At 67.5% G+C, this 110,745-nt stretch carries 90 protein-coding genes; 47 read left to right on the forward strand and 43 right to left on the reverse strand.

The window, feature by feature from the left end; genetic code table 11:
* The 3 genes from G8346_RS01125 to recR all read left to right on the forward strand — a co-directional run.
* Positions 1 to 406, forward strand: a 406-nt coding sequence (locus G8346_RS01125; RefSeq protein WP_304940776.1) for a DNA polymerase III subunit gamma/tau C-terminal domain-containing protein, incomplete at its 5' end; no start/stop codon positions are given.
* Positions 407 to 432: 26 nt separating this feature from the next.
* On the forward strand, positions 433 to 759 hold the full coding sequence (locus G8346_RS01130; RefSeq protein ID WP_166047537.1) for a YbaB/EbfC family nucleoid-associated protein: 327 nt from the start codon (positions 433 to 435) through the stop codon (positions 757 to 759).
* 7 nt (positions 760 to 766) lie between these two features.
* Complete coding sequence (gene recR / locus G8346_RS01135) at positions 767 to 1,363, forward strand: recombination mediator RecR (protein ID WP_166047371.1); 597 nt, start codon at positions 767 to 769, stop codon at positions 1,361 to 1,363.
* Here the strand turns inward: recR and rsgA are convergent.
* Entirely contained in the window at positions 1,360 to 2,232 is an 873-nt protein-coding gene (rsgA, locus tag G8346_RS01140) for a ribosome small subunit-dependent GTPase A (RefSeq protein WP_166047372.1), read from the reverse strand. The two genes, recR and rsgA, sit on opposite strands and share 4 nt — an antisense overlap.
* A gap of 87 nt (positions 2,233 to 2,319) precedes the next feature.
* On the opposite strand from rsgA, the gene orn reads away from it, so the two are divergent.
* From orn to G8346_RS01160, 4 genes are read left to right on the forward strand one after another with little or no spacing between them, the layout of a single operon-like run.
* Positions 2,320 to 2,865 (forward strand): oligoribonuclease, encoded by a 546-nt coding sequence (gene orn, locus G8346_RS01145; RefSeq protein ID WP_166047374.1) that lies wholly within the window; start codon positions 2,320 to 2,322, stop codon positions 2,863 to 2,865.
* Positions 2,862 to 3,461, forward strand: a complete 600-nt coding sequence (locus tag G8346_RS01150; RefSeq protein ID WP_166047375.1) for a DUF938 domain-containing protein — start codon at positions 2,862 to 2,864, stop codon at positions 3,459 to 3,461. Before orn ends, G8346_RS01150 begins: the two co-directional genes overlap by 4 nt.
* An 8-nt stretch (positions 3,462 to 3,469) precedes the next feature.
* Complete coding sequence (locus tag G8346_RS01155; RefSeq protein WP_240901231.1) at positions 3,470 to 4,438, forward strand: pyridoxal-phosphate dependent enzyme; 969 nt, start codon at positions 3,470 to 3,472, stop codon at positions 4,436 to 4,438.
* 34 nt (positions 4,439 to 4,472) lie between these two features.
* Positions 4,473 to 5,141: a TIGR04211 family SH3 domain-containing protein gene (locus G8346_RS01160; RefSeq protein ID WP_166047379.1), complete on the forward strand. Its 669-nt coding sequence runs from the start codon at positions 4,473 to 4,475 to the stop codon at positions 5,139 to 5,141.
* 339 nt (positions 5,142 to 5,480) lie between these two features.
* On the opposite strand, the gene ppsA is transcribed toward G8346_RS01160, so the two are convergent.
* Entirely contained in the window at positions 5,481 to 7,838 is a 2,358-nt protein-coding gene (gene ppsA / locus G8346_RS01165) for a phosphoenolpyruvate synthase (RefSeq protein ID WP_166047382.1), read from the reverse strand.
* A 69-nt stretch (positions 7,839 to 7,907) separates the two neighbouring features.
* On the opposite strand from ppsA, the gene G8346_RS01170 reads away from it, so the two are divergent.
* Positions 7,908 to 8,744: a pyruvate, water dikinase regulatory protein gene (locus G8346_RS01170; protein ID WP_166047384.1), complete on the forward strand. Its 837-nt coding sequence runs from the start codon at positions 7,908 to 7,910 to the stop codon at positions 8,742 to 8,744.
* On the opposite strand, the gene G8346_RS01175 is transcribed toward G8346_RS01170, so the two are convergent.
* Positions 8,741 to 10,375 carry an alpha-D-glucose phosphate-specific phosphoglucomutase gene (locus G8346_RS01175; RefSeq protein WP_166047385.1) on the reverse strand — a complete coding sequence of 545 codons (1,635 nt, stop codon included), beginning with the start codon at positions 10,373 to 10,375 and terminating at the stop codon, positions 8,741 to 8,743. The two genes, G8346_RS01170 and G8346_RS01175, sit on opposite strands and share 4 nt — an antisense overlap.
* A gap of 56 nt (positions 10,376 to 10,431) precedes the next feature.
* Here G8346_RS01175 and G8346_RS01180 point away from each other — a divergent pair, with 56 nt between their 5' ends.
* Together G8346_RS01180 and G8346_RS01185 are read left to right on the forward strand one after the other, a co-directional pair.
* Positions 10,432 to 10,911: a DUF1249 domain-containing protein gene (locus G8346_RS01180; RefSeq protein WP_166047387.1), complete on the forward strand. Its 480-nt coding sequence runs from the start codon at positions 10,432 to 10,434 to the stop codon at positions 10,909 to 10,911.
* Between the two features lie 34 nt (positions 10,912 to 10,945).
* Positions 10,946 to 12,010: a hypothetical protein gene (locus G8346_RS01185; protein WP_166047389.1), complete on the forward strand. Its 1,065-nt coding sequence runs from the start codon at positions 10,946 to 10,948 to the stop codon at positions 12,008 to 12,010.
* Here G8346_RS01185 and G8346_RS01190 read toward each other — a convergent pair.
* The 4 genes from G8346_RS01190 to G8346_RS01205 all read right to left on the reverse strand — a co-directional run bounded on the left by G8346_RS01190 (position 12,000) and on the right by G8346_RS01205 (position 21,588).
* Positions 12,000 to 15,080, reverse strand: coding sequence for an efflux RND transporter permease subunit (locus G8346_RS01190; protein WP_166047391.1), 3,081 nt, complete (start codon positions 15,078 to 15,080; stop codon positions 12,000 to 12,002). The two genes, G8346_RS01185 and G8346_RS01190, sit on opposite strands and share 11 nt — an antisense overlap.
* Complete coding sequence (locus G8346_RS01195) at positions 15,077 to 18,289, reverse strand: efflux RND transporter permease subunit (RefSeq protein ID WP_166047393.1); 3,213 nt, start codon at positions 18,287 to 18,289, stop codon at positions 15,077 to 15,079. The genes G8346_RS01190 and G8346_RS01195 overlap by 4 nt, the downstream gene beginning before the upstream one ends.
* 21 nt (positions 18,290 to 18,310) lie before the next feature.
* Positions 18,311 to 19,405 (reverse strand): efflux RND transporter periplasmic adaptor subunit, encoded by a 1,095-nt coding sequence (locus G8346_RS01200; protein WP_166047395.1) that lies wholly within the window; start codon positions 19,403 to 19,405, stop codon positions 18,311 to 18,313.
* Between the two features lie 86 nt (positions 19,406 to 19,491).
* Complete coding sequence (locus G8346_RS01205) at positions 19,492 to 21,588, reverse strand: carboxy terminal-processing peptidase (protein WP_166047397.1); 2,097 nt, start codon at positions 21,586 to 21,588, stop codon at positions 19,492 to 19,494.
* 116 nt (positions 21,589 to 21,704) lie between these two features.
* Between G8346_RS01205 and G8346_RS01210 the strand changes: the two genes are divergently transcribed.
* Complete coding sequence (locus tag G8346_RS01210) at positions 21,705 to 21,989, forward strand: hypothetical protein (protein ID WP_166047399.1); 285 nt, start codon at positions 21,705 to 21,707, stop codon at positions 21,987 to 21,989.
* A complete protein-coding gene (locus G8346_RS01215) occupies positions 21,986 to 22,225 on the forward strand; it encodes a hypothetical protein (protein WP_166047401.1) in 240 nt (79 codons plus the stop codon). Before G8346_RS01210 ends, G8346_RS01215 begins: the two co-directional genes overlap by 4 nt.
* A gap of 5 nt (positions 22,226 to 22,230) precedes the next feature.
* On the opposite strand, the gene G8346_RS01220 is transcribed toward G8346_RS01215, so the two are convergent.
* Together G8346_RS01220 and G8346_RS01225 are read right to left on the reverse strand one after the other, a co-directional pair.
* Positions 22,231 to 22,800 carry a YkvA family protein gene (locus G8346_RS01220; RefSeq protein ID WP_166047403.1) on the reverse strand — a complete coding sequence of 190 codons (570 nt, stop codon included), beginning with the start codon at positions 22,798 to 22,800 and terminating at the stop codon, positions 22,231 to 22,233.
* 56 nt (positions 22,801 to 22,856) lie between these two features.
* Positions 22,857 to 23,192 carry a hypothetical protein gene (locus tag G8346_RS01225; protein ID WP_166047405.1) on the reverse strand — a complete coding sequence of 112 codons (336 nt, stop codon included), beginning with the start codon at positions 23,190 to 23,192 and terminating at the stop codon, positions 22,857 to 22,859.
* 97 nt (positions 23,193 to 23,289) lie between these two features.
* Between G8346_RS01225 and G8346_RS01230 the strand changes: the two genes are divergently transcribed.
* The 3 genes from G8346_RS01230 (at position 23,290) to G8346_RS01240 (ending at position 26,048) form a co-directional block, all read left to right on the forward strand.
* Positions 23,290 to 24,375 (forward strand): AI-2E family transporter, encoded by a 1,086-nt coding sequence (locus tag G8346_RS01230; RefSeq protein WP_166047407.1) that lies wholly within the window; start codon positions 23,290 to 23,292, stop codon positions 24,373 to 24,375.
* The gene (locus G8346_RS01235) at positions 24,372 to 24,791 is read left to right on the forward strand and encodes a VOC family protein (RefSeq protein ID WP_166047409.1); all 420 of its coding nucleotides are present in this window, start codon (positions 24,372 to 24,374) and stop codon (positions 24,789 to 24,791) included. Before G8346_RS01230 ends, G8346_RS01235 begins: the two co-directional genes overlap by 4 nt.
* A gap of 102 nt (positions 24,792 to 24,893) precedes the next feature.
* On the forward strand, positions 24,894 to 26,048 hold the full coding sequence (locus G8346_RS01240) for an FHA domain-containing protein (RefSeq protein WP_166047411.1): 1,155 nt from the start codon (positions 24,894 to 24,896) through the stop codon (positions 26,046 to 26,048).
* A 19-nt stretch (positions 26,049 to 26,067) separates the two neighbouring features.
* On the opposite strand, the gene G8346_RS01245 is transcribed toward G8346_RS01240, so the two are convergent.
* From G8346_RS01245 to G8346_RS01285, 9 genes are all read right to left on the reverse strand, one after another.
* Positions 26,068 to 26,499, reverse strand: coding sequence for a CBS domain-containing protein (locus G8346_RS01245; protein ID WP_240901232.1), 432 nt, complete (start codon positions 26,497 to 26,499; stop codon positions 26,068 to 26,070).
* 112 nt (positions 26,500 to 26,611) lie between these two features.
* The gene (fusA, locus tag G8346_RS01250) at positions 26,612 to 28,660 is read right to left on the reverse strand and encodes an elongation factor G (protein ID WP_166047415.1); all 2,049 of its coding nucleotides are present in this window, start codon (positions 28,658 to 28,660) and stop codon (positions 26,612 to 26,614) included.
* A 48-nt stretch (positions 28,661 to 28,708) separates the two neighbouring features.
* Entirely contained in the window at positions 28,709 to 29,518 is an 810-nt protein-coding gene (locus G8346_RS01255) for an S-adenosyl-l-methionine hydroxide adenosyltransferase family protein (RefSeq protein WP_166047417.1), read from the reverse strand.
* A gap of 15 nt (positions 29,519 to 29,533) precedes the next feature.
* Positions 29,534 to 30,547 carry a hydrogenase expression/formation protein HypE gene (gene hypE / locus G8346_RS01260; protein ID WP_166047419.1) on the reverse strand — a complete coding sequence of 338 codons (1,014 nt, stop codon included), beginning with the start codon at positions 30,545 to 30,547 and terminating at the stop codon, positions 29,534 to 29,536.
* Between the two features lie 41 nt (positions 30,548 to 30,588).
* A complete protein-coding gene (hypF, locus tag G8346_RS01265) occupies positions 30,589 to 32,898 on the reverse strand; it encodes a carbamoyltransferase HypF (RefSeq protein WP_166047421.1) in 2,310 nt (769 codons plus the stop codon).
* The gene (hypD, locus tag G8346_RS01270) at positions 32,850 to 33,953 is read right to left on the reverse strand and encodes a hydrogenase formation protein HypD (protein ID WP_166047423.1); all 1,104 of its coding nucleotides are present in this window, start codon (positions 33,951 to 33,953) and stop codon (positions 32,850 to 32,852) included. The genes hypF and hypD overlap by 49 nt, the downstream gene beginning before the upstream one ends.
* Positions 33,950 to 34,918 carry a hydrogenase nickel incorporation protein HypB gene (gene hypB, locus G8346_RS01275; RefSeq protein ID WP_166047425.1) on the reverse strand — a complete coding sequence of 323 codons (969 nt, stop codon included), beginning with the start codon at positions 34,916 to 34,918 and terminating at the stop codon, positions 33,950 to 33,952. The genes hypD and hypB overlap by 4 nt, the downstream gene beginning before the upstream one ends.
* 47 nt (positions 34,919 to 34,965) lie before the next feature.
* Positions 34,966 to 35,328 carry a hydrogenase maturation nickel metallochaperone HypA gene (locus G8346_RS01280; protein WP_166047427.1) on the reverse strand — a complete coding sequence of 121 codons (363 nt, stop codon included), beginning with the start codon at positions 35,326 to 35,328 and terminating at the stop codon, positions 34,966 to 34,968.
* Between the two features lie 3 nt (positions 35,329 to 35,331).
* On the reverse strand, positions 35,332 to 35,565 hold the full coding sequence (locus G8346_RS01285; RefSeq protein WP_166047429.1) for a HypC/HybG/HupF family hydrogenase formation chaperone: 234 nt from the start codon (positions 35,563 to 35,565) through the stop codon (positions 35,332 to 35,334).
* Positions 35,566 to 35,712: 147 nt separating this feature from the next.
* Here G8346_RS01285 and G8346_RS01290 point away from each other — a divergent pair, with 147 nt between their 5' ends.
* The 14 genes from G8346_RS01290 to G8346_RS01355 all read left to right on the forward strand — a co-directional run bounded on the left by G8346_RS01290 (position 35,713) and on the right by G8346_RS01355 (position 53,148).
* Positions 35,713 to 36,228, forward strand: coding sequence for a hydrogenase maturation protease (locus G8346_RS01290; RefSeq protein ID WP_166047431.1), 516 nt, complete (start codon positions 35,713 to 35,715; stop codon positions 36,226 to 36,228).
* A 131-nt stretch (positions 36,229 to 36,359) separates the two neighbouring features.
* Positions 36,360 to 36,785, forward strand: coding sequence for a hydrogenase expression/formation protein (locus G8346_RS01295; protein WP_166047433.1), 426 nt, complete (start codon positions 36,360 to 36,362; stop codon positions 36,783 to 36,785).
* Positions 36,786 to 36,838: 53 nt separating this feature from the next.
* A complete protein-coding gene (locus G8346_RS01300) occupies positions 36,839 to 37,903 on the forward strand; it encodes a hydrogenase small subunit (RefSeq protein WP_166047435.1) in 1,065 nt (354 codons plus the stop codon).
* Entirely contained in the window at positions 37,900 to 38,580 is a 681-nt protein-coding gene (locus G8346_RS01305; protein ID WP_166047437.1) for a nitrate reductase, read from the forward strand. Before G8346_RS01300 ends, G8346_RS01305 begins: the two co-directional genes overlap by 4 nt.
* On the forward strand, positions 38,577 to 39,905 hold the full coding sequence (locus G8346_RS01310; RefSeq protein WP_166047439.1) for a (Fe-S)-binding protein: 1,329 nt from the start codon (positions 38,577 to 38,579) through the stop codon (positions 39,903 to 39,905). The genes G8346_RS01305 and G8346_RS01310 overlap by 4 nt, the downstream gene beginning before the upstream one ends.
* A gap of 49 nt (positions 39,906 to 39,954) precedes the next feature.
* On the forward strand, positions 39,955 to 41,688 hold the full coding sequence (locus tag G8346_RS01315) for a nickel-dependent hydrogenase large subunit (RefSeq protein WP_166047441.1): 1,734 nt from the start codon (positions 39,955 to 39,957) through the stop codon (positions 41,686 to 41,688).
* A gap of 113 nt (positions 41,689 to 41,801) precedes the next feature.
* Positions 41,802 to 43,121, forward strand: coding sequence for a mechanosensitive ion channel family protein (locus G8346_RS01320; protein WP_166047443.1), 1,320 nt, complete (start codon positions 41,802 to 41,804; stop codon positions 43,119 to 43,121).
* Positions 43,118 to 45,085, forward strand: coding sequence for an OPT family oligopeptide transporter (locus tag G8346_RS01325; protein WP_166047445.1), 1,968 nt, complete (start codon positions 43,118 to 43,120; stop codon positions 45,083 to 45,085). The genes G8346_RS01320 and G8346_RS01325 overlap by 4 nt, the downstream gene beginning before the upstream one ends.
* 4 nt (positions 45,086 to 45,089) lie before the next feature.
* Positions 45,090 to 46,727 carry a peptidoglycan-binding protein gene (locus tag G8346_RS01330; RefSeq protein ID WP_166047447.1) on the forward strand — a complete coding sequence of 546 codons (1,638 nt, stop codon included), beginning with the start codon at positions 45,090 to 45,092 and terminating at the stop codon, positions 46,725 to 46,727.
* A gap of 106 nt (positions 46,728 to 46,833) precedes the next feature.
* Positions 46,834 to 48,288 carry a wax ester/triacylglycerol synthase family O-acyltransferase gene (locus G8346_RS01335; protein WP_166047449.1) on the forward strand — a complete coding sequence of 485 codons (1,455 nt, stop codon included), beginning with the start codon at positions 46,834 to 46,836 and terminating at the stop codon, positions 48,286 to 48,288.
* On the forward strand, positions 48,275 to 49,048 hold the full coding sequence (locus tag G8346_RS01340; RefSeq protein ID WP_166047451.1) for an alpha/beta fold hydrolase: 774 nt from the start codon (positions 48,275 to 48,277) through the stop codon (positions 49,046 to 49,048). The genes G8346_RS01335 and G8346_RS01340 overlap by 14 nt, the downstream gene beginning before the upstream one ends.
* Before the next feature lie 78 nt (positions 49,049 to 49,126).
* Complete coding sequence (locus tag G8346_RS01345) at positions 49,127 to 50,530, forward strand: sodium:alanine symporter family protein (protein ID WP_166047453.1); 1,404 nt, start codon at positions 49,127 to 49,129, stop codon at positions 50,528 to 50,530.
* A 52-nt stretch (positions 50,531 to 50,582) separates the two neighbouring features.
* On the forward strand, positions 50,583 to 51,698 hold the full coding sequence (locus tag G8346_RS01350; RefSeq protein ID WP_166047455.1) for a carotenoid 1,2-hydratase: 1,116 nt from the start codon (positions 50,583 to 50,585) through the stop codon (positions 51,696 to 51,698).
* Between the two features lie 55 nt (positions 51,699 to 51,753).
* Entirely contained in the window at positions 51,754 to 53,148 is a 1,395-nt protein-coding gene (locus tag G8346_RS01355; RefSeq protein ID WP_166047457.1) for a cytochrome c, read from the forward strand.
* 15 nt (positions 53,149 to 53,163) lie between these two features.
* On the opposite strand, the gene G8346_RS01360 is transcribed toward G8346_RS01355, so the two are convergent.
* A complete protein-coding gene (locus G8346_RS01360) occupies positions 53,164 to 55,875 on the reverse strand; it encodes an HAD-IC family P-type ATPase (RefSeq protein ID WP_166047459.1) in 2,712 nt (903 codons plus the stop codon).
* 126 nt (positions 55,876 to 56,001) lie between these two features.
* Between G8346_RS01360 and G8346_RS01365 the strand changes: the two genes are divergently transcribed.
* The 11 genes from G8346_RS01365 (at position 56,002) to G8346_RS01415 (ending at position 72,210) form a co-directional block, all read left to right on the forward strand.
* Positions 56,002 to 58,212: a TonB-dependent receptor domain-containing protein gene (locus G8346_RS01365; protein ID WP_166047461.1), complete on the forward strand. Its 2,211-nt coding sequence runs from the start codon at positions 56,002 to 56,004 to the stop codon at positions 58,210 to 58,212.
* Positions 58,213 to 58,276: 64 nt separating this feature from the next.
* Complete coding sequence (locus tag G8346_RS01370) at positions 58,277 to 60,397, forward strand: cytochrome D1 domain-containing protein (RefSeq protein ID WP_370520511.1); 2,121 nt, start codon at positions 58,277 to 58,279, stop codon at positions 60,395 to 60,397.
* Between the two features lie 65 nt (positions 60,398 to 60,462).
* Complete coding sequence (gene msrB, locus G8346_RS01375; protein ID WP_166047465.1) at positions 60,463 to 60,996, forward strand: peptide-methionine (R)-S-oxide reductase MsrB; 534 nt, start codon at positions 60,463 to 60,465, stop codon at positions 60,994 to 60,996.
* Positions 60,993 to 61,631 (forward strand): peptide-methionine (S)-S-oxide reductase MsrA, encoded by a 639-nt coding sequence (gene msrA / locus G8346_RS01380; protein ID WP_370520512.1) that lies wholly within the window; start codon positions 60,993 to 60,995, stop codon positions 61,629 to 61,631. Before msrB ends, msrA begins: the two co-directional genes overlap by 4 nt.
* Positions 61,632 to 61,661: 30 nt before the next feature.
* A complete protein-coding gene (locus G8346_RS01385; protein ID WP_166047467.1) occupies positions 61,662 to 63,734 on the forward strand; it encodes a S9 family peptidase in 2,073 nt (690 codons plus the stop codon).
* A gap of 160 nt (positions 63,735 to 63,894) precedes the next feature.
* On the forward strand, positions 63,895 to 65,073 hold the full coding sequence (locus tag G8346_RS01390) for an efflux RND transporter periplasmic adaptor subunit (RefSeq protein ID WP_166047469.1): 1,179 nt from the start codon (positions 63,895 to 63,897) through the stop codon (positions 65,071 to 65,073).
* The gene (locus G8346_RS01395) at positions 65,073 to 68,198 is read left to right on the forward strand and encodes an efflux RND transporter permease subunit (protein ID WP_166047471.1); all 3,126 of its coding nucleotides are present in this window, start codon (positions 65,073 to 65,075) and stop codon (positions 68,196 to 68,198) included. Before G8346_RS01390 ends, G8346_RS01395 begins: the two co-directional genes overlap by 1 nt.
* Positions 68,191 to 69,609, forward strand: coding sequence for an efflux transporter outer membrane subunit (locus tag G8346_RS01400; protein WP_166047473.1), 1,419 nt, complete (start codon positions 68,191 to 68,193; stop codon positions 69,607 to 69,609). The genes G8346_RS01395 and G8346_RS01400 overlap by 8 nt, the downstream gene beginning before the upstream one ends.
* Complete coding sequence (locus tag G8346_RS01405) at positions 69,606 to 70,217, forward strand: TetR family transcriptional regulator (RefSeq protein WP_206202522.1); 612 nt, start codon at positions 69,606 to 69,608, stop codon at positions 70,215 to 70,217. The genes G8346_RS01400 and G8346_RS01405 overlap by 4 nt, the downstream gene beginning before the upstream one ends.
* A 115-nt stretch (positions 70,218 to 70,332) precedes the next feature.
* On the forward strand, positions 70,333 to 70,773 hold the full coding sequence (locus tag G8346_RS01410) for a universal stress protein (protein ID WP_166047477.1): 441 nt from the start codon (positions 70,333 to 70,335) through the stop codon (positions 70,771 to 70,773).
* 63 nt (positions 70,774 to 70,836) lie between these two features.
* Complete coding sequence (locus G8346_RS01415) at positions 70,837 to 72,210, forward strand: GntP family permease (protein ID WP_166047479.1); 1,374 nt, start codon at positions 70,837 to 70,839, stop codon at positions 72,208 to 72,210.
* On the opposite strand, the gene G8346_RS01420 is transcribed toward G8346_RS01415, so the two are convergent.
* Genes G8346_RS01420 through G8346_RS01430 form a run of 3 tightly spaced genes read right to left on the reverse strand, consistent with a single transcriptional unit; the run spans position 72,207 to position 74,494 of the window.
* Positions 72,207 to 73,532, reverse strand: a complete 1,326-nt coding sequence (locus G8346_RS01420; RefSeq protein WP_166047481.1) for an MFS transporter — start codon at positions 73,530 to 73,532, stop codon at positions 72,207 to 72,209. The genes G8346_RS01415 and G8346_RS01420 overlap by 4 nt on opposite strands.
* 10 nt (positions 73,533 to 73,542) lie before the next feature.
* Entirely contained in the window at positions 73,543 to 74,007 is a 465-nt protein-coding gene (locus tag G8346_RS01425; protein WP_206202523.1) for a YaiI/YqxD family protein, read from the reverse strand.
* Positions 74,008 to 74,011: 4 nt separating this feature from the next.
* On the reverse strand, positions 74,012 to 74,494 hold the full coding sequence (locus tag G8346_RS01430; RefSeq protein ID WP_166047483.1) for a Crp/Fnr family transcriptional regulator: 483 nt from the start codon (positions 74,492 to 74,494) through the stop codon (positions 74,012 to 74,014).
* A 209-nt stretch (positions 74,495 to 74,703) separates the two neighbouring features.
* Here G8346_RS01430 and G8346_RS15045 point away from each other — a divergent pair, with 209 nt between their 5' ends.
* The gene (locus tag G8346_RS15045) at positions 74,704 to 76,395 is read left to right on the forward strand and encodes a GGDEF domain-containing protein (RefSeq protein ID WP_166047485.1); all 1,692 of its coding nucleotides are present in this window, start codon (positions 74,704 to 74,706) and stop codon (positions 76,393 to 76,395) included.
* A gap of 42 nt (positions 76,396 to 76,437) precedes the next feature.
* On the opposite strand, the gene G8346_RS01440 is transcribed toward G8346_RS15045, so the two are convergent.
* The 15 genes from G8346_RS01440 to G8346_RS01510 form a co-directional block, all read right to left on the reverse strand.
* Entirely contained in the window at positions 76,438 to 78,012 is a 1,575-nt protein-coding gene (locus tag G8346_RS01440) for a DUF5666 domain-containing protein (protein ID WP_166047487.1), read from the reverse strand.
* 27 nt (positions 78,013 to 78,039) lie between these two features.
* Complete coding sequence (locus tag G8346_RS01445; RefSeq protein ID WP_166047489.1) at positions 78,040 to 78,897, reverse strand: DUF6502 family protein; 858 nt, start codon at positions 78,895 to 78,897, stop codon at positions 78,040 to 78,042.
* Between the two features lie 101 nt (positions 78,898 to 78,998).
* Positions 78,999 to 80,027, reverse strand: coding sequence for an aspartyl/asparaginyl beta-hydroxylase domain-containing protein (locus tag G8346_RS01450; protein WP_166047491.1), 1,029 nt, complete (start codon positions 80,025 to 80,027; stop codon positions 78,999 to 79,001).
* A 22-nt stretch (positions 80,028 to 80,049) separates the two neighbouring features.
* A complete protein-coding gene (locus G8346_RS01455; protein WP_166047494.1) occupies positions 80,050 to 81,210 on the reverse strand; it encodes an OprO/OprP family phosphate-selective porin in 1,161 nt (386 codons plus the stop codon).
* A gap of 29 nt (positions 81,211 to 81,239) precedes the next feature.
* Positions 81,240 to 82,085 (reverse strand): alpha/beta fold hydrolase, encoded by an 846-nt coding sequence (locus tag G8346_RS01460; protein ID WP_166047496.1) that lies wholly within the window; start codon positions 82,083 to 82,085, stop codon positions 81,240 to 81,242.
* Positions 82,082 to 83,731 carry an ABC transporter ATP-binding protein gene (locus G8346_RS01465; RefSeq protein ID WP_166047498.1) on the reverse strand — a complete coding sequence of 550 codons (1,650 nt, stop codon included), beginning with the start codon at positions 83,729 to 83,731 and terminating at the stop codon, positions 82,082 to 82,084. Before G8346_RS01465 ends, G8346_RS01460 begins: the two co-directional genes overlap by 4 nt.
* Complete coding sequence (locus tag G8346_RS01470) at positions 83,715 to 84,863, reverse strand: DUF1611 domain-containing protein (RefSeq protein WP_166047501.1); 1,149 nt, start codon at positions 84,861 to 84,863, stop codon at positions 83,715 to 83,717. Before G8346_RS01470 ends, G8346_RS01465 begins: the two co-directional genes overlap by 17 nt.
* A gap of 162 nt (positions 84,864 to 85,025) precedes the next feature.
* On the reverse strand, positions 85,026 to 85,895 hold the full coding sequence (locus G8346_RS01475; RefSeq protein ID WP_166047503.1) for a glycine betaine ABC transporter substrate-binding protein: 870 nt from the start codon (positions 85,893 to 85,895) through the stop codon (positions 85,026 to 85,028).
* Between the two features lie 52 nt (positions 85,896 to 85,947).
* Positions 85,948 to 86,799 carry a proline/glycine betaine ABC transporter permease gene (locus G8346_RS01480; protein WP_166047505.1) on the reverse strand — a complete coding sequence of 284 codons (852 nt, stop codon included), beginning with the start codon at positions 86,797 to 86,799 and terminating at the stop codon, positions 85,948 to 85,950.
* A gap of 3 nt (positions 86,800 to 86,802) precedes the next feature.
* The gene (proV, locus tag G8346_RS01485; RefSeq protein ID WP_166047507.1) at positions 86,803 to 88,011 is read right to left on the reverse strand and encodes a glycine betaine/L-proline ABC transporter ATP-binding protein ProV; all 1,209 of its coding nucleotides are present in this window, start codon (positions 88,009 to 88,011) and stop codon (positions 86,803 to 86,805) included.
* 137 nt (positions 88,012 to 88,148) lie between these two features.
* Positions 88,149 to 89,096, reverse strand: coding sequence for a patatin-like phospholipase family protein (locus G8346_RS01490; RefSeq protein ID WP_166047509.1), 948 nt, complete (start codon positions 89,094 to 89,096; stop codon positions 88,149 to 88,151).
* On the reverse strand, positions 89,086 to 90,336 hold the full coding sequence (locus tag G8346_RS01495) for a mechanosensitive ion channel family protein (protein ID WP_166047511.1): 1,251 nt from the start codon (positions 90,334 to 90,336) through the stop codon (positions 89,086 to 89,088). The genes G8346_RS01490 and G8346_RS01495 overlap by 11 nt, the downstream gene beginning before the upstream one ends.
* Before the next feature lie 24 nt (positions 90,337 to 90,360).
* The gene (locus tag G8346_RS01500) at positions 90,361 to 92,367 is read right to left on the reverse strand and encodes a S9 family peptidase (RefSeq protein WP_166047513.1); all 2,007 of its coding nucleotides are present in this window, start codon (positions 92,365 to 92,367) and stop codon (positions 90,361 to 90,363) included.
* 126 nt (positions 92,368 to 92,493) lie between these two features.
* Complete coding sequence (locus tag G8346_RS01505) at positions 92,494 to 92,943, reverse strand: hypothetical protein (protein WP_166047515.1); 450 nt, start codon at positions 92,941 to 92,943, stop codon at positions 92,494 to 92,496.
* A 14-nt stretch (positions 92,944 to 92,957) separates the two neighbouring features.
* Positions 92,958 to 93,299, reverse strand: coding sequence for a hypothetical protein (locus G8346_RS01510; protein ID WP_166047517.1), 342 nt, complete (start codon positions 93,297 to 93,299; stop codon positions 92,958 to 92,960).
* 217 nt (positions 93,300 to 93,516) lie between these two features.
* Here G8346_RS01510 and G8346_RS01515 point away from each other — a divergent pair, with 217 nt between their 5' ends.
* Positions 93,517 to 94,152 carry a TIGR02466 family protein gene (locus G8346_RS01515; RefSeq protein ID WP_206202524.1) on the forward strand — a complete coding sequence of 212 codons (636 nt, stop codon included), beginning with the start codon at positions 93,517 to 93,519 and terminating at the stop codon, positions 94,150 to 94,152.
* 28 nt (positions 94,153 to 94,180) lie between these two features.
* Here G8346_RS01515 and G8346_RS01520 read toward each other — a convergent pair whose 3' ends face one another.
* Genes G8346_RS01520 through G8346_RS01545 form a run of 6 tightly spaced genes read right to left on the reverse strand, consistent with a single transcriptional unit; the run spans position 94,181 to position 100,788 of the window.
* Entirely contained in the window at positions 94,181 to 94,636 is a 456-nt protein-coding gene (locus tag G8346_RS01520) for a hydrogenase maturation protease (protein ID WP_166047519.1), read from the reverse strand.
* Complete coding sequence (locus tag G8346_RS01525) at positions 94,633 to 96,105, reverse strand: Ni/Fe hydrogenase subunit alpha (RefSeq protein WP_166047521.1); 1,473 nt, start codon at positions 96,103 to 96,105, stop codon at positions 94,633 to 94,635. The genes G8346_RS01520 and G8346_RS01525 overlap by 4 nt, the downstream gene beginning before the upstream one ends.
* Entirely contained in the window at positions 96,098 to 96,649 is a 552-nt protein-coding gene (locus tag G8346_RS01530; RefSeq protein WP_166047523.1) for an NADP oxidoreductase, read from the reverse strand. Before G8346_RS01530 ends, G8346_RS01525 begins: the two co-directional genes overlap by 8 nt.
* Positions 96,646 to 97,377, reverse strand: a complete 732-nt coding sequence (locus G8346_RS01535; protein ID WP_166047525.1) for a 2Fe-2S iron-sulfur cluster-binding protein — start codon at positions 97,375 to 97,377, stop codon at positions 96,646 to 96,648. Before G8346_RS01535 ends, G8346_RS01530 begins: the two co-directional genes overlap by 4 nt.
* Positions 97,374 to 99,263, reverse strand: coding sequence for an NAD(P)H-dependent oxidoreductase subunit E (locus G8346_RS01540; RefSeq protein ID WP_166047527.1), 1,890 nt, complete (start codon positions 99,261 to 99,263; stop codon positions 97,374 to 97,376). Before G8346_RS01540 ends, G8346_RS01535 begins: the two co-directional genes overlap by 4 nt.
* 52 nt (positions 99,264 to 99,315) lie before the next feature.
* Positions 99,316 to 100,788: an MFS transporter gene (locus G8346_RS01545; RefSeq protein WP_166047529.1), complete on the reverse strand. Its 1,473-nt coding sequence runs from the start codon at positions 100,786 to 100,788 to the stop codon at positions 99,316 to 99,318.
* A 120-nt stretch (positions 100,789 to 100,908) separates the two neighbouring features.
* Here G8346_RS01545 and G8346_RS01550 point away from each other — a divergent pair, with 120 nt between their 5' ends.
* From G8346_RS01550 to G8346_RS01570, 5 genes are all read left to right on the forward strand, one after another.
* Entirely contained in the window at positions 100,909 to 103,131 is a 2,223-nt protein-coding gene (locus tag G8346_RS01550) for a glycoside hydrolase family 3 N-terminal domain-containing protein (RefSeq protein ID WP_166047531.1), read from the forward strand.
* Between the two features lie 100 nt (positions 103,132 to 103,231).
* Entirely contained in the window at positions 103,232 to 104,191 is a 960-nt protein-coding gene (locus G8346_RS01555; protein WP_166047533.1) for a glycosyl hydrolase family 17 protein, read from the forward strand.
* A gap of 6 nt (positions 104,192 to 104,197) precedes the next feature.
* On the forward strand, positions 104,198 to 105,082 hold the full coding sequence (locus tag G8346_RS01560) for a LysR family transcriptional regulator (protein ID WP_166047535.1): 885 nt from the start codon (positions 104,198 to 104,200) through the stop codon (positions 105,080 to 105,082).
* 707 nt (positions 105,083 to 105,789) lie between these two features.
* On the forward strand, positions 105,790 to 108,366 hold the full coding sequence (locus tag G8346_RS14605) for a family 16 glycosylhydrolase (RefSeq protein ID WP_206202525.1): 2,577 nt from the start codon (positions 105,790 to 105,792) through the stop codon (positions 108,364 to 108,366).
* A gap of 73 nt (positions 108,367 to 108,439) precedes the next feature.
* Positions 108,440 to 110,745, forward strand: a 2,306-nt coding sequence (locus G8346_RS01570; RefSeq protein ID WP_206202526.1) for a hypothetical protein, incomplete at its 3' end; no start/stop codon positions are given.

Below are 110,745 nucleotides of genomic sequence, written 5' to 3' on the forward strand. Positions count from 1 at the left end.
CCCGGCCGCCGCCGCAGCGCCGCCCGAGGGCGAGTCGTGGGAGGACATGATCGAGCGCATGAAACTCGGCGGCGCCACCCGCCAGCTGGCGCGGCACTGCAGCCTGGTGGGCCGGGAGGGCAGCCTGGTGCGGCTGGAAATCGATCGCGCGCACGAGATTCTTGCCACGCCGGCGCAGCAGGAGCGGCTGCGGGAAGCGCTGGCGGGCTATTTCCGCACCGAACTGCGCTTGCAGCTCGACTTCTCGCGCCCGGTAGACGAAACCCCGGCGGAGCGGGAGCGGCGTGCGGCTGCGGAGCGGCAGCGGGGCGCGGCGGCAGCCATCGCCACGGACCCGCTGGTGAAAGAGCTCGAGAAGGTATTCGACGCCACCGTGGACGATGACAGCATCCGCCCCGCGGATTGAGCACAGAAGAGTAGAGAGGATACGTACTGATGAAAGGTCAACTCGGACAACTCATGCGCCAGGCCCAGCAGATGCAGGAGAACATGCAGAAGGCCCAGGAGGAGCTGGCGGCAATCGAGGTGGTCGGCGAGGCGGGCGGCGGCATGGTCAAGGTGACCATGAGCTGCAAGCACGAGGTGCGCGGGATCGTCATCGATCCCGAACTGGTCGGCGACGACCGGGAGATGCTCGAGGACCTGGTCGCGGCGGCCGTGAACGACGCCCTGCGCAAGGTCGAGCGCACGGTGCAGGAAAAGTACTCCGGCATGACATCCGGGCTGGGGCTCCCGCCCGGGATGAAGCTGCCGTTCTGAGATCCGCATGCGCTATCCGCCCCGACTCGCCGGCCTGATCGAGGCCTTGCGCCGCCTGCCCGGTGTCGGGCCGCGCTCCGCGCAGCGCATCGCTTTTCACCTGCTGGAAAAGGACCGCGAGGGCGCCGCGGCGCTGGCCCGCGCGCTCGACGCGGCGCTGGACGGGGTGGGGCGCTGCCGGCGCTGTCGCATGTTCACCGAGACCGAGCTGTGCGAGACCTGCCGCGCGCCGTCGCGCGACGCGGGCCTGTTGTGCGTGGTCGAAACGCCGGCGGACGTGGTGGCGGTGGAAACCGGTTCGGGTTACGGGGGCAGGTATTTCGTGCTCATGGGCCACCTGTCGCCGCTCGACGGGATCGGCCCGGCCGAGCTGGGCCTGGATGCGCTCGAGGCCATCCTCGACGAGGGCGGCGTGAGCGAGGTGATCCTGGCCACGAATCCGACGGTCGAGGGGGAGGCGACGGCGCACTACATCGCCGAGCTGTGTGCGCGGCGCGGCATCGGCGCCAGTCGCATCGCGCACGGGGTGCCGATGGGCGGCGAGCTGGAGTATGTCGACAGCGGCACGCTGGCCCACGCCTTCGCGGGGCGCCAGAAGATCTAGCCGCGGCGCTGCAGGTCCTCGGTGAGGCGCAGCAGCCGCCGGTAGCTTTCGTAACGCCTGGGCGCGATCGCGCCGCTCTCCACGCCCGCTTTCACCGCGCATCCGGGTTCCCGCATGTGCCTGCAGTTGGCAAACCGGCACTCGCCGGCGGCGGCGACGATCTCCCTGAAGCCGAGTGCCGCCAGGCGCGGGTCGTCCAGCGCCGGCGCGAAGTCGCGTACGCCGGGGGAGTCGAGCAACTCGCCGCCGCCGGGCAGGGCATGGAGCGTGGTCGCGGTGGTGCGGTGCCGCCCCTCGCCGGTTGCATGCGAGATGCCCGCCGTGGCCAGCTCTACGTCCGGTACCAGGGCGTTGAGCAGCGATGACTTGCCGACCCCTGACTGTCCCACCAGGATGCTGCTGTGGCCGGCGAGGCAGGCCCGGAGCGCATCCAGGCCCGAGCCGGCCGCGGCGCTGGCCAGCAGCACGGGGTATCCGAGGGTGGCGAATTCCTCCAGCAGTCCCGCGGGGACGCTGTCTGGCAGGTCCGCCTTGTTGCACACGATCGCGGCGGCGACGTCCATGACCTCGGCGGCCGCGAGGTAGCGATCGATGATGTAAGGATCGGGCCCGGGCCGCGGCGCGCACACCACCACCAGCTGGGTGATGTTGGCGGCGAGCACTTCGCCGCGGCCGCGCGAATCGGGCCGCGTCAGCTCGGAGTGCCGCGGCAGGCGCTCCACCACGGCGCGATCGCCCGTGTCGCCCTCGGCCAGCCAGCGCACCCGGTCGCCGCACACCAGGCGCAGCCCGCGCCTTGCCACGAACGCGGGATGATGCTGTCCGGCCGCGTCCTCCACCACGAGACGCTGGCCGTAGGAGGCCACCACGCGGCCATCGACCAGGTCCGCGCCGGAGGCGGGCGGGGCCGCTCTGCTAGAATTCCTCGACTGCAAAAGAGGCTACCTGCCGAAGCTATGAAAGACGCCGATAACCTGGTCTGGATCGACCTGGAGATGACCGGGCTGGACCCGGGCCGCGACCGAATCATCGAGATTGCCACCGTGGTCACGGACAAGCAACTCAACGTGCTGGCGGAGGGCCCTGTCATCGCCGTGCACCAGGACGAGGCGGCGCTGCAGGGCATGGACGAGTGGAACACGCGCCAGCACGGCGGCTCGGGCCTGACCGACCGCGTGCGGCGCAGCCGGGCCAGCGAGCGCGACGCGGAGCTGGCCACGCTGACCTTCCTGGCGCGGCATGCGGAGCCGGGCGCGTCGCCGATGTGCGGCAACAGCATCTGCCAGGACCGGCGCTTCCTCGCGCGCTGGATGCCCGAGCTCGAGCGCTTTTTTCACTATCGCAACCTCGACGTGAGCACCCTCAAGGAGCTGGCCCGGCGCTGGGCGCCGGAGGTCGCGACCGGCTTCCACAAGCAGTCCAGCCACCTGGCGCTGCAGGACATCCGCGACTCCATCGAGGAGCTGCGCTACTACCGCGAGCACCTGTTCCGGCCGCTATGAACGCCTTGCCCTGCTCTCCGGCTTGCGAGCGCAACCGCGAGCCGATCCTGCAATGCATCCGGCCCCTGCTTGCTGATCGCCGGCGCGTGGTGGAAATCGGCAGCGGTACCGGCCAGCACGCGGCCTGGTTCGCGCCGCGCCTGCCCGCGCTGGCCTGGCTCACCACCGATCTCGCTGAGAACCACGCCGCCATCCGAGCCTGGGTCGAGGCGAGCGGGGCGCCCAACCTCGAGGGGCCGCTGCGCCTCGACGTGCGCGACGAGCCCTGGCCGGAGCTCGGTGCTGTCGACGCCGCCTTCAGCGCCAACACCGCACACATCATGCCCGAGCCCGCAGTCGTCGCCATGTTCGCGGGCCTCGGCCGTCGGCTGCCTGCAGGCGCGCCGTTCTGCCTCTACGGTCCATTCATGGAACAGGGTCGCCATGTCAGCGCGGGCAACGAGGCCTTCGACGCCGACCTGCGGGCGCGGGGCACCGGCATGGGGGTGCGGGACCTCGGCTGGTTGCTGCAGGTGGCCGCCGTGGCGGGCTTCGACCTGGAGGCGGTGGAACCGATGCCGGCCAACAACAGGGTGCTGGTATGGCGGAAGAAATGAACCCGGGCATGTTCGCAAGCGATGTCTACGCCGCTGCCGAGCGGATTCGCCCTTTCGTGCACCGCACGCCGGTGATGACCTCGCAGCGCCTCGACGAGATGGCCGGCGCGCGCCTGTTCTTCAAGTGCGAGAACTTCCAGGTTGGCGGCGCCTTCAAGGCCCGCGGCGCGTTCAACGCCGTGCTGTCGCTGCAGGAGGAGGCCGCGGCGCGGGGAGTCGCCACGCATTCCTCGGGCAATCACGGCGCCGCGCTGGCGCTGGCTGCGCGCACCCGCGGTATTCCCGCCTGGGTCGTCGTGCCGCGCGATGCATCCGGCTTCAAGCGGCGTGCCATCGAGCGCTACGGCGCGCGGGTGGTGGAATGCGAGCCGGGGCTGAGCAACCGGGAACAAAGCCTTGCGGCACTGGTGGCGGAGTGTGGCGCCACCGTGGTGCACCCCTATGACGACGATCGGGTCATCGCCGGCCAGGGCACGGTGGCGTGCGAGTTGCTCGACCAGGTGAGCGGGCTGGACATGCTGCTGTCGCCGGTCGGCGGGGGCGGCTTGTTGTCCGGCTGCGCACTGGTGGCGCGCGACCGTCGGCCGGACATGCGCGTGGTGGCGGGAGAACCGGCCGGCGCCGACGATTGCTGGCAGTCGATGCAGTCTGGCCGGCGCGTCCGCCTGGAGCAGGTCGACACGGTTGCGGACGGCCTGCGCGCCTCCATCGGGGCGCGCAACTGGGCCCTGATCTCCACCCTCGTCGACGAGGTGGTGCGCGTCGAGGAGGCCGAGATCGTCGCGGCCATGCGGCTGGTATGGGAAGTGCTCAAGATCGTCATCGAGCCGTCCTCCGCAGTGCCCCTGGCGGCGCTGCTCTCGGGGCGCATGGCTGCGCGCGGTGCCCGCGTCGGCGTCGTGGTGTCCGGCGGCAACGTCGACCTCGACACGTTGCCCGGCCTGCTCTCGACGGCCGGGGCGGGGTTTCGGTTATGATGCCTGCCCGCCCTACGAAGAGCGCCTGGTTGCCATGATCGGCCGAATCCTGACCCTGATGCTGCTGGTGTGTCTCGCCAGTACCGCCCTGGCCGAGACGCGCTACGTGTCGGACCGCCTCGAGATTACGCTGCGCACGGGCACCTCCACCCAGCACTCCATCGTCCGCATGCTGCCCAGCGGCACGCGCCTGGAAGTGCTGGAACGCGACAGCGCCAGCGGCTATGCGCGCGTGCGCACCCCGGACGGCACGGAGGGCTGGGTGCTGGCCCGGTACCTCATGGACCAGCCGGCCGCGCGCGACCGGCTCGCGGCCGCCACGGAAGGCGCTTCCAGTCTCGAGCTGAGGGTCACTGACCTGGCAGCGCAGGTCGAAGCCTTGAGCGGCGAGCGGGACGCGCTGCAGGCGCAACGCGACGGCCTCGAGAGCGAGCTCGCTGAAGTGCGCTCGGAGCTGGAGCGCATCCGGCGTGTTTCCGCCTCGGCCGTCGAACTGGATAACGCCAACCGCGAACTGCGCACGCGCGTCGCGGCGGCGGAACAGGACGGCACCTTGCTGCGCGCCGAGATCGCCGAGCTCAAGCGCAATACCCAGCGCGACTGGTTCGTGGCCGGGGCGGGCGTGCTTCTGCTCGGCCTGGTGCTCGGCATCGTGCTGCCGCGGATTCGCTGGCGGCGCCGCTCGGGCTGGGGCGACCTCTAGACGCCTCACCGCCCAGGGCCGGCGATTCAGCCACGGTCCGCGCCGGGCGCCTGTCATGCGCGCCGTACCCACGTCACGCGTCCCTCTCGGTTAATGAGATGCCCTCGAGTGACGCGTGACGTGGGCCCGACGCGGGGGGTTGCACTACTCGAGACAGGCGCCGTCCAGCCCGCCCGAGCCGCGACGCGGTGAGGGAAGGCTGACCATTCCTGCAACGTAGCGCGAGCGGCATGACACAGGCCACTCGAGGGCATCTCATTAACCGAGAGGGGCCTGTGTCATGGCGCCGCGCGGTCACGCGGGGAGCACCGCCGCGCGGTCCCGCGGCCAAACGGTCGGTCAGCCGACGGCCTGCCCGGCGAGGAACATCCAGGTCTCGACCACCGTATCGGGATTGAGCGAGATGCTCTCGATGCCCTCTTCCAACAGCCACTGCGCGAAGTCGGCGTGGTCCGACGGGCCCTGGCCGCAGATGCCGATGTACTTGCCCTGCTTGCGGCAGGCGGAGATCGCCATGTGCAGCAGCGCCTTCACGGCGCCGTCGCGCTCGTCGAACAGGTCGGCGATGATGCTCGAGTCGCGGTCCAGGCCGAGCGTCAGCTGGGTCATGTCGTTGGAACCGATCGACATGCCGTCGAAATACTCCAGGAACTCTTCCGCCAGCAGGGCGTTCGACGGGATCTCGCACATCATGATGAGCTTGAGGCCGTGCTTGCCGCGCTCGAGGCCGTTGGCGGCGAGCAGTTCGACCACTTTCTTCGCCTCCGCCACGGTGCGCACGAAGGGCACCATGACCTGCACGTTCTCCAGGCCCATCTCCTCGCGCACCCGCCTGAGCGCGCGGCATTCCAGCTCGAAGCACGGCCGGAAGCTCTCGGCGACGTAGCGTGATGCGCCGCGGAAGCCCAGCATCGGGTTTTCCTCGTGGGGTTCGTACTCGCGGCCGCCGATGAGGTTGGCGTACTCGTTGGACTTGAAGTCGGACAGGCGCACGATCACCGGGTGCGGCGCAAAGGCGGCGCCGATGGTGCTGATGCCCTCGGCCAGCTTCTCGACGAAGAACTCCACCGGGTCGTCGTAGCCCGCCATCTGCTGCGAGATAGTGTGCTTGAGGTCGTCGGACAGCGAGTCGAACTCGAGCAGGGCGCGCGGATGCACGCCGATCATGCGGTTGATGATGAACTCGAGGCGCGCCAGGCCGACCCCGCGGTGCGGGATGCCGGCGAAGTCGAAGGCACGGTCGGGGTTGCCGACGTTCATCATGATCTTGACCGGGATGTCGGGCATGCTGTCCAGCTCGATGGTCTGCTCCTCGTAATCGAGGCGGCCGTCGAAGATGAAACCGGTGTCACCCTCGGCGCAGGATACGGTGACGGGCTTGCCGTCCTGGACCTTGTCTGTGGCGTCGCCGCAGCCGACCACGGCCGGGATGCCGAGCTCGCGCGCGATGATGGCGGCATGGCAGGTACGCCCGCCGCGGTTGGTGACGATGGCCGCGGCGCGCTTCATCACCGGTTCCCAGTCGGGATCGGTCATGTCGGCCACGAGCACGTCGCCGGGCTGCACCCGGTTCATTTCTTTCACGTCGCTGATGATGCGCGCCGTGCCTGCACCGATGCGCTGGCCGATGCTGCGGCCCGTGGCGATCACCGTGGAGCGGTCTTTCAGCTTGAAGCGCAGGATGGAGCGCCCCTGGCGGCTCTGCACGGTCTCGGGCCGCGCCTGCAGGATGTAGAGCTTGCCGTCGCCGCCGTCCTTGCCCCATTCGATGTCCATCGGCGCGCCGTAGTGCTTTTCGATCGCCACGGCGTGGCGCGCGAGGGTCTCGACGTCCGCCTCGTCGAGGCAGAAGCGGCCGCGGTCCGCGGTCGGCACATCGATGGTGCGGGTGCCGTGGCCGTCGTCGCCATGGACCATCTTGATGGCCTTGCTGCCCAGGGTCTTGCGCAGCAGGGCGCGCTTGCCCGCCGCCAGAGCGGGCTTGTAGACGTAGAACTCGTCGGGGTTGACGGCACCCTGCACGACCATCTCGCCGAGCCCCCAGGACGCGGTGATGAACACCACGTCGCGGAAGCCGGACTCGGTGTCGAGCGTGAACATCACGCCGCTGGCGCCGGTGTCGCTGCGCACCATGTGCTGGATGCCGGCAGACAGGGCCACCTGGGAATGGTCGAAGCCGTGGTGCACGCGGTAGGCGATGGCGCGGTCGTTGAACAGCGAGGCGAACACGTCATGGATGCGCTCGATCACCTGGGCGATGCCGCGCACGTTGAGGTAGGTCTCCTGCTGCCCGGCGAAGCTGGCTTCCGGCAGGTCTTCGGCGGTCGCGGAGGAGCGGACGGCGACGGCGATGTCACGCCCGCCCGCCATCTCGTCCCAGGCCTTGCGAATCTCTTCGTTCAGCCGCGGCTGCAGCGGCGTCTCCTTGATCCACTGGCGTATGGCAGCGCCGGTCTCGACCAGCTTGTCGACGTCGTCCACGTCGAGGTCCTGGAGGACTTCGCGGATCCTGTCGGCGAGGCCCTCCTGCGCCATGAAGTCGCGGTAGGCGGCGGCGGTCGTGGCGAAGCCGTCAGGCACCGTCACGCCCAGGCCTTCGAGGTTGGCGAGCATCTCGCCCAGAGACGCGTTCTTGCCGCCGACGCGCTCGACGTCGCCCATGCCGAGTTCGTCCAGCTTCAGGATGTACTGTTCCACCGTGGCCCCCTTGAGTTTCCCTTCCCCGGGAAAGGACAATGCGCACTGCCCCGTCGAACGGATCAGCACATGAATCATCGCACTGTTTTCTTCGTCTCGGACCAGACCGGCGTCACATCCGAGACCCTTGGCCACAGCCTGCTGACGCAGTTCGACGGGCTCAAATTTCGCGGCGTGACTGTGCCATTTATCAACACCCGTGACAAGGCGAAAGAATGCGTACGACGCATCAACCTGACGGCCGAGGTCGAAGGCGCCAGGCCGATCGTCTTCGCCACCATGGTGCAGGACGAGTTACGCGCAATTATCGAGGAAAGTCAGGGACTTGTGCTTGACTTCTTCGGTGCTTTCATAGGTCCGATGGAGCGCGAGCTGGGCCGCGCGTCGAGTCACGCCACCGGCAAGGCCCACGGCGTCGCGGACCAGCGTTCCTACACCCGGCGCATCGACGCCATGAACTATGCCCTCGAGCACGACGACGGCTCCACCACGCGGGACTACAGCAAGGCCGACATCATCCTGGTCGGCGTGTCGCGCTCCGGCAAGACGCCGACCTGCCTGTACATGGCGTTGCGCTACGGGGTGTATGCAGCGAATTACCCGCTCACGGAGGAAGAGTTCGAGCAATGCAAGCTGCCGCCGCCCCTGGTGCGTCACAAGGACCGGCTGTTCGGCCTCACCATCAAGCCACAGCGGCTACAGCAGATCCGGCACGAGCGCAGGCCCGAGAGCAAGTACGCCTCGGCCCGGCAGGTGAGCTTCGAACTGCGTTCGGCCGAGGCCCTGTTTACGCGCTACGGCATCGATCACATCGACACCACGGAAAGCTCGGTCGAGGAGATCGCCAGCGCCGTGCTCGACCGCACCGGGCTGCTGAACCGGCTGCAGGAAGGCGGTGCCGGCTAGATGATACCGGCCGGCGCCTCGATCCCGGTGAGCGCCGGAATCCTGGCGAGCCGTGCCGCCGCGCTGCCAAGCGCCGCGGTCAATTCGGGCCCGCTCCCGCCGTGGTCCGCGGTGGGCGCGAGATAGCGCTCGAGGTAGATCCGTAGCGTCGCACCCTGGGTGCCGGTCCCCGACAGGCGGTACACGAGGCGCGAGCCGTCGTCGAGGAACACGCGCAGCCCCTGGCCCGCGGAGACGCTGCCGTCGATCGGGTCCGTGTAGGTGAAGCTGTCCGCGCGCGTCACGCGCGCGCCCGCCAGGGCCTGTCCAGTGAGTTCCGCGAGGCGACCTTCGAGCCCCGCCATGATCCCCGCTGCCACGGCGCCGTCGGCGATGAACCAGTCATGCCGGGCGAAGGCATGACGGCCGAAACGGCGCCAGTGGTCCTGCACCAGGCCCGCCACCGGGCGTCCGGTCACGGCGACGAGATTGAGCCAGAACAGCACGGCCCAAAGCCCGTCTTTCTCGCGCGCATGGCTGGAGCTGGTGCCGAAGCTTTCTTCGCCGCACAAGTCCACGCGCCCGGCGTCCAGCAGGTTGCAGAAGAAGCGCCAGCCGGTGGGCGTCTCGAAGCAGGGCACGCCGAGCGCCTCCGCCACGCGGTCGACGGCGCGGCTGGTGGGCATGGAACGCGCGATGCCGGCCAGCCCGGCCGCATAGCCCGGCACCTCGCGGGCATGCTCGGCCAGCAGCGCCAGGCTGTCGCCGGGGCTCACCATCATGTCCCGCCCGACGATCATGTTGCGGTCGCCATCGCCGTCGGATGCGGCGGCGAGGTCGCCGGCGCCCGGGCCGCTCATCCATGCCACGAGGTGCGCCGCATCGACGGGGTTGGGATCGGGGTGGAGCCCGCCGAAGTCGGGCAGCGGGACCGCGTTCACCACGGTGCCCGCAGGGGCGCCGAGCCGCCGCTCGAGGATCTCGACTGCGTAGGGCCCCGTCACCGCATTGAGCGCGTCAAAGCGCATGCGGAAACGACCGTTGCCGAGCAGGGCCCGGATGCGTTCGAAATCGAACAGCTGCTCCATCAGTGCGGCGTAGTCGGCGACAGGGTCTACGACTTCGACTTCCAGCGGGCCGGCCTGCTGCACGCCGAGCTCGTCGAGGTCGACCGCTGCGACGTCCGCCACGCGGTACTCGCGGATTTCCAGCGAGCGGCGCCATACGGCTTCGGTGAGCGCCTCGGGGGCCTGGCCGCCGTTGGCGGTGTCGAACTTGACGCCGAAGTCGCCGTCGGGACCGCCGGGGTTGTGGCTGGCGGTGAGCAGGAACCCTCCCGCCGCCCCGCGCAGGCGAATGAGGTGGGAGGCTGCCGGGGTGGAGAGCATGCCCTGTCGGCCCACGACGATGCGGCGTACGCCGTTGCCCGCGGCGATGCTGAACAGCCGCTCGAGCGCCTCGGCATTCCAGTAGCGGCCGTCGCCGCCCGCCACCAGCGTGGCGCCGCGGAAATCACCGGCAGCATCGAACACGGACTGGAGAAAGTTCTCCAGGTAGTTCGGCTCGCGAAAACGCGACACCTTTTTGCGCAACCCGGCGGTGCCGGGACGCTGGTCGTCAAACGGTTCTGTAGGAATGCGACGCACGTCCATTTTCCGGGCTCTCCTTGCCGCGAGAGAGGTGAATTCCCTGTGCTATATTGCCGCGCATGATAGCAGACGGCTCCATCGCTTTGCCGTGCCCGACGCAGCCGGGCAGCTTCACCGCGCTGATGCATCTGTACGAGAGTAACTACCTGCGGCTGCACTGGCTGCTCGAGGACCTGGACGACCTGCCGGCGTGCCAGTGGTCCCGTCCCCGCGGCGACCTGCCGTTGTGCCTGCAGCTGCTCGAGGCGAGTCCGTACACCACCACGCTGCGCCTGACCTATTTCTTCGACGAGGGCGGCGAGCGGGTGGCCGACCCGGATCTCACGATCCGCGTCTACCACGACGCCGGGCTGGCCGAGGCCATGGCCTGCCGGCCGCACCACCTGCACCATGCGTTGCGCCGTTTCGACACCGCGCCGGGCGACGAACTGGGACGGCGCTGGGCGCGCAACAACATGCTCAACAAGTGGCTGGAGTACTGCCACGATCACGGCCACAGGTTCCGCCCGGGCGGCGCGCGCGTCGCCGCGGCGGGTTGAGCCCGTCGATGTCTGCTGCAGGGGCGACCGGGGCATGAGTGAAGACGGCGACAGCCTCGCGCGGCGTGCGCTGAAGCGCGTGGGACGCGAGGAGGAGATCGATGACGATCGCCTCCTCAACCTGTTCCGCAACCGGGCGGAGCTGAAGAAGGCATTCGCCGACCTGCAGAAGTCCCTGCGCCTCGCCGAGGAGCGCCTTGCCAGCCAGGAGGCGGCCACGCGCCGCGCGGAAGAGCGCTTCCAGGCCATTGAACAGCTGCTGGCCCGTCCTGATACCGGTTATACGGCCCTGGTGTACTTCCAGTTGCGTGCGCTCTGGCGCGCCTGCCAGGAGCGACTGCAGGCGATTTCCGCCGAGCTGCGCGGACGGCACGAAGAGCGGCAGCGTCGCGAGGAACTCATGCGCTTCAACCAGCGCAAGCAACGGCAGCTCGCCGGGCTGGACCAGCAGCTGGCGCAGGCGCAGGACGAGGTCGAGGAACGACTGGAGCGGCGCAACGCGTTGCGCAAGGAGTTCGAGGGGTCGCAACAGCTGTGGGCTTACTTCCGCCGCCGGCGTATCGCCGAGCAGCTGGCGCAGCGCCAGGGCGAGCTGGAGTCAGCGCGCCTGCGGCTGGCGGAACTGCAGGACCGCCGCGCCGCCGTGAACGCCGAGCCCTGGCCGGAGTTTGCCGGGCTGGAGATCAGCGCCAAGCGCGACATCAACCTGCGCCTGATCGCTGCGGCGCAGGAGCTCTACCTGCATTTCACCACCGACGAGCTGGCGCGCAAGGCGCGCGACGCCAACCTGAACACGGTGCAGGAGATGCGCTACGGTTCTGAGGCTGAGTGCAAGGTGCTCATCGGCAAGGTGCGCGAGGCGCTGGCCACGCTGGGACCCAGCGTGCCCGCCCCGGAGGCGGTGGAGGCCCGCGGACAGCTGCTGGCGCAGGAGGCCGAGTATCGCAGCGAACGCGAGACGGTGCCGATGGCGTCATCCGTGGCCCGCATCGATGTGCCGACCTTGAATCCCGCCAGCGGCGTGCGGCGCCGCGTCCCCATCGAGGTCAACGTGCTGGCTGAAGAATACTGGGGTATCTACGACGCGCTCATTCCCTGAGGGGCGCCGCGACCTCGGTCGTTGCCGGCGCACGACTCGCGGCGCTGCGCCGCAGGCGGCGCACCCAGCGACCCGCATCATCGATGATGGCGTAGGTCCAGGGCACCAGCAGAAGTGAAGTCACGGTCGAGAAACCGAGCCCGCCGATGATGGCGCGCGCCATCGGGAAGTAGGCCGGCGCGCCCACGTCGTCGCCGCCGACCTTGGTGGCGCTGAGCGCCAGCGGCAGCAGCCCGAGGATGGTGGTCGCTACCGTCATGAGGATGGGACGCAAGCGATCGCGGCCGGCCTGCACCAGCGCCTCGTCACGCTCCAGGCCTGCGCGCCTGAGGTTGTTCACGTGGTCGACGAGGACGATGCCGTTGTTCACCACCACGCCCACCAGGATCATGATGCCGATGGTGGCCATGAACGAGAACGTGGTCCCGGTCAGCATGAAGAACCAGAACACGCCGATGATCGAAAAGCCGATCGAGGTGATGATCGACAGCGGATAGACGGTCGACTCGAACAGCGCCGCCATGACCAGGAAGATCAGCGCGATGGCCAGCAGGATGTTCTGCATCATGACCTGCTGGGTCTGGTCGGCCTGCTGGAACCCGCGCCCGAACTGCCAGCTGTACCCGGGTGGCAGCTGGTACGCGTCCATCAGGTCCTTGATCGCGGGGCGCAGTTCGTCGAGCGACTTGCCGTCGAGGTTGGCGTTGATGACCACGGCGGTGACGCGATCGATGCGGCGGATCTGCTCGTAGCCGCGACTGACCTCGAATTCGGCCACCGAGCCGAGCGGCACCAGGCCGCCATCGGGTGTGTACAGCGGCAGGTTGGCGAGCTGCTCGATGCTCTGCCGGTCGTTCTCGCGAAAGGCGATGCGCACCTTGATCTCCCCGTCGCGGCCGCGGAAATCGCGCAGCTGCTGGCCGCGCAGGGCCACCGCGACGGAGGAGGCCACCGACTGCGGGGTCAGGCCCAGCTGCACAGCACGCTCGCGATCGACGCGGACCCTGACTTCCCGGTCCCCGTTGCCGATATCGGCGCGCACTTCCGTGAGTCCCTCGATCGTCCCCAGCAGCCGCACCACCTCCGGTGCGATCCGGGCCAGCACCTCGGTCGATTCGCCCGACAGCTGCAGGCTGAAACTCTCGTCGCCACCCTGGGCGTTGAACTCGAAGGACGGTCGGCCGATGACGATCTCCGGCAGGTTCTCCATCACCCGCTCGATGATTTCGCCGGTGGGCACGCGGGCCTCGTCGCCGTCGTGCAACAGCAGCGTGCTCTGCGCGCGGCCTTCCTCGTAGAAGCTGTAGACCGAGCGGATGTCGAACTCTTCCTGGTTTGCATACAGGTATTCCTCGATCAGATCGACGGCCTGCTTCATCTGCTCCAGGGGGTATTTTTCCTTGACGTTGTACTGCAGCAGGAGCTGGCGGCCGGCCTCCTGCGGAAAGGTGTCGAATTTCACCTGCTTGAGCGGGATGGCGACGCTGGCCACGATCAGGACGGCAGCGAGCCCGGTCCACCAGCGGTGCCGCAGCGTCCATTCCAGCGCGCGTGCATAGCGACCGGTGAGGCGCGTCATCCAGGAACCCGCGCTGGGCAGCGGTGGGGCGGGGATGCGCGCCGCCACCATCGGGACGACTGTCTGCGCCATCACCAGCGAAGCGAGCATGGCCACGACGATGCTCACCGCGACATGAGTGAGGAAGACCGTGATATTGGTCTTGATGCCGAACAGGATGGGCACGAACACGATGATGGAGGTCAGGGTCCCGGCCGTCACCGCCAGCCAGACTTCCCTGACGCCCCTGAGGGTGGCCTCGCGCGGGTTGTCGGGATCGAGCTGCCGCTGGCGAAAAATGCTCTCCGTGACCACCACGGCGTTGTCCACCAGCATGCCGATGGCGAGCATCAGGCCCATCATCGACAGGATGTTGAGACTGATATCGAGGAAGTACATGACGCCGAGCGTGATGAGGATCGAGAAGGGCACGCAGGCCACCACGATCAGGGTTGTCGCCGCCTGGCGCAGGAACAGGTAGAGGATGCCGAAGGCGAACACGGCGCCGAGCGCGCCCGAGCTGAGCAGGTCCGACAGGGAGGTGGTGACGCCGTCCGCCTGGTCGCCCAGGGCAAAGACGCTGATACCTTTCATCTGCGGGTTGTCCGCTGCGGCATTTACTTCCCGCATCACCCGGCGGGACACTTCGACCAGGTTCGCGCCCGGCTGCTTGTAGATGTCGAGACCGATGGAGTAACGGCGGTCGAGGTGGCGGGCGTTGAGGCGCTCCGGGCTGCGCAGCTCGATGTCGGCAATGTCGCCGAGGCGCAGGTTGTCGCGGATGAGGATGTTCTTCACCTCGGCCACGGAGGAGAGCTCGCCGATGGGGCGCACGCTGTAGCGCTGCTCCCCGTCCGTGAGACGCCCGGCGCTGACCGAGAAGTTCGCGCGCTGCAGCAGTTGCTGCAGCTGGTTCAGGTCGACCCCATGCGCAGCTACCCGGTTGGCGTCGAGCAGGATGCGGATTTCGCGCTGGTCCACGCCATAGAGCGTGACCCGGGACACGCCCTCGACGCGTTCGATGCGGCGCTTCAGCTGCCGGTCCAGCATGGTGTAGGCGTCCGACAGGTCGCGCTCGCTGCTGATGCGCAGGTTGAGGATCGCCTGGTCGCCCAGGGAGCCGGTGAAGATCAGTACCCGGCGCACGTCGGCGGGCAGCTGGTGGCGGATGGCGTCGACCTTGGCGCGGGCCTCGATTCCCTTGGACGCCACGTCCTCGTCCCAGCCGAACTGCAGGAAAATCTGCCCGCCGTCCTGGTTCGAGGTGGACTGCATCCGCTCCACGCCGCTGAGCGTCGCCAGCGCTTCCTCCACCGGCCGGGTGATGAGCCGCTCCACTTCCTCGGGTGTCGAACCCTCGTAGGGAACGTTGATGAAAATGCCGGGGAACTGGATGTCCGGGAATTTCTCCAGCGGCAGCAGCCTGGAGGCGATGGCGCCGACAACCGCGAGGGCGATGAAGATCATCACCGTGGTGACGGGCCGCTGGATGGCGCCGCGCGTGAGGATCATCCCCGTGCCTCAGCGGGTGCCGCTGCGACCACGCGTATGCCCCGATCGAGCAGGGAGTACACCACCGGGATCACCACCAGCGTGAGCAGCGTGGACACCACCAGGCCCCCGATCACCGCCACCGCCATCGGGGCCCGGACCTCGGCGCCCTCGCCGAAGCCGAGCGCCATCGGCAGCAGGCCGAGGACGGTGGTGGACGTGGTCATGAGGATCGGCCGCAGGCGCGCCCGTCCGGCCTCGAGAATGGCTGCGGTGACTTCCAGTCCGGCGCGCCGCAGCTGGTTGATGAGATCCACCAGCACGATGGCGTTATTGACCACGATGCCGGCCAGCATGATGACGCCGATGAAAGCCACCACGCTCACCGTCGTGCCGGTGAGCCACAGGGCCCACGCAGCCCCGACCAGGGCCAGCGGAATGGTGAACAGGATGACGAAGGGGTGGACCAGGGACTCGAACTGCGAGGCCATCACCAGGTAGACCAGGAACACCGCCATCGCCAGGGTGAACAGCATGGAGTTGAACGACGCCTGCATTTCGGCGCTCTGCCCGGCGATGACCGCCGCGATCCCGGGCGAGAAGGGGATGCCGGCCAGGATCTGCTCCAGCTCCTGCGTGGCCACGGCCAGGTCGCCGTAGGCCAGGTTGGCAGAGATGATCGCCACCCGGGACTGGTCCGCCCGGCGTATCTCCGCCGGGCCGACCGCGAGGCGGATGTCCGCCACGGCTTCCAGGGGCACCGGACGTTCACTGCCCGGGTTGATGATCAGGTTGCGGACCTCGGCCACCGATGCATCGCGCGTATCCACGCTGCGCACCAGGACGTCGATCTTCTTGTCGCGCCAGGTGTAGCGCGTGGCCACTTCGCCGCGCACCTTGGCGACGACGATGTCGGCCACGTCTCGCACCACCAGTCCGAGTCGCGCGGCGCGTTCCTGGTCGAACACGATCTGGATCTCGGGGTTGCCCTGTTCGACGGTGCTGCGCACGTCGGCAAAGCGCGGCGAGTCCTCCAGCGCGCGACGGATCTGGCGGGCATAGTCGGCCAGCTGGTCCAGGTCGTAGCCGGCGAGCTCGATCTCCAGCGGCGTGCTTAGGGTGAACAGGGCGGGGCGCGCGAACTCGTAGGCTATGCCCGGCGTCGATTCCAGCGAGCTGCGCAGGGCGGCGACGGCCCGGGCCTCGGCCTCGCGCCCGCCGGCCGGATCGAGCTTGAAGTTGATGCGTCCGGTGTGCTCGCCGGCATCCACCGGGCTGGCGTCGAGGCGGTTGCCCGTGCCGGCGACCGAGTAGCTTAGTTCCAGGTCCGGCAGTTCGGCCGCACGCTCCTGCAGTCGGGCGATCGCGGCATCGGTGGCCTGGATGGGGGAGCCGGCAGGCAGGCGGACGTCGACGTAGAACTCGCCCTGGGCGAGCTGCGGCAGCAGTTCATAGCCCAGCCGCGGCACGATGGCCAGCGTAGAACCGAAGGCGACCGTCGCTGCCGCCAGCACCAGCCAGCGATGGCGCAGGGAGCCGGCCAGGAGCGGCGCATAGGCGCGGGCCGCCAGCTTGTAGAAGCCCTGGAAGGTGTATGTCAGCGGCCACATCGCCCATCGTGCCGCCCAGGCAATGCCGCGCCCGAGGCGGATGAAGAGGCGCAGTACCAAAGCCAGGCCGCGCGTCACCCGGCCGGGCTGCGCCGCTGCCTTTTCCGCGTCCTCGTCCGCGGCATAGCGTGCGGGGCCGCCGCGTGCAGCGAGCATGGGGATCAGCGTCAATGCGACCAGCAGCGAGAACAGCAGGGCGAAGGTCACGGTGAGCGCCTGGTCGCGAAACAGCTGGCCGGCGATGCCCGTGACGAACACCATGGGGAAGAACACCGCTACCGTGGTCAGCGTTGCGGCGGTCACCGCGCCTGCCACTTCGCCGGCGCCTTCCTGCGCCGCGACCAGGATGCTGGCGCCTTCCTCGCGCTTGCGCACGATGTTTTCCAGCACCACGATGCTGTTGTCCACCAGCATGCCGATGGCGAGCGCGATACCGCCGAGCGACATGATGTTGAGGCTCACGTCCGCGCTGTACATCAGCAGGAAGGTGCCGATGACCGACACCGGGATCGCGGCGCCGATGATGAAAGTCGCGCGCGCGTCCCGCAGGAAGGCGTACAGCACCAGCACCGCGAGCAGGCCGCCGGCGAGCGCGGCGTTGCGCACCTCGCTGATGGCGTTGGAGATGAAACGCGACTGGTCGTAGACCATGCGCAGCCGGGTGCCGTCGGGCAGTCGCTTGCCCATCGCCTCGACGCGCTGGTTGACCCGCTGCGCCACCTGCACCGTGTTCGCATCGCCCTCCTTGTAAACGGCCAGCTCCACGCTTTCGCTGCCGTCGACGCGGGTGATGGCCTCGCGCTCCTTGTGGCCGCGCGTCACCGTGGCCACGTCGCGCAGGTAAAGCGGGCGGCCCTCCGGCGTCGCGATCACCGCGTCGGCGATCTCCTCCACACTGGCGAACTCGTTCAGGGTGCGCACCAGGAAGCGCTGTTCGCCCTGTTCCAGCCGTCCGCCGGACAGGTTGATGTTCTCGGCGCGCAGCCGGCCGGCGACGCCCTGGATGGAGAGTCCCAGCTGGGCCAGCTTTTCCTGGTCCACCAGGACCTGGATCTCGTCCTCCAGGCCGCCGCTGACCTTGACCGCGGCGACGCCTTCCACCGCTTCGATATCGTTCTTCAGGCGGTCCTCGGCGAAGCGCCGCAGGGCCTGCAGGCGCGCGGTCTCGTCAATGCCGGTGGCTGGTGCCTCGTAGATGAACGCGAGCCGCTGGATCGGCTCGTTGGATGGGTCGAAGCGCAGCAGCAGCGGTCGGCTGGCCTCCAGCGGCAGTTGCAGCACGTCCAGCTTCTCGCGCACTTCCACGCCCGCGATGTCCATGTCCGTGCCCCACAGGAACTCGAGCACCACGTCGGACTGCCCGGGCCGCGACACCGAGCGGACCTGGCGGATGTTCTTGATGGTGCCGACGGCCTCTTCGATGGGTCGCGTGAGGAGACTCTCGACCTCCAGCGGCGCACTGCCGTCGAGCTCGGTACGCACCGTGAGCGTGGGGTAGGAGAGGTCGGGCAGCAGGTTGACCTTGAGTCGCGACAGCGAGACGAAGCCGAACAGGACGACGGCAAGGGTGAACATGGCAATGGTCACCCGACGCTGGGTGGCGATGTCTACCAGGCGCATGGCTGAGTTTCCCTGCGCTGCTCAGAGCGCATCGCCGGCCAGGCGAGAGGGCGCGCGTCGCACCACCTCTACACGGCTGCCGTCGCGCAGCCCGGACTGCCCCACGACGACGATTTCCTCGTCGCCCTCGAGGCCTTCAACGATCTCCACGCGATCTCCACTGGCATATCCGGTGATCACGGGGCGGCGTTCCACCTTGCCGTTGACGATGACGAACACCGAGTCGGAAACATCGTCGTCGACTATGGCCACGCGCGGCACCAGCAGGACGTTGCTGCGGGAGTCCCATACGATGTTGAAGCGGCCGAACATCCCGGGCTTGAGTTGTCCGTCGGGGTCCGGCACTTCCATGGTGACCTTGAACGTGCCCGTCATGGGGTCAACGACGGGGCTGACGCGTTCTACGCGTGCGGCGAAGCGCCGCCCGGGGATTGCGTCGAGCCGGAGTTCGGCAGCCTGCCCGGGTTCCAGTCGCCTGAACTCACGCTCCGGGATGTGCAGGTAAGCGATCAGCGGATCCAGTGCAGTGACCCGGAAGGCGGGGGAATTGGCGGTGATGGTGTTGCCGAGCTTGATGTGGCGCTCCGCCACCACGCCGTCGATCGGGGCGCGGATCTGGGTGTAGTCGTGTTCCAGCTGGGCCAGCTGGTAGACGGCCCTGAGCGCCTCGAGTTCGAACTTCAGGTCCTCGAAGGCCCCGGAGCTGACCAGCCCGCGCTCGAACAGCGTTACGTTGCGGTTGTACTCCTGCTCGAGCTTGCGCAGGTTGGCACGCGCCCGCTCCATCTCCAACCGCAGCCGGTCGCCGTCCAGCCGCGCCAGCACCTGCCCTTCAGTGACGCGGTCGCCTTCTTCCACCAGGAGTTCGACCACCTCGCCGCCCACTTTCGCCACCACCACCGCGTCGGCGTCGGTCTCCAGCGAAGCCGTGCCCGTATAGAGCGCGGCCACGTCGCCACGCTCCAGACCCGTGACTTCGACCGGGATCGCCGTCTCTTCCTTTTCCTCGGCTTCCGGCGCCTCGTTCTTCTGCATGCACCCCGCGGTGAGCAGGGTGGCGAGCAGTGCTGTGGCTGCGAATCGCGGGGACGCCGGTGTTGCGAAACGGTGGGTCATGAACATGCTCCGGGTGTGACCGATGACTCACTACGATAGTGTTGTAGTTAAGTATAACACCGGTTATGCGGCTTGCAAGCCCCGGATCACTCCTTGCTGCCTGCGCCCCTGCCAGCGATGACCGCCCCGGGCAGCGTCGCCAGGTCCACCACCATGCGAGCGGCCTCCTGCAGCAGCACGTCCGGCGCATCCTCTTCCTCGGCCTCCGCCAGCGACTCGAGCGCCTCCAGCCCCAGGGCGGCACGGCGCTCGTTTTCCAGCGCCAGCTGTTCCGCCTCGACCGCCTCGTTCTCTGCGCGGCGCGTCTCGATGTTCAGGGAGACGGATTTCTGTGCGCGGCGCTCTTCGATCGCCTCGATGTTGCCCATGAGGTGGCGGAAGTTCGGATCGTCGGCGCGGCGTTCCTGGTGCTGCGTGGCGACGATCTCGATGGCCTCGCCCAGGGCGCCCTGGCGCGAGAACGGCGTCGGCCGGATCTGGTCCCAGGGCAATGCGGTTTCCCGCGTGCTCTCGCCCACCATGTGCGAGTCGACGGGGGAGGGCACGATGATGTCCGGGACCACGCCGCGGTGCTGCGTGCTGGCGCCGGTGACGCGATAGTACTTGCCCACGGTCAGTGTCAGCTGGCCGAAGCGCGGCTCCGCACCGGGCGCGTAGCGGTCGAGCGGATAGAGGTTCTGCACGGTCCCCTTGCCGTAGGTTTGCTGGCCGATGACGATGCCCCGGCCGTAGTCCTGGATGGCGCCGGCGAAAATCTCCGAGGCCGACGCGCTGAAGCGGTTGACCAGGACCGCGAGCGGGCCGTCGTACACCGGGTCTGCCGCCTGCTCCTCCAGCACCTCGATGCGGCCGCTGGTGTCGCGCAGCTGGACCACGGGGCCCGGCGGAATGAACAGGCCGGTCATGGCCGTGGCCTCGGAAAGATGGCCGCCGCCGTTGTTGCGCAGGTCGAGCACCAGGCCGTCGATGCCTTCGGCCTTCAGTTCCTCGGTGAGGCGACGCACGTCCGCGGTGGTGCTGGTGTACTCGCGGGCCCCGGCCACGCGGGCGTTGTAGTCCTGGTAGAAGGACGGCACGGTGATGACGCCGATGCGCCGCACCTGGCCCTGGTGCTCGATCTCGAGCAGTTCCTTGCGGGCCGCCTGCGCCTCCAGCTTCACCTTGTCACGCACCAGGGGAATGACGACCGACGCGCTGCCCGGTGCGGCGCCGCCGGGCAGGATCTGCAGGCGCACGGTTGAGCCGCTGGGACCACGGATCAGGTCGACGACCTCGTCCAGCCGCCAACCCACGACGTCCACGATCTCGCCGTCCTCGCCCTGGCCGACGCCGGTGATGCGGTCCTTGGGCTTCAGGGTGCCGTCGAGCGCGGCCGGGCCGCCCTCGATCACGTTGATCACGGCGACGTACTCGTCCTGCAGCTGCAAGGTCGCGCCGATGCCGTCGTAATTCAGGCTCATCTGGATCCGGTACTCCTCCGAGTTGCGCGGGGAGTAGTAGCTGGTGTGTGGATCCATGGTGTTGGCGAAGGCGTTCATGAAGGTCTCGAACACGTCGTCGCTCTTCACCTGGTCGAAGCGCTTGAGGACCTGCTGGTAGCGCCCGCGCAGGATCTCGCGCGCCTCGTCCCAGTCCTTGCCGGTCAGCATGAGTCCCAGCGCGTCGTTCTTCACGCGCTTGCGCCACAGGTCGTCGAGTTCCGCCTCGTCAACCGGCCACGGCGCCTCGGCACGATCGAAGACAAATTCCTCGTCGACCGTGAAATCGTGCTCCACCTCGAGCTGGGACAGGGCGAATTCCAGCCGGTCCCGGGTGCGGTCGACGTATCGGCGGTAAATCTCGAACACCGGGTCCAGCTGGCCGCGCTTGACCGCGTCATCGAGCCCGGAGCGCCAGGTCTCGAATTCTTCCACGTCGCTGGCGAGAAAGTACTGGCGGTTGCCGTCCAGGGCGTCGAGGTAAGCGTCCAGCATGCGGGACGAGGCGACATCGTCCACCGGCATGCGGCGGTAGTGCGAACGCTCGAACAGGGTCGTGACCAGCCTGCTGACCTTGCCGTGACGGTCGCTGGGCGCGAGCACCTCGTCCCCGTTCGGCGGGGCCGCAGCGGCGGGAATTGCCAGCAGCGCGGCCGCGAGCAACGCGGCTATGCTGGCCCAGGCTGATGTCTTTACAATACGCATCTTGGCTCCGAGATCGATCGACTACCGAATCGTGGTCAGGTGTCGCTATTTAAACGCTGTTTAGGCTAGAGCGCCCGACGTCGCCAATCAAGCGGCGCCGGGGCGGACCAGGGTGAATGCATCCACTAACTGTCATTACCGGGATTCTTCTCGGCTCCGCCGCCTCCATCGCGGCCGGCTTGCTGGTGGTCATGTTCCTGTTCCTCCTGCTCTCCGGTAACCACCCCCGGGTGCAGGCCGAGATCGGGCCGCTGGTGTTCAACGCCGGGCTGTTTCTCGCTATGACAGTCATTTGCGCCGCCAGTTTCATCGGCCTGGTCAAGGAGCGCCGCTGGTGGTGGCTGCCGCAGCTGGGCATGTGGGGCGGCCTGGCCTTGCTCGTGCTTTACTACGTGCCATGAAACGCCCTTCGCCCATAGAGCTCGAGACGATGCACGAGGTGGGGCCGCTGGTGGCGCGGTGGCGCCGGGCTCTAGGCTGGCTGCTGCCCCGGTCCTGGCTGTATCCGATCCTGGTGCCGGCGGCGGGAATGCGCGGCCGGCGCCTCTCGAGTGCGCGCATGGAGCTCGAGCCGGCAGCGCCGGCAAAGTCATGGGCGGACTGGGAAATCAGCAGGCGCGGCCGCGCTTCGGGCTGAAGGCTTCAGAACAGCGAGAAGGGCGAACGTCGACTGCCGCCCGTGCCGCGGCGGCGCTCCCGTTCCCGGCGGCGGCGGTTGCGCATGCGTGACTGCAGCACCTTGCGGCGCGCATCCAGCCATGCCTCGCGGTTGACCGCGTCTTCGCCACGTTCGTCCTGGGCCTTGCGGAAACCGCAGAAGTCCCGGTAAGCCTCGATCTCGTGGCGCAGTTCCCGGACCACGAGTTCGACCATGATGGCGTCATCAAGGAGGCCGAGTCCGGGCACTTCGTCCGGGATCATGTCCTCGGGCTCGCAGAAATAGGCCAGGGCATTGAGAACGCGGGAGCGCTCCGCGTCGGGGAGCTTCCACTCCTCGTCGCGCAGCATGTCGATCAGGCCCCTGATGCTCTCGAGCCGGTCGCGGATAAAATCCGGCGCCGCGTCTTCGTGGACCCTCGCCAGCAGAGACCCGGCCGCAGCCATGATTTCCTCGGCGCCGCGCTGCTCCGCCACGGCGCGCGCTTCGCGCATGACGCGGCGAAAATGGCCGAGGTCGGTATTCGAAAGCTCGATGGTTACCTTCAAGGACATCCCTTCACGCTCCGTGGGCAAGGCCAGCGGGAGAGTACGCTGCGGTCCCGGAAGCGTCAAATGTCCCCGGGCGCGGGCTCCGCCGGGCCGCTCGGCGCCGCTGTTTTGCCGCGCCGCAGCAGCATGGCGGTCGGCAGCCACAGCAGGCGCAGCCACTGGATCCCGAGCCACGGGCCCAGGACCAGCAGCCAGGCCCACGGCGACGGCTCGCGCAGCGCCCCGTAGAGGTCCGCATAAAAGGTGCCTGCGGTGGCGCCGGGCCGGTATTCGCCGAGCAGGACCGCGCCGACGGCATAGACCAGGCCGGGCAAGGCCAGCAGTCCGAAGCCGCCGAGCACGGCGAACAACAACAATTCCCGTCGCAGGGGCTTCATGTCCGGTTTCTCCGCCATGCGCTTCGTCCTGCGCGTGATTGTCGCATAGTGCGCTCCCGGGGTGACCGGCAGCGGTGAACTGCTATCCTTGCGTCCAGGTTTCGAGGATCAAGGCATGGAAACGGTCCTTGGGTGGCTGCGCCGCCAGCTGGCTAACCCCCAGGTGGTGGGGCTCACGCTCATCGTGTTGCTGCTCGGCATATCGATCTGGCTGTTCGGCCGGATCCTGGCGCCGGTGCTCGGCTCTCTCGTGATCGCCTACCTGCTCGACACCCTGGCCACGCGCCTGCGGCGGCGGGGCGTGCCGCACCTTTTGGCCGTGCTGCTGGTTTTCACGCTGTTCCTGGCGATCCTGTTGGTCTGTTTCTTCTGGCTGGCGCCGCTGCTTACGCGCCAGATGGCCCAGCTGTTCCAGCAGGTCCCCTTCATGGTGGCCGAGGTCCAGCTGGCCCTGCTGAAGCTGCCACAGGAATACCCCAACTTCATCTCGGAACAGCAGATCAAGGAGATGTTCAGCGGCGTCAGCAGCGAGCTGCTCCGGTACGGGCAGCGCATCGTGACCTTTTCGGTGGCTTCGCTGATGACGCTCATCACCCTGCTGGTCTACCTGGTGCTGGTCCCCATCCTGGTGTTCTTCCTGCTCAAGGACAAGGCCATGCTGACGGGTTGGGTCGCCGGCTTCCTGCCGCGCGACCGGCGCTTGAGCGAGGAGGTCTGGGTCGAGGTCGACCGGCAGATCGGCAATTATGTACGTGGCAAGTTCGTCGAAATCCTCATCGTGGGGTTCGTGGCCTGGATCGCGTTCCGCCTGCTCGGGCTGCAATACGCTGTACTGCTGGCCGCGGTCACCGGGGTCTCCGTCCTTATCCCCTACGTGGGTGCGACGGTCGTGGCCCTGCCGGTCGCGCTGGTGGCCTATTTCCAGTTCGGCCTCGCGGCGCAGTTCTACTGGGTCATGATCGCCTACGGCGTGATCCAGTTCCTCGACGGCAACGTGCTGGTGCCGCTGCTGTTCAGCGAGGCGGTCAATCTCCACCCCGTGGCCATCATCGTGGCCATCCTGTTTTTCGGCGGGTTGTGGGGGTTCTGGGGGATTTTCTTCGCCATCCCGCTGGCGACCGTAATCCAGGCCATCCTCAGGGCCTGGCCGCGAGAGGAAATGGCAGTCATGCCATTGGCGGATACAGGAGCACAGGAATGAAATACCTGCATACCATGGTGCGTGTCAGCGACCTGGAGGCGTCGCTGGACTTCTATTGCAACAAGCTCGGGCTGGTGGAGCTGCGCCGGCACGACAACGAATCCGGACGTTACACGCTGGTGTTCCTCGCCGCGCCGGGGGACGAGGCGGCGCAGGTCGAGCTGACCTGGAACTGGGATGCGGAGGAATACGGCTCGGCACGCAACTTCGGTCACCTGGCTTACCAGGTGGACGATATATATGCCGCGTGCCGGCGCCTGATGGACGGCGGCGTGACCATCAACCGGCCGCCGCGGGACGGCCGCATGGCATTCGTGCGCTCGCCCGACAGGATTTCCATCGAGTTATTGCAGAAGGGCGAGGCCTTGCCTCAGCGCGAGCCATGGGCGAGCATGCCCAACTCCGGCGAGTGGTAGGCCGGGCCCGGCGGAGCGGGAGGCGACAGGGACAGTGACACGGACAGTGACAAGGGACGTACCTCGCGTGTGAAAAGCGAAGAGGCATTTCGCCATTTCGGCATGAGCCGCGACCCCTTTGTCGGGAAGAGCGGCGAGCTGGATTTCTATACCGGCCCGCAGCATCGTGACGCGCTGAATTTCCTCGACCACGCGTTGCACTCCAACGACCTTTTGCTGGCCCTGACGGGGGAGCCGGGCGCGGGCAAGAGCACCACCATGAACGTGGGCCTCACCCGCCACCTGCCGGATGCAGTGGTGGCACGGCTGGGTGCGCTGAGCGGCGATCCGCTGGATTTCCTGGAACGGATCGTCACCGGCTTCGGCTTCGAGGGCGTCAAGGCCAGCCACGACGAGATGCGCGGCCTGTTGACCGTGTTCCTCAGCCACCAGCGCCAGAAGGGCGTCACCACGGTCATCGTGGTGGACGAGATCGAGGCTGTCCCCTCCGGGGTGATGGAAGAGCTCGGCTGGCTGTCGCTGCTCGAGCCCGTCCGGGTCGGCCGCCTCAAGCTCGCCATGCTTGGGGACGAGCGGCTGGAACGACAGATGTTCGCGCCTCGCATGCAGGCGCTGCGCCAGATGGTGCGCTGGCAGCACCGGCTCGAGCCGCTGGGCGTGGACGAGACGCGGGACTACCTGGAGTTCCATGTGGAAGGCGCCGGCTGTCACGAGCCCGGGCTGCTGTTCTCGCCGGATGCGGTGGCCCACATCCATGCCTATTCCTCGGGCTTGCCGGGACGCATCGACATCGTTGCGCGGCAGGCGATACAGCGCGCCGCGGAGGCGGGCGACAAGGCGGTGCGGCGGGGCCATGTCCAGCTGCTGAAGGATCAGCAGGGTGCGGCAACCGCGCCGCGGCGGCGTGCCGTGGCGTCGATGGACATTCTCCTCGACCACGAGCCGAAGGCGCGCATCCGCCTCAACACGCCGCGGCTGCTGCTCGGGCGCCATCCCTGGAACGACGTCCAGCTGGACCACGATTCGGTCAGTCGCTATCACGCCATGTTGGTACGGGAGGGCGGGCACTGGACCGTCGTGGACCTCAACAGCACCAACGGGATCCACGTCAACGAGCGCTCGGTGCGGCAGCAGCGGCTGCAACACGGCGACGTGGTGCACATCGGGCGGTTCCGCCTGGTGCTGAACGAGGGCAGCGGACCGACGCAGACGCTGCCCAGCGTCGGCGACATGTCCGACACGATGGTCCTGGGCTGAGTCCTCCGGGCGGGTCCCGCTACGAGACCAGGCCGTCCCCGACGTCGCTGTCCTCGGCCTCCGCTTCGCCCGCTTCCGGCTCGACCGCTTCCAGCTGTTCCATGAGCGCGATGGCGACGCCGAGAAAGTCCGAGTCGGTGATGATCCCGCTGAGCTCGCCGTCGCGCATCACCGGCAGGCAGCTGCGTTTGCGGCGGAACATCAGCATGGCGGCGTGGCGCAGGTTGCTGCGCTCGTCCACGGTATCCACGGTGCGCACCATGATGTCCCGGAGCGGCCGGTCGGCAGCGTCTCCGGCGACCAGGATGTCCGTCAGCGAAACCAGCCCCACCAGTTTGCCGTCCCCGTCCGCGACCGGGAGGTGGCGGATGGCGTGCGCCGCCATGATGCGACGCGCTTCCGCGACGGTCGCGCCGGGTCCGACCAGGACGAGGCTGCGGCGAGGAGTCATGATTGCGCTGACATCGAGCATGGTTGGACCGTCGTATCGTTGAGTCTTCATCTTCGCGACATGGCGCCGCGGCGCATTGACCTGGGTCAAGCCCGCGGCGCCCCGGCGCCCCTCAGTCGGCCGTCGCGGGCTTCGCCGCCGCGACCAGGTCCTGCTGCACCTTCGCCGGTACAGGTTCGTAGCGGTCGAGCTGCATCGACCAGGCGCCGGAGCCGCCCGTGATGGACTTCAGCTGGTTGGCGTAGTCCTGCAGCTCTGACAGCGGCGCCTCGGCGTTGATCTGGATACGCTGCCCCGTGAGCGAGGTCGATCCCAGCATACGCCCGCGCCGCTGCGACAGGTGTCCGGTGACCGCTCCGAGGTCATCGATCGGGACCGTCACCTGGAGCTGGACGATGGGCTCCAGCACGATCGGCGCCGCGTTCTGGATGGCCTCCAGGAAGGCCCGTCGTCCGGCACTGACGAAGGCAACCTCCTTGGAATCCACGGGGTGGGTCTTGCCGTCGTAAACGGCGACGCGGATGTCCTGCAGCGGAAAACCTGCGATGGCCCCGCTTTCCAGTGCCTGGCGCACGCCTTTCTCGACCGCCGGGATGAACTGCTGGGGAATCGTGCCGCCGACCACTTCGCTGACGAACTCGAAGCCGGCACCGCGCGGCAGCGGTGCGATGCGCAGGTAGACCTCGCCGAACTGGCCGGCGCCGCCGGTCTGTTTCTTGTGCCGGTGATGCCCCTCGGCAGGGCGGGTGATCGTCTCGCGGTAGGGGATGGTCGGCGGGTGCGTTTCCACCTCGACGTTGAAGCGGTCCCGCATCGCCTCCAGCATCAGCCGCAAGTGCAGCTCCCCGCTGCACAGCACGACCGTCTCGTTGGTAGACGGACGATGTTCTACCCGCAGCGCCGGATCCTCGGCGCACAGCTTCTGTAATGCGTCGGAGAGCTTCTGCTCATTGCCGCGTTGCGCCGGCGCGATGGCCACGCCCATCATCGGGGGCGCCATCTCCGGCAGGCGCACGTGGAAATGGTCCTCGTCGTGCGAGTCGTGCAGCACGTCGTTGAAGTCGAGACTCTCGATGCGCGTCACCGCCACGATGTCGCCCGGGCCTGCCGTGTCGACCTCGATGTTCTGCTTGCCTTGCAGCCGGTAGAGATGGTTCAGCTTGATGGGCTTGCGGGCGTCGCCGACGAACAGCTGTGAACCGGTCTTCACGGTGCCCTGGTGCACGCGCAGGACGGCCGTGCGGCCGACATAGGGATCGACGATGACCTTGAAGACGTGCGCCACCACGTGCTGGTCGGGCTCGGAGGCGACTACCACGGGCTCGGCCGCCTCGCCCTCGCCGCGCATGAAGGGCGGCGGGTTGGCCTCGCGCGGGCTGGGCATCAGCTTGACGATGTAGTCCAGCAGTTCGGCGACGCCCGCCCCGGTCTCGGCGGAGACGAAGAACACCGGGATCAGGTGCCGCTCGCGCAGCGCCTTCTCGAAGGCGTCGTGAAGTTGCTGCGCCTCGAGGTTCTGGCCGGACTCCAGGTAGGCTTCCATGAGCGCCTCGTCCACTTCGACCACCTGGTCGATGATGTGGGTATGCGCCTCCTGGATGCTGGAAAAGTCTGTCGCTTCACCACTGTCACGGAAGAAGCAGTCGACGACCTTCTTGCCGTGGTCGCCGGGGAGATTCACCGGCAGGCAGCGCTTGCCGAAGGCGTCCTGGATCTCCTCCAGCAGCGTCCCGAGCTGGTCGGGGTCGGTGTCCATCTTGTTGACGATGATGATGCGGCTGAGCTGCGCGTCACCCGCCGCCTTCATCATGCGACGCACGCCGGTCTCGAGCCCGCCGGCGGCCGACAGCACGAGGGCGGCGCACTCTACCGCCGGCAGCACCGCCACGGCGCGCGGCAGGAAATCGGTGAATCCCGGCGTGTCGATGAGATTGATGTGCGTGTCGCTCCAGTCAAGGTGGCACACGGCGGTGTCGAGCGAGTGCGCCATCTCTATTTCGCGCGGGTCGAAGTCGCAAACGGTGTCGCCGCGCTCGATGCGGCCGCGCTGTTTCACGGCACCGGCAGCGTGAAGCAGGGCTTCCGCCAGCGAGGTCTTGCCGGTGCCGGCGGGTCCAATCAGGGCGAGGTTGCGGATGGCGTCTGTTCTGTCGTTATTCATGGGATCAACCTTTACGCAAGTGCAACTATGAAACCGAGTTTACGCTTCTCATGCGGCGATGCCGTCGCGGATATCCACGCTTTGCCCGGCCCCAAGGCCGAGACCGACGGCGGCGTTTCCACCGCGTACTGCGATCTCCACCAGGCCGAAGGCATTGACCAGCGCCAGCGGCGCGCCGGGCGCGGCCTCTGCATAGGTGCCGAGGAGGGGCAGGGACTGTCCCCCGGCTTCTACCCTGGGCTGACGGAAACCGTGCAACAGGGGGGCGGCGATGTTCGTGATGAGGTTGCCGAAATGGTCGGCCAGCACGACCCGGCCGCGTATCCGGCCCGGGGAGCTCAGGGGCCGTGGCAGCGGGTTGGGGTCCTGCGGCAGCCCCGCCGGGCCGAACCCGGCCGGCTCGAGCTCGCCGGCTGCCAGCAGTCCGGCGAGCGGTGCGAACAGGTCACGGCCGTGGAAGGTGCGCGACAGCGGTCCCAGCCCGAGCCGGGCGGGGAGATCGGGGCGCATGATGCGCCAGGCTGGGGTGCGGCCCGCCCGCAGCGCCTCCGGCAGCAGGCCGTTGTCCGGCGCCAGCAGGAGCTGGCCGTGGCACTCGGCCAGCACGACCTTGCGCTCCGTGCCCACCCCGGGATCGACCACGGCCAGGTGCACGGTGCCGGGCGGGAACTCTGTCCAGGCCTGGGCCAGCCAGAAGCCCCCGAGGTCCGCTCGTCCCGGCGGGATGGCATGGGTGAGGTCGACGATGTGCGCGCCCGGGAGGCGGCCCAGGATGCGGCCTTTCATGATGCCGACAAAGGGGTCCGACGTGCCGAAGTCGGTGGTCAGAGTCAACAGCCCAGTGGGGGCAAACGGCATTGCGTGTCTCTTCGCTCAGCAGATCCGTGGCAGCGGGTCGTCCTCGAGTTCCTCGAGCATGCGCCGGCCGCCGAGTTCGGTCTCGATCACCACCGGCCGGCCCTCGGCGTCCACCTGGCCGATGAGCGCGGCATTCTCGCCGCCCGGCAGCGCGCGCCATGCCGCCAGCGCGGTCTCGGCCATCTCGGGTGCGACGACGGCCACCACGCGCCCCTCGCAGGCCAGGTAGTAGGGATCGTAACCCAGCATCTCGCACACGCTGCGCACCGTGTCCCTGACGGGGATCGCCGACTCCGACAGGCGCACGGAGTTGCCGGTGGCGCGCGCGATTTCGTGGGCCACGGTAGCCAGGCCGCCGCGCGTCGGGTCGCGCATGAAGCGCAGGCCGTCGAGCTCCAGCAGTGCCCGCGTGAAAGGGAGGACGCTGGCAGCATCGGACTTGAGTTCACCGCTGAGGCCGAATTGCTCGCGCGCCAGCATGACGGCAATGCCATGGTCGCCGACGGAGCCGCTGACGAGCAGGCTGTCGCCCGGGCGGATCCGGTCCATGCTGAGCGCCAGGCCGTGCCGCCGCACGCCGATGCCCGTGGTCGCGAGGTACAGGCCGCCACCCTCGCCGCGCCGCAGCACCTTGGTGTCGCCGGCCGCCACCTGCACGCCCGTCTCCCGCGCCGCGCGGGCAAGGCTGCCGATGACCCGGTCCAGCAGCTCCACTTCGAGCCCTTCCTCGATGAACACGTTGAGGGAGAGGTACAACGGCGTGGCACCGGCCACCGCAAGGTCATTGGTCGTGCCGTGCACGGCCAGCGAGCCGATGTCGCCGCCCGGAAACTCCAGCGGCTGCACCGTGAAGCCGTCGGTGGTGAACACCACTTCGCCCTCGGGCAGGGTGGGCAAGGGGCAGGCATCGAGGTCCGTGTCGAGCACGCCGCCGCCGAGATGCCGGGCGAAGACCTCCTGGATCAGCTCCCGCATGTAGCGGCCGCCGTTGCCGTGGGCCAGGCCGATGCGTGCCTCGTCAAGCGCCATGCGGGGTCTCCTCGGGAAGCCGTGTTCTCTGGGGGCGCATTCTACCTCTCCCGGGCAGCGGCTGCGGCGCATTCGACCACCTGGCCGAAGGCAATGGCGGCATCGTTGGCCGGCAACCTGGCGGGGAGGGCGAGGGGGACGCCCACGGCCTTGAAAAGTGCCTGCATGCGCTCGGCCAGGATGCGGTTCTGCAGCACGCCGCCGGTGGCGCCTACGCCGGCAACGGCCGCATCCGCACTCACCGCGCGGTAGATCGCCACCGCCGTCAGCGCCAGGCTTTCGTGGAACCACGCCGCACGGCGGGCCAGCGGCAGGTCGGTATCCTGCAACGGCGCGAGCAACTGGGCCCAGTCCGCGCGCAGCACGCCGTCCTGATCGAGACCGAGGGGCAGCGCGCAGGCCTCGCCCGGCTCCATCCCCGTTGCCGCTGCCTCGAAGCGCATCGGGCCTTCACCCTCGTAGCTGGCGTGCAGGCAGGTACCGCTCAGCGCTGCGGCGGCGTCGAACAGCCGGCCCACGGCCGTGGTGGCCGGCGTATTGAGGTTCCTTTCCCAGGCCGCGCGCGCCAGCCCGTCGGCGTCGGGGCAGCCGGGCCATGTCACGGCCGCCTCCCAGCACATGGCGGCGGCGCTGCGCCACGGCTCGCGGCCGGCGCGTTCTCCCCCGGGCAGGCGGAAGGGGCGGAAGCTCGCCACGCGGCGCCAATGCCCGGGCTGGCCGAGGAAGGCCTCGCCGCCCCAAAGGGTCCCGTCGCCGCCGTAGCCCACGCCGTCCCAGGTGAACACCAGCAGGGGTCCGCTTGCCGGGACCTCCGCCGCCAGCGCTGCGGCATGAGCGTGATGGTGCAGCACCTCCTGCAGCGGCAGGCCCTGGCGGCGCGCCCAGCGGGCGGTGGCGTAGCCGGGGTGGGCGTCGCAGACCAGCGCCTGGGCGCGGACACCGTACAGCGCCTGCAAGTCGGCGGCGACCTGCTCGAACACCTCCATGCTGCGCTCCGAGCCCATGTCGCCGATGTGCGGCGACACCACGCAGCGGTGTTCCCAGGCCAGCGCGATGGTGTTCTTCATGTGCGCGCCCACGGCCAGCGTCGGCCGGGGCACCGGTACCGCCAGCTCGATCTCCGCCGGTGCGCCGCCGCGCCCGATGCGCAGCGGGCGCAAGGCCCCGGCGCTGCGTCGCCATACCGGGTCGTCGGCCGGGCGGACGATGGGACGGTCGTGGTGCAGGCAACCCGCAACGAGGTGCGCCAGCCGTTCTTCCACTTCGTCACCGCAGGTGAGTACCGGCTCTCCGCTGATGTTGGCCGAGGTTGCCACCAGCGGTCGCCCGAGTGCGTCGAGCAGCAGCGCATGCAGCGGACTGTAGGGCAGCATGACGCCGAGTTCCGCCAGGCCGGGCGCGAGTTGTTCCGACAGCGTCCCGCGGCACCGCGCGAGCAGCACGATGGGTCGCTGCGGTGAGAGCAACAGGGCGGCTTCTTCCGCGGTCGGGGTGGCGGCCTGGCGTACCCGGTCGAGTCCGTCGGCGCCCTCCAGGGGAAACATCACCGCCAGCGGCTTGGTGGGACGCGGCTTGAGGCGGCGCAAGCGGGTGATGGCCGATTCATTGGCGGCGTCGCACACGAGGTGGTAGCCGCCGATGCCCTTCACGGCGACCAGGCACCCTGCCGCGATGGCCTCGATACAGGCCGCCAGTGCCTGTTCCCCCCGGGCCTCGGCTGCCGCATCCGCCCCGGCGGACCAGCTCAGTCGCGGACCGCAAGCCGGGCAGGCCACGGGCTCGGCATGGAAGCGCCGATCGGCCGGGTCGCGGTACTCCGCCAGGCAGGCCGCGCAGAGCGGGAAAGCGTCCATGGAGGTGTTGGGCCGGTCGTAGGGCAGGGCGCGGATGATGGTGTAGCGCGGGCCGCACTGGGTGCAGTTGATGAACGGGTAGCGAAAACGCCGGTCGGCCGGGTCGTTGAGCTCCGCCAGGCAGTCGTCGCAGGCGAAATAATCCGGCGGCACGAAGATGCGCGGCGTGGCGCCGGCGGCGCTGGGCAGGATGGCGAAACCCTCCGGGGCTTCACCTTCCCATGGCTCGCTGCGACGGATGCGCGGCGCAGCGATCGCCGGCGCCTCGCTCACCACCTCGCGCGCGAAGTTCTCCACGGCCTGCAGGCGCCCGCACACCAGCACCTCGACCTCGCCCACCGTGTTGCGCGCCCAGCCCGACAGGGCGTGCCGTTGCGCGAGGCGGTAGAGGAAGGGGCGGAAGCCGACGCCCTGGACCTGGCCGGTGATCCAGAGACGGCGGCCGGCGCTCAGGCCACCTCCCGCGTCCGCACGCCGTTCGACCACCAGATCCTGCATGCGCCCTCGTCCGACACCATGCACGGGCCGACCGGCGTGCGCGGCGTGCAGGCGCTGCCGTAGATGCGGCACTGGTTCGGATAGATTTTCCCCAGCACCACGCGCGCGCAATCGCAGCCCTTCGGCATGAGCCCGGCACGCTTGCGGTCATGGGCGCCGTAGTCCGGGAAGTGCAGTCGCGCGTCGCGCGCCGCCAGGTGCGGCTGCAAGGCATAACCGGAGGCCGGGATGGTGCCGATGCCGCGCCAGTTGGCGTCGACCACGGCCATGGTCTCGTCGAGGAAACGGCGCGCCGTCGGGTTGCCGCCGGGTCGCGCCACCTCCGGATAGCAGTTGTCGAGGAAGCATTTGCCCTCGACCAGCTGGCGCAGCACGGAATAGGTGGCGGCGAGCAGGCTCTCCGGGTGGAAGCCTGCCACCGCCGCCGGCAGCTTGTGCTGGTCCACCACGAATTCCCATTCCTCCGGCCCCATCACTGTCGCGACGTGGCCGGGGGCGATGAGGGCGTCGAAGCCCCGATCCTCGGACTCCAGCAACATGGCCACCGCGGGCCAGGTGAGGCGGCCCGACAGCAGCACCATGAGGTTGTCCGGCGGGCCGGCGGCCAGCATGGCGGCCACGGGCGCTGTGGTGGTCTCGAAGCCGGCGGCAAAGAACACCACGCGCCGGCCCGGGTTCTCCCTGGCGATCTGCACCGCTTCCATGGGCGAAGCCACCGGCCGCACGTCGCCGCCGGCGGCCTTGGCCTGTTCCAGGCTGCGTGTTTCCTTGAGCGGCAGGTTCACCGGTACGCGCAACATGTCGCCGAAGCTGACCACGATCACCTCGGGATCGTGCAGGGCGATCTGCATGGCGTGATAGACGTCCTCTTCCGGACACACGCAGACGGGGCAGCCGGGACCGGGGATGAGTTCAACTTGCGGCGGCAGTGCGTCGCGCAGCCCCGCCATGGAGATGGAGCGCTCGTGCCCGCCGCAGACGTTCATGACGCGCACACGGTCCGGCAGGGGCAGGGCGCGGATGCGCTCGAGCCACTCCCGCGCCGTGGCGCTCATGAGCGTGCGCCTCCGCCGGTTTCGCCTGCATGGTCGTGGTCGTGCGCATGCGCATGCTTGTGCTCATGCTTGTGCTCATGCTGGTGCCGGTGCTGATGCGCGTGTTCGTGTTCGTGCGCGTGCGAATGGTCGTGGGCGCCGCCGGCGGGATTGGCTGCGTGCAGCCGGGCGCCCTCGGCCTGGATGGCCGGGCGGCGCGTGGTGCCGGCAGCGACGCGGGCGCGCTGCGCCTCGAGTTCGCCGTCGATCCAGTCGATCCACTCTTTGATGCCCAGTCCTTTGCGCGGTGCCGCATGCAGCACCGGGGCCGCAGAGCCGACCAGGCGCAGGGCGCGCTCCGCCTGCGCAGTGTCGAAGTCGTCGAGCACCGCGAGCAGGTCGGTCTTGGTGAGCAGCATCAGGTCGGCGGCGCGGAACATCACCGGGTACTTGGCCGGCTTGTCGTCGCCCTCGGTGACCGAGAGCAGGGTGACGTTGAGGTGCTGGCCGAGGTCGAAGCTCGCCGGGCAGACCAGGTTGCCGACGTTCTCGATGAACACCAGGTCGACGCCGTCGAGGTCGAGCCGGTGCAATGCCTCGTGCACCATGTGGGCGTCGAGGTGGCAGGCGCTGCCGGTGGCGATCTGCACCGCTTCCACGCCCTTGGCGCGGATGCGCGCGGCGTCGTTCTCCGTTTCCAGGTCGCCCTCGATGACGACGATGCGGTACTTGTCGCCGAGCGCGTCGATGGTGGCCTCGAGCAGGGCGGTCTTGCCGGCCCCGGGTGAAGACATCAGGTTCAGGGCGAGGATGCCACGGGCATCGAAGTGCGCGCGGTTGTGCGCGGCCTGGTGATCGTTCTCGCTGAGCAGGCTTTGCAGCACAGTCACCGCGGCGCGGCCGTCCTCGGTCTGGGCCAGGCGGCCGCCGGGAGACACGAGGTGCCGGTTGCCGTCAGTGATGTTGCAGCCGCAGGTATCACACATGGGACGCTCCGATGGGCGGTCGAAATCGAAACAAGACTCTATAACATTTACGCGCCGGCGTCGGCCGGCGCCGCGAGTTCCACCGACTCGAGCAGCATCTCCGTGCCGGACACCGTGCGCACCCGGTAGCCGCCGCAGGCCGGGCAGAGCATGCGGTTCGGCGCCGCCTCGCCGCTGGCGCCGCACTCGTTGCATTGCACGACCACCGGGGCCGCGGTGATGGCCAGCTCGGCGCCCGCGGCGATGGTGCCGGCGGCCGCGAGCGGAAAGGCATGGCTGAGCAGCGCCGCCTCCACGCCGGACAGCGGGCCGATGCGCAGGCGCACCAGCTCGACCCGGCCGCCGCCATTGGCGGCAGAGACGGCCTCGAGCTGCTGCACCAGGGCCTGGCAGACGGAGAGCTCGTGCACGGCTCAGGCGTCCGCGGGATCGCCCAGCATCTGGTCGTAAATCTCCCAGGCCGAGCGGGCTTCCTGCTCCGTCATCTTCTGGATGGCGTAGCCGACGTGGACCATGACGAACTCGCCGACGTCGACTTTCTCGTCCTGCATCATGAACAGGCTGACGTCGCGCTGCACGCCCTTGGCCTCGCAGCGTGCCAGGAAGCCGTCGACGGCGACGACCTGCATAGGAATTCCAAGGCACATGGGGACGGTCCCTCCAAGCTCTCTCTCAGCTGTGCACGCTGCCACCGGCAGCCAGCCGGCGCAAGCTCGTAGATGTCCTGATGCGTCTAATTCTCATCTGGTTATGCTGCTGGCGCGGCCACGTTGTCCGGGCCGGGAGAAAAACACATGACCGATCAGGCCCATGCGAAGAGCGGCACGCTGGTTCTCGGCGTGGGGAACACCATCCTCACCGACGAGGGTATCGGGCCCTGGGTGGTGGAACGGCTGCGTGAGCTCAACCCGGAGGCGCCGGGCGTGAACTGGATGGACGGCGGCACGTTGAGCTTTTCCATCGCCGCATCCGTCGAGGACGCGGAATACCTGATCGTGGTGGACGCCACCGAGCTCAAGTCCGAGCCGGGCACCGTCAAGGTCTTCGTCGACGCCGAGATGGACCGCATCCTGAGCCAGCACGGTCGCAGCGTGCACGAGGTGGGCTTGATGGACCTCATGAACATGGCCCGCTTCGCCGGCATGATGCCGGAGCGGCGCGCGCTGGTGGGAATCCAGCCGGAGATCATCGGCTGGGGCACGGAGCCGAGCGCGCGGGTGGCGGCGGCGGTGCCGGAAGCAGCGCAGGCGGTGGCAGACCTTATCAAGGCCTGGACGGGCCAGGATATACGGGTGCCAGCTGCACTTTAGGCCTGCGTGAATTGCGTATTGTGAGCACCACGTGCCCCGCCTAAATTGCTCGCTAACGTATTGAAGCCACTATCAAGACTGGCATGGATCGGGGTTTTGGGGAAAACCCGGTCACAGTCGGCGGAGCAGACATGAGCGGTCTCTCGGGGATTGGGGTCAAGGTGGAGTCGGGCACGGAACGGCCCGCCGAAGTCTTCGGCAACGCACTCCCCCTCCTGCATGAAATTCGCCACGCGCTGGCCCGCCTCGTCGAGGCCGGCGAGCCCACAGTCATTGACGTCCAGAGCATTCCCATGGGGCCCGGCGACATGCAGCGGCTCCTCGACGCACTGGGCGAGGGCGAAGTCCGGGCCGAGATCGAGGCCCTGGGCAAGACCGTGGTCCGTGAGACGCGCTATTCCGGCGTCTGGATCCTGGAGTACATGAACGGCTCCGGCGGGGTCGCCGGCCGTTTCGTAGAGATCACCTGGATACCCTCGCTGCTGCAGGCGCAGCGCGAGGACGTCGAGGCCGGTCTAAAGGAACTTGGCGACGCCCTGGCGTCGACAGGTAGTTGAAGCCAACCGAAGCGTCCTGTGCGTTGAGGCAGGGCAGTGCGGAGGAGCACAGCATGGCAGCAAGCAAAACCGTAGGCGACGTCCTCCGGGCGAACGGAGTCAGCCGTCGCGGATTCATGAAGTTCTGCGCGGCCACCGCGTCCATGATGGCGTTACCGCCCAGCATGGTCAGCGCCGTCGCCGCGGCAATAGAAAAGGCCCGTCGCCCTTCGGTCATCTGGCTCCCGTTCCAGGAGTGCACCGGATGTACCGAGTCGCTGACGCGCTCGCACGCGCCGACCGTGGAAGGGCTGATATTCGACGCCATCTCGCTCGATTATCACCACACCCTGCAGGCGGCCGCCGGCCAGCGTGCCGAAGACGCCATGCACCAGGCGATGAAGGAGAACTACGGCAACTACCTGTTGCTGGTTGACGGCTCCGTTCCGACCGAGGAATTCGAGTCGCATTCCTGCACCAACGGCCATTCGCACCTGTCGATGCTGAAGGACGCCGCCGCCGGCGCCGCCGCAATCGTGTCGGTCGGCACCTGCGCCGCGTTCGGGGGCATCCCCCGGGCGAATCCGAACCCGACCAAGGCCGTCGGCGTGCGGGACATCATCAAGGACAAGCCGATCATCAACGTGTCGGGCTGCCCGCCGATCCCCACCGTGATCACCGGCGTGCTGGCCCACTACCTGACCTTCGGCACCATCCCGGAGCTCGACCACCACGGCCGGCCGCTGGCGTTCTTCGGCCAGAACATCCACGACCGCTGCTATCGCAGGCCGTTCTACGAGCGTGGCCAGTTCGCCGAAACTTTCGACGACGAAGGGGCGCGCAAGGGCTACTGCCTGTACAAGCTGGGCTGCAAAGGGCCGGTCACGTACAACGCCTGCGCCACGCTGCGCTGGAACGACGGTGTCAGCTGGCCGGTGCAGTCCGGGCACGGCTGCCTCGGCTGCTCCGAGCCGGATTTCTGGGACAAGGGCAGCTTCTACCGGCCGTTGTCGGCCGCTTACTGGGGCGACGCCAAGACCGTCGGCATCAGTGCCGCAGCAGGTGCCGCAGCCGGCCTGGCCGCCGCCGCTCTCGCGCGCGGCAAGCAGAAGAAGGCGCAGCAGGAGGAAAAGGCATGAACGAGGGACTGTACTGGCAGGGCATGTCGCTGCTCGACTTCGCCCGGGGCCCTGCATTGCGCTGGGCCGTGATTATCTTCGTGGTCGGCCTCATATGGCGCATCACAGCGCTGCTGCTGGCCTCGCGCAAGCAGCTCGAACCCACCAAGGGCTCGGCCACTTCGGGCGGCATCAAGACGCTGCTGACACGCTCCGCACCCGCGCACGAGCTGGAGAAGAACATCGTCTTCCAGCACTACTCGGGCTATGCGTGGCACATCGGCATGTTCGTCGTGCTGCTGTTCTTCGCGCCGCACATGCTGTTCTTCAAGGACATCCTCGGCTTCGGCTGGCCGACGCTGCCCAACCTGTTCATCACCTTCTTCAGCTTTGTGACCATGGCCATCCTGCTGGTGCTGCTGGCCCGCCGGTTGATGAACCCGGTGCTGCGCCAGATCTCCACCATGGATGACTACATCAGCTGGATCATCGCCTTCCTGCCGTTCCTGACGGGCGTGATGTCCTTCACGCACATCACCTTCGGGATGCAGTACGAGACGGTGCTGGCGTTGCACATCCTGAGCGTCTGCCTGCTGCTGGTGTGGTTCCCGTTCGGCAAGCTGATGCATGCGATCTTTATCTGGCCGTCCCGGTACAAGGTTGGGGCTGCCTTCGCACGGAGAGGGGTACGGGCATGAGCGCGACAACTATTCCTGATTACGGCACCCTTGGCGAGCGCGCCGCTGCCGGCCTGAAGCCCAGGGCGCTGTCCGACGAGCAGAAGGTCGCGAAGGCGAAGGAAGCCTTCCTGGCCGGCATGACCGCCGACATGGCGACCTACCTCGAGTCCTGCATCCACTGCGGGATGTGCGCGGAGGCCTGCCACTTCTACATCGCCACGGGCGAAGCCAAGTACACGCCGATCTTCAAGGTCGAGCCGTTGAAGAAGGTGTACCGGCGCGAACTGGCGCCGCTGCGTGCCTTCAACCGCTTTGTCAGCCGCGACATCACGGTGCAGGACCTGGAAGACTGGAAAGAGCTGGCCTACGACTCCTGCACCCAGTGCGGGCGCTGCAGCCTGCTGTGCCCGATGGGCATTCACATCCAGAGCATGATCCAGGTCGTGCGCAACGGCCTCGCGGCTGCCGGCATGGCGCCTGCGGAGTTGCAGGCGGTCTCGGACGAGCAGAAGGACAAGGGCAGCATCCTCGGCGCCGGCGCCGACAAGCTGCGCGAAGTCGTGGAGCGCGTCCGCGCCAAGGGCATCGAGGTCCCGCTGGACAAGGACAAGGCCGACGTGCTGGTGCTGTCCTCGGCGCTGGATTTCCTCAAGGACGAGAGCGTTCTCGCCGCGACGGCGAAGGTCATGAACAAGCTGGGCGTCAGCTGGACCATCCGCAGCGACGGTTTCGAGTCCGCCAACTTCGGCGCACTCTCCGGCGACGTGCAGGCCCAGAAGCGCATCAGCAAGCGCGTCATCGACGCCGCCATGGCCGCGGGCGCGAAAAAGGTCATCGTGGCCGAGTGTGGACACGCCTACCCGGTGCTGCGCTGGGAGGCGGCGACGCTGTACGGCAAGACGCTGCCCTTCGAGATCCTGTCCGTGGCGGAGTACCTGGGCCAGGAGCTCAAGGCTGGACGACTGAAGGTCAAGAAGGCCGGCAACGGCGCCAGCCACGTCACTTTCCATGACCCCTGCAAGCTGGGACGCATGGGCGGCTCGTTCGACGAGTCGCGCGACGTGCTGCGGGCGCTGGGCGTGAAGCTCACCGAGATGGAATCGCATGGACGCACCAACCTCTGCTGCGGCGGTGGCGGCGGCGTCGCCATGCTGAAGAGCGCACTGCCGCTGCGCCAGAAGGCTTTCGAGCTCAAGCGCGAGGAAGTCGAGCGGACCGGCGCACCGACGGTGGTCACTGCCTGCAATACCTGCATGCAGAATCTTGAAGCGGGCAAGGCCTGGCTGAACTGGGACAAGGACATCGTGAACCTCGTCCAGCTCGTCAGCGACAATCTCGCTTGAGCCCGGCACGCCGGTAGCGAACGACTTACAAGGATCGGGGTAACTAAATATGAGCAATCGAGTCGTCGTAGACCCGATCACCCGCATCGAGGGACACCTCCGCGTCGAGGTGCAGATGCAGGGCGATCGAATCCAGCAGGCGTACTCCTCGGGCACGATGGTGCGCGGAATCGAGATCATCATGCGCGGGCGCGACCCCCGCGATGCGTGGGCTTTCGTCCAGCGCATCTGCGGCGTGTGCACGCTGGTGCACGGCATGGCCTCCATTCGCGCCGTCGAGGACGCGCTGAAGTACGAGATCCCGCCCAACGCGCAGCTGATTCGTAACCTGATGATCGGCGCGCAATACATCCACGACCATGTCATGCATTTCTATCACCTGCATGCACTGGACTGGGTGGATGTCGTTTCGGCGCTGAGCGCCGATCCGGCGGCCACGGCGGACCTGGCCAAGGCGGTATCGCCGAGCTGGCCCAAGTCCTCCGAGGGCTATTTCCGCGACGTGAAGAAGAAGCTGCAGACCTTCGTCGAAGGCGGCCAGCTCGGTATCTTCGCAAATGCGTACTGGGGGCACCCGGCCTACAAGCTGCCGCCCGAAGCCAACCTGATGGCCGTGGCGCATTATCTCGAAGCCCTTGCATGGCAGCGCGACGTCGTCAAGCTGCACGCCATTTTCGGCGGCAAGAACCCGCATCCGAACTTCGTCGTCGGCGGTGTGCCCAGCCCGATCGACCTGAACTCGGATTCGGCGATCAATGCCGAGCGGCTCAGCATCGTGCAGAACATCATCACCATGATGCGTACGTTCGTCGACCAGGTGTACGTGCCCGATACCATCGCCATCGCCGGCTTCTACAAGGACTGGGGCGCCCGCGGCGAAGGCCTGGGCAACTTCCTCTCCTTCGGTGACCTGCCGTCGAAGACGATGAACGACCCGGACAGCTTCCTGTTCCCGCGCGGCGCGATCCTCAACCGCAACCTCAACGCGCTCGAGGAAGTGGACTTCAGCGACCCGAACGGGGTGCAGGAGTTCGCGTCGCACTCCTGGTACGACTACTCGGGCGGCCCGGAGCAGGGCCTGCATCCCTGGGACGGCGAGACCAAGTTCAACTACGAGGGCCGTGGCGGTCCGCAGCCGCCGTACAAGCAGCTCAATGTGGAAGACGGCTACAGCTGGCTCAAGTCGCCGCGCTGGAAGGGCAACTCCATGGAAGTGGGCCCGCTGGCCCGCGTCCTGGCGCTGTACGCCACCGGCCATGACCAGACCCGCGAGCTCGTCAACTACACGCTGCGCACCCTCGACGTGCCGGTCGACGCCCTGTTTTCGACGCTGGGCCGCACTGCGGCTCGCACCCTCGAGACCAAGGTGGTGGCGGATGCGATGCAGGGCTGGATGGACCAGTTGCTCAACAACATCCGTGCCGGCGACACGAGGACCTTCAACGAGGTGCAGTGGAACCCGTCGACCTGGCCGAGCACTGCCAAGGGCGTGGGCGCGCACGAGGCGCCGCGCGGCGGACTCTCGCACTGGATCGTCATCAAGGACGGCCTGGTGGACAACTACCAGTGCGTCGTGCCGAGCACCTGGAACGCCGGTCCGCGCGACTCCAACGGTGTGCCAGGGGCCTACGAGGCCGCGTTGCAGGACAACCACCAGCTGTACGATCCGGAGCAGCCGATCGAGATCCTGCGCACGATCCACAGCTTCGATCCCTGCCTGGCCTGCGCCGTGCACGTGGCGGACGAGGACGGCAAGGAGCTGATCCAGGTGAAGGCGCTCTAGCGCAGCACCCGGTTGCGAAGCTCGACCGACGGAAAAGCCCGGCCCTGCCGGGCTTTTCCTTTTGGTGAGGATGCTATCCTGCGCTGCTGAAGGTCTCGTCGCGGGAGGAGACGATGGACGAGTGGTACGACGCCGAACAGATCACCCGCTGGACGCAGCAGGCCTGGTCCTGGGTGCAGGCGGAAGTGCTGGTCCTGCCCAACTTGCTGCAGCTGCTTGCCGCACTGGCCTCATTGGTCCTGGCGGCCTTCGTGGCGCCGCGGCTGCGACGCTTCCTCGAGCGCGTGGCGCCGCCGGGGCGCTGGCAACGCCTCGTGGCGGCGCTCGCCCCGCTGCTGTTGCCGCTGCTGTGGTTGCTGCTGGTCGGGGTGGCGTGGCAGGGGGCGCTGTTGCAGGGCTGGCCGGCCAGGATCCTGGAGATCTTTGCCAGCCTCCTGACCGCCTGGGTGGTGATCAACCTGGCGTCGATGGTGATCAGCAACCCGGTGTGGTCCCGCGCGGTCGCGATCAGCGCCTGGACCGTCGCCGCCCTGAACATCCTGCGCCTGCTCGATCCGACCGTGGCGCTGCTGGACAGCGTCGCCATGCAGTTCGGGGCGGTGCGGATTTCCCTGCTGACCCTGACCAAGTCGGTGTTTGCCCTTGCCATCCTGCTGTGGATCGCCACCGTGGTATCGGAGTTGCTGGAGGCGCGCCTCAAGCACAGCCCGAACCTGACGCCCTCGGTGCAGGTGCTGTTCGGCAAGCTGTTCAAGTTCGCGCTCATCACCATCGCCGTCCTCGCTGCCATGGCGACTACGGGCATGGACCTGACCGCGCTGGCGGTGTTCGGCGGCGCACTCGGTGTCGGCATCGGCCTCGGCCTGCAGAATGTGATCGCCAACCTGTTCTCCGGCCTGATCCTGCTGCTGGACAAATCGATCAAGCCCGGAGACGTCGTGGCTGTGGCCGGCACCTACGGCTGGGTGAACACGCTGGGAGGGCGCTACGTCTCCGTCATCACGCGCGACGGTATCGAGCACCTCATCCCCAACGAGGAATTCATCACCACGCGGGTCGAAAACTGGACCCACACCGACACCAAGGTACGCCTGAAGATCCCGATCGGCATCCACTACAACTCGGATGTCGAGCGGGCGCTCGAGTTGTGCGAGGCCTGCGCCGCGGAGACCCCCCGCGTCATCGACGACCCGGGACCGATCTGCCAGCTGCGCAACTTCGGCGATAATGCCGTGGAGCTCGAGCTCCGGATCTGGATTTCGGACCCGATGAACGGCATCAACAATGTGCGCAGCGCCGTCCTGCGGCGCATCTGGCGCGCGTTTCGCGAGGAGGGCATCCAGATCCCCTATCCGCAGCGGGACCTGCACCTGGCCAGCGCGGTGCCGCTCGAGGTCAGGCTCGCCAGGGAACAGGGAGAAGAGGCGAAATGAGCGAACGCAAGGGCTTGGGCCCAGGCGCTTTCGAGCCGCCGCCGCCGGGGGGCGCCTACCAGCCCTATGTGCCTGCGTCCGCCGCGCTGGCCGAGTTCACCCTGAAGGCCATCGCCCTGGGCATTGTCTTCGGCATCATCTTCGGCGCCGCCAACGCCTACCTCGGGCTCCGCGCCGGCCTGACCATCAGTACCTCGATCCCGGTGGCCGTGATGACGGTGGCGGTGTTCAAGGCGTTGCAGGCGGTGGGGCGGCCAGGGACCATCCTCGAGGCCAACCTCTCGCAGACGGTCGGTTCGGCCTCGAGCTCCCTCGCCAGCGGCATCATCTTCACGCTGCCGGCGCTGTTCCTGTGGGGCCTGTCTCCCAGCCTGTTGCAGATGACCATACTGGCGATGTGCGGCGGGGTGCTGGGGATCCTGTTCATGGTCCCGCTGCGACAGTTCCTCATCCACCGCGAGCACGGCAAGCTGCCTTACCCCGAAGGCACGGCCTGCGCCGAGGTGCTGGTCGCCAACGAGACCGGCGGCGGCAATGCGCGCTTTGTATTCATCGGGCTGGCGGCGGGCGCGGCCTTCAAGGCGCTCACTTCGTGGGCGCGCGCCATTCCGGACTCCATCCACGCGGCCTTGCCGTGGCCGCGCAAGGCGGAGCTCGGGATGGACCTGTCGCCGGCGCTGTTCGGTGTCGGCTATATCCTCGGCATCCGCATCGCGGCCGTGATGGTCGGTGGCGGCCTGATGTCCTGGCTGGTGATCATCCCCATGCTGGACTGGTGGGGCGCCGGCCGCACATTGCCGCTGTACCCGGAGACAAAGCTGCTCATGACCGACATGAGCCCGGCGCAGCTGTGGACGCGCTACGTGCGCTACATCGGCGCGGGCGCGGTCGCCGCGGCGGGCATCATCACGCTGGTGCGCAGCCTGCCGGTGATGCTCGACAGCTTCCGCATCGGCTTTGGGCAGCTGCGGCAGCGCCAGGGCCTCGAGCCCGTGGCCGTGCCGCGCACCGCGCAAGACCTGCCGCTGCGTTTCGTCGGCCTTGGCGTGGTGACGGTCATCATGTTGCTGGCCGTGGTGCCGGTGGCCTTCGGCGAGGTCGGCGGCGTCGGCCTGCGACTTGTCGCCGCCATCTGCGTGGCTGTGTTCGCCTTCTTTTTCGTCACCGTGGCCTCGCGCATCGTCGGGCTGGTGGGCGTCACCAGCAATCCGACCAGCGGCATGACCATCGCGGCACTGCTCGGCACTGCCGGTATTTTCCTGGCCTTCGGCTGGACCGACCTGAGCGGCAAGGCCGCCGCGATCACCGTCGGCTGCGTCGTGGCCATTGCCGCCTCCATTTCCGGCGACACTTCGCAGGACCTGAAGACCGGTTACCTGCTCGGCGCGACGCCGCGCCGGCAACAGGTCGGGGAACTGGTCGGCGTGCTCACTTCCGCGGTGTTCGTGTGTCTTGCCGTGCTGTTGCTCGCCGAAACTTTCGGTTTCGGCAGCACGGAGCTGCCGGCGCCGCAGGCGACGTTAATGAAGCTGGTGATCGACGGCGTGCTCGACCAGTCGCTGCCCTGGGGCCTGGTGGCGATCGGCGTGGGTATCGCCGTGGCCTGCGAGTTGCTGCGCATCCCCTCGCTGCCCTTTGCCGTCGGCGTGTACCTGCCGGTCTCCACCATGACGCCGATCTTCCTCGGCGGGCTCATTCGCTGGTGGGCGGAGCGCAGCGCGCGCCACGCGGACGAGGTGGGCGAGCGCCGCGAGCGCGGGATCCTGCTGGGCAGCGGTTTCGTCGGCGGGGAAGGCCTGCTCGGCGTGGGCATTGCCGGCGCGGCGTTCGTCCTCGGGCGCAGGCCATTGGGCCTGGGTACCGACTGGCTCGGCGGCGAGGTCGCGGCCATGCTGGTCGGCCTTGTGGCGTTCGCCGCCTTCGCCGCCTGGTTCATACTGCAGGTGCGCCGTGCCGGGAGATGACGTGGTGACCAGGTTCGAACACGGCACACGCGGACCGCGGCGCGTGCGCAGCACAGTGTTGCTGCTCGCGACCCTGCTGGTGGCCTGGGCTGCGCCTGCGGCTGCCGCTCCTGACGCCGCGCTGGTGGCCGAGACCTTGCGCCGTTCGATCGAGCAGCTGCACGTCACCGGCCAGGTGATCGTGGCAGGACAGCGCCTGCGCTCCGCGCGGGTGCTGCCCGAGCTCTACCAGCAGCGGGGTTTCACACTGCTGTGGAGCACGCGGGCCAACGAGGAGGCCATGCTGGGTGAAATCGCCGCGGTCAGCGGCGACGGCCTGGACCCTGCGGATTATCATTTCGAAGCCCTGCGCGAGCTGTTGCGCCAGCGCAGCGAGGTGCCGGACGACGCCGCGCTGGCCGCCGCCGCGGACCTGCTCCTGAGTGACGCCCTGGCCCGCCTGGTGGCGCACCTTGCGCGCGGCAAGCTCGACCCCGTCACTGGCGCGCCACGCTGGGACCTCGAGGGCAACGTGCGCGGCGAGCCGGCGGCGGTCGTGCTCACCCGCATTGCCACGGGTAACGCCGTGGCGGTGCAGCTCGGGGAGCTCCGCCCGGTGCAGCCGATATACGGGCGGCTCAAATCCATGCTGGCACGTTACCGGCTGGTGGCGGAGCAAGGGGGTTGGCCGGAGATCGGCGGTGGCCCGGTGTTGCAGCAGGGGATGGAGGACCCCAGGGTCGTACAGTTGCGGCGCAGGCTGGCGCAGACCGGAGATTTCCCCGGCGTGGTGATCGATTCGCCGCGCTTCGAACCGGCCCTGGAAGAGGCCTTGCGCGCGTTCCAGGTGCGCCACCAGCTGGAGGCCGACGGGCGTTTCGGCCCTGCTACGCGCCGCGCCATCAATCGTCCCGTGGACGAGCTCATGGGGCTGTTGCGCGCCAACCTGGAGCGCGCCCGCTGGCTGCTGGCCGAGGTGCGCGGGCGCCTGCTCGTCATCGACCTGGCCGGGCAGCAGGTCGTGCTCCTTGATCACAGCGATCCGGTGGCGACTTTCGCCACCGAGCTGGCGCCGATGTTGAGGGAGATGACCCCCTTCCGCGGCGAGCTGCGCTACCTGGTGGTCAACCCCGACTGGGTGCTGCCGCCCGAGCTCGTGGCGTCGCAGGTCGTCCCCCTCGCGCGGCGCCAGCCGGGGCGTTTCGACGAGCTCGGCCTGCAGGTGTTCGACGAGTACGGCGCCTCGCTGTCGCCGCGTGCCGCCGACTGGGCGGCTCCCGGCAAGCTCATCGTGCGGCAGCTGCCGGGCCCACGCAGTTTCCTCGGCGAGTTCCGTTTTCCGGTGTGGCCGCATCCGGGTGTCTTCATGCATGGCGGTGCCGAGGCGGAGCGATCCCTGGCGGGCGCGGTACGCCTCGCGGACGCTGCCGGGCTGGCGGATGCCCTCGCGACTCCGGAGGCCGGGTTCGCGCCGCAGCAACTGGCCGCCGCGCTGGCCACGGGTACGGCGCACACCTTCAGCCTGAGACGCCCCGCCACGGTCGTGCTCGCGCCGTGGACTGCATGGGTAGACCAGTCCGGGCACGTGTTCTTCCGCGCCGGTTATGAGCGCGCCGACGCCGAGATCATCGCCGGCCTGGCCAGGCGGGCGGGCGCTGACTGAGATATGGTGGGGCGCCGGCCAGGACGATGGCCACGAGACGACCGCCTTTGCGCCCGCGCCACGTCCGCGCATAATCGTGACCTTCAGCCACGGGACCCGCTTACAGATGGAGCAGCTTTCCGGCCTCGACGCCGCCTTCGTGTATCTCGATGCGCGCAACGCACCCATGCACGTGGGTGGGCTGCACGTCTACGAGTCGGCCGGCGGGGCGTTCGGCTTCGAGGAATTCCGCAGCCACATCGCTGCATGCATCGACAGTTCGCCGATTTTCCGGCGCCGCCTGCAACAGGTGCCGCTGCGACTCGGCCGGCCCTTCTGGGTCGAGGATCCGCATTTCGATCTCGACCTGCACCTGCAGCACTCTGCGTTGCCGCGACCGGGCGACTGGACGGCCATGCGCGACCTGGCCGCGCGCATGTTCTCGCGTCCGCTCGACCCCGAGCGCCCCTTGTGGCATCTCACCTTCGTTTCCGACCTGGATGCATGCAAGCGCTTCCCGCGCGGAAGTTTCGCCGTCATCTCGCGCGTGCATCATGCCGCCGCCGACGGTCTCGGTACGCTCGACATGTTCAATGCCATCTGGAGCACGGCACCACGCCGGCTGAAGCGCCGCCGCGGCACAGCACGTCCCCGGCGCCCGGCGCCGGCGCCCGGCGGCCTGGAGTTGCTGGGGAAAAGCCTGCGCGGCATTTTGCGCGAACCGGGCGAGGCGCTTGGCTGGGCGGCCGGGATGGTGCGCGGCGGCCTCGGCCTGGGGCGCGAGTTCATCGCGCGCGAGCACCACGCCCCGCCGATGCTGTTCCAGGCGCCGCGCAGTCCGTTCAACGTGCCGATCAGTTCGCGCCGCGGCTTCGACGCGGCCACGTTGCCGCTGGGCGAGATCCGCAAGATCCGCGCCGCGGTCCCCGGCGCGACCGTCAATGATGTCGTGCTCGCCGTCTGCAGCGGGGCGCTGCACCACTACCTGAAGGACTACGGCAACCTGCCTGAGCGCGACCTGGTGGCCATGGCGCCGATCTCCATCCGCAACCAGGTGCACAAGGGCGGCAACCGGGTCTCGGCCATGCTGGTGCCGCTCGAGGTGGAAGTGCGGGACCCGCTGGAGCGGCTGCGTCGTATCCACACCCATGCGGTGGACAGCAAGGCCTATACGGACGCCATCGGGGCCGCCACGCTGGCAGACACCTCGCGCTTCGTACCGTATTCCCTGGCGACCGCGGCGGCCAGCTTGTACTCGGGGCTGCATCTCGCGCGCTACCATCGGCCGCCCTTCAACCTCGTCATCACCAACGTGCCCGGTCCCCGCGAGCCGTTGTACCTGGGTACGGCACGGTTGCTTGAGGGCTACGGCACCGCGCCGGTGCTGGACGGGCTGGGCCTGATCCTGGTGGTCACCAGCTACCTGGACACCCTCTCGATCAGCGCCACCGCGGCGCACGAGGCGGTGCCCGATTTGCAGCGGCTGGTAGCAGGGATCGACGCCAGCTTCGAAGCGTTGAAACAGGCCGTCGCGCCGCAACGCAAGACCACGACGCGGAGCCGCTCCCATGTCCGGGGCTGAAGAGCGGGTCGGCCCGCCGGCCCTGCTGTGGCAGGTGCTGGAAGGCAGGGCCGTGTTCGAGCTCGGCGCCATGGCCTGGCTCTATCCCTTGCTGCGCCAGGCGCCTCGTGGCGACGGTCATCCCGTACTGGTCGTGCCGGGCTTTCTCGCCAGCGGCAGCTCTACCTTTCCGCTGCGGCAGTTCCTCAAGTCGCTCGGCTATGCCGCACATCGCTGGAAACAGGGGCGTAATCTCGGCGGGGTGGGGGAGACGGAGGAACGGTTGCTCGGGCGCCTGCGCGAGCTGCGGCGCCGCTACGGCCGCAAGGTCAGCGTCATCGGCTGGAGCCTGGGGGGGATGTACGCGCGCGAGCTGGCCTGGATGGCGCCCGAGGACGTCCGCCTGGTGATCACCATGGGCTCGCCCTTCCGTAACCACACCGGCACCGCGGTAACGCTGTTGTACGAAGACGTGAGCGGCCAGAGCGAGGCGCACATGGATCCGGCGCTGCTGGCGCGACTCTCGCAACCGCTCCCCGTACCCTCCACTTCGATCTACACCCGTACCGACGGCGTGGTGCACTGGCGCTGCTCCCTGGAGCGACCGTCGGCCACTACGGAGAACATCCGCGTGCTCGGCAGCCACTGCGGTCTCGGCCACAACCCGCTGGCATTGTGGGCCATCGCCGATCGCCTGGCCCAGCCGGAAGACCGGTGGCGTCCTTTCCGCCGAGAGGCCTTCCGGCGCTTCGCGTATCCGACCCCTGATCGTGGCGATTGAGCCGACGCCCGCATGACTGCGGCCAGAGCGCTTCTCGCGTAGACTCTCGCGCTGTCAGCAAGCTGGAGCCCTGAACGCGTGAAGGAATTCGTCGACGCTGCCAACAACCTGATGTGGGGCTCGCTGCTGATCTGGCTGCTGCTGGGCGCCGGCCTGCTGTTCACCCTGATGTCCGGCTTCATCCAGGTGCGCCACTTCGGTCATACCTTCGGCGTCATGAAACGCAGCTTCCGTCGTGAGCACGGCGGCATTTCTTCTTTCGAGGCCTACTGCACCAGCCTCGGCGCGCGCGTGGGCACGGGGAACCTCGCCGGCGTGGCGGTCGCGCTGGAACTCGGCGGCCCGGGCGCGGTGTTCTGGATGTGGGTCACCGCCATGCTGGGCATGGCCACCAGTTTCTTCGAGTCGACGCTGGCGCAGCTGTTCAAGGTGCCGAATGGCGACGGCAGCTACCGCGGCGGCCCGGCCTTCTACATGCAATACGGTCTGGGCAAGCGCTGGATGGGCGTACTGTTCTCCGTGTTCCTCATCCTGGCGTACCCGATCGCCTTCAACGGCGTGCAGTCGAACACCATGGCCGCTGCGGTGGCCGAGGTGACCGACATCAGCACGGCATGGATGGGCGTGTTGACCGCGTTCTTCGTCGGGCTGGTGATCTTCGGCGGCATCCGGCGTATTGCGCGCGTGGCGGAAATCGTCGTGCCCTTCATGGCGCTGGCCTATCTCGGCATGGCGTTGTGGCTGGTGGCGACGCACGCCGAGCGCCTGCCGGGCGTTTTCCGTCTCGTCATCGAGAGCGCCTTCGGTATCGGCGAGGCCGCAGGCGGCGTGCTCGGCTACGGCATCGCCCAGGCGCTCATCAACGGCGTGCGTCGTGGCCTGTTCTCCAACGAGGCCGGCTCCGGCAGTGCCCCGATCGCTGCGGCCACCGCCGACGTGCGCCATCCGGCCAGCCAGGGCTATGTGCAGATGCTCGGCGTGTTCACCGACACCATCGTGATCTGTACCGCCACGGCCGCGATCATCCTGCTCTCCGGGCAGTTCGAGGCCGGCGCAGGGCTCACCGGGATGGCCTTGACGCAAGGGGCCATGAGTGCGCTGGTCGGCGACTGGGGCGCCGGCTTCATGACCGTCGCGCTGCTGTTTTTCGCTTTCACCTCGATCATGGCCAACACGTATTACGGCGAGACGAGCCTGGCCTTCATCCATGGCGACCCGCGCCTGGTCACCGCCTATCGCTGCGTGGTCCTGGTGGGCATTTTCGTCGGCTCCCAGCTCGACCTGCCGCTGGTTTGGGCCATCGCCGACCTGTCGATGGGTTTCATGACCATAGTGAACCTGGTCGCCGTGCTGCTCCTGTCGGGCGTGGTCATCAAGCTGATGCGCGACTACAACGCGCAGCTGGCCTTCCACGTGGAGCCGGTGTTCGACCCGGAACGCTATCCTGAAGTGCGGCAGCGCCTGCCCAAGGGCGGCTGGTAGACGCATCCTCCTGAATCGGCGCCTCAGCCCGGCGCGATATACACTGCATGGTATGCACCAGGACAAGGACGCCGTGACGGGCGGGGGCAGCCGCATGTGGGCGGCATGCGCGGCGGCGTTCACGCTCGTGGCGGGTTGCGCACCGCCCGAAGGCGGCGAGCGCCCGCAGTCACTGGCGGCACTCGAGACATCCCTGGCGGGACTTGAGGCCGTAGCGCGGAGCTTTCCCGCGCCGGATGATCGACCCCTGGGCTGGCCGCAGGATCACGCACCTCATGCGCAGCAGTTCACTGAGTCCTGGCTGGTCGCCGGCCTGCTGCGCGGCGAGGACGGGCGGCGTTATGGCTTCCAGCTGCTGCTGCAGCGTGTGGTGCTGCAGGCGGACGACGCCGCCAGGGACTCGGCCTGGGCGGCAAGCGCGGCATGGCAGGGCGCCTTCTCCATCGAGCCGGAGCACGCCCCCCGCGTCGCGGCGGAACGCTTCAGTCGCGAGGCGCTCGGCCTGGCGGGTGCGAATGCGCGAGAGCAAGTCGTATCGGCATGGCTGGAAGACTGGCGCATCGAGATCGCGCCGGATGCGGGCACGGGACGGGTGCTCGGCGCTGCCTCAGGGGGCGCACTCGAGCTGACTTTGCGCTTGCCAGCCACGGTCCCCGCCGGCACTGCGGCCGACGCACGCCGTGGTTACTGGTGGCCGGGACTGGATGCCGACGGCATGCTCCAGATCGGCGGTCGCTCACTGGCGGTGCGCGGCAGCGCCCTGCTGGACCGAAGCTGGGGACAGGCGCCGCCGGTCGGACGTGGCCAGCTGGCGCTGGCGCGGGTGTGGACCCATACGGAAGAGGGGACGGCCATGCACTGCGAAGCGCTGCGCCGGCGTGGCGGTGGCGGCGTTCCGCTGGGGGGCTGCACCGAGTTTCCGTCGGGCCGGTCGCTGGACCGGCTGCCCGAACCGACCGAGGCTGCTGCGACCGCCGCGCGGGGCGGACAGTCGCCACTGGAATGGAACGTCCCTGCGCCCGGGACGGCGGTGCCGGGGCGCTGGGCACCGCTGGCGCAGCCGGGTGACGTTGGTACGGCGTGGTCCGGCGTGATCGTGCCGGCGGCCGAGGATGCAGGCGGAGACCAATGGGGCCTGCTGTCGCTGAGTAATTTCGCCGCGCCATGAGCGCCGGATCGAGATCGAGGTGTTGGAGATGAACTGTCAGGCCAGGTTTGCCGTAATGCTTGCGGCACTGTGGGTCGCCGCCTGTGGTCCGGGTGGCGATCAGGCAGATCAACTTCCGGCGGTGCAGCCCGGCGAGCCCGGGGTCTTGCCCGCAGCGGCGCAGCGCGAGGGCGACCCGGCGCTCGGCTACGAGATCATCGTCAACCGCGGCTATGTCAGCTGCGGCGTGCCCCTGTCGGCATTCCGCGCGGCCGTCGCCGACAGCCCGCCGGACCGCTCGCTCCAGCCGCCGGGGCGGCTGGGTCGCAACGCCGAGCTCCCCTACACCCTCAATGCCACCACCAACGCCGACGGCGTGGAACTCGTCGTCAGCAACTGCCTGGCCTGCCACGGCGCCCAGTTCAATGGCGAGCTGGTCGTGGGCCTGGGGAACGCCTTCGCGGACTTCACGACGAACCCCATGGAAGGCATCGAGCGCCTGGGGCTGCTGGTCGAGGACGGGCCGGAGGCGGAGGCCTGGCGACGCTGGGCCGACCGGATCGGCGCCATCGCGCCGTACATGATTACCGATACGGTCGGCGTGAACCCGGCGCCGAACCTGACCATGGCCCTCATGGCGCATCGTGACCCGCAGACGTTGGCATGGCTCGACCAGCCCGCGCTCGAGCCGCCGCCGCGCGACCCCCTGCCGACTGCGGTGCCGCCATGGTGGCGCATGCAGAAGAAACACGCCATGTTCTACCACGGCGGCGGGCAGGGGGATCACGTGCCCTACATGATGCTCAAGTCGCTGGTGTGCACCGACGACCCGGCCGAAGCGCGCGAGATCGATGAATGGTTCAGCCACGTGCGCGCCTTCATTGCGTCGCTGGAGCCGCCGGCCTGGCCGTTCGCGCTGGACAAGGCGCTGGCGGCGGAGGGGAAGGCCGTGTTCGGGGGCCACTGTGCGGCCTGCCATGGCAGCTACGGCGAGGAAGAGAGCTATCCGAACCTCGTCGTCGCCCTGGAGCAGGTCGGGACGGATCCGGCGTACGCCCTGCAGGCGGTAGAGGCAGAGCGTTTCATCCGCTGGTTCAACGGCTCGTTCTACGGGCGGACTGCGCAGGCGCGCCCGGCGCCCGGGTACGTTGCGCCGCCGCTGGACGGCGTGTGGGCGACGGCGCCTTACCTGCACAACGACTCGGTGCCCAGCATCGCGGCGCTGCTCGACAGCAGCCAGCGACCGCGTTACTGGCGCCACGTGCTCGAGCCGCGCGAGTACGATACCGCGACACTCGGGTGGCGCCATGAGGCGCTCGGCCATGGCAAGGACGGGGCCGCTGGCGCGGACGAGGCCCGGCGGATCTACGACACCACGCGCCCGGGTTACGGCAACGGCGGGCACACTTTCGGCGACGTGCTCAGCGAGCATGAGCGTGCCGCGTTGATCGAGTATCTCAAGACCCTGTGAACGCGCCCATGATTCTCAGGGCCGGGCGCCGCGCCGACGCAGGATCCACTTTTCCAGTTCCACGAGCGGCACAACCGTGGCCGCTACCAGCAGCACGACGAGCCAGTCCCGGCCGCTCAGCGGGACGGTGTGGAACAGCGCATTCATTGCTGGCAGGTAGGTGAACCCGACCTGGAACAGTGAGACGGCAATTACGGCCGCCACGGCAGCGCGGTTGCCGAAAAAGCCGTTGATGTTGAGCGTGGGGGCCACCATGTGGCGCACATTCAGCAGGTAAAAGGCCTCGAACATGACCAGCGTATTCACCGCCATGGTACGCGCGTGGTCGAGCGGATAGCCGGCTTCACGTGCCGCCACGAACAGGCCGAAAGTGCCGCTGACCACAACCGCCGAAACGAAAGCGATGCGCCAGGTGACGAAGCGCCCGAGGAGCGGCTCGTCCGGGCGTCGCGGCGGGCGCGCCATGATGTCGCGCTCGGGCGGCTCGAAGGCCAGCGCCAGCGCAAGCGTCACCGCCGTGATCATGTTCACCCAGAGAATCTGCAAGGGCGTGATCGGCAAGGCGCGACCGATGGCGATCGCGAGGACGATCATGATGGCCTCAGCGGCGTTGGTCGGCAGGATGAAGAGGATGGCCTTGCGTATGTTGTCGTAGACGGTGCGGCCTTCCTCCACTGCGCTTTCGATGGACGCGAAGTTGTCGTCGGAAAGCACCATCTCCGCCGCCTGGCGCGCCACCTCGGTGCCGCCTTTGCCCATGGCTACGCCGACGTCCGCACGCTTGAGCGCGGGGGCGTCGTTCACGCCGTCGCCTGTCATGGCAACGACGCGACCAGCCGCCTGCAGCGCTTCGACGAGACGCAGCTTGTGTTCCGGGCTGGCGCGAGCGAATACGTCTGCCTCCAGCGCCACTTCCATCAGCGCTGCGTCGTCGAGTTGCTCCAGCTCCGCGCCGAGCACGGCGTTGCAGCCGTCGCCGATACCCATGGCGGCGCTCACGGCCCGGGCGGTGCTGAGGTGATCGCCCGTGATCATCTTGACGTTGATGCCTGCGTCGCGACATTGCTCGACGGCGCGGATCGCTTCCTCGCGCGGCGGATCGATCAGCCCGACCAGCCCCAGCAGGGTAAGTCCTGATTCGACCTCGGTGGTGGTGAGCTCTCCGCTGCAACCCGCACGCGGCGCTCCCGTAGCGAGCGCCAGCACGCGCAAACCGTCCGCAGCAAGCGCCTCGGCCCGCTCGAGCCACGCCTGGCGGCAACAGGACTCGTTGCCATCACGCGCCACCACCGAGTCGCACATGGTGAGGATTCTTTCGGGTGCACCCTTGACGACGACGAAGCGGTGGTCATGGTGGTCATGGTGCAGGGTCGCCATGTAACGATGTTCCGACTCGAAGGGAATGGCATCGTCGCGCGGCACCTCGAGGCGCAGCCGGTCCGGATCGAGGCCCGCCTTCATCGCCAGGATGAGCAGCGCGCCTTCCGTGGGATCCCCATTGAGCCTCGGCGTGGCGTCTTCGATGTGGAATTCCGCGTCGTTGCACAATGCCGCCGCACGGCACAACTCCAGCAGGACCGCGTCCCCTCCGGGGTCCGTCTCCACGCCTTCACCATGTATGGTGCCGTGCGGGTCGTAGCCGACTCCTGTGACCTGGTACTCGCAGTCGTGCAGTGCGACGCGGCTGGCGGTCATTTCATTCCGGGTCAGGGTGCCGGTCTTGTCGCTGCATATGACAGAGACCGAGCCGAGCGTCTCGACCGCCGGCAGCTGGCGGATGATGGCGTTGCGGGCCGCCATGCGCTGGACGCCGATGGCCAGCGTGATGGTGATGATTGCGGGCAGGCCCTCGGGTATGGCCGCGACTGCGAGTCCCACGGCGGCCAGGAACATCTGCTCGAGCGGGTAATCGTGCACCAGGACGCCGAACAGCACTGTGCCCAGCGCGATAACTGCGATCACCAGGCTGAGTTTGCGGGCGAATCGATCGAGCTGCCGCGTCAGCGGCGTACTCAGGGTCTGCACGCGCGAGAGCATCGCGCTGATGCGCCCGATCTGGGTATTGCCGCCGGTTGCCACGACGACCCCGGTCCCGGTCCCGGCAGCGACCAGCGTGCCAGACCAGGCCATGGAGTGACGGTCACCCAGTGGCGCAGCCTCTGCCACGGGTAGCACGCATTTTTCGACCGCCACCGATTCACCGGTGAGGATTGCTTCATCGACCTGGAGGTTGCGGCGGTTCGTTATGCGAAGGTCCGCAGGCACGAGGTCCCCCGCCTGCAGCGCGACCATGTCGCCGGGCACCAGGTCCTCCGCCAGGAGTTCTTCCCGGCGGCCGTCGCGTAGCACCGTGGCGCGCGGGGAAAGCAGGCCGCTGATCGCCTCCAGGGCACGTTCCGCCTTGCCCTCCTGCACGAAGCCGATGACGGCGTTGATCACCACCACGCCGAGGATCACGGCCGTGTCGGTCCATTCCCCCAGCAGCGCCGTGATCAGCGCAGCGGCCAGCAGTACCCAGATGAGCACGTTGTTGCACTGGGAGAGCAGGCGCATGAAGGCGCTGCGGCGCGGCGGCTCGGGGAGGCGGTTGGTGCCGTGGCGTGCGCGACGACGCTCTGCTTCCGCTGCAGAAAGGCCGCGCCGATCCGCCTCGAGCCGCGCCAGCACGTCCACGGCCGGCAGGCTGTGCCAGCTGGGTTCCGCCGGGCGGGGCTCGGGCGATGCCATTGGGGTTCTCGCAGTCCTCTGTCCTGAAGACTAGTGGGCCTGCGATGCCTTGGGTACCCGCATACGCCGCAAGCCGGAAGCGCCGGTCCATTGCGATAAAGACGATAAATGATTTATTATCGATGCATGTTTTATAGTTGGCATCGCGCCCGGTTCCTGGCCGTCGCCCTCGGTGCGGCCTGGACCGGGTCGGCCTCGCTGGCCGGCCTCGAGACCGACGCAACTCCGCTCGCGCTTGCCCCCGTGACCGTCGTCAGCACACGCACCGCGCGTCCGCTCGACAGCGTGGTAGGCATGGTCTCGGTCCTCGACCACCGCGACATCGACGAGCGCATGGCCGTGGATCCCGAGGGCCTGTGGCGCTACTCCCCGGGGATCGAGGTCGAATCCCAGGGCACCCGCTTCGGTTCCCGCAGCCTGAATATCCGGGGCATCGGCGGCAACCGCGTGCTCATGGAAATCGACGGGGTCCCGGTGCAGGACCGGTTTGCCGTGGGCACATTCGCTGACGCGGGCCGGGCGGGCACGGTGCTCGATTTCGTGCGGCACATCGAGGTGCTGCGCGGGCCCGCATCCGCGCTGTACGGTTCCAAGGCGATCGGTGGCGTAGTGGCGGTCAGCACCTTTGATCCGCGCGACCTTGCCGGCGGACCCGGCCAACCCGGCGGGCGCTTGAAAAGCGGTTTCTCAGGGGTTGATTCCGGCTGGCACGCAAGCGGTGTCGGTGCGTGGGAAGGCGATGCCCACGGTTTACTGCTCGGCGCCAGTCGTCTTCGGGCGGAGGCGCCGGATCGCTCCGCCCTCGACCAGGATCTCGACCGCGCTCGTCGCGAACAGGATGCGCTGCTGGCCAAGGTGGTGCTGGGCGGCGTGCACGACTGGCACCTGCGCCTCACGCTCGGCTCGCAGCGGGAAGACGCCCGCACCGAGCTCGGCAGCCTGCTGGGCACAGGCCGATTTGCCACCACGACGGAGTTGCGTGGCGACGACGAGATGCGCCGGCACAGCGGCGCCCTGGACTGGCAGCTGGAACGCGACCGGCTCTCGGCACAGGCGACCTTGTTCCGGAGCGCCCACGACACGCGCCAGGACACCCTGGACCTGCGCGAGTTGCTGCCGCAGCCGCTGCGGATCGAGCGCGAGTTCAGCTATGACACGGTGGCGACCGGCCTGCGCGCGCACGTGACGCGGGAGATCCCCGGGGCGCACTGGCGACACCGTGTGACCGTGGGGGTCGAGCAGGCGCGCCATGAGCTGGACCAGCAACGTGATGCGCGGCAGATCGACCTGGCCACGGGGGAAGTATCCAGCGTGGTGCTTGGCGAATCTTTCCCGTTGCGCGATATCCCGGTGACCACCAGCGATGAAACGGGCGTCTTCCTGCAGGACGAGATCGATGCTGTTTCCGGCCGCTGGACGGTCATCCCGGCACTGCGCTTCGACCGCAGCCAGGTCCGTGCCCGGGACGATGCGGGCTGGCGCGCAGCCAACCCCACCACCGCACCGGCCGATCTCGATGCCAGCGACGTGTCTCCCCGACTGGGCGTGCTGTGGCATGCCGCCGGCGGTGTCCAGCTGTGGGCGCAGTGGAGCACGGGCTTCCGGGCGCCACCTGCCGAGGACCTCAATATCGGCCTCGATATTCCGCTGTTCCGGGTGCGGGCGCTGCCCAACCCGGAACTCAAGTCAGAGACGTCGCGCGCGTGGGAGCTCGGCCTGCGCTGGCGCGAAGCCGACTCGCGCCTGGCCGTCGCGCTGTTCCACACGGATTACCGCGATTTCATCGCCTCCATGGTCCCGCTGGGACCGGACCCGGAGAGCGGCGTGCTGCTGTTCCAGTCGCAGAACATAGAACGGGCCCGGATCCGCGGCGTGGAAATGGAAGGGCAGGCACGTCTCGCTCTGCTGCCGCCGCGGCTCGGCGGCCTCAAGGCCGGGTTTGCCGCCTGGTGGGCGCAGGGAGAGTCGCGTGTGGACGGCAGCCGGCTGCAGAGTGTCGGCCCGCCCGCCGCCGTGGCGCACCTGGCGTGGAACGCGCCCTCGCGACGCCATGAGCTGCGTCTCAGCGGGCTGTTCGCCCGCGGCCAGTCGCTGGCCGGAACCGCGGATGCGCCCGCTTTCCGCGCGCCGGGCTACGGCGTGTTCGACCTCGCCTACGCGTGGCAGGTCACCGGGCGCCTGACCCTGCGCGCCGGCGTATTCAACCTTTTTGACCGGACCTGGTGGCGCTGGGGCGCCCTGCGCGACCTGCCGGCAGACGATCCGCTGGTGCCGGCGCTGTCTGCGCCCGGGCGCAGCGTGTCGTTGGCCGTACGCCTCGCACTGGGGGCCGGATGACTTTTTGTTTGCCCCGCCGGGGCAAGGATGGGAGGTAAGTGAGATGTTGAGCCGATTGATATCCGTGGCATTCCTCGCGGCGCTGGCGGCGCCGGGCTGCGAGGCCAGGGGCCAGTCCGAGGGCGTGGACAAGGCAACCGCCGTGCATGCGGCCGAGGTGGCCTCCGCCGGCCAGGGCCTGGAGGCGCGGCTTGCGGCGGGCGAGAAGGTGTACCAGAACGTCTGCCAGGCTTGTCACGGGCCGACGGGTGCCGGCCTGCCCGGCGCCTTCCCTCCGCTCGCAGACTCGGACTGGATCGACGCCAACCGGGAGCGCCTGCCGGAGATCGTTTTGCACGGTCTCTCCGGCGAGATCATGGTGAACGGCAAGAAGTACAACGCCGTCATGCCGCCGATGGCTTATCTCAGCGACGAAGACGTGGCCAATGTGTTGAGCTTCGTGCTCAATTCCTGGGACAACGCCGGCGGCGAGATCCAAGTGGCCGAGGTGGCCCGGGCGCGCGCAGGCGGCGCGGGCCAGGCGGCTGCCGAGGGACCGGCAGACCATCCCGTGGCGGGCACGCCGTCCCTGAAGTACGAGGGCGCCCCGCTGGGAATGGATCCCGATACGGCGCGGCGCCTGGTGGATTCCGAGGGACCGCCGATCACGGAGGCCGAATGGGCGCGATCGACTGAGCTCTACTTCGAGCGCTGCGCCGGCTGCCACGGCGTCCTGCGCCGCGGCGCCACCGGCAAGCCCCTGACGCCGGACATCACGCGCGAGAAGGGCACCGAGTACCTCAAGGCCCTGATCACTTACGGCTCGCCGGCCGGCATGCCGAACTGGGGCACGTCAGGCGACCTGACCGAGGGCGAGATCCAGGCCATGGCGCACTTCCTGCAGCACGAGCCACCGGCGCCGCCGGAGTGGGGCATGCCGGAGATGCAGGCGTCGTGGAGCGTCTTCGTGCCGCCGGAGGAGCGTCCGACAAAGCCGCAGCATGATCGCAACATCGAGAATTTCTTTGCCGTCACGCTGCGCGACGCGGGCCAGATCGCCATCATCGACGGCGACACCAAGGAGATCGTGTCGGTGGTGGACACCGGCTACGCGGTGCATATCACGCGTCCTTCTGCTTCGGGACGCTATGCGCTCACCATCGGCCGCGACGCGAAAATCGACATGATCGACCTGTGGGCGAACCCGCCGAACCGTGTGGCCGAGATCAAGATCGGTCTCGAGGCGCGCTCGGTGGAGACCTCGAAGTACAAGGGCTACGAGGACAAGTACGCCATCGCCGGCGCCTACTGGCCGCCGCAGTACGTGGTCATGGACGGCGACACCCTGGAGCCGCTGAAGATCGTCTCCACGCGCGGCATGACCGTGGATACGCAGGAATACCATCCGGAACCCCGCGTCGCCGCCATCGTGTCCTCGCACGAGCATCCCGAGTTCATCGTCAACGTCAAGGAGACCGGGCAGATCCTGTTGGTGGACTACAGCGACGTGAATGCGCTGAAAGAGACGACCATTGGCGCGGCCCGCTTCCTGCACGACGGTGGCTGGGACGCCAGCAAGCGTTACTTCATGACCGCGGCCAACCAGTCCGACAAGATCGCCGTGGTGGACGCCAAGGAGCAGAAGCTGGCGGCGCTGGTCGACGTGACCCGTATCCCGCACCCGGGCCGTGGCGCCAACCTGGTCGACCCGAAATTCGGGCCCGTGTGGGTGACCTCCGCGCTGGGCAACGAGGAAATCACCTTTATCGGCACGGACCCCGAGGGGCATCCCGAGCAGGCCTGGAAAGCGGTACGCATCCTGGAGGGGCAGGGCGGCGGTTCCCTGTTCGTCAAGACGCACCCGAAGTCGCGCAACCTCTGGGTGGATACGCCGCTCAACCCGGACGAGGGCATGAGCCAGAGCGTCGCCGTGTTCGACATCGATAACCTCGAGGCCGGCTTCGAAGTGCTGCCCATCGCGGAGTGGGCCAATCTCGGCCCGGGTCCCAAGCGGGTGGTGCAGCCGGAGTACAACCAGGCTGGCGACGAGGTCTGGTTTTCGGTCTGGAACGGCATGGACCAGCGCTCGGCGATCGTGGTGGTCGACGACAAGACGCGCAAGCTGAAGAAGGTCATCGACGACGCGCGCATCGTTACCCCGACGGGCAAGTTCAACATCTACAACACGGTGCACGACGTCTACTGAGACGCAACTCCAAACCCCTTGCGTGGTCGAACTACAATCTGTCGATCACGCAAGGGGAGTTGGATATGCACAGGAGAATCCTGTTGGGCCACATGGCGGCGGTGCTGGTTGCCCCGCCCCTGTGGCCTTCTTTAGTGATGGCGGAGCCGTCCGGGGCGGGTGCGCACGATGCCGGCGGTCGGCTGCAGGCGGCCCGGGAGGACTGGAAAGAGATCCTGCCGGAGGACCGCTACCGCGTGCTGTTCGAGGAGGCGACCGAGCCTGCGCGCAGCAGTCCGCTGGACAAGGAATACGGTGACGGCACCTACATCTGTGCCGCCTGTTACCAGCCCCTGTTCGACAGCGCCGACAAGTTCGACAGCGGCACGGGCTGGCCCAGCTTCATCCGGCCGCTGCCGGGCGCGATGGGCACGAAGCGCGATTTCAAGCTCATCTGGCCGCGCACCGAGTACCACTGCAGCCGCTGCGGCGGCCACCAGGGCCACGTCTTCAAGGACGGTCCGCCGCCGACCGGCGAGCGCTGGTGCAATAACGGCCTGGCGCTGGAATTCGTGCCCCGCGGCGAGGCTCTCCCACCGCTGCGGGACCCGGGACAGTGAGCGCCGGGATGCGCCGGCTGGGCCTGGCGCTGCTGGGACCCGTGCTGCTGGCCTGGGCGGCTTACAGCGTAGCGGCCGAGGACACAGTGCCGGCCGCCGGCGCCGAGACGGCCCGCGCGACCTTCGCGGGCGGCTGCTTCTGGTGCATGGAGCCGCCCTTCGACAAGCTCGAGGGCGTGCTTTCGACCACCTCGGGCTATGCCGGCGGCCCGGAGCCGGACCCGACGTACGAGCAGGTGGCCCGGGGACTCACGGGTCACGCCGAGGTGGTGCAGGTGGTCTACGACCCGGCGCGCATCAGTTATGAGGAGCTGCTGCAGGTGTTCTGGCGCAACATTGACCCGCTGGCCGTCGACCGGCAGTTCTGCGACGCCGGACCCCAGTACCGCAGCGCGATCTTCTACCATGACGAAGCCCAGCGCGCGGCGGCGGAGAAATCGCTGCAGGAGATCCGCACGCGTTTCAGTGCGCCGGTGGCCACCGTGATCGCGCCGCTGGGAGGCAGTTTCTACCCGGCCGAGGCCTACCACCAGGACTACTACCTGAAGAACCCGCTGCGTTATCGTTTCTACCGCTTCAACTGCGGGCGGGACGAGCGCCTCGAGTCCTTGTGGGGCGCAGAGGAAGAAAGATAATAAGGAACAGTGGGTTAAAAGGGAAATATCATGCGATTTCTTACTATAGGGCTGGTGCTGGCCGCGCTTGCGGTACCGCAGCTCGGCCTCGCGGCGGCGCGGCCCTTCGACGTCGAAGACCTGGTGAACCTTGCGCGTGTCTCCGATCCCCAGCTGGCGCCCGACGGACGCACCGTGGCCTACGTCCTGCGGGAGACCGACCGGGACGGAAACCGGGGCGTGACCGGCATCTGGCTGGCGCCCGCCGACGCTGCAGCGGCGCCGATTCGCCTCACCGCCCCGACGGCGAGCGCCTGGCATCCGCGCTGGGCGCCCGATGGCCGGGGGCTGTATTTCCTTTCGACCCGTGGCGGCGAGGCACAGGTGTGGAGGCTGCCGGTGGCCGAGGCCGGCGAGGCGCGCCAGGTGACGGATTACCCGGTGGGCGTCAATGCCTTCGCAGTGTCGCCGCGAGGCGACCAGCTGGCGCTGAGCATGGACGTGTTCCTGGACTGCGAGGACCTGGCGTGTACCCGCGCGCGGCTGGACGAGCGCGCGGCTGAGCCGGCCACCGGTGTCGTACACGAGCGGGTTTTCGTGCGGCACTGGGACAGCTGGAAAGACGGGCGCCGGGCACAACTGTTTCTCGGCGAGTTGGGCGAGGGCGGCGAGGCAGCGGCGCCGCGACGCGTGAGCGTCGGGCTGGATGCCGACATCCCCACGCGCCCCTTCGGCAGCGCCGAGGAATGGGCGTTCAGTCCGGACGGCAGCGAGTTGCTGTTCGTGGCGCGCGTCGCGCCTGAAGGCGAGCCCTGGAGCACCAACACCGATGTCTACCGTGTGGCGGCGCGAGATGAGCCGGTGTTGGAGAACCTCACCGCGGCCAATCTGGCCAGTGACACCAGCCCGGCGTGGTCGCCGGACGGGCGCTACATCGCCTGGCTGGCTATGAGCCGTCCCGGCTTCGAGGCCGATCGCTACCGCATCATGCTTCGCGACCTGCGCTCGGGCGCGACGCGCGAAGTGGCGCCGGAATGGGACCGTTCCGCACACGGACTGGCGTTCGGCCCGGACGGCCGCAGCGTCTTCACCTGGTCGGACGATCTCGGCCACCGCCGCTTGTTCCGGGTCGAGCTGCGGTCGGGTGACACCACGGTGCTGAGCGGGGACGGCAGCGTGGCGGGCTTCAGCGTCGGGCGCGATGGCGTCGCGTTCGCGCGCCATGACCTGGCCGCACCGGCCCAGTTATTCGTCACCGACGTGCGCGGACGCGGCGAACGCCAGCTGACCAGTCACAACGCGGCACTCCTGGACGAAGTCGCTTTCGGCGCCTACGAACAGTTCAGCTTCGCCGGCGCCGGCGGAGAGAAGGTCTACGGCTGGGTGGTGAAGCCCGTGGGCTTCGAGGCCGGGCAGCGCTACCCGGTGGCTTTCATCATCCACGGCGGGCCGCAGGGCAGCATGGGTAACTCCTTTCACTACCGCTGGAACCCCCAGACCTATGCCGGCAAGGGTTATGCGGTGGTGTTCATAGACTTCCATGGATCAACAGGTTACGGGCAAGACTTCACAGACAGCATCAGCGGGGACTGGGGAGGCAAGCCGCTCGAGGACCTGCAGCTGGGCTGGGCCGCCGCGCTGGCGCGCTATGACTTTCTCGACGGCGAGCGGGCCTGCGCGCTGGGCGCCAGCTACGGCGGTTACATGATCAACTGGATCGCCGGCGCCTGGCCCGACGGTTTCGCTTGCCTGGTCAACCACTCCGGGATCTTCGACAACCGCAGCATGTACTACTCGACCGAGGAGCTGTGGTTTCCGGAGTGGGAGATGGGCGGGCCACAGTTCGAGGCACCGGGAGGCTTCGAGCACCACAACCCGGTCAACCTGGTGGCGGAATGGCGCACGCCCATGCTGGTGATCCACGGGGCGAAGGACTTCCGTGTCCCGCTGGAGCAGGGACTGGCTACCTTCAATGCCTTGCAGCGGCGCGGCATTCCCAGTCGTTTCCTGTACTTCCCCGACGAGAACCACTGGATCCTCAAGCCCGCCAACTCGGTGCAGTGGCACCGCGTGGTGGAGGCCTGGCTGGGACAGTGGATCGGTGGGGGCGGGCCGGAAAACTAGGCCCTCCAGGGTGGCGGCGGGGTGGCGAGTGTCTTGCTCCCGGTTGTTTACATACATTCACGAATGTATAATCCGGCGCCTGATCACTTGCCACCGCGCCCTTCAGGTTGCCTGCCATCCCGCGATCGAAAGGGCGCTTGCCTTATCCCGGAGTCTCAGCATGCGCGCTCTCGAACATTCCCGTCGCGGTCTCGTGTTGGGGCCCTGGCTCGTCGTTGTGCTGTCACTCGCCGCCTGTGGGCGTGAGGACGGAAGCGGCGGGCCCCAGGGACCGGGCGGTGCCGGCGCCATGCCCCCGGCGCCCGTGACGGTTGCGTCTGTCGAGCCTGAAACCATAGCGATCGAGGCGGACTACACGGCCCGCGTGCGCGGTATGCGCCATGCCGAAGTGCGCGCGCGGGTGGGTGGAATTCTCGAGGAACGACTTTACGAGGAAGGCGCCGAGGTGGCTGCAGAAGCGCCGCTGTTCCGCATCGATCCCGCGCCTTATCGCATCGCGCTGGAGCGCGCGCGCGCGGAGCTGGCGAATGCACGCGCTGCGCTCAACCAGGCCGAGCGCGAATGGCGGCGGGTGTCCGGCCTGTTCGACCAGGCTGCAATCAGCGGGCGCGAGCGTGACCTGGCCTTGTCGAACAGGGAGCTCGCGCAGGCGCGGCTGGCACAGGCCGAAGCCGGCGTCTCGCAGGCGGAGCTCGAACTCGGTTACACCACCGTGCGCGCTCCGGTGCCGGGCACGACGGGGCTGGAGCAGGTCACGGCAGGCAATCTCATCAACGTCGGCGCGCTGCTGACCACGGTGACGCAGCTCGACCCGGTGCAGCTGCGGTTTGCACTGCCGGCGACCGACGCGGCCACGCGCCGTGCGCTGCAAGATAACGCTGCGGTGGAGCTGGGCGTCGAATTGTACTGGCCCGATGGCAGCGTCTACGCGCATCGCGGACAGTTGGATTACCTGGCCAGCAACGTGGACCCGGATACGGGCAACGTGGTGGCGCAGGCGGTGTTTCCCAACCGCGAACGTGCTTTGCGGCCAGGGGAGACGGTTCGCGTGCGCCTGGTGGTGGATCGATTGGAAGGCGTGTTCCTGCTGCCGCCGGAAGCGGTGTCGCAGGGCGCCGAAGGCCCCAAGGTGTTCCTGGTGACGGAAGAGAACACGGCGCAGGCGCGGGCAGTCCGCCTGGGCCCGCTGGTCGGCGGCCGGCAGGTGGTGCTGGAGGGGCTCGGCGCCGGTGACCGCGTGGTAATCAACGGCCAGGTCGCGCTGCAGGATGGCGCGGCCGTGACCCTGGAGGGCGCGGGGCAGGGCGCGGGACAGGGCGCAGGCGACGGGCAAGGCTGATGCTGCGTTTCTTCATCGACCGGCCGATCTTCGCCTCGGTCATCTCCATCCTCATCATTCTCGGGGGGGGCGCCGCGCTGCGCGCCCTGCCGGTGGAGCAGTACCCGAACGTGGTGCCGCCACAGGTCGTGGTGACGGCCGTGTTCCCCGGCGCCAGTGCGCAGGTGCTGGCGGATTCGGTGGCGGCGCCGCTGGAGCAGGAGATCAACGGCGTCGACGACATGATCTACATGGAATCCTCCGCCAACGACTCCGGCGTGGTGCAGCTGACGGTCTCCTTCGAGATCGGCACCGACCCGGACCAGGCCCAGATCAACGTCAATAACCGGGTACAGGCGGCGCTGCCGCGCATGCCGCAGACCGTGCGCAACCTGGGCGTGCGCGTGGAGTCGCGCTCCACCAGCATCCTCATGGTGCCGGTCATGCTGTCGCCCGACGGGCGCTACGACACGCTCTACATCAGCAACTATGCGCTGCTCAACGTGCTCGACGAGCTGGTGCGCCTGCCGGGCGTCGGCAATGCCTCGTTGTTCGGCGCACAGGACTACTCCATGCGCATCTGGCTGCGCCCCGACCTGCTGGCGCAGTACGGTCTCACCCCCAGCGACGTGGCCGCCGCGCTGCGCGAGCAGAATGCGCAGTTCGCTGCCGGCCGGATCGGCGCGGCGCCGGCGCCCGCGGACCAGGCCTTCACCTTCGCCGTCTCCACGCGCGGCCAGCTCGCCACCCCGGAAGAGTTCGAGAACATCATCCTGCGCAGCGGCACGGACGGGGCCATTTTGCGGCTCGGCGACGTGGCACGCGCCGAGCTGGGCGCGCAGAACTACGGCTTTTCGGCCACTTACAACGGCAAGCCGGCGGTGCCGATGGGCATCTTCCTGCAGCCCGGCGCCAATGCGCTGGAGACTGCGGACGCCGTGTACGCCGCCTTCGAGGAGATGTCGCAGCGCTTCCCCGAGGGACTGGAGTACCGCATCCCCTACGACACCAGCGACTTCGTGCGCATCTCGATTCGCGAGGTCTACACCACGCTGCTGATCGCGGTCGCGCTGGTGGTGCTCGTCACCTTCGTGTTCCTGCAGCACCTGCGCGCAACGCTGATCCCGGTTGCCGCCATCCCCGTGTCGCTCATCGGCACTTTCCTCGGCATGCAGGCCTTCGGCTTTTCCGTCAACCTGCTCACCCTGTTCGGCCTGGTGCTTTCCATCGGTATTGTCGTGGACAACGCCATCATCGTGATGGAGAACGTCGAGCGGCTGATGCACGAGGAGAACCTCAGGGCGCGGGAGGCTTCGATCCAGACCATGCAGCAGGTAGCGGGCGCCGTGGTGTCCTCGACGCTGGTGCTGGTGGCGGTGTTCGCGCCGGTGACTTTTCTCGGCGGGCTCTCGGGCGAACTCTATCGCCAGTTCGCCGTCACCATCGCCATCTCGGTGGTGGTCTCCGGCATCGTCGCGCTCACGCTCACCCCCGCCATGTGCGCCTTGCTGCTGGACAAGGAGGCGAAGACCGTACCGGCGCCGTTCAGGGCCTTCAACCGCGGCTTCGAGGCGGTGACGGGCGCCTTCGTCACCGGCGTCAGCTTCCTGCTGCGCCACAGCCTGGCAGGCGTGCTTGCGTTTGCGGCGATCATCGTCGTCACCGCGTGGCTGTTGCTGCGGCTGCCCGGGGGGCTGGTGCCGCAGGAGGACCAAGGGGTCTCCATCGTCGTCGGCCAGCTGCCGCCCGCTGCGGCCCTGCAGCGCACCGAGCAGGTGAGAGACGCTATCACCGGTGCCCTGCTCGGTGATTTCCCGGAGGTGCGCGAGTTCACCAGCTTCGCCGGTTTCGACATCATCGGCCGGGCCGAGAAGAGCAACGCCATCGTCGGCTTCGCGCGCCTGGCGGACTGGGACGAGCGCACCGGCCCGGGCCAGGACTCGGCCTCCGTGACCGGACGCATCATGGGGCTGGGCGTCGGGATCCAGGAAGCGAACGTGTTTGCATTCACGCCGCCGCCCATCCAGGGGCTGTCCCTCACCGGCGGCGTCGAGGGATACCTGCAGGGGCGCGGCCAGCTCGACGTGGACGACCTGGGCATGCTGTCCAACCGGATGTACGGGGCCACCGCGGACAGGCCGGAGATCGGCAGCCTGCGCATGTTCATCGACCCCAGCGTGCCGCACTATCGCGCCGAGATCGATCGCGACCGGGTACGCGCCCAGGGCGTGCCGATCAACTCGGTGTTCGAGGCGATGCAGAGCACCTTCGGCAGCCTGTACGTCAACGATTTCACGCTCGAGGGCCGTAACTGGCAGGTGAACGTCCAGGCCGAGGGCGACTTCCGCAGCGAAGCGGAAGACCTGCGTCGAGTCTTCGTGCGGGCCGGTGACGGCAGCATGGTCCCGCTCAGCTCGCTGGTGCGCCTGGAGCGCTACGGCGCTACGGACACGGTGGATCGCTACAACCTCTTCCCTGCGATCCGCTTTCTTGCCGAGCCGGCGCCGGGCTACACCACCGGCCAGGTCAAGGCCGCGCTCGAGGCGGGAGTGGCGGAGAACTTCGGCAACGAGGCGCGGCTGGGCTGGATCGGCGAGGCCTACCAGCTCGAGGCCGCGGAGGGCGCAGGCGGCGCGGCCTTCGCCATGGGCCTGGCGATGGTGTTCCTCATCCTCGCGGCGCAATACGAGCGCTGGTCGCTGCCGCTGGCCGTGGCCACCGCCGTGCCCTTCGGCGTGCTGGGCGCGGTGCTGGCGAACACGTGGCGCGGTTATCCGAACGACATCTACTTCCAGGTCGGCCTGCTGGTGCTGATCGGGCTCGCGGCCAAGAACGCCATCCTTATTGTCGAGTTCGCGGCGCAGAACCGGGCCGACGGACTCAGCGCCCTGGCGGCGGCGACCCGCGCCGTGCGCCAGCGTTTCCGCGCCATCATGATGACGGCACTGACCTTCATCATCGGCAGCCTGCCGCTGGTGTTCGCCACCGGCGCGGGCGCCGCCAGCCGGCGCGAGATCGGCACCGTGGTGGTCGGCGGCATGATCCTGGCGAGCACCCTGGCGCTGCTGTTCGTGCCGCTGTTCTACAAGTTGCTGGAGGACCTGTCCTCGTGGCGGCGTGGCGGCAAGGAGGCCGACCATGTGTAAGAGGCGCCTGCTGCTGCTTCCGCTGGCGCTGATCCTGGGCGCCTGTGCGGTGGGCCCTGATTACCAGCGGCCGGAGCTGGAGTTGCCGCAGGCGTGGCCCGACGCGCTGGCGGTCCCGGCGTCCACCGCAGCTGAAATACAGGCCTGGTGGCGCCGCTTCGACGACCCGGTGCTGGATGAGCTCATAGAGCGCGCCCTGGAAGACAACCTGGAGCTGCATCTCGGGTTTGCGCGTGTGCAGGAAGCCCGTGCGCGGGTGGGCCTGGCGCGCGCAGAGCAGTTTCCCACCGTGGCGCTGCAGGCCGAGGCCTCGCGGCAGCGCCAGCCCGCCGCTGCGATCGGCCTCGAGGGGATCGAGATCCCGCCGCGCAACGTGTTTTCCGTCTCCGGCGTGCTGTCCTACGAACTCGACCTGTGGGGGCGGCTGGCGCGCAGCAGGGAGGCCGCGCTGGCGGAGCTCGAACGCAGCATGTTTGCGCACGAGGCCCTGCGCATTACGCTCGTTGCCGACGTGGTGACCGGTTACTACGGGCTGCGCAGCGCCCAGGCGCAGCTCGACATCACGCGGCAGACGCTGGCCTCGCGTGAAGAGAACGTGCGCGTGCAGCGGCTGCGCTACGAGGCCGGGATGGTCGACGAGCTGGTGGTGATGCAGTCGGAATCCGACCTTGCCACCGTCAGGGCACAGCTGCCGGCGCGTGTCGACGCCGTATACCGCCGAGAGAGCGCCCTGGCCATCCTGGTCGGGCTCGATCCGGCCGCGCTGGTGGCGGGCCTCGACCTCGGCGCGCCCGTCGAAGAACCCGCGGCGGCAGGGATCGCCATCCCTGAGGTCCTGCCGGCCGAGCTGCTGGCGCGGCGTCCGGACCTGCGTGCCGTCGAAGCGGGCCTGGAGGCGGCGACGGCAAGGGTGGGCGTGGCCATGGCGGCACGCCTGCCGGAGCTCGACCTCGCCGCCCTGGTGGGCACGGTCGCCGGAAGCACGGGTGATCTTTTCAGCAGCGAGGCCGAGTCGTGGCGGGTCGGTGCGGCGGCCTCGGGCCCCTTGCTGGATTTCGGCCGCGGGCGCGCCGGTGTGGAGATTGCCAGTGCCCTCATGGAACAGGCGGAGCTGCAGTATCGCGCAGCAGTGACGGTGGCGGTGGCCGAGGTGCGCGACGCCCTGCGGGCGTACGACAACAGCCTTGCCGCGCAGCGCGCGGTCGAGGACCAGGTGGCCGCACTGCGTCGCACCGAGGCCCTGGCCGACATTCGCTACCGGGAGGGTTACATCAGCATCATCGAGCTGCTCGATGCGCAGCGCGGCTTGCTCAACGCGGAGCTGCTCCTCGCGCAATCGCGCGCCGACCACTACGCCGCCACCGCCACGCTGTTCAAGGCGCTGGGCGGGGGATGGGAACAGTCGTGGTGAGGCGGACCCGCGCCGAGGCCGACGCCACCCGTGAGGCGCTGCTGGACGCGGCCGAGCAGGAATTTCTCCAGCGCGGCGTGTCCCGCACCAGCCTCGAGCATATCGCCCGGCGGGCCGGCGTGACCCGCGGTGCCATCTACTGGCACTTCAGGGACAAGAGCGACCTGTTCGCCGCCATGCTCGAGCGCGTGCGGTTGCCGTTCGCGAACATGGCGGATGAGTACCGCCGCGAAGTCGGCGGCGACGATCCCATAGGGCTGCTGCGCAAGCTGTGCCGCATCGCCTTCGCGCAGCTGGATGAGAACGAGACCTACCGCAACGTCTACAGCATCCTGCTGACGCGGTGCGAATTCACCGGTGAGGTCAACCCTGCCTTCGAACAGCAGCTCGCCATCGACGCCGAGAGCCTGCAGCGCGTGGAGGGCGATTTCCAGCGAGCGCGGGAACTCGGCCACGTGCGCGCCGGGCTGGAACCGCGCGTCGCAGCGCTGGCGCTGTATTCCCTCATGCACGGCATTTACGTCTCCTGGTTGCGCGCGCCGGACAGCTTTTCCATCCGCCGGGACGGAGAGGCGATGCTCGACCTGTTCTTCCGCGGCCTGGCCTGATCTACCCGGCCTGGCGTCCTTGCCGCGGCGGCATGGCGGCATGGCGGCGCGGCGACGGCGAACTACACTTTGGCTGCAAGCATGGTTCGCACCGGCTGAAGGCAGGAGAAGCAGCATGAAGGGATACATCAACTCGATTCTCGTTCCGATCGACGGCTCCGAGAACTCGGTGCGCGCCGCGCGCTTCGGCATCCAGCTGGCCGCGGCCCTCGAGGCGCAGGCGAAACTGCTCTACGTGTTTCCGGCAGCATCGGTGGAACTCATCGGCCTGGCGGGAATTTCGCGCCAGGACATCGAGGAGGCAGCCCAGGAGTGCGCGCAGCGCGCCTTCAACCAGGTCCGCCTCGGGCTGGATGCGGACATGTTGCAGCGGGTCGAGGAAGAAATCGCCATCGGCGCCCCCGCCGAGGAGATCATCGCGCGTACGGAAGCCGATCCCGCCACCCTGGTGGTGATGGGCCGGCGCGGCCACTCGCGGATGAAGACACTGGTGCTGGGCAGCATCAGCGACAAGGTGATGCGCCACGCGGCGAGCCCGGTCACGCTGGTCAACTGAGAACGCCGGTACTCGTGGCGTGCCCTGCTGGACGGTCGGGGCGCGTCGGATTATCTTGCGTCGATGTTCGCGAACGTAGGCCTGCTGCTGTCCCTCGCCCTGCTGATCTGGCTGGTGCTGCGCGGTGTCAACGTCATACTCGCCTCGCTCCTGGCGGCCATCGTCGTCGCGCTGAGCAACGGCCTGCCGCTGACCGAGAGCCTGCTGCAGCACTATGCCACCGGTCGCTCCGGCGCTTTCACCTTTGCCGGCCAGTTCTTCCTGATCTTCATCGCCGGGGCGATCTTCGGCAAGGTCATGGCGGAGGGTCGCGCCACCACGACGATCGCGCTGATGTTCCGCGACCTGCTCGGGCGCGAGCGGGTGCTGTGGATCATCATGCTGGCCTGCGCGCTGCTGACCTATGGCGGGGTGGTGGTTTTCGTCGTCATCTTCGCCGTCTATCCGCTGGCGATGGAGCTGGCGCGCGACGCCAACACGCCGAAGCGCCTGCTCGCCGGCGCCGCGGCGCTCGGCGCCGGCACCTTCACCATGACGGCCATGCCGGGAACGCCCTCGATCCACAACGTCATCGCAGCCCGGGCGCTGGGTACCGACCTGTTCGCGGCGCCCATGCTGGGGATTGTCGCCAGCGCCCTGATGGTGGTGTTCGGCATGGCCTACCTGGAACGGGAGCGCCGCGCCGCCCTGGCGCGCGGCGAAGGCTTCGATCCTGCCCCCCACGAGCACGTGCCGGAGGATGATGAGCTTGAGGCAGGGCTTCCCGGGCGTGCCGTTGCGCTCGTGCCGCTGCTTGTCGTGCTGGGCATCATCATCGGGCCGCGGCTGCTGGGAATGGTCGTCGCACCGGACTCGGACACGCTGATGGCGCGCGTCATCGGCTTCGCAGCCAGCCAGCCCGTGTTCTGGCCCAGCCTGGCGCTCGCCGTGGGCACCGTGCTGGCGTTGCTGTTGCTGCCACGCCTGCGCGGGCAGTGGCTGGCCAGCATGGGGCGCGGCACCAACGACGCCATCCTGCCGATCATGAACACGGCCGCCATCATCGGTTTCGGCGGCGTGGTCATCCAGACCGCGGGATTTGCCGCTTTTTCCGGCCTGGTCGTCGACAGCGGTCTGCCCCCGCTGCTGTCGGCCTATCTCTCAGTCAGCACGGTCGCGGCGATCACCGGCTCCGCTTCCGGCGGCCTGCAGATTTTCATGGCCTCGCTGGCGCCGCGTTATCTCGAGATGGGTATCGAGCCCGAGCTGCTGCACCGGATCTCCACCCTGGCGTCGGGCGGCCTGGACTCGCTCCCGCACTGCGGCGCCGTGGTCGTGATGCTGACCATCATGAGCCTGACTTATCGCAAGGCCTACCGTGACATCGCCATGGTGACCATCGTCGTGCCGGTGATGGCCGGCCTGCTTGTCCTGGCCCTGGCGGCGCTTGCGGCCTAGGCAGTGCGGGAAGCCGGCGCGTCGAGCGTCAGGTTGCGGCAGCGTGTTTCCACCAGGAACAGCGACGCGAACAGCGCGAGAGCCGCGAATCCGGCCAGCAGCCACAGGCCGCGCCCGTAGTCGGCAGCGGCATACACCGGAACCCCGTTGACCACGGTGCCGTCCCAGCCGAGGTCCATGGCCCAGCCGAACAACGGCTGGAACACGGCGGTGCCGAGAAACAGGCCGGTGTTCACCAGGGCGATCGCCATCCCGGAGAGGGCCGGGGAGGTGACTTCCTTGGCATGGGCGTAGGCGACGACAAAACTGCCCGCGCTGAGGCCGAGGACGCCGAACAGGGCATAAGCAAGTACGCCTGGGCCCCAGGGCAGGAACAGCAATGCCAGGGACACTGCGAGGTAGAGCAGAGCGCCGCCGCGCAGGATCGGGACGCGACGTCCCATGCGATCCGACAGGCTGCCTGCAAGCAGGCAGCCGACGGCGAAGGCCGCGGTCGCCAGGGTCGTGTAAAGCGATGCGTCGCCGCGGCTGAGGCCATGCACGTCCCGCAGCATGGGTACGGCCCACAGGCCGAGCATGGCAAACAGGCTGCCGGTCATGCCGAAGTCGTAGAAAAACCCCGGCCACAGCCGGCGATTCGCGATTACGGTGCGCAGGTCATGAAACCAGTGACGCTCGCGCGCGGCGTGCGACTCAAGCCCTTCCATCTCGCGCACCGAGGGGAAGCCGAGTTCCTCGGGCCGATTGCGCACCAGCAGCCAGGAGGCCACGCCCAGCGCTACGGCGAATACCCCGAGGCCGACGAACAGGGTGCGCCATTCCATGCGCATGAGCAGCAGCGCCATGGGTCCGGTGGCCGCGATGGCGCCGATGTTGCCGAGCAGCAGGGTGAGGCCGCTGATGGTGCCGTAGCGGCGCTCGCTGAACCACACCGTATTGCTTTTCATCAGGCCGACGAACACCACGGAGACGCCAAGACCGACGAGGAAGCGGCCGAAACTCGCGGCGGCGAAGGTCTCGGCCAGCCCGAAAACGATCGCGCCCGCACCCGCGACCACGTTGCCGATGGTGACGGCAAAACGCGCGCCGAGCGTGTCGGCCAGTACCCCGGCGGGAATCTGCATGGCGGTGTAAATGTAGAAGTACATCGCGGCCAGCGAGCCGAGCGCAGCTGCCGTGATGCCGAAAGCCTGCGACAGCTCGGCGGCCACCATGGCCGGAGCGAAGCGATGAAAAAACGCCAGCATGTAAGCGGCGATCAGCACGCCGTAAATCGTCCAGCGCACGCGCTCGAAGCGCCCGGCGTCGTAGTGGTGGCTCATGGTCTCGGGCTCACAAGGCCTCGCGGACGGCCAGCTCCAGTGCCTGGAGGAAACGCGAGCGGTCCTTCTGCGTGAAAGGCGGGGGACCGCCGCCCATGCCGTAGGCGCGCAGGTCGGCCATCAACTCCCGCGTGGCCAGCGCATTGCCGATATTGTCCTCCGTGAAGGGCTTGCCTGTGGGTGCGAGCACCCGGGCACCTTTTTTCAGCGCCAGGGAGGCGAGCGGAATGTCCGCGGTGATGACGATGTCATTTGCGCTGAGCTGCGCCACGATCCAGTCGTCGGCGGCATCGAAAGCGCCGGAGACGACTTCGAGCCGGACGCGGGGCCCGCGCGGCAGGGCCATTCCCGAGTTGGCGACAAAGGTCACCGGCAGGCTGTGGCGCACGGCGACGCGCACTGCTTCGGCCTTGACCGGGCAGGCGTCGGCGTCGACGTAGATGTGCGGCGATTCGGTGTCCAGGCGGGCAGGCACGGGATCAGTAACGCCCGCCGGTCTTCATCATGTAGTTGCGCATCTCCGCACTCTCGAAGTTCATGCGCATCAGGTTGCTATGCGTGACGCGGAACAGGGCACGCATCACCTTGTAGACCACCCAGGGGTGACTCTCGACCAGGCTCTCGAAGTCCGCGGGCTCGAGCGTCAGGACGATGCTTTCTGCCTCGGCGCGCAGTGCGGCCTTGCGCTCTGAGCCGTCGAGAAAGGCGCGCGTGCCTGCGCACTCGCCCACGCGCAGCTGGTAGATCGGCTGTTCCTCCTCGCCGTCCACCTTGCAGACGCTGATGCGTCCCGCGGCGAGCATGAACAGGGTGCGACGCGACTCGCCTTCGCCCACCAGGAGATCACCGGATTTCAGTTGCTCAACGCCCATTTTGCCAGCCAGGGCGGCGGCCTCTGCGGCCTCCAGCTCGACGCCGAGTACCGAGCTGGCGACGGCTTGTGTCTTGTCGATGTCAGTCATTGTCTTATCCAGTTTGTTGGCGCGGCATCGGGCCGCGAACTGAAGCGTAGCCGATGGTCGAATTCTAACCGCAGAACTGGCTGTCGTGGCGGTTTCGACTGTGTTCCCGTGATACAAGTCGCCTGCAAAACGGGATGGATAAACTAGCATTGAGTCAGGGCAGCGCGCTCCGTGTGCCCGCTGCAGGAAAACGCAGCTGGAGCTGCAATGTGAAGGTGACCGCCAAACCCCGCTGGTTGCCGCAACTGGGACTGCAGGCCAGGCTGCTGGTCGCGTTTCTCGTCGTTGCTGTGCTGCCGTTGCTGGCTTTCTTCCTGGTCCAGCAGCAACAGCTCGAGCACCACCTGCGGACTCGGGCGGAGAGCCACGTGGAGCAGCTGGCGCTGGCGCAGCAACGTCGCCTCGCACATGAGTTCCGCCGCCTGTCCGACCAGCTTGATCTCATCGCCAGCCGCACGCAAATGCGAATCAGCCTCGCGGAGTATCTCGACAGCGGGGACCTCGCTGCGCTGGCGCTGGTTGAACGAATTCTCGGCGATGCCGCTGCGCCGGCCGAAAATATCCTCAGTATCGGGATCAGGGCCCCGGATGGCCGCCGCATTGCCCTCGACGAGAGCCGCACGCCATCGGCCGCGCCGGGCAAGGCAGGGATGGGCAAGGCCGACTGGATTCCGGCGGCGACTCCGGGCGCGTCGCGCTCAGGCATGCACCTTTTGGCGCCGGATGGCGTCCAGGTCGTGGCTCGTCTCGAGGCCGAGCTGCTTCTCGGACCACGCCGGCTCGGCTCGCTGTTCGTGTTGAGCGATACGCGCGACCTGGGCGCAATCCTGCAGGACTACCAGGACGCGGACGCAGGCGGGCAGACGCTCCTTGTGCTCGAGAAACCCGGCGCCGGGCGGATGATCCTGGCTCCGGCTCACGGAGAGTCGACCGGCTTGCGCGTGTCGGAGGTACGACTCGACGCTGCTGTCGAGGCAAAGCTGTGGCGCGGGGCGGTGTCGCCGCAGGCGGAGATCGTTGCCTGGAACAACGGCGAACTGTTCGCGATGCGCGAGCTGCCGGTGCCGGGTATCAAGGTCGTCATCGCAGTCGCGCGGGAGGAGTTCCGCCGCTTCGGCGCGGGCCAGGCCAGGGCGCTGGTGCTTAACCTGGTGGTGCTTCTCTTGCTCGCACTGGTTGTCGCCATGTTCATGGCCGCCCGCATCGCCAAGCCGCTGCGACACCTCAGCGAGGCCACTCGTAAGCTCCGCGGCGGGGACAGCTCCGTGCGGGTGCCGGAGGGGGGATGGGGAGAGCTGGGCCAGCTGGCCCGCACCTTCAACGTCACGGCCGCGGAACTCGCGCGCCAGGCGCAGGATCTCGAAGAAGAGATGAGCCGGAGTCGAAATGCGCAGCGTGAGCTGGCGGATATGGCAGGCACAGATCACCTCACCGGCCTGATGAACCGGCGCCGGCTAATGGAGATCCTAATAGGGCATTTCGACCCCTCGAACCCCCGACGTGAGCAAGGCGCCTTGCTTTACCTTGATCTCGACCGGTTCAAGCCCGTGAACGACCTTTTCGGGCACGACGCGGGTGACGAGACGCTGCGCGTCGTGGCCCATCGCCTCACGGGCCTGGTGCGGGCAAACGACCCGTTGGCGCGCCTGGGTGGCGATGAGTTCGCCATATTCATTCGCGAGCCCTTGCCTGTGGATGAGGTGCATGAACTCGCCGAGCGCATCACGCAAGCCTTGTCGCGCCCGATCTCCGTTTGCGGGAGGACGATCGAGATTGGCTGCAGCGTGGGCGTTGCCATGATCAAGCCGGGTGACAGTCACGAGGAGCTTCTTTATCGCGCCGATCACGACATGTATCGCGTCAAGGCTATGCGTTCCGCGGCAAAAGAAGAAAGCCGCTGACGCGAGGCCAGCGGCTTCCTTAAAGTGAGTGCGCGGCGACGCTCAGTCGTCGATGTCCTCGTTCCCCAGCTCCACTTCGTCAGCCAGTATCGTGCGATCACCGACCTGGATGCCATCCACATCGACGAGTTCGCCGACCTGTATGGCGGCGAAGAACTCGGCTTGCGACGCCTCGTTGTCGCCCAGTTCGAACTCCGTGCCGACCGTGGTCTGGACGGTCACGCCGAGAATTGCCAGGTCGGGTTGTGCCAGGGCCTCTACGAAGCCTTGCAGGGAGACGGTGTTGTCGTCGTCGTCATCGCGCTCGACCTTGGTGGCGATCACGTCCGCAGAGGCATCTTCGGACGGCACGCCGATGACCTCGAGATAATCGCCGACCCTGATATCTGCCGCACGGAACGGGAACGCCTGGGCGCTGCTGAAGTCTTCGAAGCGCGTCCGGTTGTTCAGCTGCACACGGATGCCGAGCAGGGTGATCACGCTGTTGTCGAGGTCCACCGCCTGCACGCGAGCCTCGATCTCGATCGGCCGCTCGTCGTCCTCGAAGTCGATTTCAGTCGCGACCACCACGCCCTCGGCGTTGATGAAACCGTCGACCTCGAGACGGACGTTGAGCGCGATGTCGGCCGCAGTGCCGTCCTCGAAGCTGGTGCCGGAGTTGATGGTCACGGGGACACCGTTGAGCTCGAAGCTGCTGGCCGATGCCACTGCAGAGACGTAGCCCTGGATCTCGACGTCGCAATCGCCATCGTCGTCGCCGTCGTCGAAACCGTCGCAGGCGACGCGCGGGCGGTTGCCCCAGAAGTCGAGGTTGTTGGCGAACAGCGTGCCGTTTTCGAAGCGGATCCCTTCGGCCTCCACCAGTTCGCCTTCAGCGGGCGCGCCGCCAGGAAAATCGTCGTCGATGGCAGCAGTCGTGTAGTCGACGACCAGGTCGTTGATCTTGAAGGTGCGGGCGCCGCTGTCCAGGCTGGTGACGAAGCCCGCGACCTCAAAGCCGTCGTTGCTATCGTCGCGGTCCACGCGCGTCGCGACGATCCTGCCGTCGCCGAGGAACCCGGCAATCTCTACGATGTCGCCGCTGGCGAGCCCCTCGAGCGAGCGCAGCGCAAAGTCGTCGTCGAAGATGGTGTCCGCGGTGACCACGACGGTCTGCGCCAGCACCCTGAACTCGCCGGTGGACAGGTCGATGGATTCGACCGGTCCCTCGAGGACGTCGTCCGCGATGACGCGCTCGGCCACGCCGGTCACGCCGTCATCGTTGACCGTGCCTGCCACCAGCACCACGTCTCCTACCTCGAGGGCAGACTGGGTGGCCGGCTGGCCCTCGACGGTGATCGCGGCGCCGGCCGTGTCGTAGCGCACGCCCGCAACCACGATGCTGCCGAACCCCGTGAGTTCGGCGTAGAACACGCCACCACGATCGATGCCGATGCCCGGGTCGCCGCCCCCGCCCGGGGGCGGCGTCACCACCCCGCCGCCGGGCGGCGGGGTCACGACTGAGCCGTCGCTGGAAGACCCGCCGGAGCCGCCGCCGCAGCCCGCCACGGCCGCCATGACTGCGAGCGCGAGCGCTGGCCTGGATATCTTCGTGAGCTTGGGCAGGTAAGCAGTCATATCTGGGGTCCCTTCAGTGCTGGCAGTTCAAGAGTTCGGGTTTTCAGGGGCATCGGATGTTTCTGGCACGGCGGGTTCCGTGATCTGGTACACGCCGACGCCGAGACGGATCGCGTTCTTCGCTTCAATGGGGGACTCGGGTGCGTGTTCCAGCAGCCACCGATCCATGGCCTCGAGGAAACGCATGCCTTCGGCTTCCAGGAACTGCCTGAATTCCGCCTCGGCTCGGGCCGGGACCACCGGCAGGGTTGCACGTCCCTCGAAGCGTCCCATCGTCCCGGGTTGCCGCGTCAGGTTGCGGGTCACGGTGTTGCCCATCGTCATGAGGACGTCGCCGGCGCGGTCGACTGCCTCTGCCTCGAGCGGCAACGGCATGAAATAACGGGTGAGCGCCTGCAACCTGCCGTTTTCTGTGATCCCGACTGCGCCGGTGCGCAGCAGGTCTTTTTCCAGGGTCGAGGCCGGGATGTCGCCACCGTGCTCGTGATGCAGAGCGGCGAACGAGGGTGGCGGACCGTCGCGCGGTATGGCGAGCGGGACGCCATCGGCGTCCTGGTAGCCCGGCGCATCGTGCCAGGCGCTGAGCACTCGTGTCGCCTCCGTCGTCTTGCGCAGTGCCGGTACGTCGGGGTGCTCCTGGGCCAGCTCGTCGCGCAGCCTCTTCACTTCCTTGCGCGCAATGCCGGTCATGAGCGAGACGCGGGAGATATTCGTGGGGCGCCCGCCGCGACCGAACTCGTCGGTCGCGACCGACACGAAGACCCGGCGGGCGAGGGCGTTGAATTCGCGGAACGTCAGGCCGCTGGCGAGCAGCATGCGGGCCAGCGGCCGCAGGGCGCGGCTTGCGGCCAGGACGATGGCTGACTTGAAGTCATCGCTGCTCACGTGGACGTGGTTCCTTGTCGGCGCATGGTGCGGGCCTGCCTGTTCCTAGAGTGGCACCATTGACATTACATGTGGGGACATTAGCCCCACGCATGTGAATGTCAACCAGTGCAAGCGTGATCACGTGGTGTGCGTCGCTCGCCTGCAAGCCGGCCTCGAGGCGCGGCATCGTCTTCTTCCAGCCCGCCCGGGCAAAACTCGTAGATGGCGCGGTCACGGTCCGCCCGCCACCAGCGATGTACCGCATCAAGCCCCCCGGCCTCGAGGATCGCCTGCGAGACTTCTGCGGGACGGATCCGTCCCGTGTCCAGCAGTCCGAGTGACCAGGCGATGGCCGATTCACGCTGCGCCCGGCCGGAAACGCAGAGATCCGGCCAGAGTATCCGCGCCAGTGCCCCGAGCGGCTTCTCCTGCGCCAGTTCCAGCAGGTCCGCCGCGGCGAGTGTGCGGGCCCAGCGCTGCGGGCGTTCCCTTGCTGCCGAATACAGGGCGACTGCGCGCGCTACTTCCTCGACAGCACGCTGCTCCCGGCCAGTCAGCTCCGCTTCCAGGAGCCTGCCGGGGTCCGCAGAGAGCGTGGACGGTTCGGCGCCCGCCGGCAGCAGGTCGAAGATGAGGTGGATCCGGTCCGATGCAGAGTCATTGCAGGCGTCGTGGACGGCCTTGTTGTCGAACCACCACAGCTCCCCCTCGCGCATGCGCACCGATTCGTTACCCGCATTGAGCACGCTGCCGTGCTCGCTCCGGATCACAAGGTGGTAGCGGTCCCGCAAGCGATAATATTCACCACGATCGATGTGGGGCAGCACCGTTTTGCCCGGCGGCAAACAGGCGAAACGCGCACGCCCCGGCGTGCCCCGCACCTCGGCGGCGAATTGCTCGATGAAAGCGACCGTCGCCGGAAACTGCTTGGACAGCGCCGTCCAGCGGCTCTCGTGCACATCCCGCCGCCGGCGCCCGCGGATGCGGGATCGCCTCAGGCCCCGGAGCGGGATGGCGTTGGTGTGGCGCTGCGCGGGTGCCGTAAGCTGGCGACCGACCTGGGCATCCCAGGCGCTCGAGTGGCGGCCCAGTTCGAGGCGCAGGGGCTCGAGCTCGACGCCGGCGCGGATCAGGCGGAAGTGTTTCATGAGGGGTGCCATGACCTTGCTCCTACAGTGCAGCCTGGAAGCGCAACATCAGGATCGAGCCGTCCTCGTCGATGCCGTCACGGTTGGGCGCGGCGTCGTAGCGGCTGTAGTTGAGGCTGGTGCGCAAGTGTTCGTTCAGGTAGAGCGATACGGCCGCCGTGACCTGTGTCTGCTCCCCGCCCGTGACGAGGCCGTCCTCGAGGTCGAGCATGCTGTAGCGCACCGAGAGCTCGAGTGCGCCCCAGTCGCCCCGCGGCCGCACCGCCGTCGGCACGCCACGTGAACGGCTGTAGCGATAGCGCTCGCCGGTCACCAGCCAGCTTGCCTGGACGTAGCCGCCGCTGAAGTCCGCCTCGTTGGGTCCACCGTCCAGGCGCATGTGCATGTACTCGGTCTGCAGCCGCACGTTGTCGATAATTCCCATCAGCTCCAGCCCGGTCGTGGAGAGGCTGTCGATGCCGGCAATGCGACCGGTATCCACCAGGCGCGCATCGGTGAGCCGCGATTCGGGCCGGGCCTGGATGCGGACATCCGCGTTCGAATCCACCGAGCGATACTCGTGGGCGATGCCGAAATGCAGCACCTGGCGCCGCTTGCGTATCGGGGCATAAGTGAAGCGGCCGACGATCGAAGTACCGTCCGCCGTGCGCCGGTCGAGATCGCTGAGCTCGTCGCCGAAAACGCCTGCCGTCGCGGTCCAGTTCTTGCCCCACGTCCCGACCGAGAGGCCGGTGAGCATCGCGGGACTCAGCGCGGAAGCGAGGGAACGCTCCATGAAGGCCAGGTCGTTCGAGCTCGCCAGCTCGTCGAGGGAGAAGGGGGCGACCTGGTTGCCTGCCGTGACCCGCACGCGCTCCCAGCCGCCGTAGCGCACGTACAGGTTGCGCCAGCCGTCCACCAGGCCGACGTCGTAGTCGGCACGAAACTGCCAGTCGTCGAAACCGGCGCGCAGGATCAGGCGTGCGCGGCGGAAGTCCTGGTCATCCTCGAGCAGGGTGACGTCGTCGCTGTAGCGGGCCACGTCGTAGTGAATGCGCCCGCCGAGCCGCAGGTAGCGCTCGTCCCCCCAGGCCACCTGCGCGCCATCATCCAGGGTGAATGAAGTCTCCGCCGCCTGGGTGGCCACCGCAGGTGCCAGGGCAAGAGCGGCGATCATCAGGTAACGATTCCAGGGACTGTGCATCATCATCTCCATGACTTCGATATAGGTGATCAGGTTGTGGCGACACGGACGGCGTCGACGTACAGGTGGTGCTTTTGCTCTGCGTGGCAGACGTCGTCGCAGAAGCGGGCGACAAGCTCATGCATGCGCCCATGCTCGTAACACTCCTGCCAGTCATGGCCTGCGCCCGGCACGACGACGAGCTCGCAGGCCGGGGCGCCCGGAATTTTCGCGGCTGCGCGGTTGACGGCGGCGACCCACGCCGTGGCCCGGGCGAGGCGGTTGTCTCCCTGCTCGCGATCGAGCGCCCGGCTGGAGCGGAGGGCAGCGTCCCGCTCGACGTCACGGTCCCCCACCAGCACACATTTCGGCAGTCGCAGGAACGCCGGGACGTCGATTGCGAGCGGCTTCGGCAGGCGGCCGGGCGCGAGTCCGTAGGGGAAGCTCGCTGCGGCGGTCGGAAAGGTGTACCAGCCTGCTGCGGCGAGGGCGACGCCGGCGACGCGCTGCGCGCGCACGAGGGCGTAGCGGTGCGCGAACTGCGCGCCGCCCGAGAAGCCGTACAGCACGCAAGGACGGTCACCCACCGTCTCGTCGAGGATCGCGTCCAGTGCTGCGACCGGGTTCAGCGTCCGGTTGGAGGCCTTCAGGCGCTGGTAGCCGCGGAAGCGGCGGCGGTCGAACAGGGGCGCCAGCAGCTCGGTGCCGGTGCGCTCGGCCCAGTCCGTAAACGCTGCAAGGTGCCCCTGCGCATCACGGCTGATGCCGTGCACGCAGACGAGCGGAGGTCGCTGCGGGTCCGGATACCGCGGCTCGAAACGCAGGTAGCGGGTGCGCGGGTCCACTGCCAGGCTGTGCCGGGTCGTCGGGCCGGTCGCGAGGGACGAGTCGATCACGCGGCGCCCTCCCAGGCCACGTCCGACGCCGGCTGGCGGCGATCGCTGACGATGGACCCGTCCGCGCCGAGTTCGACCACGCGCTCCGCCGCATCCAGCAGTCGCGGGTCGTGGGTGACGACGATCACCGTGCCGGGGAACGCGGCGATGACGCTGCGCAGGACCGCGAGGCTCTCGGTATCGAGGTGGTTGTCGATCTCGTCCAGCAGCAGCACGCTCGGTTCCGGCCACAGGGCCCGCGCCAGCGCCAGGCGTTGCCGCTCTCCGCTGGAAAGGTTCAGGCCGGCCTCGGCGATGCGGGCGGGGGAGTCGCCACCATTTTCAACGAGGTGCTCGAGCCGGCAGCGCCGCATCAGCGTCCGGAAGGCCTCCGGCGTCATGCCACGACTGCGATAGCTCGCGTTGCGACGCACCGAACCCCGGATGAGCGGCAGGTCCGGGCCGACCATCGCGATGTGTTGCCGCAGGTCACGGTTGCGCACCTGCGCCAGGTCCTGGCCGCCAAGCCGCACTCTGCCCGCGACCGGCGCCTGCAGGCGGGCGGTGACCGCGAGCAGCGAACTCTTGCCACAGCCGTTCGGGCCGGTGAAGACCGTGACGCTGCCGGCGTCCACCTCCAGGTCCAGCGGCGCCGCGCCGGCACAGGCCACCACGCCATCGTAGCGGAGTTGGCCGCCGGGACGGCGCAGGCGCCGGCCGCCCTGCGCGCCGGGCAGCTGCGGCCAGCGGAAGAATGCGCTGATGCGCTCCCGCGCCACCTTCGCGGCCTGCCAGTATTCGAACACGCGCCCGAGATCCCGAATCGGCGTGGTGAGCCAGGCCACGACGGCGAGGGCGGCGACCATTTCGCCCGCTTCCAGGCGCGCAGCGCCGATGACGAGCACGGCCAGCAGCGCGCCTGAGCCCAGCAGTTGCACCAGGCTTCGCGCCCGGCCCACCAGCACGGCCCGCGCACAGGCGGCGTCGATGACATGCGCCCCGCGCGCGTCCAGGCGCCGCTGCTCACGCGATTCCTTGCCATGGGCCTGCACCGAGGGCACGGCGCCCATCATCTCGGTCACGAACCGGGCGAGCTGGCCGCGCCGGTTGCGCAGTTCGCGGTTCGCCTGCGCCAGGGGGCCCGCCAGCAAGGCGGCGCCGACCGCACCGGCGACCACCAGGGCCGCGGCCAGGATGCCGAGCGCGGGATCGATCCAGCCCAGCACGGCCACGGACGCCGCGAGCATGGGCAAGGCCACGATCAACTGGGCCAGGCCGCGACTGATCCAGGACTTGATCGCCTGCAGGTCGCCCACGAAGCGCACCAGGGCGCCGCCTTTCGGCCGTTCGCTGAGTTCCCGCGTCGGCACTGCCAGCAGGTGATCGAACAGCCGCAGGCGCACGTCATGCACGAACCGCTGGCCCAGCGCCTCGCCGTCCACGCGCTCGCGACCGCGCAGCCAGGCGCCGCCGAGCGCGGCGACAGCGAGCACGGACACGGTCGCTATCCCCGGGCCGGAATCGATGGCCGCCCTGGCGCCGAGCGCGAGTGCCACGGTGCACGCGGCCTGGGCGAGGGCATTGCCGAGCAATGCCGCGAAATGCCGCGGCGCGGCCGCGGCCGCCGCACGGACGTCGAGCGGGAGTGACTCAGCCGGCGCAGGCATTGGCCAGCTCCGCATCGCGGGTGTCGCACGCCACGAGGGAACGAGACACGTACCGGTCGGACAGCCCGTCGAGGCCGATGATGGGCTGCTCGAGCAGTTCGCCGGCCTCGCGCATCGCCAGGGGCGCCGCCGTCAGCAGGCCGGACACGGCCATCACGTCATGGCCGCGCTGCTCGAGCCATTCGACGCCGGCTTTTGCACCCATGGCGTCCTGGGCACAGAAGATCACGCCGTCGATGGCCTGGCGGAACCAGGCCGCGCTGAGGAGTGCCGCGGTCTCGGCCTGGACCAGGCCGTCCGCGACCTCGAGTACGGCGGCATCCAGCCCATGGCGCGAGAGCTCCGCGGTGAGCGTCTCCACCACCCGCCGGATCGCCGGCTCCCCGGCGCGATAGGTGGAGACGTGGCCCGCGTCGGTAAAGTCCAGCACCACGGCCGCGCCCGCATCCCGCATCAGGAAGTAGTCGTTGCAGGCCCCGGTGCCGGTGACCTTGGCGGCGCCGACGCGCAGGCCGGCGCGGGTCAGCCCGCGCACCAGGTGCGCGCCGGCCGTCGTCTTGCCGGAGTCCATGGACGTGCCGGCGACCACGATCAGGCGCGGCCGGGAGGCCTCGGCCGGCTGCGCGTGCAGGGCGTAGCGGCGCAGGTTGAGAGCGCGTCCCTCGGCATCGCCGAGAATCCCGAGCACCTCGATCTCGGTCGGGCCCCGGTGGATCCGCTCGTGCCAGTTCACCGCCTGTGCGGCCACCCCGCCCGAGGCGACCAGGTGGCAAGGACCGAGGGTCGCCGGTACGTAGGCCTCGAACTGCTGGGGCGCGTAACGGTCGCCGAAACAGACCAGGATTTCGTCGCCATGAAACAGCTGCACGCGGCGGCCGCGCGCGCACTGCAGCTTGGCGTGATGGCGCAGGCGCTTGACGCGGGCCAGCACCACGTCCCCGGCCCTGGGCGTGGCCTCCGTCAGCAGCGTGCGCGCGTCTGCGAAATTCACCCGCCGGGTCACGAAAGCCGCTCTCGCAGCCTCCAGCCGGCTTTTGGCGAGCGGCTGCGCCACGCCGTCGGGAGCGGCGCCGGGCGCTTCGCACGGCCGCAGGTCCTTGGCGATATTGGTCATCAGCATTTCACTGCTCATGTGGGGCTTCCTTTGGCCGGGTCTGCCGGTGCGGTGGGACGAGATCGGAGGAGGGCTTTGTATGTGGGGAGAATAACCCCAAATATGAGATTGTCAACCCGGAGGCAAAGAAAAAGGGCGCCCGATGGACGCCCTTCTGTATCTCCCGTTTGCGCTGCGCGGTTACAGCTGCCCGGTGACCCAGTAATCGATGCGCTTGCCGTTCGCCGCGATGTAATTAGTGACGGCCGCCTCGTAGGAAGTTTCCTGGGCCTCGTACATCGCTGCCTGCAGATCGGCAATGGGGATCTGCATGCGTGACAGGAAGGACGCCACTTCGACGTTGTCCTGGTAAAAGCCCATGCGGGCCACGGCATGCACGCGCTCGAAACTGCCGAGCACGCCCTTGGGGTCCTCGAGGTAGCGCAGGTCGTAGGCGCCGAACTTCCAGTGCGGGCTCCAGCCCGTGACCACGATCCAGTCGTCGCGGCGCACGGCACGCTGCAGCGCCGCCGTCATGCCGGCGCCCGAGGAAACCTGGAGTTCGTAGCCCTCGAGACCGTATTCCTCGATGGCCTGCTTGGACAGGCGGGTGAGGCCGGCGCCCGGGTCGATCCCGGTGATGGTGCCGTCGAGTCGCTCGCGCACGGCGGGCTTGGCGAGATCAGCGATGCTCTTGACCTCGCTCTCAGGAATGTAGTTCGGTACCGCCCAGCCGAGGCGTGCATGGGTGTACAGGAGGCCGAGGTTGACGGTCTTGGCCCCGACCCGCTCGACGTAGTCGGCATGCGTGTCCGGCTGCCACGACATCAGCATCACGTCGATGCTGCCCGTGGAAAGACCCTGGTACTGTGGCGCGATATCGGTCTGCATCAGCTCGACCTCGCGCCCGAAACGATCCTCGATGATGCGGCTGGCGAGCTTGGTGACGAACTCTGCGTCCGACCAGGCGGTCCAGCCGATCTTGACGGGCTGCTGCGCCGTAGCGTGGGCGCTCAACCCGACGGTGAGCGTGGCGATAGTCAGCAGCTTGCTGAATGTGCGTCCTAACATATGGTTTCTCTCCTTGTGTTTTCTGGCGTGAAATCGTTGCGTGCGGATTGGCCTAGGGCGCGTCACGGCGCGCCGCGCCGAAGCTCTGGGTGATGCGGTCCAGCAGGATGGCCAGCAGCACCACGCCGAGGCCGCCCTCGAAGCCGAGCCCGACGTCGAGGCGCTGGATGCCGGTGAGCACGGTGTTGCCGAGGCCGCCGGCGCCGATCATGGATGCGATGACCACCATGGACAGGGCCAGCATGATGGTCTGGTTGACGCCCGCCATGATGGTGGGCATCGCCAGGGGCAGTTGCACTTTGAACAGCAGCTGGCGCGGCGTGCAGCCGAAGGCGAGACCGGCTTCTACATTCTCCTCGCTCACCTGGCGGATGCCGAGGTTGGTCAGCCGCACCGCCGGCGGCATGGCGAAGATCAGCGTGGCGATCGCGCCGGGGACCTTGCCCAGGCCGAAGAAAATCGCCGCGGGAATGAGGTAGACGAAGGGGGGCATGGTCTGCATGAAGTCGAGGACGGGCCGGACCAGCATTTCGACCGCATCGTTGCGAGCCATGGCGATGCCGATGGGGATGCCGACAACAAGGGCCAGCAGGCTCGAGCCAATCACCAGCGCGAGCGTGGACACGGTTTCGTCCCAGATCTGCATGCCGAAAATCAGCGTCATGGACAGTACGGCGAAGATGCCGAAGCGCCAGCCCACCCGCCACGCGGCCAGCGCCACGATGGCGGCCGCCAGCGCCAGGGGCGGAAGGGCGAGCAGGCCGTCCTCGAAGGCATCGATGACGAAGGTGAGGCCGTCGGAGATGCCGTCGAGCACCCCGGTGAGGTGGTCCTGGATCCACTCGACCCCGCGCTCGACCCAGTCGCCGATGGGGATGCGAAAGGTTTCAGTCGTGCTCGCCATGTCTCAGCCTGCCTTGTCGAGCGTTTGCAGCAGGATCTTCCGGTCGATGATGCCGCGGTACACGCCGTCCGCATCGACCACCGGCACCGGATGCTCGCTGCCGGCCACGATGGACAACACCGCCGACAATTCCATTTCCTCCGCTGCCGGCTCGACGCCCGGTATGAAGGCCTCGTCCCACTTCGGTTCGCTGCCGGAGCGTTCCGCGGCCGCCAGCGTATTGACGCTGACCAGGCCACGGAACTTGCGGCCGCGGTCGAGCACAACCGCCAGGTTCCGATTGTGGTCGCGCAACTGGGCGAGCGCCGCGCGCACGTTCACGCCGGGCCGCTCGAACACCGTCAAAGCCTTGTTCTCGGCAATGTCGCCGGCGTTGAACACCTTGGCGACATCGACGCCGTAAAAAAAGGAGCGCACGTACTCGTTCGCGGGGCGGGTGACGATTTCCTCGGGCGTGCCGATCTGCACTACCGCGCCGCCGTCCATGATGGCGATGCGATCGCCGATGCGGATGGCCTCGTCCAGGTCGTGCGAGATGAACACGATGGTATGCGCCTCCTGCTGCTGCAGGCGCACCAGCTCGTCCTGCATCTCGGTGCGGATGAGCGGATCCAGCGCCGAGAAAGCCTCGTCCATCAGCAGGATGGGGGCGTCCGTAGCCAATGCGCGCGCCAGGCCGACACGTTGCTTCATGCCGCCGGAGAGTTCGTCCGGATAGCTGTCCGCGAAGGGGAGGAGGCCGACCGTGTCGAGCGCCTTGAGTGCCCGCTCACGCCGCTGGTCGCGGGAACTGCCGGACACCTCGAGACCAAAAGCCGCGTTGTCGACTACGGTCTTGTGCGGCATGAGCGCAAAGGACTGGAACACCATGCTCATCTGGCGCCGACGCATGTCGATCAGCGCCTTGCGGCTCATCTGCGTGATGTCTTCGCCGTCGAGGAGCACGCGCCCGCGGGTGGGCTCGATGAGGCGGTTCAGCATGCGCACCAGCGTGGACTTGCCGGAGCCGGACAGCCCCATGACGACGAAGACTTCGCCCTCGCGGATACTGAAGTTGGCCCCCTGCACGCCGACGGTCGTGCGGGTCTGCGCAAAGATCTCATCTTTCGACAGGCCCTGGTCGAGCAGGCGCAGGGCCTGCTCGGGTTCCGGGCCGAAGATCTTGTAGAGATCCTCGATGACCAGCTTGTCTGCAGCTGGAGTCTCGTTCATTCCACTGGCGTGGACGGGACCCGCACGGCTGTTGGAAGCAGAACTGAAGAGATGGGTACGCGACCGTGAGATGCGAATTTAACCGCAACAGGATAGCAGTTCGGCGCGGCCCGCGCAGGCAGCGTGCGGGGTCGGGTCTAGGGTGAGCTCTCTGGCGACTTATGTGCGTCGAGCTTGCGGCGGAGTTCCTCGGCGGCAGGACGGGCCTGCCTGAGCACCTCGTCGATGCGATTGAAATCGAGCAGCCTGACGCCGCTGGTGTCGACCTTGATGTAGATGTCCGGCGAGTGATCCGCGAGACGTTGCGAGATCAGCGATCCCTGCATGATCTCGAAACTCTTGAACAGCACGTCGAGCATGCCGGGCTCCTGCGCATCTCCGCGGCGCCGCGAGCCTGACACGTCGACCGCTACGACAACGTCGTAGCGGCCTTGCAGCAGGTCGAAAGGCAGGGGGTTCGAGGTGCCACCGTCGATCAGGAGGTCATCCCCGCGCTGCACCGGGGCGAACAGTCCCGGTACCGCCATGCTGGCGGCAAGCGCGGGAAACAGCTCGCCCTCGCGGATGACGCGCATCTCTCCGCTCCAGTAGTCGGTGGCGACGACAGCCAGCTCGATATCGAGTTCAGCGAAGGTGCGCGCCTCGATCTTGCCGCCCAGGAACTCGAGAAAACCGTCGATATCGAGCACCGCACCATTGATCAGGTCCGTCTGCAACAGGCCCGCGATCCCGTCCCCAACGTCCGCCTCCAACAGCCCTGAGAGCATGTCGAGACGTGAGCCGCCGAATTCCTCGAACACGGCGCGAATCTCGGCGGCATCCAGCCCGCCGGCGTACAAGGCGCCCATGACCGCGCCGATGCTGGTCCCTGCGATGGCCGCAGGCTTCAGCCCGAGCTCGTCGAACACGCCGAGCATGGCGATGTGGGCCAGGCCGCCGGCGCCCCCTGAGCCGAGTGCGAGGCCGATGGAGGGTGCCCTGGCCTGTCGCGCGTCAAGCGCCTGCACCGGTGCCGCGAACGCCAGATTCAGCAGCACGACCGCGCACAGCGCGCCCAGCCCGGCGCGGGCGCGTTCAGCCTGCATCGGACGTCGCCAGCGCGCGGCGGATGTCAGTACCGGCAGGCGCCTGGAACACCTTGAGTCCGAACTCCGGCAGGATGCCGTACAGGTGATCGAAGATGTCCGCCTGGATGCTCTCGTACTCGGCCCATGCCGTGGTGCTGGTGAAACAATAGATCTCCAGCGGCAAGCCCTCCGGCCCCGGCTGCAGCTGGCGCACCATCCGCGTCAGTCCCGGATGGATGCGCGGATGCGCTTCCAGGTAGGCGCCCACGTAGGCGCGAAAGGTGCCGATGTTCGTCACCCGGCGCGTGTTGACCGGGTCGCGCCCTTCGGCCAGGAGGCGCTGGTTGTAGTCCTCCAGCTCTTTCTTCTTGCGATCGAGATACGCGTCGATGAGGGCGAAGCGCCGCATGCGGTCGCGCTCTTCGTCGGTGAGGAAGCGGATCGAGCCCTGGTCGATGTAGAGCGCACGCTTGATGCGACGGCCGCCGGACTCGGTCATGCCACGCCAGTTCTTGAAGCTCTCGTTGATCAGCCGCCAGGTCGGGATGGTGGTGATCGTCTTGTCCCAGTTCTGCACCTTGACCGTGTGCAGGGCGATGTCTACTACGTCGCCGTCGGCATTCAACGCCGGCATTTCCAGCCAGTCGCCCACGCGCAGCATGTCCTGGCTCGAGAGCTGCACGGAGGCGACGAAGGACAGGATGGTGTCTTTGAAGACCAGCAGCAGCACGGCAGTCATCGCGCCCAGGCCGGAGAGGAGCAACAGGGGCGAGCGGTCGACGAGCACGGCGAGGATGAGGATGCCGGTGAAGATGAAGACGATGATCTTCACCAGCTGGAGGTAGCCCTTGATGGGCTTGTTGCGGGCCCGCACCGGGTTCGCCGCCTCGTAGATGTCGCCCAGGGCGTTCAGCAGGTTGCCGAAGGCCAGGGCCACGGTGAGGATCATGTAGGCGTTGGCGACGTTGCGCGTGACCGTCGCCACGGCTTCGGGGACCCCGGGGACGTGGGGGATGCCCAGGTAGACGACCAACGCCGGCACAACGTGCGCCAGGCGTGAAATAACGCCGCGCCCGAGCAGCGCATCGTCGTAGCGGGTCGAGGAAGCCCTGACGCCCTGGCTGATCAGGCGCAACAGCACCCGCCGGGTCAGCCAGTCGGCGACGAGGGCGAGAGCCACGAGGCCCGCAAGAAACACCGTGGTCTCGAGCCACGGTGTTTCCTGCAGGCGCGTCAGCCAGGCCGCGAAGTCAGGCATCACTCCGGGGGCGCCGGGTTCCGCCTACTGACCGGAAGCGGCAGCGTCGCCGGTAGACGGGCCGCCCGGCCCGATGTGCTTGTTGAAGAAGGCGAGCATGGATTCGTACAGGTCCACGCGATTCGGTACCTGGTAGAAGCCGTGGCCCTCGCCCTCCTTGATCATCCACTCGTAGTCCTTGCCGATCTTGTCGAGCGCTTCGCGCAGGCGGTAGGAGTGACCGACGGGCACGCGCACGTCGTCTTCACCATGAACGATGAACAGCTCGGCCTTGATCTTCTCCACGTGGTGGACCGGCGAGTACGGGCGCAGCGACTCGGGCGTCGGGCCGACCGCCGAGTTCATGAAGCGCTCGAAATTCTCGCGCGATTCACGCCCGAAATTCCGCGAAAAGTCCGAGCCGTCGCCTTCGCGGAACCAGGTCAAGTCGTAAACGCCGACATAGCCCACGCCGCAGGCATAGAGGTCGGGCTCCTTGACTACGCCCATCAGGGTGGCGTAACCGCCGTAGCTGCCGCCGTAGATGCAGATGCGGTCGGGATCGGCGATGCCCTGCTCGATGGCCCAGCGCGTCGCATCGGTGACGTCGTCCTGCATCTTGCCGCCCCACTCGCGCCAGCCGGCCTGCTGGAAGTCCGTCCCGCGGTTGCCGGAACCGCGGAAGTTGACTTGCAGGGTGGCGTAGCCGTGCTGGGCGAAATACTGGGCCTCGTTGTTGAAACCCCAAGAGTCGTAAATGCCGAAGGGACCGCCGTGCACGTTGACGATGAGCGGCAGCTTCTTCTTGGCGTCCTTCGGCCGCGTCAGCAGCGCATGCAGCACGAGTCCGTCCCGCGCGGTGATCCGCACCGGCTCCATGGGAACCAGCTTGTCCTTGTCGATGTCGGGATGGGAGGAGGAGAGGAATTCGACCTTGCGCGCTTCGCTGTCGAACAGGAAGAACTCCGGCGGCCGCCGGTCGCCGGTCACGGCCAGGGTGGAGAGCCGGCCGTCGCGCGTCGTGGAAGTGATGAAGACGTCGTCCTCCGGGAAGGCGTTGAGCAGCCCGACCAGCAGTCCGGCCTCGTTGGGCAGCGCCTCCACCTGGTCGTCGAACAGGGCATAGTTCGCCGGCCCGAACTCGCTGTAGGCGCCGAGGACCTTGCGGCCCGGGGTGTACAGCAGGCCCCGCGCGTCGGACTCGTCGTCGCGGAACATGAGTTCAATGTCGCCGGTTGCGAAGTCGTAGCGGAACACGCCCATCGTGTCGTTCTGTGGCATGTCGTGGTTAGAGGAGAAATAGATCTGGGTGTTGTCGGCCGAGAATCCCATGAAATTCACCATGGGCCGGGGACGCTGGCTGGGAAGGTCCACCGTCTCCCACTTACCCTCCTTCTTGACGTACAGCCGGATGTCGACGTCGTCGAGCGTGTCGCCGACCTTGACCGCCACGGCGCCGCGCAGGTTGCCGTCGTTGTCCGCCACCAGGCCGGCCATGTCCGGGTCGAGCGGCTGATCATCGAGAAACGTCAGGTCGCCGTCGTAGATGTCCAGCAGATTGCCCTTGGGTTCACCGTCGTCGCCGAAATGATAGCGCGCGATCAGGATGTGCCGCGGGTCGTCCGGCAGGTTATCGAGCACCTGGTAACCGGAGAACCCCGCTTCGAAGATCTGCTCCCGTTGCGTGCCATCGATATTGGCGGCATACAGCGAGGGCGGGCGCCGGGCGAAGACTCGGTCGAGACTTCCGGTGACTTCGTTGACGCTCATCACCAGACGGGAATCGCTGGCCCAACCGAAACTGGTGACATGCATGTTCTTGCCAAAGCCGAAGGACGTAAGGATCTTCTTGCTCTCCCGCTCCATGACGCCAAGCTTGACCTCGGTGTCCTCCTCGAAGGTGAAGGCCAGGTGCTTGCCGTCCGGCGAGATGGCCACCGAGCGCACCAACGCCTTGCCGAACATCTGCTCGGCGGGAATCGTCTCGGCCGCAGCGAACGGTGCTGCGAGGAGCCCGAGCAGTGCCAGGATGAGTGCCGGAATCTTGTACATGAGACTACCTCGATGGCTGTATTGTCGGGTGCCGCGCGACCCGGTCGCGCATTGTAATGCATCGGCGTCATTCCGCCCCACGGATTGGACGCGAGCGCGACCACCAGGTTCCGCTGCCGACCGGCCTCAGCGCAGGAGGCCGCGCGTGGTCATCGACTTGCTGTACCACACCAGCAGGATGCCGACGAGCACGATCAGGCCCGAGAAGGCGACGCCGCCGCTGCCCATCATTTCGGCGCCATCAGACAGCGCGAAGCTGTGCACCGTGCTCACGATCATCGCCACGAGTGAAACGGTGAACAGGAGGTATGCAAGCCGCCGCCGCAACAGCAGGGCGAGCGAGCCAAACAGGGCAAACCACACCGCGATGGCCCAGGCGGCTACCGCCCAGGCCGGGAAGGCATAGAAATAGTCCAACTGCTCCTGGCTGAACTGGCTCATGTAGCCCTCCAGGCGGAGCTGGGTGGCCACATAGTCGAATGCGCCGACCGCGTTCCAGAGCAGGGCGAGTGTGCCGACGATCCAAAGGTGCAACGGGGTCTTCTGGCTCGTGGCGGGCGATGCGGTTGTGTTCATGTTGTTCTCCGCGGCTAGTGCACGTCCCGCGGCTGTCCGGGCGGCAGGTTGCCGGCCGCGGGCTCAACAGGAGCGGACAATGCACCAGCGAGGAGCTCGGAGGCAAGCTTCCCAAGCTGCGCGGGATCTCCGGGCAGCATCCGTGTCCTGACCGCCAGCGCCATCGCTACAGCCTGGAGCACGTCGCCGTTGCTCACGGCGCCCGCCTGGCCAATCTCGCGATCGAGCGTCGCCAGCACGGCGTCGAGGAGATTGGCGACGTGCACGGCGGAGCCGGTCTCGGGGTGCAGCGGGAATTCGAACTCGAACTGGTTGCCGCTGGCAGTGGTAGCGCGGTAGGGCAGTCGTTTCGGCATCGGGGCTCCTTCGTGTCGATCACAGCACGGTCTTTCGCAGCAAAACTACCACTGGTGTCGACAGCAGGGCGGGTTCGGGCAATATATCGGCATACGCTAAATTAAGGTATCTCTCAACTGACGTCCTCCGGACATCGCCGGACGACTGTTCGCTGGTGCTCCTGGTCGCGGTAGACTGCCGGCCAGCAGGCTTCGTTGAGCCCGGAGTGCGAAGGCATTGAGTGACGCCAGAAAGGATGCGCCCGAAATAAGGCAGCTGTGGCCGACGCTGATGCTGCGCCATCGCCTGCCCGGCGCGGCGCAGGCCAATCCGCACCTGGTAAAACTCCTCGCGGACATGGACGAGGGCAAGGCCGACTTCACCACCGATTACCTTTCCGGGAACCTGTTCGACCTTGCGCATCCCGTCGTCGGCTGGCTGAAGAGTTGCGTGAACCGGGCGGTGCTGGATTACGCCAGGGCGGCCGGCGTCGACTACGAGCTGGATTTCTACGTGCAGGCCTGGGGCAACGTGAACCGTTTCGGCGATTATCACAACCTGCACAACCACCCGCATTCCTGGCTCAGCGGCACCTACTACGTGCAGGTGCCTGAGGCCAAGGCGCTACCGGGGCGGTCCGACCGCAATCCGGGCGCCATCAGCTTCTACGACCCGCGGCCACAGGCGAACATGCTGGCCATCCGCGGCGATCCCCAGGTGGATCCGGAGCACCGCATCCTGCCGAGCGCAGGGGAGATCCTGGTCTGGCCGGCTTTCCTGCATCACCTCGTGCACCCGAACCTCTCTGACAAGCTGCGGGTGTCGATTTCCTTCAACGTGGTGCTGCGGATGCGACGGGAATACGTGCCCTGACGGAGCTCGGGGTTCGGGCGATGGTGCTTCAGGGCCCGAGCGCCGGGCCGGCGCTGAGTGCCCGAAGAATGTGCCATGCAGCCTCGAGGTTGGCCCGGGCCGCCGCCGACAGCTCGGTGCCGAGCTCGAAGCTTTCGCCGCGCACGGCCAGCACCCAGGCCGGCGGCGCCGCCTTGCCGGTGCAGCGCTCGAAGGTCTCGAGCACCGCCGCGGGCGACAGGGCGTGGCTGGTGTGGCTGCGATCGCGGCTCGGGCGGACCTGCTTCAAGTCATAGGGCGGATCCACGCCAACGGCGGCATCGACGAAGATCGCCAGGTCCCTGCCGTCGAGGTCGAGTGCGTGCTCGACCTGGAGCTGGAAATCCACCACGACTTCGACCTCTGCCAGGTCCTCCGCCTCGAGACGGGCCGCGAGTGCGGGCCCGATCGCATCGTCGCCGCGGCTCGGGTTGCCGACCGCGAACACGACGACGGGGGCGCTCATCCTCCGTCCCGCCGCAGGCTGTCGATCACGTTGCCGTCGGCATCCGCCAGCTCGACGGCCAGCGGCATCTTGCCGAGCGCGTGGGTGGCGCAGGAGAGGCAGGGATCGAAGGCGCGCACGGCGACTTCGATGTGGTTCAACAGGCCCTCGGTGAGCGTGCGGCCGTCCAGGTAGCGACGCGCGACGGCACGGATGGCGCGGTTCATGGCCTCGTTGTTGTGCGTCGTGGAGACGATCAGGTTGGCGCGCACCACCTGGTCGTGCTCGTCCACGCGGTAATGATGGATCAGCGTGCCGCGCGGGGCCTCGATGACGCCCACGCCACGGCGCCGCCGTTCACCGTACGCCATGAGGTCATCCCCGCAGACATCGTCGTCCGCCAGCAGGCTGGCAATGACCTCGGCGGCATGCAGCATCTCGATCATCCGCGCCCAGTGGAAACCGAGCGTCGCGCGCGCCGCGCTGCCATTGTCGAAGGCCAGGAAGTCGCGGCGCTCCTGTTCGGCAAGCGGGGAGGGGATAAAGTCGCAGCCGGTCACACGCGTCAGCGGCCCGACCCGGTACCAGCCGTCCTCGGGGCCGAGTTCGCGCAGGAAAGGAAATTTCATGTAAGACCAGGGTTTCACGTCCTCGAGGATGCGCTCCCAGTACTCACAGTAATCGGCATGATCGAACAGCGTTTCACCGCCGGCGCTCAGGGCCCGCAACCCGCCGTGGTACAGGTCCATGGCCCCGTCGGCCCGCACCAGCGCCAGCGAGTGCGAGGGGAAGGTGGCGAAATCGCGGTACTGCTCCAGGTTTTGTTCGAACAGCCGCTTGACCAGGTGCACGGCCTCCCGGCTCCATTCGATCACCTGGGTGCATTGCTCGCGCAGGGTGCGGCGCTCGGCCGGCGGCACGCTGCGATTGACGCCACCGGGGACAGAGCCGGTGCCGTGGATACGCTTGCCGGCGGTGACACGGATCACTTCCTGGCCGAACTTGCGCAGCAGGACGCCCCGTCGCGCCAGGTCGGGATGCGCCGCAGCCACCCCGACGATATTTCTTCGCGCGACGTCGGAATCGAAGCCGAACAGCAGGTCGGGCGAGGACAGGTGGAAGAAGTGCAGGGCGTGGGACTGCAGGATCTGCCCGTAGTGCATCAGGCGCCGGACTTTCTCGGCTGTGGGCGTCAACTGGTCCACGCCGACGACCAGGTCCATGGCCTTGGAGGCGGCGAGGTGGTGGCTGACCGGGCAGATGCCGCACAGGCGCTGCACCATCACCGGGACTTCCCAGTAGGGCCGTCCCTGGATGAACTTCTCGAAGCCGCGGAACTCCACGATATGCAGGCGCGCCTGGCGGACGTGGCCCTCCTCGTCCAGCAGCAGCGTGACCTTGCCGTGACCTTCGACGCGGGAGAGCGTCTCGATGACGACCCGCTTCAGGCCGGGCGTGCGATCGGTTTCCAGGGAATTGGCTTCAGTCATAACTGATCAGTCCATGGCCGAGCCGCGGCGTGCGGCCGGCAATCAGGTCGGTGAGGAAGCTCCAGATCGCATCGGCCGACGGCGGGCAACCCGGGATGAAGTAGTCGACCTTGACGACTTCGTGCAGCGGATGGACCTTGTCGAGCGGCAGCGGCAGCTCGGGATCGTCCGGAATGCAGCCCTTGGAGAGGCTCGGCTCGGTTTCGTAGACCTCCTGCAGGCACAGCCCGAGGTCGAGGTGATTGCGCTGGGCGGGTAGCCCGCCGGTCACCGCACAGGCGCCGATCGCCACCAGGATACGGCAGTTGGCGCGGAACTCCTGTAGCACGCGGACGTTCTCCGCATTGCAGACCCCGCCTTCGATGATGCCGATATCGCACTTGCCGCAGTGCTTGATGTCGGTCAGTGGTGAGCGGTCGAACTGGATCTTGTCCAGCAGCGGGAAGAGGCGCTCATCGATATCCAGCAGGGACATGTGGCAGCCGAAGCAACCCGCCAGCGAGGTGGTGGCGACTTTCAGCTTGCGGGGAGGTGCGGCGCTCATTTCTTGTGCTCCGGCGACCGCGGCGCATCGGCCAGCGCCTGGGCGCTGATGGGGGCGCGGTCGTAGCGGCGCTCACCAATCGGCACGGCGAAGCCGACGCGCTTTTTCAGGATCACGCCGACCGGGCACACTTCCATCGCCTTGTCGTCCAGGGCGATGTCGGTGTCCGCGAGCTGATTCGACTCGGCGTTGACCACCAGGTGCTTGTCTATGCCGCGGCCGGACAGGGCGAACACGCCCTTGCCGTCCACCTCGTTCGAGGCCCGCACGCACAGTTCGCACAGCACGCAGCGGTTGAAATCCAGCAGGATGTCCGGGTGCGACGCGTCCACCGGGCGCACCGGGAACATGTGGCGGAACCCGGCGGTGAGCACGCCGAGGTCGTAGCCCAGGGCCTGCAACACGCAATTGCCGCTGGCCTCGCAGGAAGGGCAGAAATGATTCCCTTCCGCGAACAACATCTGCACCAGCATGCGCCGCAAGTCGTTCAGCTCCTCGGTTTCGCTCTCCACGTTGATGCCCGGCGACGCCGGCGTGGTACAGGCCGCCATCATGCGGCCGTCGACGCGCGCGGTGCAGACCTTGCAACTGCCATGGGGACGGAACTCGGGGTGGTAGCACAGGTGGGGAATGTAGCGCCCCGCCGCCAGTGCCGCCTGCAGCACGGTCTGCCCCGGCTCGAAGGGCACCTCTTGGTCGTCGAGGATGAAAGTGGGCCGTTTGCTCATGTTTCCTGTTCCAGGTAGGCCCCGGGATCGTCGCGGCCGGTCGCCCGGCGGGCCGCGGCGAGCGCGCCGTCGAGGTCGAAATCGGGCGCGAAGCGGAGCGACTGCAAGCGGCGTTCGAAGGCCGGGCGAAAGCGCTTCAGGGTGTCGACCACGGGGTTGCAGGCAGTGTGACCAAGGCCGCAGTGGGCCGACATCTGCAAGACCTGGTTGAGGCGGGTCATTTCCTCGATCTCGTGCAGGCTGCCGCGACCCCTGCCGATCTTGGCCATGATCCCCTGCAGGATGCTGGTGCCGACGCGGCAGGGCGTGCAGAAGCCGCAGCTCTCGTGGACGAAGAAATCGACGTAGTTCCGCGCCACCTCGAACATGTCGCGGCTGTCGTCGAATATGGTGAAGGCGCCGGCAGTGGGAAGGTCCTCGAACGCGATCCGGCGGTCGAACTCGCCGGCATCGATACAGTGGCCGGAAGGCCCGCTCACCTGCACGGCTAGCGTACGCTCGGCGCCGCAATCCGCCAGCACTTCCGCGACAGTGACGCCGAAGGGGTATTCATAAAGTCCCGGTCGTGCACAGTCGCCGGCCACCGAAAGGATCTTGGTGCCGCTCGAGCGCGGCGTGCCCATGGAACGGAACCACTCGCCGCCGTGGACGGCCACCAGGGCCGCGGCGCACAGGGTCTCGACGTTGTTCACGATGGTCGGCTGGCCGAGATAACCCGCCGTGACCGGGTAGGGCGGCCGGTTGCGTGGGATGCCGCGGCGCCCCTCCATCGATTCCAGCAGGGCCGACTCTTCGCCACACACGTAGGAACCGGCGCCGACATGGATGCGGATGTCGAAATCGAAACCGTTGCGCCCGAGGACGTTGTGGCCGAGTAGGCCGGCGGCACGGCGCCGTTCCAGCACGGCTTCCAGCGACTCGAGCAGGTAGCGGTATTCACCGCGCAGGTAGAGCAGTCCTTCGCTGGCGCCGACGCAGAATGCGGCCACCGTCATGCCGTCGAACAGCAGGTCGGCGTGGGAGGACAGCAACACGCGATCCTTGAATGTCCCGGGCTCGCCCTCGTCCGCATTGCAGACGACGTAGCGTGTGTGGGCGGGTGCCGCTCGGCAGGCCGACCACTTCGCCCCGGTGGTAAAACCGGCGCCGCCGCGGCCGCGCAGGCCGGACAGTTCGATCTCCCGCAGCACCGCCAGCGGGCCCTGCGAGTCGCCAGGGATGCCCTCGCGCCAGGAGCGCTCGTTGGCGGCCAGCTCGCGCCCCACCGCAGCGGCGCGTTCCAGTGCCGCGCGCACTGCTTCCCCGGGGCGCAGGTCACTGCCGAGGAGGACATGCCGGCGTCGTACATTGTCCGCGATCTCGAACAGCTCGTGCGGCCAGTCCTCGAGCGGCCGGTTTTCCAGGATCAGCTCACGCACCACGGCGAGCCGCTCCGGCGACGCCCCGGGGATTGCCCATCCATTCACCAGCAGGCCCGGTCCCTGGTCGCACAACCCGGTGCAGGAGGTGCGGTCCACCCGGACCAGGCCGTCCTCCGAGACCTTGCCCGGCTCGACCCAGAGCTGGCTGCAGAAGCTCTCCATGAGGCGCTCGCTGCCCTGCATGCGGTCAGTGATGTTGTCGGAGAACAGGACCTGGTAGCGGCCTGCAGGATCGGTGTGCAGGAAGGCGTAGAAACCGGCCACGCCGCGCACCGCCGCGAGCGGCAGTACCAGCTTGCGTGCGACCAGCGAGAGGGCCGGGGGCGGCAGCCAGCCGAGGTGTTCCTGGACCTCGCGCAGCACTTGGACCAGGTGCGTCGGGTCGTTGCGCCAGCGATCGAGAGTTGCGAGCACGCGGCCCTCATCCCCTGCGTTGTCCCAGGAGGCGAGTGCTGCGTTCGACATGCTTTCCATGGCTTGTCTTCTTGCCGCCTGGCTGCGGCGCCGGTCCTTGTGGCTATGCCGTTGCGGGCGCGAGCGCTCCCGGCGCGCCGCGCCGGGTTTCCAGTTGGGTCCTGATCTCGTGGGCCCTCTGCTCAGTGATGGAGAAAGTATAGATAGAGTAGATCGCGATCGCCGACGTGATGCACGGGATAAAGGCGTCACACATCCGCATCAGGGTGATGGTGCGCTCGGTCTGGGCGCCACCCAGTGCTTCGTCGAAGCCGGTGGCGTTGAGCAGGAAGCCGCCGCCGGCCAGGGCGGCCGCCATGCCGAGCTTCACCATCCACCAGAAAATGGAGCCGTACATGCCCTCGCGGCGCTCGTACGTTTCCAGTTCGTCCGCGTCAACGACGTCCGCGATCATGGAAGGCATCAGGGTGAACAGGGCGCCAAGGCCGAACGCCATCAGCGGCGCGGGCAGCACCACCAGCCAGGGAATCTCCGGGTTGTAACAGAACCACTTGGACGCGTAGCCAAGGATGGAGACGCCGATCGCCAGGAAAAAGGTCTTGCGCTTGCCGAGATGGGTGCCGATCCAGGTCACCAGGACGATGACCGCGAAAGTGGAAACCGCGCCGACGGTACCCGCCAGTCCGGCCCACTTGGCGCCGTCCACGGTGTCGCCGCCGGAGACGTAGTAAATGATGACGTAGAACTGGAACGAGGCGATCAGCATGAAGCCGTTGAAGACGAGGAACGTGGCCACACAGAGCTTGACGAAGGGTTTGAACTTGAGCGACGTGGCGAAGCCCTTCAGGAAGCACTTCATGTTGCGCAGCATGGCAACGGCCAGTGTCTCCTTGGGCGGCTCGATGTCGCCGCAACTGTTGGCGATGTCGGCGCTGACGCGCTCGCGCAGGAAGATGGCCGGGAGAATCCCGACGACAGCTGCAAAGACGCCAATGATGATGGCCAGCCCCGCAGCCCCGTCGACCATGCCGTCAAACCACTCTTCCTTCTGCATGATGAGGAGGAACCACGGCGCGACGACGTAGGCCAGCTGTGCGATGAAGTTCTGCGTGCCCATCAGCCGCGTGCGCTCGTGGTAGTCCGGCGTCAGCTCGTAGCCGAGCGCCACCCAGGGCGTAGCAAACATGGTGTAGGCGAGATAGAAGATCACGGAGCCGGCGAGGAAGTACCAGAAGTAAAAGGTCTCGCTCTTGCCGACCGGCAACTGCCACAGCAGGGCGAAGAACAGGCCCGAAAGGATGGCGCCACAGAAGATGTAAGGCCTGCGCCGTCCCCAGCGCGAGCGCGTGTTGTCCGAGATGTAGCCCATCAGCGGGTCGGTGAACGCGTCGGTGAGGCGGGGCAGGGCCGCGACGAGTCCTACCAGGGCCGGGTTCATGCCGAGCCCGAGGTTCAACACGATGATCATGCCGCCGATGGCTGCGGCGAGAAGGTTGTTGACGAAGGCCCCGGACCCGTAAATCACCTTGTGCGCGAACGGGATCCGGTCTTCGGGAGCGGTCTGGTAATGCGGCATTTTTTTATCCCGTGGCTGCGATCCCCAGGTGGCAGCCGGACTCCTGCCCGATAGTCTGCCAAATTGACAGCGCTGTCAAACGTTGCTAAAAGTCCCTACCTCCTGAGCCGCCCGATCAACATGAACTCTGCCAGCCCGAAGCCAACAAGCGATGCCGTGCCGATCGCGCAGCAAGTCCAGTTGTTGCTTGAAAAAATGACCCTGGCCGAGAAGATCGGCCAGATGTGGCAGCGCAATGCGAGCGAGGGACATCCGGCGGACTATCTCCGCGAAGACCTGCGTGCCGGACGGGTCGGGGCCGTGATCAACGTGGTCGACGTGAGCGTGGTCAATGAACTGCAGCGCATCGCCGTGGAGGAGAGCCGGCTCGGCATTCCGTTACTGGTCGGCCGCGACGTGATTCACGGCTTCAGGACCATCATGCCCCTGCCCCTGGGACTGGCCGCGACCTGGAATCCTGCCTTGGTCTCGGAGTGCGCCCGGGTGTCCGCTCACGAAGCCGCGACCGCCGGCATCAACTGGACCTTCGCCCCCATGATCGACATCGCACGCGATCCGCGCTGGGGCCGTATTGCGGAGAGTTTTGGCGAGGACGTCTTTCTCACCAGCCGCCTGGCCGAGGCGATGGTGCATGGGTTCCAGGATGTCGATCTCTCGGCGCCAGGCGCGATCGCGGCGTGCGCCAAGCATTTCGCGGGCTACGGTGCGGCGGAGAGCGGACGCGACTACGCCACCACGAGCATCCCCGAGATCGAGCTGCGCAACGTCTATTTCCCTCCGTTCGAGGCCGCAGTGGCTGCGGGCGTGTCCACCTTGATGCCTTCGTTCTGCGATCTGAATGGCGTGCCGGCCACAGGTAACGAGTTCCTGCTGCGCCAGGTGCTGCGTGACGAATGGGGTTTCGCGGGCGTGATCGTCAGCGACTGGGACTCCGTACGCCAGCTCAGCATCCACGGATTGACCGAGGACGATGCCCGGTCGGCCCAGTCCGCAGTGCTGGCCGGCGTCGACATGGAAATGGAGGGGGACGCTTACCGCAACCACCTCGCCGACCTCGTCGAGCAGGGTCGGGTCGGCATGGATCTTCTCGATAGTGCCGTGGCCCGCATACTGGACCTCAAGTTCCGCCTCGGTTTGTTCGATAATCCTTACACTGATCCAGCGGATTTCCCGCCGTTGCTCGACGGGACTGCGCTGGAGACGGCGCGGCGCGCGGCTCTGCAGAGCATCGTCCTGCTGCGGAATAGGGACGGCACGCTGCCCTTGTGCAGTGAGCGCCTGCGCTCGGTGGCCGTGATCGGCCCGCTGGCTGACGCGCCGCATGAACAGCTCGGGACCTGGACCTTTGACGGCCTTGCGGCCGACACCGTCACGCCCCTGCAGTCACTCCGCACGCTGCTAGGCGCGGGAACCGAGTTACGTCATGTGCCGGCCATGGCCCACTCGCGCAGCCGGGCCGGTCCGGAGTTCGAGGATGCCTTCGCGGCTACGCGCGACGCGGACGCCACCATCGTCTTCCTGGGCGAGGAGGCGATCCTCTCCGGCGAGGCCCATTCCCGTGCCGACATCGGCCTGCCGGGCGACCAGGTCGACCTCGTGCGGCGCCTGCGGCGGGCCGGCAAGCCGCTGGTGGCCGTGATCATGGCCGGCCGGCCCCTGACCTTGACCGACATCGTGGATGAGGTGGACGCCCTGTTGTTCGCATGGCACCCGGGCACTATGGGCGGGCCGGCCATCGCCGACCTGCTGTTCGGCCGCGAATCGCCATCGGGCAAGCTCCCGGCCACGTTCCCGCGCATGGTCGGCCAGGTGCCCATCTATTACAGCCAGAAGAATACCGGCAAGCCGCCGACGCCGGACCAGGTGGTGCACATCGACGCCATCGACCCGTACGCGCCCCAGACGTCGCTGGGCATGACCGCCTTCCACCTCGATGCGGGCTACCGTCCGCTGTTTCCGTTCGGCTTCGGGCTGTCCTACGCGGATTTCCGCTACTCGGACATCCGGCTCGACGCCGACGAGATCCGGGTCGGGGAAACCCTGGGCGTCAGTGTCCAGCTGGCCAATCACGGCGCGGTCGCGGCCGACGAGGTGGTCCAGCTCTATGTGCGCGACCTGGTGGGCAGCGCGACCCGGCCGGTGCGCGAGCTGAAAGGCTTCCGGCGCGTCAGGGTCGAGCCGGGGGAGTCGGTGCAGGTGAAGTTCGACCTGCACACCGAGCACCTCGCTTTCTTCGGGCGCGCAATGCGGCGCATGACCGAGCCCGGAGAGTTCCACGCCTGGATTGGCGGCAGTTCAGATGCCGACCTTGGGGTCAGTTTCCGCGTGCTGGGAGCAGATTGAGATGAAATTTCGGCAGGCAATCGCGACCGTGTTCGCGAGCATGATGTTGGGCGCCCCGGCGCCCGTGACTGGGGATGCAAATGCAAGCGATGACGGGCATATGAGCGACGAGGCCTATTCTTACCTGCTGGCCGGTGAACCCATCGCCATCGCCTATTCAGGGTTTCGCGAGGGGCAGCATCCGGACCGTGGCAACGGCGCGGTGAATCCCTCCAGGGCAGAAATCCTCGAAGACCTGCAGATCCTGGTGGCGCATGACCTGCGCCTGATCCGGCTCTACGACACGGGTGAGAATGCCCTGGTGACACTGGAACTCATCCGGGAGCACGCACTGCCGATCAAGGTGCTGCAAGGTATCTGGCTGAATGCCGAGATCAGCAACCACGAGGGTTGCCCGTGGCTGGACGAGCCCATCCCGGAGGAAGAACTTGCGGCGAACGTGCTGCGCAACCAGGACGAGATCCAGCGTGGCATCGACCTGGCACGCCAGTTCGCGGACATCGTGGTGGCCGTAAACGTCGGCAACGAGGCCCTGGTGAGCTGGAACGATCACATGGTCCCGGTGGAGCGTGTCATCGCCTACGTGCGCCAGGTCAAGGCGGCGATCGAGCAGCCGGTGACCGTCGCCGACAACTATGAATGGTGGGCGGAGGACGGCGCCGCACTGGCGGTCGAAGTCGATTTCCTCGGCGTGCATACCTACCCGGTATGGGAAGGCAAGCCGATCGAGGAGGGGCTCTCCTACACCATCGAGAATATCGAGCGGGTGCGCAACGCCTTGCCCGGGCATCCCATCGCCATCCTCGAGGCGGGCTGGGCCACGGTGGCGGAAGAGTTCCCAGCACAGGCCAACGTGGCAAACCAGGTCAGATACCTGCGCGAGCTCACCGAGTGGGCGCGCGCCAAGCAGATGACGGTGTTTATCTTCGAAGCCTTCGACGAGCCATGGAAGGGCGACCCGAGCCGACCGCTTGGTGCGGAAAAGCACTGGGGCATGTTCAACGTGGACCGGACGCCCAAGTACCCGATCGACCAGGCGATTGCGCCGCCAAAAGACTGAGGTTACATGCCCGTCAATCCGCGGTTTTCCCTGCGCGGGCTGCGCTCCTTCTGTGTGGCCGCGCGCTACGGTAGCTTCCGCACTGCAGCCGAGGAGCTGCACATCACGGCTTCGGCGGTCAGCCACCAGATCAAGAACCTGGAGGAAATGCTCGGCGAGCAGCTGTTCGAACGTGGCGGTCGCGAGCTGAAGCTGTCGAGCGTCGGCGCCCAGCTGTACGAAGACGTGACCCCGCTGATCGAGCAACTCGACGCCATGGTTGCGCGTTACAAGAAGGCCCCGGAGCGCAGTTCGATCCGGATTTCGGTACAGCCGTTCTTTGCCAGCGAGTATTTCATACCGCGGCTGCATGACTTCACGGCGACGCATCCGACGATCGACATCAAGGTGGGCACCAGCGACGAGAGCGCGGAGAGGCACCCGGGCGACGCCGACCTCTCCATACGCCTGTTCCGGACACCGCCCGCCGACATGCGCTCGGACCTGCTCTTTCCGCTGACGATGGCGCCGGCCGGCTCGCCGGAGTTCCAGCGCAGTATGGTGGTTAAAGGCGGCAAGATCTGCAGCGACTTCCCGATCATTGTCCACGAGACCTACCCGAACGCGTGGAAGCAATGGTCGGAAGCGGCGGGGATCGAGTTGCCTGACAACCAGAAAGTGACCCGCCTCGACTCGATGATCGCGGTGGTGCGCGCGGCACAGCGCGGGATCGGTGCGGCGCTGGTGCCGATCCCGATCGGCAACCTGTGGTTCGAGGAGGGGAGCGTGGTGCGCCTGTTCGATAAGGAGCTGGTCGCCAACGTCAGTTACTACCTGGTCGGACCGGAAGGCGATGCATCCCTGGAACGGTTCCGTTCCTGGATCCTCCAGACCTTCGTGACTGCGCGCTGATTTTTTCTCAACCCAGCACTGAAATCTTTTCGTTTGTGGTCTTGCGTGCCCTTGCATAGAGTGCGCTCACGAGCATGTTGCGCAGCAACACGAGCGGAAGACCCGAAGCAAAGAAGAAGGAGAGTGCCATGTCAGATAAGGCTGGAAACAAGCGTGATCCATTCACGTTAAGCCTCGGCGGGCTGACGGCTGTTGCCTCGTTCTTCCCGGCCCCGGCCGTGGCGCACGACAGCATCCGCCAGTCGGCTGCGTGCCGCGGACGGCGTTCCGCGCAGGAAAGAACGGCGCGGCGATGCCAGCCTGAGGGCGAGCCAGCGAACGCCGTCTGAACCGCAGGCTTCGGGCCGCGAGGCTCACGCCTCTTCCTACGCCTTTCGTCGGGAGATAGGCTCGTGCCCGGCTGAAATTGACAACGCTGTCAACGTCTGATAATCCTTACCCCCGAAGATCCGCACAGAACAACATCCTCGCGTTTAGAGGCGTTTTTCGGGGGAGTTAATGAGATTTGCCAACGGCGTTCCGCCGCGCGTTGCCCTCACACCGGCAGCGTTGACATTCCTGCACGGATCCATCGGCGGCGGGCGCGGGGCGCCCTCGACGCCGGTAGAACCGCGGACCTGCCTGGTCCCGGGTTCCAAGACGCGCGAACGCGCCATTCAATACTTCAGCCTTAAGCCTTCGGGCTTCCCGTTCTAGAGGGTCACCCTATGATGCCCGGTTCGCGAGGATTGCCACGTTTTGTCGCAGCTCTGGCCACGCTCGCCGTGCTGTCTGCCTGTACTGCCGAAGACCGCGACCAACAACTGGAGCAGGTCGACACGATCCAGATCCCGGTGGCGGACACCACCACCCGGACCAACTTCAACGTCGACGATCCGACGCTCGAGATACCGACCACGTATCCGGTCGCCGATGGCGACCTGCTGACGCTCGTCTGGAGCGACGAATTCGACGGCGCCCAGCTCGATCCCGAGACCTGGTTCTTCGAGTCCGGCGACGGCGCGAATTTCGTCGGCGATGGCGGCATTAACGGGCTGCCATCCGGATGGGGCAACAACGAGTTGCAGTGGTATCTGCCCGACAATGCGCAGCTGGAGAACGGGATCCTCAAGATCACCGCTCGCCGCGAGACGGTGGGCGATTTCGGCTATACGTCGGCTCGCATCACCACCCGCGACCGGTTCGCGTTCAGATACGGCCGCATCGAAGCGAGCATCAAGCTGCCCTCCGGCCAGGGCCTGTGGCCGGCATTCTGGCTGCTGTCCCAGGACAGCCCTTACGGCAGCTGGGCTGCGACCGGCGAGATCGACATCCTCGAGGCCGTCAACCTGGATGGCCAGCCAGGACCCGGCGGCCTCGGCGGCGGTAACGACATATTCGGCACCATCCATTTCGGTGGCGAGTTCCCCGCGAACCGGTCCTCGACGGTCGTCTACACTCCGTCCGAGGACGTGACGGGAGGGTTCAACACCTACGCCCTGGAATGGGACGAGTTCGAAATCCGCTGGTATTTCAACGGCATTTTGTACGGCGTGCAGAACTCCTGGGAGTCGGCTGCTGCCCCTTATCCGGCCCCCTTCGACCAGCCTTTCCACATTTTGCTGAACCTCGCGGTGGGCGGTAATCTGCCCGGCGCGCCCAACGGATCGACGCCCTTCCCGGCGACGATGGAAGTGGATTGGGTCCGGGTCTATTCTGGCGAGGAATCCGCGGGAGACCCGGCCGCCCCGGGGATCATCCCGGACGACGTCATCTACGCTTCGGACCCCAACGAGACCGTCGACCTGGTCTTCGGCGTCGACTACACCGGCTTCGAGCCCTTCGGATCCGGCTCGACCTTCAACAACAATGTCACCTTCGACTCCAGCTTCAGCCCGGTTTTCGGGGTCACGACCGGTAACGGTTACGGCGCCCAGGTCGGCCAGTACGCGATCGTTGGCTTCTCCGAGGGATTCGCGGCCACCTACGAGAGGCTGGTCTTCAAGGCGAAGAACCTCAACAACGACCTCATCCGGGTGAAGCTGCTGCCCGACGGCGACTACCTCGACATCGACCTCGCGGGGTCTACCTATTCCACCTCGCTTGGCGACGGCTGGTACCAGGTGGTAGTGCCGATCGCCAACCTGACCGGCGCAGCGACCGCCACCGCCTTGTTGTTCGAGACGGATGATACGGCAGCTGCGCCATTCACCTTCCTGCTGACCGACTTCGGGTTCAGTGGAAGCGCGGGCGGCGGCGGCGGAGATCACGGTGCTGGAACTGCGGGTGTTTTCACCGAGACGGCGACGGAGTCGACGATTGCGGTGACCAGCATCACCAACAGCATCGATTTCGGCGGCAACAACACGATCGCCGACCCGGCCAGCACGGCCATCCCGGCCTTCGAGGGCGACGTTGTTCTGTCGATCGATTACCAGGACAGCGGTTCCACATTCGGTGGCGTGGTGTTGAATTTCGGCAGTGTCGATCTGACTGCTTACGACACGCTGAATTTCACGGTGGACACGTCTGGAATCTCGGGTTTCGCTGACCTGACGATCCAGATCGAGCCGCCTGGAGCGGGGGCGTCCGGTACCAACGTGGCTTTGTCGGCTTACACGCCGGTGGCCACGTCGGGCAACTGGGCGACGTATGCGATTCCGCTGTCTGATTTCTCGGCGACCGATTTTTCTGCTGCCGCCAACCTCGGGTTCTGGAACCCGAGGGACGGCGCCGGCTTGGCCTTCGGCACGCTGTACGTGGACGACGTTTACTTCTCGACGGAAGCCAGCGGCGGTGGTGGCGGCGGCGGAACCGGCCTGGTCGTGAACGGCGGTTTCGACGATGGCTTCAACGGCTGGGAGACTTTCGATAACGGCGGCAGCGTGACGATTGCCGCGACCGGCGGTTCGGACGGCGGCCCGGCGGCCAACCTGAACGTGACGGCTCCGGGGAACCCGACGATCAAGCAGACCCTGATCGGAGCCGGCGTCATCGGGCCGAACCAGACGTTCAGCGTCACGTTCGACTGGAGGGGCACGGCGGCCAACGGCGGCGTGATCACTTTCCAAGTGTTTTCCGAGCAGGCGAATGGCGGAGTGACGAAGACCGACCTGGTCCAGGGTGGCGACGGTTTCCCCGCGGACTGGACCACGGTTGGGCCGCTGAACTTCACGAGCGCGGGCACGGCGGCGGAGGTCGCTGACGGGCTGACGCTGGAGATATCGGCGATCTGTGGCGGTGTTCCAGACTGTGTGTCCGACCTGTTCATCGACAATATCAACGTCGAAATTGTCGGCCCATGATGGATGCGCGCGAAACGCCGCACAGCGCCCTGGCGGACAATCCTGTCAATAACGTTACGCAGAGAATTCGTTTATGCACGCACTAGCTAACGTATGCCGGCTTCCCAAACTGGCGCTGATCGTTCCCGCCCTGGTCCTCGCGGGCTGCGGCGCGGGGGACGGTCCTGAGTCCATCGGCAATACGCCGGCGACGCCATTGCCGCCCACTGCGCCGGATTTCTGCGACCCGATCAACTTCGAGCTCGCATGTTCCGCTCCGGAAATCGTCAACTTCAATGGTGGTGCGACGATCATCGTCGACAATCCCGACCCGAGCGGGATCAACACCAGTGATCGGGTGGCGCGGATGCAGAAGTTTCCCGACGAGGTCTTCGGCGGGACACTGCTGAACCTCGGCGAGGCCATCGATTTCAGCGAGGGCGAGATCTACACGGTGAAGGTGTGGTCGCCGCGGCCGGTCACCGTCTCCTTCAAGCTCGAGGAGCAGGGCAATCCCGCCGGCGGATTCACCGTTGACGAGGATCATCCGGGTGGCGGTGCTTGGCAGGAGCTTTGCTTCGACTTCACGGGACAGGCTGTCCCCACGCCCGTCGTCGCGCTGACGATCATTTTCGACAACGGCACGCTCGGCCAGGCGGACACGGATCCGGACAACTGGACCTTCTACTACGACGACATTACGCAGCGCGAAAGCTGTGAAGGCTCCGGCGGCCCTGGCGACATTGATCCGGATGCGGCCATCTACACCAGCGGTGGCACCCCCGACCTGGTCATACCCGATGATTACACTGAGCGTACGGCCTTCGCCTCCGGCTCGGTGATCGATCCGGACTACGCCGATGACGAGACCTACAGCCCGGCGCTGTCCGTCTTCAGCGGCACCGGCTACGGCGCCAACGTCACACAGGTTGGATTCATCGGCTTCCCGCAGGGCTTCCTGACCCGGTACGAGACGATCGACTTCAAGGTCAAGGGCCTGCCCGGCTTCGTCATCTTCGTCAAGCTGTTCGACGGCGTCGACGCGCTGCGCCTGAACCTGACCAGCAGCGCCTACGCCTCGGAACTCGGCGACGGGTGGTTCCAGGTCTCCATCCCGGTGGAAGATTTCGCCGGAGCGGACGAGGCGACCGGCATCGTCTTCGAGAGCGATGACTCTTCAGCGACGGAGTTCCGGATGTTGATGAACGACATCGGGCTCAGCGGCACCGGCACCTTCGTTCCCGCCGCTCCGGGCGTCTTGCCGGAGTTCTCCCTTTACGACCGCGCGGGAGCCCCGGACCTCTTGATCCCGGACGATTACGCCGAGATCACTGTATTCGGCTCCGGCGCGGTTATCGACGACGACTTCAGGGGCGACCTCGATTTCAGTCCGGTGCTCGCGGTCACGACCGGTTTCGGCTACGACATCTGGAACGCCCAGCTGGCGTATACCGGCTTCGCCCCGGGATTCGCGGCTCTTTACGAGACCCTTGACTTCAAAGCGAAGGGTCTCGACAACGACGTCATTCGGGTTCGATTCCTCGATGGCGGTGACTATCTTGATATCGTGCTCACTAGTTCCCCGTTCGCTACAGACCTGGGCAACGGCTGGTACCAGGTATCTGTCCCGCTTACGAGCTTCACGGGCGTGGACCCCGCGACGGGACTGCTCTTCGAGACCGGCGCTGGCGCGTCAGAATCTTTCACGTTTCTGCTGACCGATATTGGGTTCAGCGGATTGCTCGGACCGGCGGACAGCGCGGACTCCATCATCCCCGAGAACGTGATCTTCGCGACTGATCCCACCGTCCCGGTGGATTTCGAGTTTGGCGTGGATTACTCGGGCTTTGAACCGTTCGGCTCCGGCTCGGTGTTCAACGCGAATTTCGCGGACGATCCTGGCTTCAATCCGGTGTTCGCAGTCACCAGCGGCGCTGGCTACGGCGCCAACGTCGCCCAGTTTGCGATCGTCGGCTTCGATGCGGGCTTTGCCGCGGGTTTCGCAACCCTCGACTTCAAGGTCAAGGGCATGCCGGACGACCTGATCCGGGTGAGGTTCCTCGACAACGGCGGTTATGTGGATATCGACCTGACCACCTCAGAGTACTCGACGTTGCTCGGCAACGGCTGGTACCAGGTATCGATAGCCCTGACCCAGTTCACGGGTGTCGGTACGGCGACGGCCCTGCTCTTCGAGAGTACCAACACGTCTCCGGATCAATTCACCTTCCTGCTGACCGACTTCGGGTTCAGCGGCACCGCCGGCGGCGGTGGGGGCGGCGGCAGCGGCATCATCCCGGACAACGTCGTGTACGCGACGGACCCGGGCGTGACTGAGGACCTGGCCCCTGCTGGCGTCAACAACTTCGGTTCCGGGGCGGTTTTCGACTTCGACTTCGC

The sequence above is a fragment of the Thioalkalivibrio sp. XN279 genome (genome assembly GCF_011089885.1).
GTDB lineage: Bacteria > Pseudomonadota > Gammaproteobacteria > Steroidobacterales > XN24 > XN24.

Excerpts from the sequence above, each read along its gene's own strand:
- G8346_RS01285 (WP_166047429.1), bottom strand. The coding sequence starts at position 35,565 with ATGTGCCTTGGAATTCCTATGCAGGTCGTCGCCGTCGACGGCTTCCTG.
- G8346_RS01545 (WP_166047529.1), bottom strand. The coding sequence starts at position 100,788 with ATGCCGCATTACCAGACCGCTCCCGAAGACCGGATCCCGTTCGCGCAC.
- G8346_RS01390 (WP_166047469.1), top strand. The coding sequence starts at position 63,895 with ATGCGCGCTCTCGAACATTCCCGTCGCGGTCTCGTGTTGGGGCCCTGG.
- G8346_RS01255 (WP_166047417.1), bottom strand. The coding sequence starts at position 29,518 with ATGCCGTTTGCCCCCACTGGGCTGTTGACTCTGACCACCGACTTCGGC.
- G8346_RS01300 (WP_166047435.1), top strand. The coding sequence starts at position 36,839 with ATGGCAGCAAGCAAAACCGTAGGCGACGTCCTCCGGGCGAACGGAGTC.
- G8346_RS01320 (WP_166047443.1), top strand. The coding sequence starts at position 41,802 with ATGGACGAGTGGTACGACGCCGAACAGATCACCCGCTGGACGCAGCAG.
- G8346_RS01150 (WP_166047375.1), top strand. The coding sequence starts at position 2,862 with ATGAACGCCTTGCCCTGCTCTCCGGCTTGCGAGCGCAACCGCGAGCCG.
- G8346_RS01170 (WP_166047384.1), top strand. The coding sequence starts at position 7,908 with ATGAATCATCGCACTGTTTTCTTCGTCTCGGACCAGACCGGCGTCACA.
- proV (WP_166047507.1), bottom strand. The coding sequence starts at position 88,011 with ATGAACGAGACTCCAGCTGCAGACAAGCTGGTCATCGAGGATCTCTAC.
- G8346_RS01415 (WP_166047479.1), top strand. The coding sequence starts at position 70,837 with ATGTTCGCGAACGTAGGCCTGCTGCTGTCCCTCGCCCTGCTGATCTGG.
- G8346_RS01175 (WP_166047385.1), bottom strand. The coding sequence starts at position 10,375 with ATGGACGTGCGTCGCATTCCTACAGAACCGTTTGACGACCAGCGTCCC.
- orn (WP_166047374.1), top strand. The coding sequence starts at position 2,320 with ATGAAAGACGCCGATAACCTGGTCTGGATCGACCTGGAGATGACCGGG.
- G8346_RS01465 (WP_166047498.1), bottom strand. The coding sequence starts at position 83,731 with ATGCCTGCGCCGGCTGAGTCACTCCCGCTCGACGTCCGTGCGGCGGCC.
- G8346_RS01560 (WP_166047535.1), top strand. The coding sequence starts at position 104,198 with ATGCCCGTCAATCCGCGGTTTTCCCTGCGCGGGCTGCGCTCCTTCTGT.
- G8346_RS01535 (WP_166047525.1), bottom strand. The coding sequence starts at position 97,377 with ATGAGCAAACGGCCCACTTTCATCCTCGACGACCAAGAGGTGCCCTTC.
- G8346_RS01205 (WP_166047397.1), bottom strand. The coding sequence starts at position 21,588 with ATGCGTATTGTAAAGACATCAGCCTGGGCCAGCATAGCCGCGTTGCTC.
- G8346_RS01440 (WP_166047487.1), bottom strand. The coding sequence starts at position 78,012 with ATGACTGCTTACCTGCCCAAGCTCACGAAGATATCCAGGCCAGCGCTC.
- G8346_RS01550 (WP_166047531.1), top strand. The coding sequence starts at position 100,909 with ATGAACTCTGCCAGCCCGAAGCCAACAAGCGATGCCGTGCCGATCGCG.
- G8346_RS01195 (WP_166047393.1), bottom strand. The coding sequence starts at position 18,289 with ATGCGCCTGGTAGACATCGCCACCCAGCGTCGGGTGACCATTGCCATG.
- G8346_RS01430 (WP_166047483.1), bottom strand. The coding sequence starts at position 74,494 with ATGACTGACATCGACAAGACACAAGCCGTCGCCAGCTCGGTACTCGGC.
- hypB (WP_166047425.1), bottom strand. The coding sequence starts at position 34,918 with ATGTGTGATACCTGCGGCTGCAACATCACTGACGGCAACCGGCACCTC.
- G8346_RS01290 (WP_166047431.1), top strand. The coding sequence starts at position 35,713 with ATGACCGATCAGGCCCATGCGAAGAGCGGCACGCTGGTTCTCGGCGTG.
- G8346_RS01310 (WP_166047439.1), top strand. The coding sequence starts at position 38,577 with ATGAGCGCGACAACTATTCCTGATTACGGCACCCTTGGCGAGCGCGCC.
- G8346_RS01185 (WP_166047389.1), top strand. The coding sequence starts at position 10,946 with ATGAGTGAAGACGGCGACAGCCTCGCGCGGCGTGCGCTGAAGCGCGTG.
- G8346_RS01480 (WP_166047505.1), bottom strand. The coding sequence starts at position 86,799 with ATGGCGAGCACGACTGAAACCTTTCGCATCCCCATCGGCGACTGGGTC.
- G8346_RS01245 (WP_240901232.1), bottom strand. The coding sequence starts at position 26,499 with ATGACTCCTCGCCGCAGCCTCGTCCTGGTCGGACCCGGCGCGACCGTC.
- G8346_RS01235 (WP_166047409.1), top strand. The coding sequence starts at position 24,372 with ATGAAATACCTGCATACCATGGTGCGTGTCAGCGACCTGGAGGCGTCG.
- G8346_RS01225 (WP_166047405.1), bottom strand. The coding sequence starts at position 23,192 with ATGGCGGAGAAACCGGACATGAAGCCCCTGCGACGGGAATTGTTGTTG.
- msrB (WP_166047465.1), top strand. The coding sequence starts at position 60,463 with ATGCACAGGAGAATCCTGTTGGGCCACATGGCGGCGGTGCTGGTTGCC.
- G8346_RS01450 (WP_166047491.1), bottom strand. The coding sequence starts at position 80,027 with ATGAAACACTTCCGCCTGATCCGCGCCGGCGTCGAGCTCGAGCCCCTG.
- G8346_RS01420 (WP_166047481.1), bottom strand. The coding sequence starts at position 73,532 with ATGAGCCACCACTACGACGCCGGGCGCTTCGAGCGCGTGCGCTGGACG.
- G8346_RS01315 (WP_166047441.1), top strand. The coding sequence starts at position 39,955 with ATGAGCAATCGAGTCGTCGTAGACCCGATCACCCGCATCGAGGGACAC.
- fusA (WP_166047415.1), bottom strand. The coding sequence starts at position 28,660 with ATGAATAACGACAGAACAGACGCCATCCGCAACCTCGCCCTGATTGGA.
- G8346_RS01470 (WP_166047501.1), bottom strand. The coding sequence starts at position 84,863 with ATGAGCAGTGAAATGCTGATGACCAATATCGCCAAGGACCTGCGGCCG.
- G8346_RS01505 (WP_166047515.1), bottom strand. The coding sequence starts at position 92,943 with ATGAACACAACCGCATCGCCCGCCACGAGCCAGAAGACCCCGTTGCAC.
- G8346_RS01555 (WP_166047533.1), top strand. The coding sequence starts at position 103,232 with ATGAGCGACGAGGCCTATTCTTACCTGCTGGCCGGTGAACCCATCGCC.
- G8346_RS01340 (WP_166047451.1), top strand. The coding sequence starts at position 48,275 with ATGTCCGGGGCTGAAGAGCGGGTCGGCCCGCCGGCCCTGCTGTGGCAG.
- G8346_RS14605 (WP_206202525.1), top strand. The coding sequence starts at position 105,790 with ATGATGCCCGGTTCGCGAGGATTGCCACGTTTTGTCGCAGCTCTGGCC.
- G8346_RS01455 (WP_166047494.1), bottom strand. The coding sequence starts at position 81,210 with ATGCACAGTCCCTGGAATCGTTACCTGATGATCGCCGCTCTTGCCCTG.
- G8346_RS01325 (WP_166047445.1), top strand. The coding sequence starts at position 43,118 with ATGAGCGAACGCAAGGGCTTGGGCCCAGGCGCTTTCGAGCCGCCGCCG.
- G8346_RS01335 (WP_166047449.1), top strand. The coding sequence starts at position 46,834 with ATGGAGCAGCTTTCCGGCCTCGACGCCGCCTTCGTGTATCTCGATGCG.
- G8346_RS01190 (WP_166047391.1), bottom strand. The coding sequence starts at position 15,080 with ATGATCCTCACGCGCGGCGCCATCCAGCGGCCCGTCACCACGGTGATG.
- G8346_RS01520 (WP_166047519.1), bottom strand. The coding sequence starts at position 94,636 with ATGAGCGCCCCCGTCGTCGTGTTCGCGGTCGGCAACCCGAGCCGCGGC.
- G8346_RS01360 (WP_166047459.1), bottom strand. The coding sequence starts at position 55,875 with ATGGCATCGCCCGAGCCCCGCCCGGCGGAACCCAGCTGGCACAGCCTG.
- hypE (WP_166047419.1), bottom strand. The coding sequence starts at position 30,547 with ATGGCGCTTGACGAGGCACGCATCGGCCTGGCCCACGGCAACGGCGGC.
- recR (WP_166047371.1), top strand. The coding sequence starts at position 767 with ATGCGCTATCCGCCCCGACTCGCCGGCCTGATCGAGGCCTTGCGCCGC.
- G8346_RS01530 (WP_166047523.1), bottom strand. The coding sequence starts at position 96,649 with ATGAGCGCCGCACCTCCCCGCAAGCTGAAAGTCGCCACCACCTCGCTG.
- G8346_RS01395 (WP_166047471.1), top strand. The coding sequence starts at position 65,073 with ATGCTGCGTTTCTTCATCGACCGGCCGATCTTCGCCTCGGTCATCTCC.
- G8346_RS01495 (WP_166047511.1), bottom strand. The coding sequence starts at position 90,336 with ATGCCTGACTTCGCGGCCTGGCTGACGCGCCTGCAGGAAACACCGTGG.
- G8346_RS01155 (WP_240901231.1), top strand. The coding sequence starts at position 3,470 with ATGTTCGCAAGCGATGTCTACGCCGCTGCCGAGCGGATTCGCCCTTTC.
- G8346_RS01400 (WP_166047473.1), top strand. The coding sequence starts at position 68,191 with ATGTGTAAGAGGCGCCTGCTGCTGCTTCCGCTGGCGCTGATCCTGGGC.
- G8346_RS01230 (WP_166047407.1), top strand. The coding sequence starts at position 23,290 with ATGGAAACGGTCCTTGGGTGGCTGCGCCGCCAGCTGGCTAACCCCCAG.
- G8346_RS01215 (WP_166047401.1), top strand. The coding sequence starts at position 21,986 with ATGAAACGCCCTTCGCCCATAGAGCTCGAGACGATGCACGAGGTGGGG.
- G8346_RS01355 (WP_166047457.1), top strand. The coding sequence starts at position 51,754 with ATGCTTGCGGCACTGTGGGTCGCCGCCTGTGGTCCGGGTGGCGATCAG.
- G8346_RS01295 (WP_166047433.1), top strand. The coding sequence starts at position 36,360 with ATGAGCGGTCTCTCGGGGATTGGGGTCAAGGTGGAGTCGGGCACGGAA.
- G8346_RS01490 (WP_166047509.1), bottom strand. The coding sequence starts at position 89,096 with ATGCAGGCTGAACGCGCCCGCGCCGGGCTGGGCGCGCTGTGCGCGGTC.
- G8346_RS01385 (WP_166047467.1), top strand. The coding sequence starts at position 61,662 with ATGCGATTTCTTACTATAGGGCTGGTGCTGGCCGCGCTTGCGGTACCG.
- G8346_RS01240 (WP_166047411.1), top strand. The coding sequence starts at position 24,894 with ATGAGCCGCGACCCCTTTGTCGGGAAGAGCGGCGAGCTGGATTTCTAT.
- G8346_RS01305 (WP_166047437.1), top strand. The coding sequence starts at position 37,900 with ATGAACGAGGGACTGTACTGGCAGGGCATGTCGCTGCTCGACTTCGCC.
- G8346_RS01500 (WP_166047513.1), bottom strand. The coding sequence starts at position 92,367 with ATGTACAAGATTCCGGCACTCATCCTGGCACTGCTCGGGCTCCTCGCA.
- hypF (WP_166047421.1), bottom strand. The coding sequence starts at position 32,898 with ATGCAGGATCTGGTGGTCGAACGGCGTGCGGACGCGGGAGGTGGCCTG.
- G8346_RS01350 (WP_166047455.1), top strand. The coding sequence starts at position 50,583 with ATGCACCAGGACAAGGACGCCGTGACGGGCGGGGGCAGCCGCATGTGG.
- G8346_RS01220 (WP_166047403.1), bottom strand. The coding sequence starts at position 22,800 with ATGTCCTTGAAGGTAACCATCGAGCTTTCGAATACCGACCTCGGCCAT.
- G8346_RS01475 (WP_166047503.1), bottom strand. The coding sequence starts at position 85,895 with ATGTTAGGACGCACATTCAGCAAGCTGCTGACTATCGCCACGCTCACC.
- G8346_RS01510 (WP_166047517.1), bottom strand. The coding sequence starts at position 93,299 with ATGCCGAAACGACTGCCCTACCGCGCTACCACTGCCAGCGGCAACCAG.
- G8346_RS01210 (WP_166047399.1), top strand. The coding sequence starts at position 21,705 with ATGCATCCACTAACTGTCATTACCGGGATTCTTCTCGGCTCCGCCGCC.
- G8346_RS01160 (WP_166047379.1), top strand. The coding sequence starts at position 4,473 with ATGATCGGCCGAATCCTGACCCTGATGCTGCTGGTGTGTCTCGCCAGT.
- G8346_RS01180 (WP_166047387.1), top strand. The coding sequence starts at position 10,432 with ATGATAGCAGACGGCTCCATCGCTTTGCCGTGCCCGACGCAGCCGGGC.
- hypD (WP_166047423.1), bottom strand. The coding sequence starts at position 33,953 with ATGAGCGCCACGGCGCGGGAGTGGCTCGAGCGCATCCGCGCCCTGCCC.
- G8346_RS01540 (WP_166047527.1), bottom strand. The coding sequence starts at position 99,263 with ATGTCGAACGCAGCACTCGCCTCCTGGGACAACGCAGGGGATGAGGGC.
- G8346_RS01525 (WP_166047521.1), bottom strand. The coding sequence starts at position 96,105 with ATGACTGAAGCCAATTCCCTGGAAACCGATCGCACGCCCGGCCTGAAG.
- G8346_RS01200 (WP_166047395.1), bottom strand. The coding sequence starts at position 19,405 with ATGACCCACCGTTTCGCAACACCGGCGTCCCCGCGATTCGCAGCCACA.
- G8346_RS01365 (WP_166047461.1), top strand. The coding sequence starts at position 56,002 with ATGTTTTATAGTTGGCATCGCGCCCGGTTCCTGGCCGTCGCCCTCGGT.
- G8346_RS01410 (WP_166047477.1), top strand. The coding sequence starts at position 70,333 with ATGAAGGGATACATCAACTCGATTCTCGTTCCGATCGACGGCTCCGAG.